A 115,343-nucleotide genomic window follows, 5' to 3' on the forward strand; every position below is an offset into this window, starting at 1 on the left:
GAAACACTGGCTGATATTCCGGTGTTTGACGGTGTTGAGTCGGTGCTTGAATCGCTGGCCGAAGCCGGTTGTCAGCAGTTTGTGGCGACGGCCAAATACCGCCCGGTCGCACGTGAATTGTTGAAACTGACCGGTTTGGAGCGCTGGTTTATCGACGTTTATGGCTCGGGTGAGGGCGGTGCGCTGGGCCACAAGCCCGAATTGCTGGCACATCTGTTGGCAGAGGAAGGCTTGCGTCCGGCGGAAACGCTGATGATCGGCGACACCCACTACGATATGGAAGCCGCCCGCGCCAATGACCTGACCGCCATCGGCGTTGCCTGGGGTTACGGCGAAAACGACGCTTTACTTGAGGGTGGCGCGCACCACCTGGTCAACACGCCGGATGAGTTGCTGGCGGCGATTCGCGCCAGCCTGGTCTGCGTTTGCTAACGGCTTAGCTAAACCAACCCAAGGTCAGTAACTTAACCCACCAGCGTTCCTGCTCGATGTAGGGTGAGTGGTATTCGCCATTGCGCAGCGTCGGGTGATCAGGATACTGCTCGCGCAACTGGGCCAGTGCCAGTGTCCGGTCATCCGGGCGGTCCAACGCTTCATAAGACTCGATCAGCACCACCAAGGCATCGCTTTGCGCGCTGACGCCCGGGTAGTGTGTCTGTACGACTTTGGCGCGCTCGGCGGCAGCAATCCAGGCGCCGCGACGCATGTAGTAGTCGGCCACCACCAGTTCGTGACGTGCCAGCGCATCCTTCAACAGAATCATCGTATCGATGGCTTCACTGCGATAGGCCGAGGTTGGAAAACGATCGGTGTAGTCTTTCAGTGCGCTGAAGGCGCGTTCACCATCCTGCTGCGAACGCTGCGCCAAATCCCCGCGTCCGGTGATGCCGGCATTTTCTTCGTAGAGCCGGTAATAGCTCATGCCTTTCAGGTACCAGGCGTAGTCGACGCTCGGATGGTCCGGATTCAGGCGGGTAAAACGATCGGCATCCAGCACGGCCTGAGCAAAATCGCGGCTGCGATAGCGCGCGTACATCAGATCAAGCTGGGTTTGCTGAGCGTAGCGACCGAAGGGAAAACGGTTCTGTAACTGTTCCAGCGTATCAATCGCCAAATCGTAACTCTGGCGGTCAATGTAGTCAGATGCCTGTTCATAGAGCGCCTGCTCAGATTCGGCATCATTGGAACCGAAGAGCGCGCAGCCGCTCAGGCCGGTCACTAAAATGAACAAAGTAAAGAGCTTGGTGAACAACGAAGGCATGGGTTGAATCCGGCCGGTGACGTACAATGGGCGGCTATTGTAACCACAGTCACCTAAGGGCACCAATGATCGCATCCGCCGAGCGCCTGATCGAAACGGTTGAGGTTCCTCTGGAACTGGGCCGGAAACGCTTTGACCAGATCGCCGCTACTCTGTTCAGTGAGCATTCTCGCTCGCGCATTCAACAATGGATCAAAGACGGCGAATTGCGCGTCGACGGCCAGGTGCGCAAAGCCAAAGACAAACTGATCGGCGGTGAAACCCTGCACTTGGATGCAACGCTTGAGGCCGATGAACGCTGGGAAGCCGAGCCGATTGAGCTGGATGTGGTCTACGCCGATGATGACATCATTGTTATCGATAAACCCGCCGGCCTGGTGGTGCATCCAGGCGCGGGCACGCCCGGCGGTACGGTACTCAACGGCCTGCTGTATCACTACCCGGAACTGGCACAGGTGCCGCGTGCTGGCATCGTCCATCGACTCGATAAAGACACCACCGGTTTGATGGTGGTGGCGCGCAGCCTGACGGCTCACACCTCCTTAGTAAATCAATTGCAAACCCGCACCATGGGCCGCGAATACGAGGCGGTTGCCAGTGGAGTGATGACTGGCGGCGGTACCGTCGACGAACCAATCGGTCGTCACCCGACTCAGCGCGTCAAGATGGCAGTGACTCCGATGGGTAAGGAAGCGGTCACTCACTATCGGGTGCTGGAACGTTTTCGTAACCACACGCTGGTGCGTTGCAAGCTGGAAAGCGGACGTACGCATCAGATTCGTGTGCATCTGTCGCACATCGGCTACCCGCTGGTGGGCGATGCGCTGTACGCCGGACGCCACCGCCTGCCCAAGGGTGTGCATTCGCAGGTGGCCGAAGCGCTGCGCAATTTTGGTCGTCAGGCATTGCATGCGGTGCGGCTGGAATTACAGCATCCCAAAACCGGCGAGGTGATGGCCTGGGAGTCGGAGTTGCCCGACGATCTGATTGATCTGCTGGCGCTACTGGAAGCCGAAGTGGAAGGCGATCTGCCATGAGTGTCGTCTTTCCGGATTGGCCATTGCCGGAAGGCGTCCGCTTAGCCTGGACGCAACGCTCTGGCGGCGTCAGTCAGGCACCGTTCGACAGCTTCAATCTGGCACACCATGTCGGTGACGACGCGGCTACTGTGGATGCCAACCGTCAGCAATTACTCACTTCACTGCCTGGCTGCACCGATATTCGCTGGCTCAGCCAGGTGCACGGTACCGATGTTAAAGATGTCTGCCTAAGTCAAAACGGCGAGCCTGCCGATGCGGCTATTACCTCTGAACCGGGGCTCGCGGCCTGCGTAATGACCGCAGACTGTTTGCCGGTGTTCTTCTGGCAGCAGGATGGCCGCCAGGTTGCCATAGCCCACGCTGGCTGGCGCGGTCTGGCCGGTGGTGTGCTGGCGAATACGTTGGCGCAGTTCGATGATCCGGCGACTGTTTTTTGCGGGCTCGGCCCGGCCATTGGCCCGACCGCCTTTGAAGTTGGAGCGGATGTCGTCGACGCCTTCTCTGGCTGGCCCAATGCTGATCTTGCTTTTCAGCCGACCGGCAAGGCCAATAAATGGCTGGCCGATTTGCCAGCGTTGGCTGCGGCCTGGTTGCAGCGAGCTGGAGTTGCAACGGTGTATTGCAGCGGCGAATGCACCTTTGTGCAGGGCGATGACTACTATTCCTACCGACGTGATGGCCGCACCGGCCGCATGGCTAATCTGATCTGGATTGCCGCCAAATAAAGTGCTGCTTGACTAAGGTCAAAGCACCGCATTTCAAGCGCTTGTTATTGCGTCCTATGCCCCTATCTGCTTGGGTAACAGAAACCTCGATGAGGACACCTCATGCGTATTGATCGTTTGACCTCGAAACTGCAGGTCGCGCTCTCAGACGCCCAATCCATAGCGCTTGGGCGAGACCACAACTTTATGGAACCGGCGCATCTGCTGCAGGCGCTGATCGAGCAGAAAGGCTCGTCCATTGTGCCGATGTTGAATCAGGCCGGCGTTAATCTGGGTCAGTTAAAGCAGTCGCTGGGTCATTACCTGGATGGCCTCGCCGTGATCGATAATCACGACGGCGAAGTGCATATGTCCAACGACCTCGGTCGGGTGATGAACCTGGCCGACAAGCTGGCGCAAAAACGCGACGACCAGTTTATTGCCAGTGAACTGGTGCTATTGGCCATGGTTCAGGACCGCTCGCGCATCGCTTCTTTGCTGCAAGAAGCCGGTGCCACCAGCGCCAAACTGGAAGCGGCCATTGACTCCATCCGTGGTGGCGAATCGGTGAACAGCGCCGAAGCTGAAGAAAGCCGTCAGGCACTCGAACGCTACACCATCGATCTGACCGAACGCGCCGAATCCGGCAAGCTTGATCCGGTGATTGGCCGTGACGATGAAATTCGTCGCACCATTCAGGTATTACAGCGCCGCCGCAAAAATAACCCCGTGCTGATCGGTGAACCCGGTGTTGGTAAAACTGCCATCGTTGAAGGTCTGGCGCAGCGTATCGTTAACGGTGAAGTGCCGGAAAACCTGAAGAATAAGCGCGTCTTATCGCTCGACCTGGGCGCCTTGCTGGCCGGTGCCAAATACCGCGGCGAATTCGAAGAACGCTTAAAAGCAGTCTTGAACGAATTGTCGAAACAGGAAGGCCAGATCATTCTGTTTATCGACGAACTGCACACCATGGTCGGTGCCGGCAAAGCCGAAGGCGCGATGGACGCCGGCAATATGTTGAAGCCCGCCTTGGCGCGCGGCGAACTGCATTGCGTTGGTGCCACCACGCTCAATGAATACCGCCAGCACATCGAAAAAGACGGCGCTTTGGAGCGGCGTTTTCAGAAGGTCGTGGTTAACGAGCCGAGCGAAGAAGACTCCATCGCTATCTTGCGCGGTTTGAAAGAACGCTACGAAGTGCACCACGGTGTCACCATTACCGACTCAGCCATTATTGCCGCAGTAAAACTGTCGCAACGCTATATCACCGACCGGCAATTGCCCGACAAGGCGATCGATCTGGTCGACGAAGCGGCGAGTCGCATCCGCATGGAAATTGACTCCAAACCGGAGAGCATGGATAAGCTGGAACGCCGTCTGATTCAGCTGAAAATCGAAGCCGAAGCGCTGAAAAAAGACGACGATAAACTGACCCGAAAAACGCTTGATCAACTGAACAGCACCATTGAACAGTTGGAGCGTGAATATGCCGACTTAGAAGAAATCTGGAACACCGAGAAGGCGGCGGTGCAGGGCACCCAGTCAATCAAAGAAGCGCTGGAACAAACGCGCGTCGAGCTGGAAAATGCCCGCCGCAGCGGTGATCTGGCGCGGATGTCCGAGCTGCAATACGGCCGCATTCCCGATCTGCAAAAGCAGCTCGATATGGCCAGCCAGGCGGAAATGATGGACATGCAGCTGCTGCATAACAAGGTGACTGACGAAAGCATCGCCAACGTTATCGCGCGCTGGACCGGTATTCCGGTCGAGAAGATGCTCGAAGGCGAACGCGAAAAACTGCTGCGTATGGAAGACAATCTGCACGGTCGGGTGGTCGGTCAGCACGAAGCGGTTGAAGCCGTGGCCAACGCCATTCGTCGCTCGCGTTCCGGTCTGTCCGATCCGAACCGACCCAACGGCTCTTTCCTCTTTCTGGGTCCGACCGGTGTCGGCAAAACCGAGCTGTGCAAAGCGCTGGCGGGTTTTCTGTTCGATACTGAAGACGCTATGGTGCGCATCGACATGTCCGAGTTTATGGAGAAACACTCGGTCGCGCGTTTGATCGGTGCACCGCCGGGTTACGTCGGTTACGAAGAAGGCGGTTACTTGACCGAAGCCGTGCGCCGCCGGCCGTACTCGGTGATCCTGCTAGATGAAGTCGAAAAGGCGCACCCGGATGTGTTCAATATTCTTCTGCAGGTGCTCGACGATGGTCGCCTGACCGATGGCCAGGGCCGTACTGTCGACTTCCGCAACACCGTCATCGTCATGACGTCCAACCTGGGCAGCGACATCATTCAATCGCTGGCCGGTGAAGAAAATTACGAGTCGATGAAGTCGGCGGTCATGGAGGTCGTCGGTCAGCATTTCCGGCCGGAATTTATCAACCGGGTTGACGAAGTGGTGGTGTTCCACCCGCTGGCTGAAGATCAGATTCGTGGCATTGCCGCTATCCAACTCGACGGCTTGCGCAAGCGTTTGGCCGACCAGGGGCTGAAGCTGCACCTGACCGATGCTGCCATGGATAAACTCTGCGCTGCGGGTTACGACCCGGTATACGGTGCACGTCCATTGAAGCGCACCATCCAGCGCGAGCTGGAAAATGGCCTGGCGCAATCGCTGTTGCGCGGTGATTTCGGCTATGGCGACGCCATTGAGGCCGATGTTCGGGATGATCAGATCGTCTTTACCGTCGGCCACTGAGTCGTCAATAAACGCAACCCGGGCACTGCCCGGGTTTTTTTTGAGCGAGATTTGACAGGGTTGATAAAGCGCTTTATCTTCGCGGCAATAAGCGAATAATAACAACCGTACTGACGTTACCCAGGTGACTTGCCGCCATGCCCAACACTCGTAAACGCGCCACTCAGTCCGACGTTGCCCGCCTGGCAGGCGTGTCTCCGGCCGTGGTGTCGACGGTGATTCGCGGCAAGAGCAATCACAATATCCGGGTCAGCGACGAAACCCGGCTGCGCGTGCTTGAGGCCATGAAAGAACTCAATTACGTGCCCGATGTCGTGGCCCAGACTTTGGCCGGCGGCAAGCGCCGTATCATCGGCCTGTTCAGTTTCGAAGCGGTGTTTCCCAAAGAGCAGAACGACTTCTTCCGGCCGTTCCTGCTCGGTGTCGAAAAAGCCGCCGAAGCCAATGGCTACGACCTGATGTTGTTTACCTCAGCGCCGGTGAAAAACGGTCGCCGGGCTATTTACAGCGACGGCATCAATCGTCTGGCGCTGGCCGATGGCGTGGTGTTGATGGGTCGCAACCCGGCGCCGGAAGACCTGCAACGGCTCGACGATGAAGGTTTCCCCTTTGTTTATATCGGTCGTAAAGACGCGCCAGGGCGAAGCCTCAGCTATGTGGCGGCCGATTATCGCCACGCCACCCTGGATGTGTTGGAACAATTTAGCGAGCACGGCCATCGGCGTGTGCTCTACCTGGGCGAAGCCAAGCCCAGTGAGCGCCACCACGACCGCGAAGCCGGCTATCAGGATGCGCTGTCGCGCGAGTTGATCGACAGCGATGCCGCGCTACGCCATCGCCGGGCGGCCACTCAACTCGACGCCGCCTGGCTCGATGACGTTTTGGCCGCCGGTGCCACCGCTGCGGTGGTTGAAGACATCCTGCAAGCGGAGCAGTTGTTTCGCTTGTTAACGGATCGTGGTCTGAGCGTGCCGGATGATTTCACCATTGGTCTGCTCGGCGAGCCCGATGCGCCGACCGACCTGAATCTGGACTGGTGTGGTTTCACCATACCGCGTGAGGAGATGGGCTTTCAGGCTTTTATCTCGCTGCTGTCGCGGTTGGAACGACCCATGGCGAAAGCCGCCATGCAAGTGACCTTGCCTTGCACCTTCCACCCCGGAGCCACACTGGCTCCCTGTCCGGCGCTTACCGTCTGACAGTCTAAACCCCAGGAAACCAGCGGACAGCGGAGTCCAACAGCAACAAAAACAACAAAGAGGTTTAAATGATAATGCGCTTAATCAAAACCACTACCTTCGCCTTGGGCCTTGGCCTGGCGATCAGCTCTCACACTCAGGCGGAAGATCTGCGTTTTACCGTCTGGACCGGCAGTGCCGCTCATCTGGGCATGCTCAATGAGTTTGCCGATGGCTTTCGTGAAACCCACCCGGGTGTGAATGTTCAGTTCGAAACCATTCCGTTCGGCGATTACATCCAGAAGCTGACCTTGCAAATCGGCGGTGGTAATCCACCGGATCTGGGCTGGATGCTCGAGGGCGCCGCCCCGACCTTTATCGAATCCAACGTCCTGCAGGACATCGGCCCGACCTTAACGGCCAACACTGAATACCAACTGGATGACTTCGCCGACTCGGCCATGGGCCTGTGGTACAAGGACGACGCTCTCTATGGCGTGCCGTTTTCCACCTCGCCTTTCGTCGTCTTCTACAACGCCGACCTGTTCGCAGAGGCTGGTCTGGATAACCCGTCCGAACTGGCTGCCCGTGGTGAGTGGACTTGGGAAACGCTGCGTGAATCCGCCGCCCAACTGGCCGATGCCAGCAACGGCCGTTACGGCTTTGAATCCATGGACGGCCAGGGTTACGACAGCCGTGTTTGGGACACCCTGGTACCGCTGATTCGCGCCTACGGTGGCGATGTCTGGGAAGGCGACAGCTGCACCCTGGACAGCCCTGAAGCCGTGCAAGCGGTCGAGCTCTATCACGACATGATCTTTGCCGATCAATCGGCAGTGCCGCCGGGTGAAATGGGTGACTTCTTCAACGGCCAAGCTGCGTTGACGTACACCCAGATCTCGCGCGCCTCCAAACTCGATGACGCCGATTTTGACTGGGGCATCGCACCGATGCCATCCGGCCCGGCCGGCGCCAGCCCGATCATCGGTCAGGCCGCCATCGTGGTGTTCAAAGGCAGCCCGAATGCTGAACTCGCCACCGAATTCCTGGCCTATATGACCAGCCAGATTGGTGTTGAACGCATGGCCGAATATTTCCCGCCAGCGCGGACTTCGGTATTGGCATCGACCGCCTTTTTGAACTCCAACCCGCGTCTGAATGAGCAAATGATGACCGTGGTTGGTGAGCAGATTGAGCACGGTCGGGTGCTGCCGGCACATGAGCGTCTGCCGATGATCAAGTCCGCCACGCGCGGCACTCTGGATCGTCTGTGGTTGCCCGATGCTGATGTCGCTGAAGTGCTGAGCGATGCCTGCCGTCGCATCGAACGCGAGCTGTAATTGGCGCGCGTGCTGAGTCAAACGGACGTCGGCAACAGCCGGCGTCCCCTGTTTTGTTTCGTCTGGTAAGAGCTATGTCTTCGACACCTGTCGTTACCGCACCAACAATAAATCGTTCGGCGCGCTTTCACGAAAGCCTGTCGGGCTGGTTATTCATCAGTCCGTTGCTGACCGGTTTCTGCTTGTTTTTTGTCGGTCCTTTGATTGCCATCTTTGTGTACTCGCTGACCGAGTGGAATATTTTGTCGCAACAATCCAGCTTTGTTGGTCTGGAAAATTACCGCGACATCCTCTTTGAAAATCCTGAATTCTGGGAAGTGCTGCGTAACTCTCTGGTGTTCGCTGCCGGCCTGGTGCCATTGAATGTGGCGCTTGCTCTGGTATTAGCGCTGGCACTGAATCGCGCTTTTCACGGCGTTATTGTGTTTCGCACTATGTTTTTCGCACCGGTGGTCACTGCCGGTGCCGCCTGGGCGATTGTGTGGACCTTCTTGTTGCAAAAAGAATCCGGCGGCATCAATCAGATGCTGGCGCTGGTCGGCATCGACGGTCCTAACTGGTTGCGCCAACCGGACTGGGCCATGTTCAGCGTCATCGTCACTCGGGTGCTGAAAAACGTCGGCCTGAATATGATTTTGTATCTGGCCGCCTTGCAAACCATTCCGCGCGACTACGCCGAAGCGGCGACGCTCGACGGCGCTGGTCGCTGGCATATTTTCCGTCATCTGACCTGGCCGATGCTGGCGCCGACGACGTTGGTGATCAGCATCGTCACCGTGGTCGGTTCGTTAAAAGTATTCGATCACATCTATCTGATGACCGGTGGTGGGCCGGAAAACGCCACCCTGGTGCTTGCTTATTACATCTACGAACGCGCCTTCGAATTCTTCGAAGTCGGTTACGCCAGTGCGCTCGCTGTGGTGCTTTTTGTAGTCACCCTGGGTCTCACCCTGGCGCAGTGGTTTATGAAGAAGGAGAGCAACTGAGATGACTAGCTTGGCTCAAAGTTCGCGCTCCTATGAGGCTGGCGACCGTGGTCGATTGATTCGCCTGTCGCTGAAAAAAATCTGTTGGTACCTGGCGTTGATCGGCCTGAGTATTCCGTTCGTGTTTCCTTTTATCTGGATGCTGTCCGGATCGCTGAAAACGCAAAGTGAAATCACCGCCTTTCCGCCCAAGCTGATTCCCGAAAGTCCGGCCTGGGAAAACTACGTCGAGATTTTCAGTTATCAGCCTTTTGCGCAGCAGTATTTTAATTCGCTGTACATCGCTGCCGCCGTGACCATTTTAATTCTGGCGGTGGCATCGATGGCGGGTTACGCCTTTGCGCGGCTGAAATTTCGCGGCAGTAATTTCTTATTCGTCTTCCTGTTAATGGGCCTGATGATGCCCGAGGAAGTCACCATCATTCCCAACTTCTATTGGATGAAACATCTGGGATTGGTGAATACTCATTGGCCCTTGATCCTGCTGCCGGTATTCGGCTCGCAAGGCATCATCGCCACCTTTTTGATGCGCCAGTTCTTCGCGGCTTTGCCGGTGGAATTGGAAGAAGCGGCCAAGCTCGATGGCCTCAGTCGCTTCGGCATCTTCTGGCGCATTGCGCTGCCATTGTCGAAACCGGCACTGGCGGCGGTCGCCATCATTTCCTTCCTGCATTCCTGGAATCTGCTGCTGGAGCCTTTGGTGTTCCTCAGTGATCTGGACAAATTCACCGTACCACTGGCACTGACCAACTTCTCCGATGCCTACGGCCTGCCGCTGTGGCATTTGCAGCTGGCAGCGACGTCGCTGTCGGTGATTCCGGTCTTGTTGGTGTACATCATCGCCCAGCGACAAATCGTCGAAAGTTTCGCGATGTCGGGCGTTAAGGGGTAAGCATGACTCAAGCAACCAAAACCACGACCGTGGCCACACAGCCAGCACCACATTATCAACTGGTGGTAATGGGCGGCGGCCCGTCCGGTGCCATGGCCGCGACCATGGCTGCGCGTCTCGGCGTGAAAACCTTGCTGATTGAACGCGGCGGTTTTCTCGGCGGCACTCTGACCATGATGGGTGTCAGCCCAATGATGACCTTCCACAACCCGGCCGGCGAACAAGTCGTCTGGGGTCTGGCCGATGAAATGGTTGAGCGCTTAAAAGCACTCGGCGCTTCACCGGGTCACGTCGTTGATTCGGTGACTTATTGTTCAACTGTGACACCCTTTGATGCCGAAGCGATGAAGCGTGTACTGGAAGAAATGGTGGTCGAAGCTGGCGCCGATATTCTGTATCACACCATGCTGGCCGATGTGGCTGTCGAGGGCGACCGGATCAAACATCTGGTGGTGTGCAACAAAGCCGGATTGTCGGAAGTCACCGCCGATCATTTTATCGACGCCACTGGCGACGGTGACCTCTCGTCGCGCGCCGGCATTCCGTTCGAAATGGGCCGCGAAGGCGACCACGCCACTCAGCCGATGACCATGAATGTGAAGATCGGCGGCGTCGATATCGAGCGCATCAAAGCCGATGTTCAGGCGCATCCCGATAACTACGAATTTGACCTCGGCCCGGAAGAAGGTGTGCGTCGGGTGATGTCTACCGATCGCCTCAGTCTGAAAGCCTTCGGCAAACAATGGATGGATTATCGCCGTCGCAATAACGTCACCATTCCACGCGAATACATCTTGTTTTTCGAGACCCATGAGCGCGGCACTGTGGTGGTCAATTCGTCACGTCTGCAAGGTTTCGATGCCACCAACCCCTGGGATGTGACGCGTGCCGAAATCGAAGGTCGGCGTCAGTGTTATCAGATTTATCGCTTCCTGAAAGACGAAGCTATTGGCTTTGAAAACAGTGTGCTGTTGTCGACGCCCTATCACGTTGGCGTGCGTGACTCACGGCGTATCAAAGGCGCTTATGTATTGACCGCTGATGATGTCATGAATCAGGTGAAATATGACGACACCGTGGTGCAGGGTGCTTATCCGATCGATGTGCATTCACCGGATAAAGAAGCCACCGAATCCATTCACCTGTCACCCAACCACACCTACTTTATTCCGTTGCGCTGCTTGTATGCGCCACAGATCAGCAACCTGGTGGTGGCGGGTCGTTGCATCAGTGCCGATCACAATGCGTTTTCAGCGATACGGGTAACGCCCATCGCCATGTCTATCGGTCAGGCGGCGGGTGCCGCGGCGGCCTTGGCAGCGGCTGGCAAGGTCGGTGTCGCCGAGGTTGATCCCAAGGCGGTACAACAAGCGCTGCAGGATCAGGGCGCCAAGCTGAAACTCTGAAGCAAACAAGGTTGGCGGCGGCTTTCAGGTCGCCGCTTTTTTTTCATCTAAAAAGGAGGCAATTCGCTCAGTTTTTTCACCTAAATCCACTTCGAGGAAACAACAATGACAATATTTTCGAAGCTTTTTTTTGCCTGCATGCTCGGCGCAGTAATGGCGGCCAATATTTACGCGGCACCGCCTAATCTGAATCACCAAAGTGTGGTCGTCGATCCGGCCAACCTGGCCGAAGATGACACCGGTGAAATTATTTTCCCAAGCCTGCTGCGGGTGGCTGATCACGTTGCCAATCCGTTGGGTAATTATTATCTGTATTTCGCGCCGCACGATGCGCCGGGCGATATTAAAGTCGTCTACGCCGATAACATCGAAGGCCCTTACACCGAATACGCTGGCAACCCGCTGATCGATAACAGCGGTCAGGGCAAGCTGGGTGTCTCGGCGGTTTCGCACGTGTCCAGCCCTAATGTTGTTTGGATGGAGCAGTACAACAAATACTTCCTCTACTTCCATGGCGAAAACAACACCACGCGCTGGGCCTGGTCGACCGATGGTCTGAACTGGACGATAGCGAACGACAATATCGCCGTGACCGCGGCCGACTTTAACGCCGCCTTTGGCAGCGGTTTCACCGAAACCTCTTACGCGCGGGTGTTCGAATACACCATTCCAACCTGGGGTGATCGTTACACCATGGTGCTGATGGTTAACCGCAACAACACCCGCAGCATCGCCCTGGCAACCTCCAACGACGGCAAGCATTTCACGCCGCGCGATGGGGCCTTGGTATCGCCCGGACCCGATGGTCAAAGTCATATTTCCGGTGCCTTTTATTGGCAGGACGCCGGCAAGCACTATGTGCTGTATCACGGTGCCAGCAATATTTATTACACCGAAGTGGGCGCCAACTTCGATCAGGAAATTCATCACGGAATTTTCTACGATCCGGCCAGCATCGGCCCTGAATACAACAAGGCCGCCGAGCCCTTCCTGCACTATGAAAATGGCCAGTGGCATATGTTTTATTCGGTAGGCCCGCGCCTGAGTCAGAAGATTGGTTATGCCAATGAAAGTGATCCACCACCGACCGCCGACCTGGGCATTGTTGTCGACAACGACAGCGCCGATTTCCTGCGCAGCAGTAGCGGTTGGTTGAGCAGTAACTCCACCTATGGCTACTGGGGCACCGATTATCTGGTCGATGAAAACGCCGGTACCGATGCGGATGTCTGGGCGGTGTGGCAACCGACGCTGCCGACCAGTGGGGAATATCAGGTTTACGCCCGGTGGAGTGCAAACAGCAATCGACCGGATGCGGTGCTGTATCGCGTTTATCACCAAGGCCAGGTTACCGAGGTTTGGAAGAACCAGACCATCAACGGCAACAGCTGGCAGTCGCTGGGCAGCTATTGGTTTGACGCCAACGACCAGGCTAATAACCGGGTCTCCATCGACGCGGCGAGTGACTTAGGACGTACTATTGCCGATTCGGTGCGCTTTGTGCCGGTCGACTAATCGGCTAAAAACAGCAGTGGCTGAAGCCACTGCTGTTTTTTTCCGCCGTCACGCTTACAGCGTGCCTTCGCGAAAGGATTGATACGTCGTCGCAACCGCCGGTTGAAAACCCAGTTCTCGGCTTAACCGACCGTCGGCCTGCAAAAACCAGGGGTTTTCCAGAGGGGCGGCGGATGGGGCGATGGGTGAACCGGCCAAAGCGGCGAGCTCGTAAAGCGTCATCGGAGCGTCATCGACAATATTCACCACTTTTTGGTCCATGACCCCGGCTAATGCCAGGTTCACGGCGGTGGAGATGTCGCGGTGGTGCACCATGCTCATGCGTGTAGCTGGATGCCAGCCTAATTGCTCGACCAAGTTCGCGACCATATCGATGTGCCCGTCATCGTCACCATAGACAAACGCCAGCCGCAAAATTGACCAGTTCAAGCCACTGGCGCGCAGCGCTTGCTCGGCCTCCAGTTTGCTGGCCGGGTAGGCCAATACCGGCGCTACCTCATCGTCTTCTCGGGACGGCCGTGGTGTGTCTTTGTTGTAGATGTTGCTGGTGCTGGCCATGATAAAACGCGCTTCAGGCGCGTACTGCTGCGCCGCTGCAATCAGGTTGCGAGTGCCTTCGGCATTGGCTTTCCAGATCAGGTCTTCATCCTGAGTGCGAAAGGTCGCGGCCAGGTGAACGATGGCGGTGACACCCCGAACGGCGTCCGCCAGGGTGGCGGGGTCAAGCAGGTCACCTTCGACAACGGCGACCTTATCTGCAACAGATTTTCCCGGGCGGATCAGCGCGCGGCAATCGACACCCTCAGCCAGTAGGCGTTTCAGCAAACGTGAACCTACCAGGCCTGTGCTACCGGTGATAAGAACAGTCATGTTTCACGATCTCCAAAGTTGTGATGTTCCAGACGTTCGGTAGCGGTTTGGAGGACCTCGGCGATCAGATCGAGCGTCTGCTCATCCACACCGTCAAAGGCGATATCACGCATCACAACGATGGGGTTGGGCAGCCGTTCCCAAAGCTGCCGCCCTTGCTCGGTCAGTGACAACACCCGTTGCCGTTTGTTGCTGGGGTCGGGCGATTGATCGATAAAGCCCTTACGCACTAGCGCGCTGACGATGTCGCTTAACGTCGGCTTTTCGACCTTGAGCAGTTCAATAAAGTCGCGTTGAGGCATTGCGCCGTCCTGCACCAGGTGGAATAGGACCATCCATTGAGTGGAGCCCAGGTCATAAGGCCGAAGTAACCGCTCCATAAAAGTGCGACTGGCCAGATGGTAGTGTTTTATCCATTTACCAGCAGGGTGAAGCTGCAGATGATCCAAGCAAACCTCCATGGTTCGCTACCGAACTAAATATTATTCGGTACCGAACTATTAAGCAATTGGTCGATAGTCATGTGTTTCGTTCTATGGGTCGATGCCGTGCGGGGAACATTGTACCGGTGGCAAGACTCGGATGCAGACCCGGTTTATTCCGCATCGGGCAGGGCGGCGTCGGCCGCCATCTCGGCCATAATCCAATCGTGGAACTGGCGCATGGCAAAGCTCATCGGTCGGTCTTTTTGGTAAACCAGATAGAGCGCTTTGCCCAGTTCCAATTGCAAAGGCCAGGCGACAACCAACTGGCCATTTTGAAATTCTTCACTGACCAGACTTAAATCGGTCAACGCTATCCCCAAACCACGAGCCGCCGCCTGAGCCGTCAGCAAGCCACTGGAAAAGTGCTGGCCTTTACGACTTTCCTGAAATACAGCGCCTGCCGCTTCAAACCAGGCGGGCCATTCGTCCGGCCTTTCCATGACATGCAACAGAGTGAAGGCGGTCAGATCGCTGGGTTGGTGGATCGGTCGTTCGGCAAGTAACTCGGGTGAGCACACCGGCACCAGAGCGACATCTTTGAGGTGCAATAATTCAACGTCATCCCAACGACCATCTCCGAAATAGACGGCCATGTCGGTATTGCTGTGGGAAAAATCGACGCGGTCTACCGATGCAGATATATCCAGCTCGATATTGGGATGTTGCTCATAAAAGCGGCTGATGCGAGGCAACACCCAGCGCGTTAAAAAGGCCGGCGCCACCGCCAGGGTCAACTCGCCGCTGTTGTGGTTGGCGGTCAGTTTCTGGGTGGCTTTGTCGATGTCATTGAGCGCTTTTTGAATGGTTTTCAGGTAATCCTTGCCCGCTGAGGTCAGTTCAATGCGCCGGGTCTGGCGAATAAACAGCGCCACTTCCAGAAAGGACTCCAGCGTTTTGATCTGGTGGCTGATCGCCGATGGCGTTACAAACAGCTCCCGTGCTGCCTGTTGAAAACTGCCCAGGCGGGCGGCGGCTTCGAAACTGCGCAGACTGTTCAGTGGCGGTAAGCGTTGGATAAGCCTGCTCCATGGATGAATTCAATTCAAGTATAGCCGGAAACGAAGCGCTGTGTAGCCAGAGCGGGTGGTGTCGATCGGTGTATGCATTGCGATTTCAACAAGCTCGGCACCGCCGTTGATATAGATCAAAAAACAATCAATTCGCCACTTGAAGGTCTGGCGGTCGCACCTATATTTCGCCTTGCCAACGTTGGCAGTGACAAAAAAGGAGGTGGCAATTATGAGCAACAAAATGTTGTCAGCTTCAAAATTCGCGCCCCGGAATTGGTTCAAGCACGAAGAGCGACAAGCTGACCAGAGAATGCCAAGCCGGTCCTATGGTTTTCCGGTTTCGCGTCTACACGAGGAAATGGATCGTTGGTTCGATGATGCCCTGCGTACTTTCGGCTGGCCATTAAGCGAACGGGCAATTGATCCTTTTGCTGGTGAAGAGTCGTTGATGCTGATGCCCAGTGTCGATATCCACGAAGGCGACAAGGCGTATCGCATCAGTGTGGAAGTGCCTGGCGTTGAGGAGTCTGATCTTAAGCTGGAAGTCGATGGCCATCAGTTGGTCGTCAGCGGTGAGAAGCTGCAGCACAGCAGCGAAGGCGAAGAGGGCGACAAAGCTTACCGGGTGGAACGTCGTTATGGTCAGTTCCGTCGGGTACTGAGTCTGCCGGAAGATGCCTTGGTCGACGACATCAGCGCGCGTTTTCGCAATGGTGTGCTGACAGTCACCGTGCCGCGTGATGAGAGTCGGGTTGATGTGGGTCGACATATTACCATCGAAAAAGCCTGACCCGATATTGAAAAGCCCGCTTCGGCGGGCTTTTTTTGAATGTTATAAAAGCCTGTTGCAAAGACAAACTCTCTGCAGGCTGATCAAGGAATTTTGAGCTGAGTGTTTGCCAGCGTCACCGTCTTTTGCTGATCGCCAGGTGCGCTGAATACTTGGTTGAGCTGCCAGTTGGTTGAAGCCGTTCGGGTAAAAACCTGGACCAGGCCGCTACCGAGAGCCTGGCTAGACGTTTTACCTCTGCGCTCAAAAGAGCCGATCGCCAACACAGTACCATTGCCATTTAAACTGACCGAATGACCAAAAAAGTTGGCGTTGTGTGGCGTCGTTGATCGCAATGTTTCCTGTAGATGCCAGCGTCCGCTGGCTAACCGTCGATACAGATAAACGGCGCCACGGGTGCGCGGATATTGCTCATCGCTGTCGATCAATACCGGAGCGCCAATGGCCAGCACCTGGCCATCGCCACTGAGACTGATGGCGTAACCAAAGGCGGATTCAAAACTGTAGCGGCTGGGCCCTATGATCGTTGGTTTCTGCCAGCCGGTCAGGTCGCGTTCAAAGATCTGGACAAAACGCAGTGGGCCAGTTGATTGCCCGGGATCATTATTGGTTGTGCTAACAGGGTGATTAACAAATTCGTACTGGCTGGCAATGGCTAACACATCGCCAGCTTGACTCAAGCTGGTCGGTAGAGCTGGGTAGTCGGCAGGGCTGTCGTCGAACTTAGGTGAATCGGCGGATCGACGCCATGTGTCCACGCCTTTACGAGTAAAAATATGAGCAAGGCTGCGTTGGCCTTTGCGGCTGCCAACGGTCAATACCTGAGCATCGGCATCAAGCTGAACGGGGTAGCCAAAGCGATCGGTGGAGCTTGATGCTTTCAATATTACCGGCGGGTTCCAGTGGCCTTCCGAATGGTTAAAAAGGTATACCGATCCCGCTGAACCACTACCATTATTGATGCGGCGAAATTGACTGGATGGCGCGCCGATGGCCAACACAGTGCCATCTTTATTCAGGCTTAAGGTAGCGCCGAACAGGTCACTGGGCTGAGGCGGTAACCATTCCACCAGATTGATCATGGCGTTGTGATGCAAGGTTAAGGTATTGGAGGGTTTGCATCCGGCAATATTGCAACTGAGTACGCGGTAGTCTTGGGTCGAGCGACCGTAAAGGGGCGGCGACATTCGGTAGTGCAACAAATCGCCTGGCAAATTAGCGGCCAGGTCGACAAAGTGGTCACTGTCTTCTGTTCTTTCCTGAAGGTGATAGAGCGTCGCCCCTGGCGCTGCCTGCCATTGGAAATGCAAGGCATGGTCTTCGTCAAAGTCCAGGCTGAGCTCCGTCTGTGAAGGAAAGACGCTGGGCTCTTTTGGGTAGTAAAAGTTTTCGGCGCCCGCCGAAAGGTTGATAAAAAAACACACCAAACTGCTTAGTGGATAAAAAACCGAAGTCATAACTCTGTGCATCAGGCGAATATCCTCGATCGGATTGGCTGCCTGCGGTGCTCGTTAAAGCTAAGGTCCGCCAATCCTTTGACGTGACTGTTAAGCATACTCCCTCATCGTTTGAGTAAGCGTTTTATTCACAGTGGTATTTTTCGAAAAAAATGCGTTATTGCCTTTGATTCGTGAGACTTTTTGCCACTTTTATCGAAATCGACCTGATATAAGCCTCGGCGCAGCCTTAACGCTGGAAAGGATAGAGTGATCCGAGTCCGGTGATTTGAGTCAATTCATCCAAGGCGGTCCGGCTTTCCAGCAGCAATTGTGGGTCGGCCAGATCGGCCTGGGTCAGACGATCCCGATAGTGTCGATCGACCCAGGCGTTCAGATCGTTAAACAGCCGGTTGGTAAGAATCACACCGCTGTTCATGGCCTGATACTCGGTTTCGTTTAAGGCCACGCGCAAGCGCAGACAGGCCGGACCGCCGCCGTTTTGCATCGACTGTTTCAGGTCGAATACTTCCACTGCATCGATCGGGTTGTGGGCATCTGCCACCAGACGATCCAGGTAGTCGGAAACCGCTGCAATTTCGCGGCACTCTCCCGGTACGACCAGAGTCATTGTTGCATCATCCATGCTCAACAGCTGGCTGTTAAACAAGTAAGAACGGACCGCATCATCCAATGATACCTCGGCACTGGAAACGCAGATGGCGATCAGTTCGACATCACCCAATTTGTGCTGTAGTTCCTCCAACACCGACTGCGTATTGGCGAACGCCTGGTCGTGATAAAACAGCACATTGCGGTTGCCAACGGCGATAACGTCGTTATGAAAGACGCCGGCATCGATGGTCTCGGGTTTTTGCTGGGCAAAGACGGCGTTGCGATCATGCAAGCCATGCAGGCGGGCAATGGCCTGGCTGGCTTCGAGCGTTTGCCGGGCGGGAAACTTATTGGGTTTCGGTGCGGCATTGTCGAAGGCGGCCTGACCATAAACAAAAAGTTCAACGCCCGGGGCATCGTAATCGCCACAAAAACGAGTGTGATTGGCGGCCCCTTCATCGCCAAAAAAACTCACCGGTGCCAGCGCGTCGTGGTGCGCAAAATACTGCTCATCCGCGAAGATCGACTGCAACATCCGTGTTGTTGTCGGGTGTTCAATCGAGCGATGGAATTTGGCGTTCAGATTGGCGGCGGTGAAATGCACCTTGCCATCCAGGGTATCGGCGCTGGGAGAAACCGTGGCGGCATTAGCCGTCCACATGCACGAAGCCGAACTGACGGCGCTGAGAATTTCCGGGTTCTGTCGTGCGACTTTCTCCAGTACTTGCGCATCGCTGCCGCTGAAACCCAGGTTACGCAGCGCCCAGATCGCCGGTCGTTCGTGCGGCAATAAAATGCCTTGACGCAAACCCCGGTCGGCCAGCGCTTTCATTTTGCGCAAGCCTTGTTTGGCAGCCTCTTTAGGATTCGAGGCGGACTGCTCGTTCGACAGCGAAGCAATATTACCGTACGACAAACCGGCATAGTTGTGCGTCGGTCCGACCAGTCCATCGAGGTTCATTTCAAAGGCGCTCATAGGTTCATACCCGGCGAAGTCTGAGCGGGTTTTTCCAGGGTTTCGCTTTCCATGGACGCAACCGGGTAAGAGCAATAGTCGGCGGCGTAATAGGCCGAAGCACGATGGTTACCGCTGGCGCCAACACCACCGAAAGGGGCCGTGCTGGCGGCGCCGGTAATCGGCTTATTCCAGTTAACGATGCCGGCGCGAATTTCTTCGAGGAACCAGTCGTACTTGGCTTTGCTGTTCGACAGCAAGCCGGCCGACAGACCATAACGCGTGTTATTGGCACCCATCAGCGCATCTTCGAAATGATCGTAACGATAGACGCTGAGCAGTGGGCCGAAATATTCGGTATCGGGAACATCGCGGGCGTCGGTCAGGTCAATAATGCCGGGTGTCAGCAAGGCCGTACCGGCTTCGGCGGATTTCATTTCCAGCAGAATCTTACCGCCAAGATCGACCAGATTACGCTGAGCGGTGAGCAGATTTTCCGCTGCCGACAACGACACCACCGAACCCATAAAGGGTTGCTCTTCAGCGTCCCAGTGACCGACGCTGAGTTTGCGGCTGGCTTCGATCAGCTTGGCCAAAAAGGCATCGCCGGTCTCTCCGCGGGGTATAAACAAACGGCGCGCGCAGGTGCAGCGCTGGCCTGCAGAAATAAAGGCACTGAACAGCACATGATGCAGAGCGCCTTCGACGTCGATGTTGTCGTCGACAATCAGCGGATTATTGCCGCCCATTTCCAGTGCCAGAATTTTCCCGGGTTGCCCACCGTATTGCTGATGCAACAGCTCACCGGTGTTGGACGAGCCGGTGAAAAACAGACCGTCGATACCCGGATGACCAGCCAGCGCAACACCGGTTTCCTTGGCGCCCTGAACCAGGTTGATCACGCCATCAGGCAGGCCAGCAGCTTGCCACAGCTTCAGCGTTTCCTGACCGGTTTTTGGCGTCAATTCGCTCGGCTTGAAGACCACGGTGTTGCCGGCAATCAAAGCCGGAACGATGTGGCCATTGGGCAAATGACCGGGGAAATTGTAAGGACCAAAGACCGCCACCACACCGTGCGGACGATGCCGTAAGACCGCTTCGCCGCCGGGAATTTCCGAGTGCTTTTCGCCGGTGCGTTCGTCATAGGCTTTAGCGGAAATAGCGACTTTGCCGATCATGGCGCCGACTTCGGTGCGCGCTTCCCACAAGGGTTTGCCGGTTTCGCTGGCAATGGAATGGGCCAGGGCTTCTTTGTGCGTTTCCAGCAATTGAGCGAAACGCTCGCAGATGGCCAGGCGCACATCGAGGGGCGTTTTGCGCCAGGCGCGAAACGCAGAACGGGCGCTGTCGATGGCGCGATCTACATCGTCGGCATTGGCCGTCTTGCCCGACCAAACGACCGCCTGGCTGATCGGGTCGATGGATTCGAGCAGTTCGCCCTGGCCGTCTTGCCAGGTGCCGTTAATAAAGAGGCTGGATTCAGACATGAGTCGTCTCCGGTCGCAGCGACACAGCCCGGACCGAGTCGCCCTCGGCGACTTGCAGTGTTTCGGCCTGGGCGGCGCTTAAGTGAAGGGTGGATTCGTTGATGGCGCTGGTGGCGATCAGGCGCACCCGGAAGTTGTCGAAGCCGCGGTTGGATACCAGCGTTAAACCGTCTTTACGGGTCAGGTCTGGTTGCGCTGCCTGATCGTCAATCTTGACGCTGTACAGTTCGCTGTCACGCACGGCGCGGATCTCTTTGATCTTAGCCGAGACGGTCGGACCGCCATCGAAAATGTCGATGTAGCCGTTAAAGTCGAAACCTTCGGCTTGCAGCATCGCCAGCGCCGGTTCGGTGTCCGGGTGTACCCGGCCGAAGGCTTCCTGCGCATCGGCAGAGAGCATGGGTACATAGATCGGAAACTTGGGCATCAGCTCGGCAATAAAGGCTTTGTCACCGAGGCCGGTTAAGTAGTCGGCGTCGGAAAACTCCATCTGGAAAAAATGTCGGCCCAGACTTTCCCAAAACGGCGAGCGACCTTCTTCGTCAGAATAGCCGCGCATCTCGGCAATGATGTCGCGACCGAACAATTGCGGATGCTCGGCGAGAAACAGATAGCGCGCTTTACTGAGCAACTGACCGTTCTGATTTTTGCGGTAATTGGGCATCAAAAACAGCGTGCAGATTTCCGAGCTGCCGGTCAGGTCGTTGCTTAAATAAAGCGTGCGGGTGATCTTATGCACGCCGATGTCTTTCGACATATGAACGGTTTTGCCAACGTGATAGTTGTACCAGATGTCGTCGTGACCAATGCTGGCTTCGAGCGCACAGATGCCGGCAATCTCATCGTTTTCAGGATCGATCATGGCAAACAGATAGAGCCGATCTTTTTCTTCCAGATCGCGCTTGAACGAGGCCACGGCTTTGTCGAGTTTGGCCTGCATCTTCTGGCGGTTGTCGGGCAGAGTGGTGACTCCGACGCCGGAGTTTTTGGCCATCAAATACAGATAATCGATATCGGCCGGTGTGACGGGGCGAATATACATGGCAGTCTCCCTTACAGCGGCGCGTAGGCGATGGGGTCGCCTTCGGAGACGCCCAGTGCTTCGGCGACATCCAAGGGCAGACGAATGGTTTCCCCGATGCCATCGACCAAGGTGCCGATGGTGCAACGGAAGTCTTTCAGCGAGCGGTTGCAGATCAGATATTTCAAACCACCGACCACATCACTGGGGCGCGCTTTTTTGAAGCGCACCTGCTTGATGGTGTGCAGATCGCGTACTTCGCCAGACAACACCGGGCCGCCATCGAACGGGTCGATAAAGGGCGTTTTTGCAAAACCTTCGCGATAGAACAGGCTGCAGGCGCGGTTGGCCGCTTCCTGATTCTGACCGATGGTATTGCGCGCCCGTTCCGGCAGCAGTGGTACATAAACCGGGTGCTGGGGAATCAGCTCGGACATAAAGGTTTTGCTTTTTACCGAGCAATAATAATCGGCGGTATTAAAGTCGATGCCGAAGAAGTGGCGACCGACACCATCCCAGAACGGACAGTCACCCTTATCATCGAAAATACCCTGTATCTCGACAATCACCTGACGCTGAAAGCGCTCCGGCAGACAGGCGATAAATAACAGTCGTGCGCGCGACAGCAATTCGAAAGCGTCGGTTTTTTTCAGCTTCGGTTCGATGGAAAACGAGCGCAGCAAGGTTTTGCCGGTCAGCTCATGTGACAAAAACAAAATCGGTACTTTGGCGCTCACATTGAGGTTGTGCGAGGCGTGTACCACTTCATCGAGGCGGTAGTTAAAAAACGGATAACCTCCACCGGCTTCGGTATCGAGTCCGGACGTGCCCAGCAGTTTCTGTTGGTCGCTGTCTTCGAGCACAAACAAAAAGGCAGCGGGGCCATCCTGATCGAGACCGGAGGCAAAGGCATCTTCGGAGGCGGTGATTTTTTCCGACAGCTTGTCGCGTTCCTTGGGCAAAGTAGTAACGCGGGCGTCGGTAGTGTGCAGCAAACGCTCGATGCTGGGCAGATCGGCGAATTGACTCGGTCGGACGACGAGCATGATGGTTCCTCTTGCTCTTGCGCAAAGGGGCCAGTGAGGCCCCGTTAAACCAGATGGTGCAGCAGCTAAAGCCGTTAGCCGACAAAACGGGCGATGGCTTTTTCCAAACGTGCCAGGCCTTCATCAATGTCGGCATCGGGCACGTTCAAGGCCGGAGCCAGACGCAGCACGTCGGGGCCGGCAACCAGACACAGCAGGCCTTCTTCCAGCGCCAGTGCGAGCAGGTCTTTGGCCTGGCCGGCGCGGTCGTCGGTCAGTTCGCAACCGATCAGCAAGCCCATGCCGCGAATGTCTTTGAACACTTTGTACTGCTCATTGATGCGCGTCAGGTCATCGAAATAACGCTGCGATTTGGCGGCGACGCCATCGAGTACGCCGTCGTTGGTCAGCACATCCAGCACCGCCAATGAGACCGCGCAAGCCAGCGGATTGCCGCCGTAAGTGGAGCCATGGGTACCGAAACCGAGGCTTGGTGCGACGGCATCGGTGGTCAGCATGGCGCCGATCGGGAAGCCGCCACCGAGGGCTTTGGCGGTGGTCAGAATATCGGGTGTAACGCCGTAACGCTGGTAGGCATAGAGCGAGCCGGTGCGGCCAACGCCGGACTGGATTTCATCGAAAATCAGCAAGGCGCCGTGCTTATCACAGAGTTCGCGCAGGCCTTGCAGATAGCCATCAACGGCCGGCGTAATGCCACCCTCGCCCTGAATCGGCTCAACAATAATGGCGGCGGTTTTGTCGGAAATGGCCGCAGCCATGGCATCGAGATCGTTGTAAGGCACATGGCTGATGCCGCCCGGCGTGGGCTCAAAACCTTCTTTGTATTTGGCCTGGCCACCGACGGAGACGGTGAACAACGTGCGGCCATGGAAAGATTGCAGCGTGGAGATGATTTCGTGTTTTTCCGGGCCGACGTTCAGGTAAGCATGGCGACGCGCCAGCTTCAGCGCCGCTTCGTTGGCTTCGGCGCCGGAGTTGCAGAAGTAGACCTTGTCGGCAAAGGTCAGGTCGGTCAGTTTCTGCGCCAGTTCGATGGCCGGTTCGTTGGTCATCACATTGGCCAGATGCCACAGTTTTTGGCCTTGTTCGGTCAAAGCCGCGACCAGTTTGGGATGGGCGTGACCGAGCGCGCTGACGGCAATGCCGCCGGCGAAGTCGATGTATTCGCGGCCGTCCTGATCCCAGATTCGTGAACCTTGGCCACGGACCGGAATGATTTTGCCCGGCGCGTAGTTGGGGACCATGACTTGATCGAACTGTTCTCGGGTAATGGCGCTCATATCGACTTCCAGTAGTAGTGTGGGAGACAGCGGTGGCTCTTGGCTTCGCAGCGGGCCACCCAGTTTGGATGAAACATTCTAAGGATAAGCGATGCCCAGCGGTTACGTCGGTGCGACATGCGGTTATATCGCTAGGGCATCGCTCGAAGGTTAGCGCGGGTTCGCCAGGGCTGCTGCGGAATCCAGCCAGGCGCGGGCCTGGCAGGTACTCAGACTGTCGGCAAAGGCAAAGTCCGTTATTGATGTCATGGCAACAATCCTTGGTGGTTAAATTCTGATCCCGTTCGGCAGTATGGCCGATGGCTGGGGCGGGGTTTAATAGGCCTATTGTCCTGTTAAGGCGTGCTAAAAGCATTCAAGGCGGGTCGCCTCTGCTATAGTCGCGCCCGATAAACCATGACTTCCAATTCGCTTTTTTGCAGGTAATCCGCGCCGTGTTCGACAGTCTTAAATTGCCACCGCCCCTTGCCACCGCTCTGACCAAGCAAGGCATCACTGAACCGACCGACGTCCAAGAAGCCGTTATTCCGGCGGTGATCGACGGTCAGGATTTATTGGTTAGCGCCCAGACCGGCAGTGGTAAAACAGTCGCCTTCGCGCTGCCGCTGTTGTTGCGCTATAACCAGCCGGCACCGCCGAGCATCGGTATTCGTGCTTTGGTGCTGGTGCCGACCCGCGAACTGGCGCGACAGATTCATCAGGTTTGCCGCCAACTGGGGGCAGGGATTGGTGTGGGCAGTTTCAGCCTGACCGGTGGCGCGACCTTTAAAGAGCAGAACGCGGCGCTGCGCAAAGTGCCGGATATTTTGATCGCGACGCCGGGTCGTTTGCTGGAGCACCTGAAGCAGGGTTCGGTCGATTTAAGCGATATTGAATGTCTGGTGCTCGACGAAGCCGATCGCATGCTCGATATGGGGTTTCGTGAGGATGTGCTGAGCATCATCGAACGCTGCCCGGCGCAGCGGCAGACTTTATTGTTGTCCGCCACCCTCGATCACCGGGGCGTCACTGGTCTGGCCAAACAATTACTGCACGAGCCGCAAACCATCGCGCTGCACGAAGCGCGGGCGGTGCCGGAAAACATCGCTCAGCAATATCTGCTCACCGATGACGATGCCTTTAAAGAAAAACAAATACTGGCGCTGTTGGCGTCCGCCGGCAAAGAGCCGGTGATTATCTTCACCAATACCATCGCCAAGGCCGAACGCTTGCAGGCGCGGTTGCGCAATGGCGATCGGCGCTGTGGTTTGCTGCACGGCAACTTGTCGCAGGATGAGCGCAATGCCGTGGTCAGCGGTTTGCGCAGTGGTAAATTTAAAACCCTGGTCACCACCGATGTGGCGGCCCGTGGTCTCGATCTGCCCCATGTTTCCATGGTGATCAATTTCGACCTGGCGCGTAAGGGCGATGAGTATGTGCATCGCGTCGGCCGTACCGGTCGTGCCGGTGAGGCCGGCAAAGCGATCAGTCTGATTGCCTCCAACGACTGGAATTTGCTGGCCAGCATTCAGCGTTACACCGGCCAGACTTTTGAACGCATTGAACTGCCCGGTTTGAAGAGCTCCTATCAAGGACCGGCCAAGGTGCGAGCCTCGGGCAAAGCTTACGGCAAGAAAAAGCCGAAGAAGAACGCCGATGCAAAAGCCAAGGCTAAAGCCAAAGCTAAGACCAAGAACAAAAAATCAGCGCCCAAGCGGCCGCGCTCAACCCCGGCAGAACGCGATGGTTCGGCGCCGATGAAACGGCGCAAACCCGCAGCCGACTGAGTCGTAGTGACTTTGGGCCAGCTGTGTTGTCGGGTAACTTTGGTACAGTGATTGACGGTTTAACACTGAACTGACGGAGTTTGCGATGATTCCCAGCTGGCACGAAGTACTGACCAAAATACCGCGCCTGGAAAGCGGCGATTGGCAGGCCATGGGTCTGCTCAAGCGCTGGTTCGTTGCCACCCGGGCGGCGGTTTTTGTGATGACGCTGTTTTCTGCCCTGATCGGCATTATTCTCGCCATTCCCAATGCGCACTTCGATGCGCTTAACGCTGTCCTGGTTTGCCTTGGCTTAGTGCTGGCGCACGCCACCAATAACCTGATCAACGACTGGACCGATTTCAAAAAAGGCGTCGATAAGGACAACTACTTTCGCACTCAATATGGCCCGCAACCGCTGGAAAGTGGTCTGCTCAGCGAGCGCCAGTTGTTTGGCTACATCGCGCTGACCGGCGGCCTGGCGATGATGGTGGGCGCGGTACTGATTGCGCGCAGCGAATTGCAAACCCTCTACTGGATGCTGGCCGGCGCTTTCTTTGTGTTGTTCTACACCTGGCCGCTGAAATACATCGGCCTGGGTGAGCCGGCGGTGTGGATCGTCTGGGGACCGCTGATGGTGCTGGCGTCGTCGCTGGTGGTGTCGGGTGACTACAGCAGTACCGCAATTTGGGTCTCGTGCCTGTACGGCATCGGCCCGACTACGGTGGTGTTCGGCAAACACATCGACAAGTTAAAAGAAGATACCGCCAAGGGTGTGCGTACTTTGCCGGTGCAGCTGGGCGAGCGCATCAGTCGCGCCAGTGTTCTGGGGTTGTGGCTGGTTCAGTACGTCGGCGTGATGCTTGGCGTTGTGCTTGGCGCTTTGCACTGGGCATATCTGATTATCCTGCTGGCGCTGCCCAAGTTGTTTGAAGCCTGGCGCCGTTATCGCCAGCCGCGCCCGGAATCCTGCCCCGATGACTGGCCCGAACAGGCCTGGCCATTGTATCTGGTGCACGTGGCCTTTCTGTACAACAAGCGCTTCAGCACGCTGATGTTTTTGGGTGTGGTGCTGAGTGTGGTGTTGCCCGCCATTTTCTAGAACGGCTTATTTATCCACCGCCATTTGCTGATGCAGGCTGCGATCTTCCGAGGGCGTCAGGCCGTATTGATTGCGGTAGGCGGTGGAGAAATGCGCCCCGGAACTGAAGCCGCAGCTTAAGCCGATGTCGGCGATGCTGTCGTTGTGGGCAAGCAGACGGGTGCGCGCCTTTTCCAGGCGGATTTGTAAGTAATAGCGGCTGGGTACGGCGTTGAGATATTTTTTGAACAAGCGCTCCAGCTGTCGCCGGCTGATGCCGACGTGGTAAGAGACGTCGTCGGTACTCAGCGGTTCTTCGATGTTGGCTTCCATCAGTTCCAGCGCTTCGGCGAGCTTGGGCTGCTCAGCGCGGGTGCGCTCGCTCAGTTGTTGCGGCAGGCTGTCGGACGGAACGCCTAAACGCTCATTGACGAAATGCCGCGATACCGCCTCGGCGGTGTCGGCGCCCAGACTGCGCGCTATCCACATCAGCATCATGTCCAGACTGGCGCTGCCGCCGCGGCAGGTCAGGCGGTTGCGATCGATGCAGAACTGCTCCGATGCCAGCATGATTGAGCGATGCTGCTTCAGCAGTTCGTCATACCCCAGCCAGTGCACCACGGCGCGATAGCCATTCAATAAACCGGCTTTGCCCAACACATAACTTCCCGATGCCAGTCCGCCGAGCGCGCAATGTGCCGGCAGGGCGCGTAGAAAATCCTCCAGCCCGGGTGTCGCCGGATGCCGCGCCGGCGAGGTGCCAGCGACAATCCAGACATCGGCCTCGGGTGCGTCTTCCAGCGAATAGGCGGTGTCCATGCGGTTGCCCAGGCTGGAATGGGTCTTGTTGCCCGATAGGGCCACGGTAAAGGCACTGAAACGGTCTTCACCGGTCAGGTCGTTACACACCAACAGCGGTTCCATGGCCGAGACGTATGCCATGGATGAGTAGCCGGGCAGCAAAATAAAGCCGATTCGCTCGGTCACCTTGGGGTGAACTCCTGTCTGAATAAGGTCGGTAGGCGCAGATCGCTCAGCGATGATACTGGGCTCGGGCGCTCAGACCAAGGCGACTCAGTCCAGGCGGCTAAGACGGACCTCGTTTGGACCGGCTTTCTGCCTGCAGCCAATCGGCCAGTGTCAGCACTTGCGGTGCCAATCGCTGGTGGCTGGAAAACGCCAGGTAATAACCCAGATCATCATCGCCGCCGAGCAGGTCATCCGTTAGGGCGACCAGTCCACCGCTGGCTAACATGGGCTCAATAAAGGGTGACCAGCCGATGGCCACGCCCTGACCGGCCAGCGCCGCCTGCAGCAGCAGAGTGTAGTTGTTAAAGATCAGCTCGGCTTCGCGCGGTACCCGACCCAGTCCCAACCTGGGAAATAACGCCGGCCAGTCAAACCAGCCGCTGTGATAGTCGGCTTCCAGTTGCAGTAACGGCAATTCGGTCAGTGATTCCAGCCGGGCTGGTAATTGCAGCCGATCAAGCAGCAGCGGACTGACCACGGGCGTGACCGCCTCACTGAACAGCTGACGCGCGGGCGCCTGGAGGGTGGAGCCGCGCGCGAACAGGATGGCGATGTCGGCCTCGGCCTGGTCCGGCAGTAGCGGTTGCTGGGAGGTGATGATGCGCACATCGACATCCGGATGGGCGTCCCGGAAGCGGCGCAGGCGCGGCAATATCCAGTAGGTGGCGATGGCGAAATCGGTGACCAGGTTGATCACCGCGCTGCCACTGTGCTGGCGCGCTTCGGCATAACCCTGGGCCAGCCGGCTTAGCCCATCGGCCACGGCTTCGTAAAGCTGCTGGCCGGAGCGGGTCAGGCGCACGCCGCGTGGCTGGCGTTCAAATAAACGCAATCCCAAATCTGCTTCAAGGCGGTGCACGTGTTGGCTGATGGCGGGCTGAGTACTTTCCAGTGCGCTTGCAGCGGCGGTGAAGGAACCCAGTCGCGCTGCAGCTTCGAACGCCTGCAGGGCGGCTAAAGGCGGTAGATTGCTTTTTTGGTGCATAAGTAAAACTTATGGTTTCTATAAGTTGAGGGCCAGTTTACAGCCGTTGCTTAGCCAAACACCATGACAAAGAGATGACCAAACATTTGAATTTCTTATAGTCAGAGTGATCCAAGATGCCCGCCAGCCAACCTAATATTCTGATCTTGATGGCCGACCAACTGGCCGCGCCGACCCTGTCGATTCACGATGCCAACAGCCCGGTGCAAACGCCTAATATCCAGGCTTTAGCCGATCGCGGTGTGGTGTTCGATTCGGCCTACTGCAACAGCCCGCTCTGTGCGCCGTCGCGTTTCGTGTTTATGACCGGCCGCTTGCCATCGAAAATCGGCGCTTATGACAACGCTGCTGAGCTGCGTTCCGATGTACCGACCTTCGCGCACTATCTGCGTGAAATCGGTTATCAGACGGCGCTGTCCGGCAAGATGCATTTCTGTGGCCCGGATCAACTGCATGGCTTTGAGCAGCGCTTTACCACCGACATCTACCCGGCCGATTACGGCTGGGCGGTGAACTGGGATGGCGATGCCAGCCGTCCGACCTGGTATCACGATATGTCGTCGGTCACTCAGGCCGGGCCTTGCGTGCGCTCCAATCAGCTCGATTTTGACGACGAGGTGGTGTTTCACGCCAAGCGTTACCTCTACGACCGGGCGCGTGATGACGCTGGCGAGCGGCCTTTCTGTCTGACCGTGTCGATGACCCACCCGCACGATCCTTACGCCATTCCCAAGGAATACTGGGACCGGTACCGCGAAGAAGATATTAAGCTGCCGTCGCTGAGCCATGCCGAGGCGCCGAGCGACCCGCATTCTGAGCGGCTGCGTGCCCTCTATCAGGCTGATACCACCGAGATCAGCGAACAGCAGATCCGCAACGCCCGCCGTGCTTATTACGGTGCCATCAGTTACGTCGATGACCAGATCGGCACGCTGCTCGATACGCTGGAAGAAACCGGCATGGCCGATAACACCATCGTCGTGTTCTGCGGCGATCACGGCGACATGCTGGGCGAGCGCGGCCTCTGGTACAAGATGAGCTTCTTCGAGTGGTCGACGCGGGTGCCGATGATCGTCTGCGCGCCCAAGCAGTTCTCAGCTCGGCGGGTAAAAGAAAGCGTCTCGACCATGGATCTGCTGCCCACGCTGGTGGAGCTGGCCGGTGGCGGTATCGATTATGCGACCGATCTGGAAGGTCGCAGCCTGGTGCCGCATCTCAGCGGTCGCGGTGGTCATGACGAAGTGATCGGCGAATATATGGGCGAAGGCACGGCCGCGCCGCTGTTGATGATTCGCCGCGGCGACTACAAGTTCATCCATTCACCCATCGACCCTGATCAACTCTACAACCTGGCTGAGGATCCTCAGGAAATCCGCAACTTGGCTGATGACCCGGCAGAAGCGAAACGCCTTGCTGCCTTCCGTCAGGAAATTGCCGACAACTGGGATCTGGATGCGGTGCATCAGGATGTGCTCGACAGTCAGCGTCGCCGGCGTTTGGTTGCCAGCGCTTTGAGCAAAGGCAAGGTCACCGCCTGGGACCACCAGCCGCACACCGACGCCAGCGTTCAGTACATGCGCAACACCCTGGATCTGGGCGATCTGGAAAGGCGCGCTCGTTTTCCACGCCTGGCCGACTGAGGTCAGGTTTATCCATTCACCCATCGACTGACCCAACCAAGAGGAAACAAGATGAAACTTAACGTTCGACCGGGACTGATCTCCCTGGCCATCTGCGCCGGTGCCGTCGCGACGGCGGCTCAGGCAGAGGTGGCCGAGCAATGCCAGACCGTGCGTTTAAGCGATCCGGGCTGGACTGATATCGGTGTCACCAACGCCATGACCACCACCGTCTTGGAAGGCCTCGGCTATGAAACCGACGTCAGCCTGCTGGCCGTGCCTATCGGTTTTCAGGCGTTGGGCAGTAACGAAATTGACGTCTTCCTGGGCAACTGGATGCCGGCCCAGCAGGGTTTCTTCGATGAATACCGCGATGGCTTCGATCAGGTTCGCGCCAACCTCGAAGGTGCCAAATTCACTTTGGCGGTGCCGCAATACGTGCAGGATGCCGGCGTCGAAAGCTTTGCTGATCTGGCCGAATACGGCGAGGAATTCGATCACAGCATTTACGGCATCGAACCGGGTGCGCCGGCCAACGAATCGATTCAGGCGATGATCGACAGCGATGATTTCGGGCTGAACGATTGGGAGCTGGTGGAATCGAGCGAGCAGGCCATGCTGAACCAGGTGGGTCGTCAGGTGCGTGGCGAAGACTTTGTGGTCTTCCTGGCCTGGGAACCGCATCCGATGAATCTGCGTTTCGATCTGGCTTATCTGTCCGGCGGTGACGACTACTTCGGCCCCAACTATGGCGGCGCTACGGTTTATACGCTGACCCGCAAAGGTTTCAGCGATGAATGCGCTAACGTCGGCCAACTGCTCGCCAACCTGGAGTTCAGTCTGGATATGGAAAGCGGCGTGATGGGGGAAGTGCTCAGCGGTGATGCCGATGCCGAAAGTGCTGCCCGCGCATATCTGGTTGCAAACCCGCAAGTGCTGGAAAGCTGGCTGGACGGTGTTGAAACCGTCGACGGCAAACCGGGCCTGGCCGCCGTGCGCAGCCACCTCGGTCTGTAATTGTCCAAAAGTCTCCCCCTTGTCTTCGAGGGTGTTGCCTCTGTCGCTGTGGCGGCAGGGGCTTTTTTGAGCGCAATGATCAAGTTGGCTAAATTTGGGTCGATAACAACCGAAATAGACCTGAATTGACTTGAACGTAGCGAATGATCGGCTAATTCTCCGTCGCTTCAGGCCTGCTGGCGTCCGGCTTTGTTAAACTGGACGTTCTGTATCCCCCAGACGAGGTCGACCATGTTGTCAGTTAAATCATTGCATCCCAATCGTTGGTCGCTGTTTGTGCGTACCCAGGTGTTGGTTGCATTGATGGTGTTGCTGTTGGCCATTGGCTTCGCCTGGGTGTTGTTTGGTTTGCAGCAGCTGGTGGAGCGCAACCGCGGGCAAATTGAACGCGTTGACCAGCAGCAGGTAACCCTGGCGCACCAGAACGAGGTCGTGCAGGCGCAGAAAGCGCAACTCACCCAGCAACAGCAAACACTGGAAGATCAACGCAATGCACTGGCGCTGCAGCAACAGGCCAGCGTGGTCTTGCAGCTCTATCCCGAATTTTTATTTTGGCGCTTCGCCTCAACGGCGTCACAGTCCCAGACCGACATCGGTGAAGGTGATCGCGCCGAAGAACAACTGCGTGAGGCCGTGGCGGTATTGTCGGATCTGGATGCCGATCTGGGCGAGGCCATGGACGTCTTCCTGCTCGATCTCGACAGCTTCAACGAACGCATCAGTGACGCCATCGAAGCGTTCCGGGCCGGCGATGACGCCGGTGGCCGGCGTATTGTGCAAACCACCCAGTCACCCTTTATTTCCATGAACACCATGGCCGAGGTGGTGGCTGACATGGCCAATGAAGCGGTGGTGGCGGCCAACGATCGAGTGGCCAGCTCGCTGCAGGAACTCGAAGCGACGGTGCTTGATGTTGAGCAGGCGGCAGCCAGTGTGGGCGATGCCGGCAACAGCCTGGTGAGCGACATTGAGGCCGTCGTTGAACAGGCTAATGCCACCGGCGTTCAGGGCTGGATCACTCTGGCAGTTATCGGCCTGTTGTTTTTGGCCGTCGGCTGGGTGCTGTCGCGCTCGGTCAGTGGTCCGGTGTTGCAGTTGCAGCGCTCCATTAAGCACATTGATGAAACCGCCGATCTGACCGAGCGGATTCATCTGAAACGTCAGGACGAGGTGGGCCTGATCGCCCAAAGCGTCAACGCCATGCTGCAAAGCTTCGGCGATATCATCCGCGACGTACGCCAGGGCGCGGGTGCGGTGGCCGAACGGGTCGGCGATAACAGTCGCGCCAACGAAGAAGTGGGCCGCATTCTCGATCGCTTGAACGAAGAAGTGGAGCAGGTTGCCGCTGCCATTAACGAGTTGTCGGCGACAGTACGAGGTATTAATGAAAGTACCTCGGCGGCGGCAGAACGGGCGTCTCAAGCCGAGCAGGAATGTCGTCTGGGGGCGGAGCGCTCGCGCGCCAGTGGTGAACAGGAAGCGCGCCTGCAAAACGAGATCAGCACCGCTTCGACCAATCTCAATCGCCTGGCGGAACGCGCCGGCGACATTCAGGCGGTGATTGATGTGATTCAGGAGGTTTCCGAACAGACCAATCTGCTGGCGCTAAATGCCGCCATCGAAGCGGCGCGTGCCGGTGACTATGGCCGCGGCTTTGCGGTGGTCGCCGAGGAAGTCCGCACTCTGGCGCAGAAAACCGAGAACTCTTCTGCCGAAATCAAGACCATGATTGAGCAGTTTGCCGCCGAAGTCGGCACCACGGTCGAGGCCATGGGACATGCGGTTGAGTCGGCCGAAGCCGCCGGTGCGCTCAGTGAAGAGGCCAGTCAGGTGATGGACGGCGTGTTCGCCATCGTTGCGGAAATCCGCGCCACCAACGAACACATCTCCCAGGCGACGCAGGAACAGAGCGAAGCCACCGATTCGATTGATGGCAGTGTCACCAGCATTGCCAGCCTGATTTCCCAGGTTGCCGATCAGGCGCAGCATACTGTCGCCGGTGTGCATGAAATTGCCGAACAATCCGCTCGGCTGCGTCGTCAGACCGAACGTTTTACTGTTTAAAGCGAGTTCCACAGCGTATTAAAAATGGTCTGCTGAGTGTTGGCGATGGTCGGTGAGTTGATCACCACGGCGGTTGGTAAATCGCCGTGACTTAACGAAATCATCGCCATCTTCGGCGGGTAGATGGCGATGTAACTGCCAGCATGTTCGCTGGAGGCTTCGTCGATCCACTTGCGATCCGCCAGCGCCGCTTCCTCGCCGCCTTCGCCAATCGCAATCACCCGCACGTTGATACCCAATTTAACCCGTTGGCGGGTGTAGTTTGGAAACGGCCGGTAGAGGTATTTGCGAATCGCTTTGGCCGAGTAGATGCAGTAAGACGGGTCTTCCTGTTCGCTGACGGTGGAAAGGATGTCTTTCAGTACCAGTTCGATGCCGTCATCGCCTTCGTAATAATGCACATCGGCGTTGCCGGTTGCCGGCCGCAGGTGGCTCAGTTCCGGGATGACTTTTTCATCCAGCAATTCCATGGCTTCGCTAACTTGCTGCTGATGATTCAGCGCCAATTCTTTCAGTCGCTTCGGCGGTTCAGCGCTGAAATGGCGGCGTTTGCCTTTGGGGAAATAACTGACCACGCCTTTTTGCTGCATGCGTTTGAGCAGCTCATGGGTGGTGCCGCGGTTGATGCCGGCGCGGTCGGCGATGTCGCGAATCGACGCCGGACCCGACTGCAGCAGCGCTAAATAGATGCGCGTCTCACGCGGTTCCAGGCCAAAGATGCGCAGTACGTCAGCGGTATTCATCAGGCTGTCCTCGGGGCAAATTGAAACACGTCGCTGAGCATGGCGTCGGGGCGAAAGCCATGCTCGGTCAGCGCATCGAGCAGGGTGTAGACCATGGCTGGCGAACCGCAGCAGATCGCCTGGCAGGCTTGCAGATTATCGTGATCGCCGTGGATGGCGTGTACCAGCATCTGGTGTTTATCGTCCCAGTGGCCCTGTTCGAAAATCAGCGCTGAGGTATGGACGTTGGGGTATTGATCGGCCCAGTTTTCTGCGCGTTCGAGCATATACAACTGGCTCAGCCGGTGGCCGGACCAGTACAGATAGATCGGTCGCGTGGCGCCCTGCGCAAGGAGGTCTTCAAGAATGGATTTGACCTGACTGAAGCCGGTGCCGGAGGCAATTAACAGCAGTGGTCCGGTCTCGGTGGGCAGGTTGCTCAGCCGGGTTTCGCCGCCGGGCGCGGTAAATTCGATGGATTCGGCCTGTTTCAGCCAGGTGATCAGGGCGTCGGCCTGGTCGGTTCCGGCCTGAATATGCAGTTCAATGCAGGGATTCTTGGGGGCCGAAGCGATGGTGTAATAGAGGTCGTTGAAACCGGGAACCCGTAATTCCAGGTATTGGCCCGCTTCAAACGGGTAATCGTCGAGCGGTTTCAGTTGCACCTGCCAGACGTCGCCGGTTAAGGCTTTAAGGTCGTGGAGGGTGGCGGTGTGCAGCTGGGGATCGGACACAAAAACGCTCCGTTTGGACAATGTCAATGGACATTATACACAGCCAAACGAAGCGCTGAATGGGGCTTGATTAGATCAGGCAGCGAGCGATTCGCTATGCTGCAAACCCGGGGCGTGCTGTTCGAGCAATTCCAGTGCCACTGGCTGGTTGCCGCGATAGCTGACGCGAATGCGCTGGCCGGCTTGCAGCGCGGAAGCTTGCGGCAGGCTGAGCACCAGGATGTTTTGCACATAGGCTTCACTGGCGTCGAAATCGACCTGGCTGAGCGGCGCCGGACGGCGATAGATATGCCACAGATGCACGATGTCGATCAGCACGATAAAGCCGTTCAGCAAAGCCACCGGCCAAGCTTGAATCATCAAGCCGTAGCTGGCGAAGGTGCCAGCGCCGATCAGGTTGATCCAGCGCAGTTTGCGGATGTCGCCCATCATCAAAGAGATGGCGATTAAAACTGAACCGATGTAGCCGTAAATTTCTAACCACTGCATAAATGAGCTTCCCTACTGTTGTTGATAAATCGCGTTACTTGAACGAGCGGTCAGGATTTTAATATTGAGTGCCGGGAAATCAAGCTCGGACCGGCATTATTACAGGCCCAGCTTGAGCATTAATTCGTCCACTTTTATGGACACCTGCGGGTCTTTGGCAATGGGGCGACCCCACTCGCGGTCGGTTTCACCCGGCCATTTGTTGGTGGCATCCATGCCCATCTTGGAGCCGAGGCCGGCCACGGGGCTGGCAAAGTCGAGGTAATCGATGGGGGTGTTGTCGATCAGCACCGTATCGCGCTTGGGGTCCATGCGCGTGGTCATTGCCCAGATAACGTCTTTCCAGTCGCGGGCATCGACGTCGTCGTCTACGACGATCACGTACTTGGTGTACATAAATTGCCGCAGGAACGACCAGACGCCCATCATCACCCGCTTGGCGTGACCGGCGTATTGCTTCTTCATGCTGACCACGGCCAGTCGATAGGAACAGCCTTCCGGCGGCAGATAGAAGTCGACGATTTCCGGGAACTGCTTTTGCAAAATCGGCACAAAGACTTCGTTCAGCGCCACACCCAAAACCGCCGGTTCGTCCGGCGGCCGGCCGGTGTAGGTGGAGTGGTAGATGGGATTAGTGCGATGCGTCATGCGCTCGACGGTGAACACCGGGAAGGTTTCGGTTTCGTTGTAGTAACCGGTGTGATCGCCATAAGGGCCTTCTTCGGCGGTTTCGCCTGGGTAGAGAAATCCTTCGAGGATGATCTCGGCGCTGGCCGGCACTTTTAAATCGTGAATGCCGCATTTGACCAGTTCGGTGCGGCTGTCACGCAGCAGACCGGCAAAGGCGTATTCCGACAATGAATCCGGCACCGGTGTGACCGCGCCGAGAATGGTTGCCGGGTCAGCGCCAAGCGCTACGGCAATCGGAAACGGCTCGCCCGGTTTTTCTTTTTGCCAGGCCTGAAAATCGAGCGCACCGCCGCGATGCGACAACCAGCGCATAATCAGTTTGTTCTTGCCAATCACCTGCTGGCGATAAATACCCAGGTTCACCCGACCACCTTGCGGGCCCTGAGTAATCACCAGCGGCCAGGTGATCAGAGGCGCGGCGTCTTCCGGCCAGCAGGTCCAGACCGGCAGTTTGCCCAGATCGACATCCGGGCCTTCGAAAATTTCTTCTTGGCAGGCGGCTTTGCGCACTGTCTTTGGCGCCATCGACAGCACTTTTTTCAGCAGTGGTGCTTTGTCCCAGGCGTCTCTCAGACCTTTGGGTGGATCGGGCTCTTTCAGGTACGACAGCACCTTGCCGATCTCGCGCAGGTCCTGCAGTGATTCGGCGCCCATGCCCATGGCGACGCGCTCTGGTGTGCCAAACAAATTGCCGAGTACCGGCATATCGAAACCAGTCGGGTTTTCGAACAGCAAAGCCGGGCCGTTCTTGCGTAACACCCGGTCGCACAGATCGGTCATTTCCAGTTTGGGATCGACCGGCTCAGTAATGCGCAGCAGTTCGCCACGTTGCTCAAGGCCGGTGAGGAAGTCGCGCAGGTCGCGGTATTTCATCGGAAGGTCACTGCTTGGGAAGATGGCGGACAATGCTAATGCATCTGGGGGTTGTTTCCCAAATGGGGTGGTGGTCGGTGGCCTGGGGTGCTGCTGTCGTGGGTACGCCGTAAATACATCCCTGTAGGCTTGGGCTCGACATCCATGTCTCGCACAACCCCCGACATCAGCACCCCAGGCCACCTGTATAAGAGGTTGAGTTGTGTTCTGTTGTAGGTGGACGAAGACGGGATACAAGGTATGGGGCGAAGGGGCTGGTTTGATGGGAAGTGCGAGGCAGGGCGGTCCGACGCTTCGGTGCCGAGCCCTAGGCCCCATGGATGGGTTTACGCCGGTCCCAGCAAACCAGCCCCTTTGATCCATGCCGAACGAAAGGCAATAAACAAAAAAACCTAAAGCTGCTTCGCCCGAATAAACATGGGCTCACGGGTTTTGCCGGCAGCTTCCAGTTCGTGCAGATAGGCCTGCCAGTAGGCTTCAAACTGAACGCCCAGCTCGCGCAGATAATCCCAATCGTAGAGGCCGGAATCGTGGCCGTCATCGAACACCAGCCGCACCGCGTAACGGCCGGTGGGTTCGATGGCGTTGATGCCAACGCCTTTTTTACCGTGCTGCAACACCGCCTGCCCTGGACCATGGCCGCGCACTTCGGCTGAGCGCGAATGCACTCTCAGGTACTCGGCGCTTAGTTCGTGCACCAGGCCGTCCGGCCAGGTGATTTCCAGGACGGTGTCGGCGCGGCGATAGTTGAGGGCAGTGGGTGTCTGGCTCATATCACAGAATAAACCGGCTCAGGTCTTCGTTCTTCGACAGCTCGCCGAGGAATTTTTCCACGTAGGCGGCATCGATGGTGACGCTGTCGCCGCCCATTTCGCTGGCTCGATAAGAGAGGTCTTCGAACAGCCGCTCCATGATGGTATGCAGGCGACGGGCGCCGATGTTCTCGGTGCTTTCGTTGACCTGATAAGCCGTTTGCGCCAGCGCTTCGATGGCGTCGTCGGCGAACTCGATGGTCAGACCTTCGGCGCTCATCAAGGCTTTGTACTGCTCGGTGATGCAGTAATCCGGTTCGGTCAGAATGCGTTTGAAATCGTTGGGCGTCAGCGCATCGAGTTCGACGCGAATCGGCAGACGACCCTGCAACTCCGGAATCAGATCGCTGGGTTTGGAGAAGTGGAAGGCGCCACTGCCGATAAACAGAATATGGTCGGTGCGCACCATGCCGTACTTGGTGCTGACGGTGCTGCCTTCGATCAGTGGCAGCAGATCGCGCTGCACGCCTTCGCGGCTGACTTCGCCGCCGCTGCGCTGATCACTCTTGGCGATCTTGTCGATCTCATCGAGAAAGACGATGCCGCTTTGCTCCACGGCTTTCACCGCTTCCTGCTTGAGTTCATCTTCATTGACCAGCTTGGCAGCTTCTTCTTCGATCAGCTGCTTGAGCGCGTCCTTCACTTTCAGGGTGCGCTTTTTGGTGTTGCGGTTCTGGCCGCCCATGTTGGCGAACATGTTCTGCAACTGGCTGGTCATTTCTTCCATGCCCGGCGGTGCCATGATTTCCACGCCCATGCTTTGTTGGGCGACTTCGATCTCGATCTCTTTGTCGTCCAGTTCACCCTGGCGCAGTTTCTTGCGGAAAATCTGCCGGGTGTTGCTGTCGGCCTTGGGTTTTTCGACGCCATCGTCCCCGAAATTACTGTCGCGCGCCGGTGGCAGCAGGATATCGAGAATGCGGTCTTCGGCGGCATCTTCCGCGCGCGGCCGGGCGCTTTGCATAGCCTGTTCGCGGAACATTTTGATACCGGTTTCGACCAGGTCGCGGACGATGCTTTCGACGTCACGGCCGACGTAGCCGACTTCGGTAAATTTGGTCGCTTCAATTTTGATGAAAGGTGCGTTGGCGAGCTTCGCCAGGCGACGGGCTATTTCGGTTTTACCGACACCGGTCGGGCCGATCATCAGAATGTTCTTGGGCGTGATTTCCTCGCGCATGCTGTCGTCGAGTTGCATGCGACGCCAGCGGTTACGCAAGGCGATGGCGACAGCGCGTTTGGCGTTGTCCTGGCCGATGATGAACTTGTCCAGTTCATGGACAATTTCACGGGGAGTCATAATCGACATCAATGAGACCTCAGAGCGATTCGTAGACGGCGTTGTGGTTGGTGAACACACAGATATCGGCGGCGATATCGAGCGCCTTGCGGGTGATTTCTTCAGCACCCATCTCGGTGTTCTCGTGCAGCGCGCGGGCCGCGGCCAGCGCAAAGTTGCCACCGGAGCCGATGGCGGTGATGCCGTGTTCGGGCTCGACCACATCGCCGTTACCGGAAATCACCAGGGTGGCGTCTTTGTCGGCGACAATCAGCATGGCTTCGAGCCGCCGCAGGGCTCGGTCGCTGCGCCACTCTTTGGCCAGCTCGACGGCGGAGCGGGTCAGGTGGCCGCTGTGCTGCTGTAAATGGCCTTCGAATTTTTCGAAAAGGGTGAAGGCATCGGCGGTGCTGCCGGCGAAACCGGCGATGACGCGGTCGTTATAAAGGCGGCGAACTTTGCGCGCATTGCCTTTCATGACGGTGTTGCCGAGAGAGACTTGGCCGTCGCCACCGACGACAACAGCGTCATCGCGGCGCACAGAAACAATCGTAGTCATGCGAAATTACCTTGGGTGACTTTGAAAGTTGACTTCAAGCCAGCTAGGTGGGGGCAGGGATAGGATTTCAAAGGGAGAGCGGGTCAAGCTGTGACCTTCGACCCGATTAAAGAGACCCGCTTTCGGTGATGGCGCTCAGTTGAGGGTGCGCACCATCACCTGATGATTCAGGCCGACCAGAATGTCCTGCGCTTTATTCAGTTGGGAGCGGTCATTGAAGGGGCCGACCATAACGCGATGGTAGACACCGCGATCACCCAGATCCGCTTCGGTCAGGTGGGTGCTGGTCAGGCCATTGATGATCAGTTCGGCGCGCAGACGTTCGGCATCGGATGCATCGCTGAATGAGGCCACCTGAATTTCCCAGCGGCGATTGGCAGAGGCAGACGCCGCAGAAGAACTGCTGCTGCCACTGTTACTGTTAGCCGATGGAGCGGGCGGCGCAGGAACCGGCACTTCGTCGTCTTTGAGCAACTGATAAAACTCGAAGGCTTCTTCCAGGCTGGGCGTGCGCACTGCGCTTTCGCCGCTGCTGTCGTCTTCGCTTTGGGTGGTTTCCGGTAACGCCTGTTTCAGGCGCTCACGCAGCGCAGTGCCACCGCCGCCTTCGCTCGGCACCTGGCTTAAGTAGTACAGGAAGCCGACAAAGGCGACGGAGGCGCAGGCAGTAAAGATCCATACCCAGCGCGGCACACGGGAGCGCTCTGGCGGTTCGGGTTGGCGTTTGTTGGCGTAATCTCTGGCCACTTACATTGTCTCCGGGGCGCTGACGCCGAGTAGGTCGAGACCGTTGAACAACACCTGGCTGATGGCAACCGACAAGGCCACTCGGCCGTTACGCAGTGATGCCTCGTCGACCAGCATGCGGTTGTTGTTGTAGTAGGCGTGGAACAGCGCCGCCAAGTCTTTCAGATAGGTGGCAATGACCGCCGGTTCCAGACTGTTACCAGCATGTTCCACCACTTCAGGGTAGCGACGCAACTGGGTAATGAGCTCGCGTTCGTCATCCAGTTCCAACTGACTCAAGGCTTCGATACCGGCTGCCTGATCGTAATCATGGCCCTGCTCGTTCAGTTTGCGCAGCAGCGCATGAACACGGGCGTGGGCGTATTGGATGTAGTAAACCGGGTTGTCGCTGCTTTGGCTGCGCGCCAGGTCGATGTCGAAAGTAAGCTGGGAATCGGCACGGCGTGACACCAGGAAATAACGGGTGGCGTCGCGACCGACTTCGTCGATCAGGTCGCGCAGCGTCACATAGCTGCCGGCACGCTTCGACAGTTTTACCTCTTCGCCGCCCTTGGTGACCATCACCATCTGGTGCAGCACATAATCCGGGAAGCCGTCGGGGATGCCTTCGTTCAGCGCCTGCAAGCCAGCGCGAACGCGGTTGACAGTGGAGTGGTGGTCGGCGCCCTGTTCGTTGATCACGCGCTTGAAACCACGCTCGAACTTGTCTTTGTGGTAGGCGACGTCGGGCAGAAAGTAGGTGTAGAGACCATCCTGTTTGCGCATGACGCGGTCTTTGTCGTCACCAAAATCGGTGGTGCGCAGCCACAGCGCGCCGTCCTGTTCGTAGGTGTGGCCTTGCTCGATCAACTGCTTGACCGTGGCCTCGACCTTGCCGGTCTCATAGAGCGACGATTCCAGATAGAACACATCGAATTCGACGCCGAAGGCTTTTAAATCCAGATCCTGTTCGCGACGCAGATAGGCGACGGCAAAATCGCGGATGGCGGTCAGGTCATCGGCATCGCCGCTGCCGGTGACATGGCGGTCGTCCGCATCGATGGTGGCCTTGTCCATGTAGGCTTTCGCCACGTCACTGATGTAGTCGCCACGATAGCCATCTTCCGGCCAGCCAGCGTCGTCCGGGCCAAGACCTTTGGCGCGCGCCTGAACCGACAGCGCCAGGTTCTGAATCTGAGCACCGGCGTCGTTGTAATAGAACTCGCGAGTGACTTCCCAACCATTGGCTTCAAGCACCCGCGACAGTGAATCGCCAACAGCGGCGCCGCGACCATGGCCAACGTGCAACGGGCCGGTCGGGTTGGCAGAGACAAACTCAACCTGCACTTTTTGCTGCTGACCGTTTTGGTTGCGACCGAAGTCTTTGCCGGCGGCCAGGATGTCTTTGACGATCTCGGCCTGAGATTCACTGGCTAAATAAAAGTTAATAAAGCCGGGACCGGCGATTTCGACTTTCTCGATCAGATTGTTTTCCGGCAAAGCATTGATCACCGCTTCGGCCAGATTGCGCGGCGGCTGACCGCAGGGCTTGGCCAGCGTCAGCGCCAGGTTGGAGGCCAGATCGCCATGGGCTTTGTCTCGGCTGTTGTCGACCATCACGCGCACCGGGTGATCCTGCGGGATCACGCCATCATCTTTCAGCCGCGCTACGGCCTGGTTCAAAAGTTCAACAACCGCGTCTTTCATGGGTCTGGCTACTCCGGATCGAGCGAAGAAAAGGAAAGGGCCGCATTATCCACAAAATGGGGTGTCTCAACCACCGATGCTGCGGCTGGATCAGAGCGTTTCCAGCGGATCGATGTCGAGATGCCAGCTCAATTGGCGCTGCTGGCGCGGGTAATGTCGCACCAAGGGCTCCAGGGCGTTATGCAATTGGCTGCGCTTATCGCTCTGCACCACCAGCACAAAACGATGCTTGCCCGCGCGGCGCGAGAGAATCGCGGGTAATGGACCAAATACCCGGATGCCGGTTTGCTGCAATAAATAGTCGGCCATCTCCGCCAGCAAAGCTTCGGCCTGTTGTGGATAGGCCGAATCGCTGCGCAGGCAGGCGAGAAAACCGTAGGGTGGCAGGCCAGCCGGTTGGCGCTCGCTGAGCAGTTGGTCACTGAAACGCTGGTAATCCTGTTTCAGCAGCGGCTCGAAAAACGGATGATCCGGGTGCCAGCTTTGCAGCAAGACTTCACCGGCAGCATCGCCACGGCCGGCGCGACCGGCGACCTGCACCAGCAACTGACCAGTGCGCTCGCGCGAGCGGAAGTCGGCGCTGAACAGCCCGGCATCCAGATCGAGAATGCCAACCAGGGTGACCTTTTCGAAATGGTGTCCCTTGGCCAGCATCTGGGTGCCGACTAGGATCGCAGGTCCGGCTTCGCGGGTGCGTTCCAGTTGCCGGTTGAGCGAGTCGGCATTGGTGATGGCATCGCGGTCAAAACGGATGATCGGCACCTGCGGAAACCATTGTTCCAGCGCTTCTTCGGCACGTTCGGTGCCGGCACCCAGTGGCATCAGCTCGTGGCTGCCGCAATCCGGGCAGACCGTTTCCGGGCGCGATTGGTAACCGCAGTGATGACAGATCGTCTGGTGACGACCGCGATGATAGGTCAGCCGCGAATCGCAGAACGGGCAATCGGCCATCCAGCCGCAGGCGCTGCAGAACCAGCTTGGCGCATAGCCGCGCCGATTCAAAAACAGCAACACCTGCTGGCCTTGCTCCAGATGCTCGCCGATGCGAAAGCGCAGTCGTTCGGATATGCCATGCTCATGTTGCTGGCGGCGCATGTCGATGGTTTCCAGCTGGGGCCGCGACCGGCCACCAGCGCGTTCATTTAATAAAGCATGACGATAGCGACCATTACGAGCGTTATGCAGCGATTCCAACGAGGGCGTGGCGGAACCCAGAATGACCGGAATGCCGGCCTGATTGGCGCGAAAAATGGCGACATCGCGGGCGTGATAGCGCAGCGTATCCTGTTGCTTAAAGGAGGCATCGTGTTCTTCGTCGATGACGATTAAACCCAGATCGGGCAATGGCGTCAGTACCGCCGAACGAGTGCCGACCACGATCGCTGCCTCGCCATGTTGGGCGCGCAGCCAGGCGTTATGGCGCTCTTTGTCGGTAAGGCCGGAATGCAGCGCGACCAGTTCATCGGCAAAGCGTTCTTGAAAACGTTCCAGAGTTTGCGGCGTTAAACCGATCTCGGGCACCAGCACCAGGACCCTTTTGCCAGCGGCCAGCGTACGGGCCATGGCTTGCAGATAGACTTCGGTTTTGCCGCTGCCGGTGACGCCTTCGAGCAACAGTACATTGAAGGCGTCGTCGCTCAGTTGGTCCAGCGCGCTTTGTTGGTCGGCGTTCAAAGCCAACGGCTGTTGGCGCAGTTGGCCGCTGGGCTGACGCGGCTCGGTGCTCAGAGCCACTTCGTGCGCCAGGCGTTTTTCGACCAGACCGCGCCAGTGCGCACGGTCGATGCCGTGGCGGCGCAGTTCGGAAGGCGTCGCAGCACCGTGAGTTTGCAGCCAATGCAGCGCTTCACGCTGGCGTTTGCCTTTGAGCTGATCGGCTTCCAGGTGTGCGCCAGCGATGGTCAGTTCCACCCGCGCCTCGGTCACCAGTTCGGCCGCTTCGCCGTTGCGCAGCAAGGCGGGCAGGGCTAATAAGTAGGCGCTGGCGGCGTCGTATAAATAGTAGCGAGACATCCACTGGGCGACCTGGAGCAGCGCTTTGTCGAGCAGCGGCTCGGTATCGAGCACGGCTTCGATGGCTTTGAGTTTATCGAGCTTGTCACCGTCGTCCGCCTCGCGCAGTCCAACGAGGACGCCCAGCACGGTTTTGTTGCGCAGCGGAACCTGGCAGCGCGCGCCTATTTCAGGCGTCAGATCATCGGGAATTCGATAGCTGAGAGGACCGGCAAAAGGGCCGGGAACGACAATATCAGCGAGGCGTACGGCGGTGGTTGTCAATCGGAAAGACTCTGGTATGATTGCGCTCCCATTTTTGGGGCCTGATGCGCGATCTGTTCGAAATAAGGCCGCAGCATTGTGCCCCGAAGCCGATTCTTACGTCAAAGTTGCGGTGCCCGGCAATAACGACCGGGTGGCGGCACAGCGAGGTGACCCATGAAAGCTGACATCCATCCTAAGTACGAAGAACTGACCGCTACTTGTTCTTGCGGCAACGTGATCAAGACTCATTCTACCCGTGGCGGTGAAATGCACCTTGACGTTTGCTCGGCTTGCCACCCTTTCTACACTGGTAAGCAGAAGATCGTTGACTCTGGCGGCCGTATTGACCGTTTCAAGTCTCGCTTCGGCGCGCGCAGCATCAACAAGTAAGACTGAGTCTGCGTTATCAGCAAAACCCGGCTCTGCCGGGTTTTTTTATGTCCGTTATTTTTCCCACCTCGACGGCTCCAGCACAGGACACAGCAGACATCCCCTGGAACGCTTGTCGCAGCTGGCCTGAGGGGCCGATTCATGCGGTCTGGTTCGGGCCTTGCCTGACAGGCAAAACAGTCATGCACGAACAGCGCGGCCGCTGGCTTGAGCGGCTTTAGTGCGTTGTTTATGCTAGCTTCACTTAGTTTCCTAGCCTCCCCTCACCCAATAAGAACAGATGGAAGACGGACATGTCGGATGACTTAAAGCGCGACGCGCTTGAATACCACGCCCTGCCAACGCCGGGAAAACTAAGTATCGAGATCACCACGCCGGCGGAAACGTCCCGCCACCTATCCTTGGCTTATAGTCCGGGCGTTGCCGAACCGGTACGAGCCATTGCCGAAGATCCCGAAGATGCCTTCAAATACACCATGAAGGGCAATCTGGTTGGGGTGATTTCTAACGGTACGGCGATTCTTGGCTTGGGCAATCTGGGTGCTTTAGCCAGTAAACCGGTGATGGAAGGCAAGGCACTGTTGTTCAAGCGGTTTGCCAATGTTGATGCCATCGACATCGAAGTCGACAGCGAGAATGTTGATGAAATCGTCCGTACGGTGGAACTGATCGCCGAATCCTTTGGCGGCATTAACTTAGAAGACATCAAGGCGCCGGAGTGCTTTGAAATTGAGCGGCGCTTGATCGAAAGCTGCAAGATTCCGATCTTCCATGACGACCAGCACGGTACCGCCATTGTCACAGTGGCGGGCATGCTGAACGCCCTGGAAGTGCAAGGTAAAACGCTGACCGAGGCCAAGCTGGTGGTGCTTGGCGCGGGCGCTGCGGCCATTTCCTGCTCGCGTCTGCTGATGTCCGCGGGCATGCCGCTGGAAAATATTCTGATGGTCGACCGTAAGGGTGTGATTCACGCCGGTCGCGACGACCTCAACCAGTACAAGGCCGAGTTTGCCAACCCGGTTACCGAAGCTCGCACTCTGGATGACGCCATCGACGGCGCCGATATCTTCCTGGGCTTGTCCGGCCCGGATATGTTGTCCGCTGAGCAACTGAAGAAGATGGCACCCAACCCCATCGTCTTTGCCTGCGCCAATCCCGATCCGGAAATTCGTCCGGAACTGGCGCTGGCAACGCGCGATGATCTGGTGATGGCCACCGGCCGTTCGGACTATCCGAACCAGGTGAATAATGTCCTCGGCTTCCCGTTCATCTTCCGTGGTGCGCTGGATGTGCGTGCTACGGCGATTAACGAAGCCATGAAGCTGGCGGCGGCTTACGCCATCAAAGATCTGGCGCGTGAAGAAGTATTGCCGGAAGTGGTGGCGGCTTATGGCGGCGAGCAGTGGACCTTTGGTCGCAACTACATCATTCCCAAGCCGATGGATGCGCGTCTGCTTGATCGTGTCGCCGGTGCGGTTGCACGGGCAGCGGTTGAAACTGGCGTGGCGCGGACGCCGCTGCCGGAAAAATACAAAATCTGATCGGATTCGGATAGTTGGATACAAAAAAAGCCACCCTCGGGTGGCTTTTTTTTTGCGCGGTAGGTGTTCTTCTTAGAACAGCATTTGCGGCGTAATGTTATCGTCGCCATTACCAGAGTCATCGCCTTCGCCACCGGAGAAATCGATGGTGACGCTTTCACGGCTGTATTCGGTCGGTGCGTTTTCGGCTTTGAATATCTCGAAGATGGCGCCGGCCTGACCCGGCTGTGCCAGCAGGCCGGTTTGTGGATCGATACGCACTCGAACAATGCCGACCGGTTGCGACAGGCTGTTGCTCGGCTGACCATCCAGCGCTGTCTTCATGTATTCGATCCAGCCTGGCAGCGCTGCGCGACCACCGAATTCGATCTGCCCCAGGCCCATGTTGTTGTCGTAACCAACCCAGGTGGAAGCGACGACATCGCCGTTATAGCCGGTAAACCAGGCATCGACGGCATCGTTGGTGGTACCGGTTTTGCCACCCAGATCGTCACGTCCCAGAGCTTGATAAGCCGCCCGACCCGTACCGCGACGCACCACATCCTTGAGCATGGAATCGATCAGGTAGGTGGTTTGTGGGGTCAGTACCTGAGGAGCATAGCGGCGTTCTGCGCGCTGTGGCTGATCTTCGATTTCGCCTTCCAGATCAAGCTCGATCGGCGCGATATCGACGCCGGTAGCGTTGGCGGCTGCGGCATTTTCGTTATCCCAATAGGGCGTTGGTGTTTCCGGACAGCCCCGACAGACAACCGCTGGATTGGATTCAAAAATCACGTTGCCGTTGTTGTCTTCGATGCTGGAGATGAAATAGGGCTCGATGCGATAGCCGCCATTGGCAAAAACGGCATAACCGCGCGCCACTTCCAGCGGCGAGGCGACGGTGCTGCCCAGTACCAGCGTCATATCGTTGGCCATTTTGTTGCGATCGAAACCGAAGCGCTCGGCGTAACGGCGCGCGTAATTGACGCCGATGGATTCCAGCACCCGGATGCTCGACAGGTTGCGCGATTGGTACAGCGCCTGGCGTAAAGGGATCGGCCCCAGATAGCGGTCGCCGGAGTTGCGTGGGCGCCAGACATCTTCCAAAGCATCATCGGCGCGCACGATGGGGGCGTCATTGACGATGGTTGCCGGAGTAAAGTCTTTATCCAGAGCGGCGGCATAGACGAAGGGTTTGAAGTTCGAACCCGGCTGGCGGTTGGCCTGGATGGCGCGGTTGTATTTTGACAGCAGGAAATCATAGCCGCCGACCAACGCCAGGATGCCGCCATCGTTCGGTGACAGTGACACCATGGCGCCCTGGGCGTCCGGGATCTGCGCCAGTTGCCAGCGGCCGTCGACCTGCTCGATACGGATCAGATCGCCCGGTACAGCAATGGAGAAGGGCGTGGTCACCGCAGGTCCGAGCGTATCGACATCAATGCGTTCGCGCGCCCACTCCATGTCGTCCAGCGCCAGCGTCGTGAGTTGGCCATCGCGCGGCAGAATCCACAGGCGGCGGTCTTCGGCACGCACCACGATGGCCGGAGTCAGGCCGCCAAAACGCGCTGTGCCATTGACCACTTCGCGCCAGTAGGCATAGGCCTCGGGTGGCGTACGACCGGCGGCGGCAAAATGATTTTCGACGCCGAGATAACCGTGACGCCGGGTGTATTCGCTCAAGGTTTTGCGCAGACCGCGGGTGGCGGCTTCCTGCAGTTTCGAATTCAGGGTGGTGTGGACGGTATAGCCATCGGTGTAGGCGGCATCACCATAGCGTTCGATCATAAAGGCACGCACCATCTCGGCCAGATAGGCGGCTTCCAGCCCCGGTCCGTTGCCGCGATATTGGGCCGTCAGCGGCTGGCTTATTGCCGCTTCGTAGCTGGCATCAGAGAGATAGTTCATCTCGTGCATGCGGCCCAATACGAAATTGCGCCGGCGTATAGCGCGGTCCGGATTGGCCAGCGGGTTGGCGGCCGATGGCGCTTGATGCAGGCCGGCAATCATCGCCAGTTCGGGCAGGGTCAGATCGTTAATATCCCGACCGTAATAGACATCCGCTGCGGCCTGAATACCATAAGAGCGGTAACCGAGGAAATGCTTGTTAACGTACAGCTCAAAAATCTGCTGTTTGGTCAGTTCGCGCTCCATTTGGAAGGCGAGCAGAATTTCGGTGAACTTGCGGGTGATGGTTTTGTCGCGAGTCAGGAAGAAATTACGCGCTACCTGCTGAGTCAGGGTTGAGCCGCCGGGGCCGTCGGTCTCGCCGGTCATCAGCACCGTCAGTACGGCACGGGTAAAACCAATCGGGTCGACACCAAAATGTTCTTCGAAGCGACTGTCTTCGACCGCGGTCAGTGCCTGAATAAACTGAGTGGGGATCTGCTCGTAATGCAAGGGGCTGCGGTGTTGTTCACCGAACTCGGCAATCAGCTCGTTATCGGCGCTGAGAATTCGCATCGGGGTCTGCAGGCGTATGTCTCTGAGTGTTTCCACTTCAGGCAGCGTCGGAGACAAATAGAGGTAGACGCTGGCAGAAATGAGAACCAGGGCGCAAATCAGGGCATAGAGCGTCCACAAAATGAATTTGGTGCTTTTGGCCAGAAACTTCATGTTTTCCCAATTAAATGAAAGGGTTAGCAGCATGACGCCTTAACGGCCGGCCATTATAGGGGGAATCGCGTCTTTTTTATACATTGCGAATTGATTTTACGTACGCTGTAATCAAGGCTGTATATGGATATACAACATCTCTAAGTGATTGTTATTGAAGGGATTATCAGTGACAACTCTATTCCGCAAAAAGCCGGCGCCTGTGCTCGGCATTGATATCAGTTCGTCTGCTATTCGCCTGGTTGAGCTAAGTGTTTCCGGCCATTCACACCGTGTTGAGGCCTATGCCTGCGAGCCTTTGGCCGAGGGTATAGTGGTGGAGCGGGCCATTAGAAACCCTGAACAGCTGGGACAGTCGATTGCCCGGCTGGTGCAGCGTTCGCGCAGTCGTATCAGGCAGGCAGCGGTGGCGGTGTCCGGCTCGTCGGTCATTACCAAGGTGATTGAGGTGGACGACTTACCAACCGATCTCGAACTGGAACAGCTGATTCAGTTAGAGGCGCCGCCGCATATCCCCTATCCGCTGGAAGACGTTGCGCTCGATTTTGACGTCCTGGGTCCGGCGCCTGGTCAACCCGGTCGGTTGCAGGTGTTATTGGCAGCCAGCCGGCGCGAGGAAGTTGACGCCCTGGACGATGTGCTCCAGTCAGCCGGACTGGATGCGCAATTGGTGGATGTGGAAACCCTGGTGCTGGAGCGGTCGCTGGCCCTGGTTCGCCATCAGTATGACACCAGCCCGGCTAAGGCCGTTGCTCTGCTGGATATCAGTCACAGCCGCCTGACGCTCAGTGTGTTTAAAGGTCAGCAGACACTTTATCGTCGTGAGCAGTCGCTGAATCGTCGAGAGCAACCGCTGACCAGCGTCACCGAGGCGGTGCCATTCTTCAGCGATTCGGAACAGGCTGCTGGCGATCAGTCGGATCAACCGGAGCCTCAACTGCAGCACTTGAGTGAGGCTGTTCAACAGACCCTGCAATTTTTCTATGCCACCTCGCAATCGGGACCATTGGATGCCGTTCTGCTCGCTGGCGATCACCCAGCATTAGCCGCCTTGGCCGAACCCTTGGCGCAGGCAACGGCGCTACCGACCGTTCTGGCCGACCCGATTTCCCAACTGGAGTGTGCGGCTGCGGTTAATCGCCATCAGCTAAAAGATGACAGCAGCGCGCTCTTGGTTGCCTGCGGTTTGGCACTGAGGAGTTTTGATCATGGCCACCGTTAATTTGCTGCCCTGGCGTGAACGCCAGCGTTATCAACAGCAACGACAGTTTATGCGCAGCCTGTTGCTGGTGGCATTACTGACGCTGGCCGTCTTGTGGCTTTGGCATTGGCAAATCAGTCAGCAAATAGATCATCAACAACAACGTAATGCCTTTTTACAGCAACACCTGGCTGAGTTGGAGCAACGCTATCAAAAACAGCAGCAACAGCTACAGCAGCTCGCGGTACTGACGCAGCAAAAGCGACAACTCGAAGCGGCGCAACGTAATCCGGAAGTTTTTGTTCAGTTGCTGGAAACGCTGGCGCGGGCGGTCCCGCAAGATGTCTATCTCACGGCTTTGAATCAGTCGGGCGAGCGCATCGAAATTGCCGGCCGGGTTGATCAGCCGGCCAGTTTAACGCCCCTGTTGCGCAATCTGAGTGCATCCAGTCTGATATCGGACGCAACTCTGGTGACGCTTGAAACCGATCATGCGCAAACCTCGGCTGCTGACAGTCAGTTCAGATTGGAAGTGCGCAGCATCGACCTGGCAGAGGAGAGCGCTGGATGAGACGGCAGGGAATGGCGGCACTGGTTGAGGAAGTGCGGCGCTTCGATTATCAACACCTCAATGTCGATAATCTGGGTTCCTGGCCACGGCTTTTACGGCTGCTGGTGTTGCTGGGTGTGGTGGTGCTGATGCTGGGCGCTGGCTGGTTTTTGGTGTTGGCCAATCACCAGGAACGACTGGCGCGTGCTGTCTCGAGCGAGGCGCAATTACAGCAGCAATATCGACAGCAACTCGGTCAAACCGAACACCCTGAAGTGCTGGGCGCAGAGCTCGAAACCTTGCAACAGGGCATCGATGCTGCCTTGAGGTCATTGCCAAGTCAGCTGGATTTGCCCGAACTGATCGACGATATCAGTCGAGCGGCGACTGCAGCCGGCCTGATCATCGATCAAATCACGCCCGGTGAAGAACGCCAGCAGAGTATTTTCGCTCAAACCCCTATCCGTATCGTGATGCGCGGTGGTTATCATCAGTTGGGTGGTTTTATCGCTGCGCTGTCAGCTTTGCCTGGCCAGATCAGCCTGCACCAACTAACGATGACCCTTACCAGTGTCAGCGAACAACCAACCGATTTGGCGGGGCCATTGCTTATTACTTTGGAAGCGCGAGCCTATCGCCAGACATCAGCAGGTGAGGAATAATGCGTGCTCTGTTAATGACCGTCTTACTCGCTGCATCAGTGTCAGGTTGCGAACGCCAGGCGGCGATGACGGATCTGCAGGCGCTGGTAGCCGAGACTGACGCTCCTGCCTCCGCTAAGCTAACCGCCGCAGAATCCGGGAAGGCCGGACGAAAGATCCAATACGCTGCGCAAGATAAGCGTTCACCTTTTCAAAATCCTCTGACCTCGACACCGCGGCCACAAGTTCTACAACCCTCTGCGGTGACATCGCTTGAGCCGGTAGGGCCTTCCGATCAAGCCAAACCAGCGGCCATGAAACTGGATGAGCTGATCATGGTGGGAACCTTGAGCGGTATACAGTCAGCCTCGATTCAAGCCTTGTTTCGTGATGGCGATGGTCATATTCATCGCTTGTCAGTCGGTGATGTGATCGGAGCCAACAGTGCTCGTATCGTCGCGGTTAGCGAAACCCGGGTGGAGCTGTTGGAAAAAGTACCGCAGGAAGACGGTGGCTGGATCGTACAACCACGAACCTTTTTGCTGTCGCAGCAAAAACCGTCAGATTTTTAATAACAAAGCATAAGGCAAAAGAAGACACTCATGATTTTCAGGAAAATACTGCGCTCTATCGCAGCAGCGGCAACCCTGGCAACAATCAGTCTGCAGGCCGAGGCCGTGGCATTGACCAAGCTGGATGTTTCCACCTTGTCAGCGGGTCGAACTCAGTTGGAAATGACCTTCGATGGCCCGGCGCCAGAACCGGTCGGTTACAGCGTTGAGCGTCCGGCGCGTATCGCGTTGGATTTTGCCGGCACCGAAAACCGATTGCAGCAAAAGCGCTTTCCCATCGGTAGCGGGAATTTACGCAATGCGGTGGTGGTGTCGACCGCTGATCGCACCCGACTGGTGCTCAGTATGGCAACGTTAATGCCCTACAACACAACGGTTTCGGGTCGGCGTGTTCGAATTATCGTTGGCCCTGGCGTGCAACAAAGTCGGTTGAACGATTCGATGCCGGCGCTCGAAGATGCCGTTAATCCGCGCTCTGCGAAAGTTAGCTATTCGTCGGCGTCGCCAACCTCGGCCGAACCCGCACCGAGCTTGTTGACCGCCCACTGGCTCGGCGACAAGCAATTGCAACTAAAGCTGTCGAATGATCGGGCCCAGGCAAGGATTTACCAGAGTGGTCACAGCGTGCAGCTGCGCTTGGCTCAGTATCGAGTATCGCCGGCCGTGGCTCAGCATTGGGACGCCCTGGCGTTGCCAGCTGCGGTTCAGTCGATGAATGTGTTTCAGGATGACGACGATGCTGTCATTCAGTTGCAGTTATCGCGTCAGCTTGAACTGGAGGCTTATCAGGCAGCCGGTGTGTTGACTCTCGCCTTGCAACCGGAAACCACTATTGCCAGCGCGCTGGAAGCGTCCACTGCGGTCGATGACGACAGCCGGCTGAGCATGAACCTCCAGGATGTTGAGGTGCGCTTTGCGCTGCAGCAGATTGCTGACTATGTCGGCTTGAATCTGGTCGCCGCCGATTCGGTGCAGGGCAGGATGACGTTGCGGTTGCAGGAAGTACCCTGGCAGGAAGCACTCGATCTGGTGCTGCGCAGTAAAAACCTCGACAAACGTCTGAACGGTAATGTGCTTCTGATAGCGCCGGCCCAGGAACTGGCCGAGCAGGAACAGTTGGCGTTGGAAAATCAACAACGAGCCGAGCAGTTGGCGCCGCTGCAAACCGACTTTATTCAGGTTAACTACGCCAAGGCGGATGACATTCTCGGCATTCTGAATAACCCGTCCGATAGTGAGGAAGGTGCCGTCAATAACACCAGCCTGGGGTTCTTGTCTGAACGCGGCGCAGTGTCCATCGATACCCGCACCAATACGTTGATCATCCGCGATACAGCGGACAACCTGGCTGATATCCGCCGCGCGGTGGAACACTTTGATGTGCCGGTGCGCCAGGTGCTGATCGAAGCTCGCATTGTTGCGGCCCGCACCTCGGTGGGTGAGCAATTCGGCGTTCGCTGGGGTGGCAACATCAACAGCGGCGGCAGTTCCCCGCTGGTGGCGTCCGGGTCAGTGGAGTCAACATCCAGCATCGGCAGTGCCTTGCACAACTCCGGCGGTACCTCTTATGAGCAGGTCTATCCCGATGCGTTGGTGGTCGATTTGCCGGTGGTCAATCCCAGCGCAACCTCTTTCGCCATCGGCGTTGCTGCCTTTGATTATGCGTTGGATCTGGAACTGTCTGCGCTGGAAACCCGCGGCTCGGCCGAAGTGATATCGCAACCTCGAGTGGTGACCTCCAACGGCCAGGAAGCCTTTATCAATTCCGGCCAGACCATCGCCTTTGATGGCGCTGAAGGTGGCACCACCTTTGTCGATGCTGGCTTGTCGTTGCGTGTTACGCCCCAGATCACACCCGACAGTCATGTCGTTCTCGATCTGGTGGTGACTCAGGATTCGTTGGCCGCCGGTGGCGGTGCCATCGACACCAATTCGGTGACCACTCAGGTATTGGTCAACGATGGCGAAACCCTGGTGCTGGGTGGCGTCTATCGAACCGAGACGGTGACCACGGTGGAAAAAACACCCTGGCTGGGTGATCTGCCCGTCCTCGGTCGCTTGTTCCGACGCACTTCTGAGGCGGAAGAGAAAACCGAGATGCTGGTCTTTATTACTCCCAGTCTGGTTGTCGATTACGTCGCCGCAAACTGACGCCCTCTTAGCCGCAGCTTTCCTCTCTGCACCCATTCATGCGGCGCTGAACCGTTACCTGTCTGCCGGACAGTGATAAACTGGCGCGATGAATCACACCTCCATTATTCTCATTGGTCCTATGGGATCGGGTAAAAGTACCATCGGTCGATTATTGTCGACGCGCTTGGGGCTACCCTTTATTGATTCCGATCGCGAAATCGAAGCGCGTTCCGGCGCCGATATTCCGTGGATATTTGATCTTGAAGGCGAGTCCGGTTTTCGTGACCGGGAGACTGCCGTGCTGGCAGAATTGGTCGACGAGGGTCGTCAGGTGATCGCTACCGGCGGTGGCGCTATCATTCGTCCGGAAAACCGCGAACTGCTGAAAACCAAAGGACAGGTGGTCTATCTTAAAACCTCGGTGGAGCAACAATTAGTGCGCACCGCCAAGGATCGCAATCGGCCGCTGCTGAACGGTCCGGACCCGGAAGGGACCTTGCGTCGTCTGGCCAGTGAGCGGCGTCCTTTTTATGAAGCGACCGCTCATCTGACCATCGACACCAATGGCCAATCGCCCCGGGCAGTGGTTCGGGAAATCATCAAACAATTAAAATTGAAGCGTTGAATCATGCAACTGAGTGTCGATCTGGGTGATCGTTCCTATCCCATCATTATTGAATCTGGAATTCTCGCCGACGCCAAAGCCTGGCAGTCTTTAGTCAAGCACCAGGAAGTGTTGATTGTTACCAACGAAACCGTGGCGCCGCTGTATTTGGACTCGTTGCTGGCAACCCTGGAAGCTCCGGGTCGGCGCTTGGAAAGTCTGGTATTACCGGACGGTGAAGCGCACAAAAATGCCGACACTCTTGGCCTGATCTACGACGCTTTACTGGAGCGACGCTTCTCACGAAAGGCCGTCTTGGTCGCGCTCGGCGGTGGCGTTATTGGTGATCTGACCGGCTATGCGGCGGCCACCTATCAAAGAGGCATCGATTTTGTTCAGGTGCCAACCACTTTGTTATCGCAGGTCGATTCCTCGGTCGGCGGTAAAACCGGCATCAATCATCCTTTGGGCAAAAACATGATCGGCGCTTTTAAACAGCCGATCGCGGTGATGATCGATCCGCAGGTGATTAATACCTTGCCCGAGCGCGAATTATCCGCCGGCCTGGCCGAGGTAATTAAGTACGGCCTGATCTACGATGCCGACTTCTTTGTCTGGCTCGAACAACATCTGGATGAATTGCTGGCGCAAGAACCCGAAGCCCTAGTTCAGGCCATCGCCCGTTCCTGCGAACTCAAAGCCGAGGTGGTCGCAGCGGATGAAACCGAGCAAGGCATGCGCGCTATTTTGAATCTGGGTCATACCTTTGGTCATGCCATCGAAGCCGAACAAGGTTACGGCGCCTGGTTGCATGGCGAAGCGGTCGGTGCCGGCATGGTGATGGCGTGTGATTTGTCGCTGCGTTTGGGCTGGATTGATGAGTCGGTTTTTGATCGCGCCCGCTCCCTGATCGAACGCGCACGCTTGCCGGTGGCACCACCGTCGACGATGAGCGCCGATGATTTTATGAATCAGATGAGTCGCGATAAGAAAGTCGAATCTGGCCAGTTGCGTTTGGTATTGTTGCAGGCGCTGGGTCGGGCTGTGGTCACCGCAGACTTCGATGCCAACCAGTTACAGGCGTGTCTGACGGCACGCTTTTGATGCTGCGACCTTGACGAACTCAGTCGCTTGGTCCAAAGCTAATTCAGCGATTGTGATCGTTACTCTTGATCGTTAAAACGGAATTCATTCGTCCAGGTGGATGCTATGCAAGACTTTACTGACCAGACCCAGCGCATGCTCGATTACTACGGCCTTTACCAGGACCCTTTTGGTGAACTGGTGGATGCTTCGGTATTCAGCGGCGCGGGTGAACGGTTGGAATTGGCCGAGCATATTCGTCACCTGTTGAGCTTCAGCCCCCAGGATTGTTTATTGATGGCGCCCACCGGTGGTGGCAAACGCGCCATTTCGCATCAGGTGATTCGCTTGCTGGATGACGACTGGCGCATTGCCTGGATCGACGGCAGCGAGATCGATCGTCTCGACGGCGCCAGCCGCGAGCTGATTGGTCAGTTGGGACTGGGACTGAAAGCCGACGGCGATACCGCCAGTCTCTATCGCAACATGGCCGACGCCATTGCGCAGCGCACTGAAGATGGCGAGAACTTTCTGTTGATTGTTCAGCAGGCGGACCTGTTGCCCGCTGATGTACAAACCTGGTTGCAATCGATGCGCACCCTGGCACCACGTACCGAAAGCCGTCTGCGGCAACTGTGGTTAGCTAGCTCGGCCACCGCAATCGCCCAATCCGATAACGACGATCATTGGTATCGCCTGGTATTGGAACCTTTAAGCGGCGCCGATGCGGTGGTTTACCTTAATGATCGCTTTGCCGCGTCCGGCCAGCCCAATGGCACGCCCATCGGCGACAACGATGTTGCCCGGCTCAATGATCTGGCCGGTGGTTTGCCTGGTGAGCTGAACCAGGTGGTGCGCGATTACCTGATCGCCGGCACCTTTAAAACCACCGAGCGCAAGCAGGGTTTTCCGCTGACGCATGTGTTGGCTGGCGCGGGTGTGGTAACTCTGATCGTTTTGACGGTGCTCTACTCCAACCAGGGTAGTTCGCGGGATGAGGCCGACGATGCCGTCGAACTGGCGGAAATCGAGCCCTTGACGCCGGAAGCCGACGAGCCGCTGGAATCTGAAGTTCAGCAACGCCTGGCCGATGCCGTCGCCCGGGTGGAGGCGCGTCGCCAGGAAGCCGAAGCGGCTGCTCAGGCAGAAGCCGATGCGGCAGTGAATGAAGCGACGCCATCCCCAGAGCCACAACCTGAACCGGCACCACAAAGCGCACCTAAACCCCAGGCTGCATCCCAGCCTGAACCAGCGTCAGTTGCCGAACCAGCTCCAGCCGCATCACAAAGCTTGCTGGCCAGCGCCGCTGATAATGAATACACCCTGCAGTTAGTCGGGGTGCGTAATCGCGCTTCGGTCGAGGCCATCCTGGCGGAACTGGATAACGCTGAGCGTTACGACATCGTCACCTCCAGCTATCAGGGACGGCCCTGGTATGTGCTGATTCACGGCCGCTACGCCGGGCCATCCGCTGCCCGTGCCGACATCGCCAATCTGCCCGCCCGTTTCCGCGACCAGGAGCCCTGGGCACGGACTTTTGGCAGTCTGCGTAACAACTGAGATGAGCGAAAATCGGGCAATCCGATAATTCAACCGCTTAATATACCGTTATTGTTTGTGTGACGTCCGTCACTGAATAGACTCGGATGCAAACCTTCAGTAGGGGCGTCGGGATTTTTCTGTACCCGGCCGTTCAACCCCCGGTTTCCTTTGCGCACTGTGATGCCCCCAGTTTTACGGGAAGGCAGCGCTCGGTCACCGGACCAGCAAGGCACTATTACAATGACAAACGGTCTTTATAATCCGGCTGAATTTCGCGACAACTGCGGTTTCGGCCTTATCGCTCACATGGAAGGCCAGGCCAGCCATGATCTGCTGCAAACGGCAATCGAATCGCTGACCTGCATGACCCACCGCGGTGGTATCGCCGCCGATGGCAAAACCGGCGACGGTTGCGGCCTGTTGCTGCAAATGCCCGATGCCTTTATTCGCGCCGAAGCCAAAACGCATTTTGATGCCGACCTAGGCGATGCCTACGCCGTCGGCATGATTTTCCTGGCCGCCGAAACCAGCCGCGCCGCCGAAGGCCGCAAGGCACTGGAATCTTCGTTGACCGATCAGGGGCTGGAGGTTCTCGGCTGGCGCCTGGTGCCGACCGATGAATCGGTCTGCGGTCCGATGGCGCTGGCGTGCATGCCGACCATCGAGCAGGTGTTTATCCGCGCCGAATCGCGTGAAGGACTGGCCGTTAAACTCTATGTGGCTCGTCGCAAAGCCGAACAGGCCATGGCGCACGATGAAGAGTTTTATATCTGTTCGCTGTCCGACACTGTGCTGTCTTATAAAGGCCTGATGATGCCGGTCGATCTGCCGGCTTTTTATCCAGACCTTGCCAGCAAGACCATGGAAACCGCCATTTGCGTGTTCCACCAGCGCTTCTCCACCAACACCATGCCCAAGTGGCCGCTGGCGCAGCCGTTCCGTCTGATCGCTCACAACGGTGAGATCAACACCATCCAGGGCAATCGCAACTGGGCCAAAGCGCGTGCCTCCAAGTTTGCCTCGCCTTATTTGCCCAACCTGGACGAACTGCAGCCGGTGGTGAACACCACCGGTTCGGACTCCTCCAGCATGGACAACATGATGGAGTTGATGTTGCTCGGCGGAATGGATTTGTTCCGCGCTGCGCGCACCATGATTCCGCCGGCCTGGCACAACGTCGAAAACATCGACGGTGATTTGAAAGCCTTCTACGAATACAACTCCATGCATATGGAACCCTGGGACGGCCCGGCCGGCATCGTGCTGACCGACGGTCGTTACGCCGTGTGCATGCTCGACCGTAACGGTCTGCGCCCGGCGCGTTGGGTGATCACCAAAAACGGTTACATCACCCTGGCCTCGGAAATCGGCACCTTCGATTACAAACCCGAAGACGTGGTTGCCAAAGGCCGTGTTGGCCCCGGCCGTATTGTTGCCGTCGATACGCAAACCGGTGAGTTCCTGCAAACCGAAGAAATCGACGATCGCCTTAAGCGCGCCCATCCTTATAAGGACTGGCTGAAAACCAACGCCGTGCGTTTGCGTTCCAAGCTGGAACTGGCCGAGGAAGTGAACGGTTCCTCACTGTCGCCCGAACAACTGCTGGCTTACCAGAAGCTGTTCCATATCTCCTTCGAAGAGCGCGATCAGGTATTGCGTCCGCTGGCGGAAAGCGGTCAGGAAGCGGTTGGCTCAATGGGCGACGATACCCCGATGGCGGTGTTGTCGCGTCAGGTACGTCCGGTAACCGATTATTTCCGTCAGCAGTTTGCCCAGGTAACCAACCCGCCGATCGATCCACTGCGTGAAGCCGTGGTGATGTCGCTGGAAACCTGTCTGGGCCCAGAACGTAATTTATTCCAGCCGAGTGCCGATCACGCCAAACGATTAATTCTGACCTCGCCGGTATTGTCGCCGCTGAAGTATCAGAACTTCCTGCATCAGGAAGCGCCCGAATTCCGCCATCAGCATCTGCCGTTGGCGTACGCAGCCGATGGTGATCTGCGTGCGGCCATCGAAGCGCTGTGCGATACCGCCGAAGCGGCCAGTCGCGATGGCGTCAAGATCGTCATCCTCTCGGATCGCGATCTGCAAGCCGGCCAGGTCGCCATTCCGGCAGTGATGGCAACCGGCGCCGTGCATCACCGACTGGTGGAAAAAGGCCTGCGTTGCGACACCAACATCGTGCTCGATACTGGTGATATTCGTAACCCGCACCAATTTGCTGTCGCCATCGGTTTTGGCGCCACGGCGATCTATCCCTACCTGGCGTACGAAGTGTTGGACGACATGATCCGCACCAACGAGCTGCAGGGTGACCCGCGCCAGCTGCACAAAAATTACCGCAAAGGCATTAATAAAGGTCTGTTCAAGATCATGTCCAAGATGGGCATCTCGACCCTGGCCTCCTATCGCGGTGCCCAGTTGTTCGAAGCCGTTGGTCTGCATTCCGATGTCGTCGAGCTGTGTTTCAAAGGCGTGCAAAGCCGCATTCAGGGCGCGCGCTTTGAACACATTCACGACGACCTCTGTACCCTGGCTGACAACGCCTGGAAACCGCGCAAGCCAATCCAACAGGGCGGTTTGCTGAAATACGTCCACGGCGGCGAATACCACAACTACAATCCAGATGTGGTTAAGGCGCTGCAAGACGCGGTGCAAAATGGCGACGAAGCGCGCTTCCGCGATTTCGCCAATTACGTCAACCAGCGTCCGGTCGCGACCATTCGCGATCTGTTCGAATTGAAGTCGGACCGCAAAGCCATACCGGTTTCAGAAGTCGAACCGGCCGAAGCCTTGTTCCCGCGTTTTGATTCTGCCGCCATGTCGCTCGGCGCTCTCTCGCCGGAAGCGCACGAAGCCTTGGCGATGGCGATGAACGAACTCGGCGGCCGCTCCAACTCCGGTGAAGGCGGCGAAGATCCGAAACGCTACGGCACCAACCGGCGCTCCAAAATTAAGCAGGTAGCGTCCGGTCGTTTCGGGGTAACGCCGGCTTATTTGATGAGCGCTGACGTTATTCAGATCAAAGTCGCTCAGGGTGCTAAGCCCGGCGAAGGTGGTCAGTTGCCCGGCGGCAAGGTTAATAAACTGATTGCCGAGCTGCGCTATTCCGTGCCCGGCGTAACCTTGATTTCACCGCCGCCGCACCACGACATTTATTCCATCGAAGATTTGGCACAGCTGATTTTCGACTTGAAAGAAATCAACCCAAGCGCACTGATTTCAGTGAAGCTGGTGAGTGAACCCGGCGTCGGTACCGTCGCCGCCGGTGTGGCCAAAGCCTACGCCGATTTGATCACCGTCTCCGGTTACGACGGTGGTACCGCAGCCAGCCCGCTGACCTCAATCAAACACGCCGGCTCGCCTTGGGAATTGGGTCTGGCCGAAGTGCAGCAGACGCTGCGCGGCAATGACCTGCGTGACAAAGTTCGCTTGCAAACAGACGGTGGTTTGAAGACCGGTCTCGATGTGATTAAAGCAGCGCTGCTCGGCGCCGAAAGTTACGGCTTTGGCACCGCGCCGATGGTGGCCTTGGGTTGTAAGTACTTACGTATTTGCCACCTCAATAACTGCGCCACCGGTGTCGCCACTCAGGACGATAATCTGCGCGATCAACACTTCCGTGGCACGGTGGAAATGGTCAAACATTATTTCCGTTTTGTCGCCGAAGAAGTGCGTGAGCAGTTGGCCTTGTTGGGTTATCGCAGCCTTGGCGAAATCATCGGTCGGACCGAATTAATTACCGTCAAAAAAGGCGAGACGCCCAAGCAGCAGAGCCTAGATTTGTCGCCGATTTTGTCGAACGATCAGATCGATCCAAGCAAGCCGCAACAGTGCATGGTGGAACGCAACAAGCCGTTTGACCAAGGTGGCAAACAGCGCGAAATTCTCAAGGCGATTTTGCCGGCGATCGAAAACAAAACCGGTGGCGAATTCGAATTCCATATCGGCAACTGCGATCGTTCCATCGGTGCCCTGGCTTCTGGCGAAATCGCCAAACGCTACGGCAACCAGGGTATGGCCGACCGGCCGATCACGCTGAAACTCAACGGCATTGCCGGTCAGAGTTTCGGTGTCTGGAACGCTGGTGGTTTGAATATGGTGCTCGATGGCGATGCCAACGACTACGTCGGTAAAGGCATGACCGGCGGCAAGATCGTCATCCGCCCGCCCAAGGGTTCAGCTTTTGAAACTCAGCAAACCTCGATCATGGGTAACACCTGCTTGTACGGCGCGACCGGCGGTACCTTGTTCGCCGCTGGCTGTGCCGGTGAACGCTTTGCCGTGCGTAACTCGGGCACGGTTGCGGTCATTGAAGGCGCTGGTGATCACTGCTGCGAATACATGACGGGCGGCATGGTTGCAGTGCTCGGTAATGTCGGCGGCAATTTCGGCGCAGGCATGACCGGTGGCTTTGCTTACGTGCTCGATCTGGAAAACACCTTCCCGGACAAATACAACCGCGAACTGGTGGATATTCAGCGCATCGGCACCGAAAGCATGGAAACCTATCGCGATCATTTATTCGGTGTGATCGGCCGGTTTGTCGACGACACCAAGAGCGCCTGGGGCGCGGAATTGCTGGATAACTACGACGACTACGTCGGTCGTTTCTGGCTGGTCAAACCGAAGGCTTCAAGCCTGTCGGATTTGTTGTCCAACACCCGGGCTCGTCCGGAATAAACGACGGAGAAACCAAGATGACTCAACGACTGAACAACGATTTTCAGTTTGTCGATGTTGGCCGTCGCGAACCGGCCAAAAAAGACATTCATACTCGCAAACATGAGTTCGTGGAAATCTACGAACCCTTCGCGCAAAAACAGGCGGCCGAGCAATCGCATCGTTGCCTGCACTGCGGCAATCCCTATTGTGAGTGGAAGTGTCCGGTGCACAACTACATTCCCAACTGGCTCAAACTGGTCAGCGAAGGCAATGTGCTCGAAGCGGTGGAACTCTGTCACCAGACCAACTCACTGCCGGAAGTTTGCGGTCGGGTTTGCCCGCAGGATCGTCTGTGCGAAGGCGCCTGTACGCTGAACGACGGTTTTGGTGCGGTGACCATCGGCAACGCTGAGAAATACATCACCGACACCGCCTTCGCCATGGGCTGGCAGCCGGATATGTCGAAGGTGGTTTGGACCGATAAAAAAGTCGCCGTTATCGGCGCCGGTCCGGCCGGTCTCGGTTGCGCCGACGTGCTGGTGCGCAATGGCGTTAAACCGGTGGTCTTTGATCGCTATCCGGAAGTGGGCGGTCTGCTCACCTTCGGCATTCCTGAATTCAAACTGGAAAAATCCATCATGGCGCGCCGCCGTGAAGTCTTTGAAAGTATGGGCGTGGAATTCCGGCTGAATACTGAAATTGGTGTTGATGTTGAATTCGACGACTTGCTCGCGGAATACGATGCCGTCTTTATGGGCATGGGCACCTACAACTCTATGAAAGGCGGTTTCCCCGGCGAAGAACTGGACGGCGTTTATGATGCCTTGCCGTTCCTGATTGCCAACGTCAATCACAGCCACGGCTGGGAAAAAGACCCGGCCGATTTTGTCGATATGGCAGGCAAGCGCGTGGTGGTTCTTGGTGGTGGTGACACCGCTATGGACTGCAACCGGACTTCCATTCGTCAGCAAGCAGCGAGCGTCACCTGCGCTTATCGTCGTGACGAAGCCAACATGCCTGGCTCGCGCAAAGAAGTCGCCAACGCCAAAGAAGAAGGCGTGCAATTCCTGTTCAATCGTCAGCCGGTTGAAATCGTTGGTGACGGCAAAGTAGAAGGCATCAAGCTGGTCAGCACTCAGTTGGGTGAGCCGGATGAAAACGGCCGTCGTCGTCCGGAAGTGGTGCCCGGTTCAGAAGAAATTTTGCCCGCCGATGCGGTGATTATCGCCTTCGGTTTCCAGCCGAGCCCGGCCGATTGGTTCGATAAAGCCGAGATTCAACTAGACGACTGGAAACGCGTTAAAGCGCCGGAAGAACAGGAGTTCGCTTTCCAAACCAGCAACGCCAAAATTTTCGCCGGCGGCGATATGGTGCGCGGCTCCGACCTAGTGGTGACAGCCATCTGGGAAGGACGCCAAGCGGCCGATGGCATTCTGGATTATCTGGGCGTTTAAGCCTCAGCTAAACAAAGGCGTCTGAAATAGAAGCCGTCATCCCGGAAAGCCGTCAGGCTTATCCGGGATATCCCCCATCATTCGCGTTATAAACTCATCGACCGCTGTTCTTTCAAGCAACAGTTGCTCAATTGCCCAAAATCCCTGCGCTTCCATCTCATCAGCAAACCTTAATCGGCGTGACAAACCACCGAGTGCGCGGACGATATTTTCCGGCCGTTGGTAGCCACCCAGCCAATCGTCTTCAATGATCCAGTGCAGCGTCCGCTCCAAACGTGGCGGCAAGGGCAGGGCATCGAAGCGGCGTGTTTCGCGATAGCGTGTTGCGGTGAAGTCATGGAGCGGTTGTCGATGGTAATCAGTCCAGTACAACGCCAGATAATGATCGAGCAACATATCGACCACGATGGGCGTGGTTTTGCGCAGCTTGGGCCGCAGACGCTGGCGCAGCGATTCCAGTTCCGGGCTGGCGTCGGTGGTGCGATCAATCCATTGGTGACGATCGAAATGCTCGATAAAGCGAGATGAAACATCGTTCGGGTCGGGCCGCAACGCGAAATCGGGCCAGAGACTGCCCAGCAGAGAATCCGCATCCGGGTCGGAAAATAACCAGTGGCCGAGAAAGTTCACCGCTGCTCCTGAAACTTGACTGGCGTCAGTCTAACACGCCTTCAATCGGTCACTGTATTCGTCAGCACAGGCCTGCATGCGTATAATGCGCGCACTTTGATAAAGGGTAGAGTGACTGTGGCTGAACTGAAAAACGACCGCTTTTTGCGCGCCTTGCTGCGCGAATCCGTAGATCGCACCCCGGTGTGGATGATGCGCCAAGCCGGTCGCTATCTACCGGAATACCGCGAGACGCGTGCTCAGGCCGGCGATTTTCTGAGTTTGTGCAAAAACGCTGAGCTGGCTTGCGAAGTCACGCTGCAGCCACTGCGCCGTTACCCGCTCGACGCCGCCATTCTGTTTTCCGACATCCTCACCATTCCCGATGCCATGGGTTTGGGCCTGTATTTCGAAACCGGCGAAGGCCCGCGTTTTGAACGCACGGTGCGTTCCATGGCCGATGTTGAAGCGCTGAAAACGCCGTCGATGGAAACCGATCTGGGTTACGTCATGAAAGCGGTCAGCACCATTCGCCAGGCATTGAATGGCGATGTACCGCTGATCGGTTTCACCGGCAGCCCTTGGACGCTGGCGACCTATATGATTGAAGGCGGCAGCTCCAAAGATTTTCGTCACGCCAAAGGCATGCTCTACGACCAGCCGGAAGTGCTGCATGCACTGCTTAGCCGACTGGCCGATGCTGTCACCGATTACTTGAATGCCCAGATCGAAGCCGGCGCCCAAGCCGTGCAGATTTTCGATACCTGGGGCGGTGCTCTGGCACACGATGCTTATAAAACTTTTTCACTGGCCTATATGAGCAAGATCGTCGCCGGCTTGAAACGTACGCATCAAGGCAACAAAGTCCCGGTGATTATATTCACCAAAGGCGGCGGCCAATGGCTGGAAAGTATGGCCCAAAGTGGCGCCGATGCGCTCGGCCTCGACTGGACTACACCGCTTGACGAAGCCCGCAGCCGAGTCGGCAAACAGGTCGCACTGCAAGGCAACCTCGACCCAGCGGTTTTGTATTCATCCCCGGAACGCATCCGCGACGAAGTCGAACGTATCCTCGCCGAATTCGGCAAAGGCAGCGGCCATGTGTTCAACCTGGGCCACGGCATTCACCCGCAGATCGATCCGGAACATGCCGGCGCTTTTGTTGAGGCGGTGGTGGAGTTAAGTCCGAAGTATCACCGCTGAGCGGTCAGCGGTAATGCCATTGCCAGTTGAGTTGAGCTTGCCAGTCATCGTTCATTAGAGCGGTATTGAGTAACAAACTGTGGCGTGTATTAGGTGAAAATCGGATATCGGATTGTACGACCCAACCGTCGACGCCTTGTTCGGTCACAGGCAGCCAATAGCCGAGGCTGCTCTGGGTTGACCAACCCCAGTGTTCCGGCAGGCCGACTTCCAGATCCAAACCAGCCTGCACTTTTCGCCCGGTCAGGCTAGCTTGACTGAGCGCACTGAACATCAGCGTACCAATACTTACGCTTTGCCCGAGCCCACCACTCAGTAGTAAGCCTTCAGTTGGCTGGCAATCAAGTACGCAGTCGGCAGCGATTTCCATTTCCCAGCTCAGTAGCCATTGTTCCGGTAATTGTTGTCGCCAATCGCTGCGTTGCGATACTCGAATGGCGGTAAAGCGATGCAGTTCAGCAGCATCTTCAGTGACAGCGATTTCGGTATGAAGTGCGGTTAACTCTGATAAATCTTCGTTGCCGCGATCGGTCGGTGAATGCTGGTAGGGCGTAAAACCAAAAACGGTACTGATATCGTCCGCTGTATAAACAGCACCCAAACCGATCCGGGAGTTTTGAGCGGTATATCCCACCGGTGTACCCGGCTCTATTTCGTCAACTTGAAGGTGCTGACCGGCGGGTAGCGCAAGCCGGGCAATCAGTAACTGGCGGCGACGCTCGTAGAGGTCTGTACCGATTTCCGGGTAACCCCGAATCAGATAGTCGTGATACTCAATTAAAGCTTCCAGAACAGCAGAGGCATCGTCATCGCTGAGCTGTGCCAATTGTTCCGATAAAAACGCGCCATCTTCGTCCAGGTAGCGGCGCATAACCCGCGATTGCGCAGTTGTTAACGCATCCAGAAGATTCGCTAATTGGCGTTTTTGCGAAGGCACAAACTCGCGCTTAGTGACCAGATGCCCTGGATCTTCAGCATCGAGCCGGTCCAGTTTTTGAAATAAGGCGGCGGGTGCATACCAGAGCACACCCTGATCAACGAGATCGCGATCCAACACAAATTCGAGCGTTTCGGCGATGGCGAAAGCGCAATTGTTTTTAACGAAATAGTAGGTGGCCGGATGTCCAAGCAACTCCCATACATGAGCAACAAATAACAGCTCTTGTTTATCAGTTAACGCCAACTGGTAGTTCCACATATCGCGGTATTCGTTTCTGGTGTAAACCAAATCCTGGCGGTAAAAATTTTCTTGGGTAAAACCAGCCTGGTAACCGCCTAGCAAGCCTTTCACGATATAGGTCAAAGTGCCATCACTCTCGGGAACATCGGCGCCATAGTTGAAACTTCTATCGAGTAGTGGGCTGGCACTGCCATCCCTGCCAATGCGAACGATCAGGTGGCCAAAAGAGGAGGCAGGATTGCCGTAATAGCCATCCACCATGACAACGCTAATATGGCTATCGGCAGACAGATCAGCCCAGTCAGCAAACATTTGGCAATGACTTCTGATTTGGATCTCGGGTAACAGTCCGAGCTCTTGTTGTAAAAATAAAAATCGGGACGGAAATTGACAGATAGGATGCTGATCATCAATTGCATCTAGATCCGTAGTGAAGGCAGTAAGCGTTGCGGCTAACTCAACAACCGGATCGATAATCGGTCCGGTAGAAAAATAAAAACTATCATCCTGAACTCGAGCGCGCGAGGGACCAATGTTCTGACCAACGAGATACAGCTGTCGATACCAATTCTCCGTTAAACCTAAAGTATTAATGGTTGCATCATTAATAGCCAAGCTATCGGCCGATTCCGCTCGTGCTGTGATGAATAACTGTGATGCTAAAAAACAAAATACTGCGATTAATACAAGTCTTGTAGAGTACGTCATAGGCATAAAAACGCCCCCGAAAGGGGGCGTTATCACATCCAGAGTGGAAGTTGGGAATTCGCTTAGATAGTGCAGTACTGGCTGGAAACACCCATGGCTGTATTGAACAGCATTTCAGATTTTTCCAGATCGTTGGCTTCGTAATAACCACTGGCAACTACGTTGCTGAATTCAGCACGCAATGCACTGCTGGCTACTGCGGTGTTGTCGCCACAACCCATCATGGAAACCATGGAGCTCAGGTGAGTACCAGCGCCAACGCTCAGATCCTGTTCAATTTGAGGGTGAGTGTCGATGATGTACTGAGCCATATCCACGGAACCGCCTTTGCAAGCACCTGGTGTGGTTACCGCAGAAGAAACCGCGGTCGTACCCAAGTCCCAGGTCACGTTAGTGACTACAGCGATAACCGGATCGTCCGGAAACAACAGTGCGCCCAGACCACATTCCTTATAGATTGATGCGAAATCACGCGCCGAAGCAGTGCCGGCTGTCATCAGGATGGCCACTAAAGCCAGTGCCAATTTGATCGACTTCATAAAGACTCCTTGTGAATTTTTAGGGAGATGTGAGTCAGACCCACAGGTTGAGTATAAGAAATGAAAAGAAACATGCTATGGATAATTGAGCTGATACAGCGAAGTAGTGTTTGTAATCGGTGACGGTTTTTTGGCGCTATTGTTTAAAAGGTTGAAATTAAAGAAGTTATTTGAAATTTGCTAGTTGATACTTAAACCAAAATGTTCGCCGAATTTTTCAGTTGGTGTTCATATAAGAAAACGCCTGCACTGGCCTTTAGTCTGTTTGACAGTGCCCATGAATAACAACAAAGCGGACAGATGTGACTCATACTTGTGTATCTGAAATCACATTGCGAATATGATATTTCTGAGCAATAAGACTAGTCGCCCAGCTATGGGAAGAAGGCTCAAACCAGTAGCTTAAACCAATAAAATTACCAATGGTGTCACAATGCAAAAGAATGTATTACGAGTTGGACTGATGAGCGCGTTGTTGATCGTCAGCGCTTATACCTTGGCCGAGAACCGCTCAGGTTTCTATTTAAGTGGCGGGTTGGGGTTACATCAGACGACTGTTACACAAGCTCAAAACGGAAGTGAAGTTGATGATAGTTTCAGTGGGCTGAACACCTCCTTTAAATTGGGCGGTTATTTGAACCCGAATCTGGCGCTCTACTATCAAAGAGAGCTTGCCCTGTTTTCTGACGATGAATCATATCTGACCCTTTCTGGTTTGATGGGTTTGGGGGGGACTTACTACTTAAGCGATCAAGGCGGCCTCTATATTGAAGCAGGTGTTGGTTTGGGTAACGTATCCAATGCGGCAGTGGGTGGTTTTGAAGGTTTAGGGCGAGCTTTTATGGTCGGTGCGGGGTTTGAAACCTCATCCCATACTCAAGTGGGTGGGTTGATCCAATACGTTACAGCCGAAGACGACGATGATTCAAGTTGGGAAACTGATGCGCTAACGATTGGTATCAAAGCCGAGTTAAAGTTATAACCTGGATGGCTTAATTTGATATTATGCGGCGATTACAGTCTCAACCCCTGTACTCGCCACATAATAAATCTCTCTGCAATTTTCTATTCCACTAAACAGCCAGGTTCATTTCGGCTAATCCGGAAACACCACCGTCCGATTCCCCGTCAAAAACACCCGCTTCTCGATGTGATAACGAACCGCCTTGGCAAGAGTCTGGCTTTCAATATCCTGGCCTTTGGCGACCAGTTCTTCCGGGTAATGACTGTGATCCACCGCCTGTACGCCCTGAGTAATAATGGGACCTTCATCCAGGTCATCATTCACGTAGTGGGCGGTTGCACCGACCAGTTTGACACCTTTCGCCCAGGCCTGATGATAAGGCTTGGCGCCTTTAAAACCCGGCAATAAAGAGTGATGAATATTGATCGCCCAGCCGTCGAGTTTGGCTGACATTTCTGGCGACAGCACTTGCATGTAGCGGGCTAAAACCACCAGTTCACATTTGGCTTCAGTGATCAGATTCCATATTTCAGCTTCCTGTTTGGCCTTGGTGTCTGGCGTGATCGGCAGATGGTGATAGGGAATGCCGTGCCAGTCGGCCAGGTGTTGCAAATCAGGATGGTTGGAAATGATCAGCGGGATTTCAATCGCCAGTTCGCCGGTGCGATAGCGGTACAACAAGTCATTCAGGCAGTGATCGTATTTCGATACCAGAATAGCAACGCGAGTACGATGTTCTGGTTCGGTGATCTGCCAGTCCATGTCAAAGTCGGCTGCCCGGCTGGTAAAAAGTTCGCGCAGCTGTTGCAGCGACTCTTCGCCTTTTTGCGGACGAAATTCGACGCGAATACTGAAGCTGTTAGTGGCGCGATCGTCAAACGAATTCATCGCCACCACATAGTTTTCGGTTTCCGCCAGGCTGCGCGTCACCACATCGACCGTGCCCAAACGACTGGGGCACTGGGCGGTTAAAATCCAGAGTTTCTCTTTGCTGTTCATGCGTGCTCGCTCAGGCCGAATTCCTGGCCGGCATCGACCAGCCAGCGCCAAATGTAATCGGCAAAGCTGCGCCGTACCACCAGCTCCCATTCGTCTTCGCCAAGACGACAGATCACGGCTTGTGACTTGGCAAAGACGGTTGAGACCACCTTGCCAACCGGAAAATTGCGGTCGTGCACATCGTAAGGGCAGCTTTTCATCAACACAGTGCGCGCTTTGGCGCCGCTTAGGCGAACCAGTGTTTGGCCGCCGCTGACGTTGATCACCGCATAGTGTCCGCTGAGGTTATCGCGCAGTGCGGTTTCCATTGCAAAGGCAGCGTTACCGGGACCGGTGAGCAACCACTCATCCGGTGCCATCCAGCGCAGTCGCCAGTCGTTATTCGATGCGCTTTGCAAGTTAGCAGGCAATGCCAGCCCGGTGGCTTTTTCCACGCCTTGCGCAAAACTCGAATCAGCAGCATTGCCGCGAATAACCAGGTGAGTGGCCAGGGCTTCTTCACGCAATTGCAAAGCATCGCCGCTCTGTGTGTTTTGTTGATAGAGCGGGCTGCGTGCCGAAACCTCAGCGGTTGGCAGTTGATCCATAATGGCAATGAGGGTGTCAGACATTCTGGCGGTCTCCCTTAGGATCGAGGAATACTGTGCTGCAAATTTCTGCTTCCACAACTTGCCCGTTCGACAGTGGATAGTAGACCGTATCGCCGGTGCGGTTCAGACCATCTTTGATCATCCCCATAGCAATGGAACGACCCAGGTTGGCGCTGTAGTAACTTGAGGTTACATGTCCCAGCATCGCCATCGGCAGTGGTTGTTTCGGATCGTCCACCGCTTGCGCACCTTCGGGCAAAACGATTTTCGGATCTTTGGTTTTCAGACCCACCAATTGTTTGCGACCTTCGCGTACACAGTCTTCGCGCTTCATGCCACGCTTGCCGATAAAGCTGAATGGTTTGTCTTCTTTGACCGCCCAGCCGTGATTCAGATCGTACGGATGCACCGAACCATCGGTGTCCTGGCCGGCAATAATAAAACCTTTTTCGGCACGCAGAATGTGCATGGTTTCAGTGCCGTAAGGCGTCAGATTGTACTTCTCTCCGTGCTCGAACAGCTTCTCCCAAACGTGCAAACCATAGTTGGCCTGAACGTTGATCTCGTACGACAACTCACCGGTAAAGGAAATTCGGAACACGCGCGCTGGTACACCGGCAACGGTGCCCTGGCGCCAATCCATAAACTTGAAGCTGTCTTTATCGAGGTCGATGTCGTCGCACAGTTCAGACAGCAATTTGCGCGCGTTGGGGCCGGCGATGGTCATGGTTGCCCAGTGGTCGGTGACGGTGTTCATGTACACCTCCAACTCCGGCCACTCGGTCTGGTGATAGAGCTCCAGCCATTCCAGTACACCAGCCGCGCCACCGGTAGTGGTGGTCATCAGGAAGTGATTTTCGCCCAGGCAAGAGGTCACGCCGTCATCGAACACCATGCCGTCTTCGTGGCACATTAAGCCATAGCGGCATTTGCCGACCGCCAGTTTGGCCCAGGCGTTGGTGTAGATGCGGCCGATAAATTCACGCGCGTCTTTGCCCTGAATGTCGATCTTGCCGAGTGTCGATGCATCGAGAATGCCGATGCTTTCGCGCGTCGCCAAACATTCACGGTCCAGCGCCTGCTGCATGGTTTCACCCGCCTTGGGGTAATACCAGGGACGTTTCCATTGGCCGACGTTTTCGAATTCAGCACCATTTTTTACATGCCATTCATGCATGGCGGTGTAACGTTCCGGTTCGAACAGTTCGCGGCAATGACGGCCGACAATGGCGCCAAAGGTGACCGGCGTGTAGTTCGGTCGGAAAATCGTGGTGCCGGTTTCAGGAATGCTTTGGCCTAAAGATTTAGCGGCGATCGCCATGCCGTTGATGTTACCCAGCTTGCCCTGATCGGTGCCGAAACCCATGGCGGTGTAACGCTTCACATGCTCGATGGATTCAAAACCTTCGCGCGTGGCCAGCTCGATGGCGGCGGCAGTGACGTCGTTTTGAAAGTCGACAAACTGCTTTGGCGCGCGGCTGTTCGGTTGGGTATGCGGAATGCAGTACAGCGCCATGGCTTTGGTTTCTGGCCAGCTATCGACGTCTGGTGTCGCGACCGGCGTTGCATCGAAACCGGCGAGCTTGGCCGCTTCGGCGCCTTGCTCAGCGCCATCACGCAGGCAGGCAACCAGATCGTAACTGCCTTTAACCGCACCAGCGGTTTTCATTTGTTGCAGCGTTTCGCCGGGAACAAAACCAAGAATGTCTTCGTTCCAAACCGGACGGCTGCCGGTGTGAGCCGACAGATGCACCGCCGGGCTCCAGCCACCGGAAGAGGCAATCAGGTCGCAACCGAGTGTGCGGCTGCTGCCAGTGACGGCGGAACCATCGGCATTGAGCGGGGCTATGACCGCGCCGGTCACCTTCTTGCTGCCGCGCGCTTCGATCACTCCCTGGCCCAGCAATAAAGCAATGCCACGGCGCTTGGCTTCATCCTGATAGCGACCGCTGACATCGGCGCGGCTGTCGACAATGGCAACGACATCGCGGCCGGCGTCTTGCCAGTCGAAAGCGGTGCGGTAGGCGTAATCGTTACTGGTCATTAATACCAGCTTGTCACCCGGTGCGACGGCGTAACGATTGATGTAAGTCGAGACCGCCGACGCCAGCATGCAACCGGGCAGGTCATTGTTGCCGAATACCAGCGGACGCTCGTGCGCGCCAGTCGCCAACACCACCCAGCGTGCCCGCACACGATGCAGCCGTTGCCGGCTCATGCCTTCTGGTGCACGGTCGGCAATATGGTCGGTGCGGCGTTCGTGAATGGTGAGGAAATTATGGTCGTGATAGCCGTTGACAGTTGAACGCGGCAACAACAAAACATTGTCGCGACCACTGAGTTCCGCCAGCGTAGCGGCGACCCATTGCATCGCTGGTTTGTCGCCGATCAGGTCGCGACTGTGCAATAAAGCGCCGCCCATTTCGGATTGTTCATCGGCCAGAATAACGCGCGCGCCGGAGCGAGCCGCAGACAAAGCAGCGGCTAAACCAGCAGCACCGGCACCGACGATGAGTACATCGGCGTGCTGGTTTAGATGATCGTATTGATCAACGTCTTCAGCGCGTGGCGAACGGCCAAAGCCAGCCGCTTTACGGATGTATTTCTCATAAAGTTTCCAGCCGAAACGCGGAAACATAAAGGTTTTGTAGTAGAACCCTGGCGGCAGCAGTGAGCCAAAAACTTTGCCCACCATACCCAGCGCATCGTTGTTCAGTGATGGCCATCCAGAGGTCGGTTGCGCCACCAAACCGTCGAATAATTCCTGCTGAGTGGCGCGTACGTTGGGCACCTGGGTGGCTTCGGTCGCACCCAGTTGCAAGATGGCATTGGGCTCTTCGGCACCAGCGGCAACGATGCCGCGGCGGCGACCGTATTTAAAACTGCGGCCGACCAGATCGACACCATTAGCGAGCATGGCTGACGCTAAAGTATCACCTTGGTAACCGCTGTAGCGGTGACCGTTAAATTCAAACTGCAGCGGCTTGTCGCGTTTGATGCGACCACCGGAGTTGAGACGATTAGGCTGTGTCATAGGGCGTCTCTCACGACTGGGACGTCACGCTGGGTTGCTCACCCAGGCGATAGGTTTCGAGGATGGCGTAGGTTTGAGTGTCGCGGGTGATGTTAAAAAATTTGCGACAGCCAGCGGCGTGTACCCAGAGTTCATGATGAATCCCTCTGGGGTTAGCGCGGAAATACAAAAAGTTTCCCCACTCTTCGTCAGTGCACGCATCCGGGTCCAACGGCCGGGCAATATGCGCCTGACCTTTGGCGTGGAACTCTTCCTCTTCGCGGTGTTCATCGCAATAAGGGCAATGGATATAAAACATCGATGCGCTCCTGAATCAGTGGGCAACGCCAGCGGCGCCGTGTTCGTCAACCAGCGCGCCGTTGTGGAAACGGAACATGGAGAAAGGTTTGGCCAGAGCATTGGCTTCGCCCTTGGCCAGGGTTTCGGCAAAGACATGACCAGAACCGGGCGTGGCTTTGAAACCGCCGGTGCCCCAACCGCAGTTGAAAAACAGATTGCCAACCGGGGTATCGGAAATAATCGGACAGGCATCGGGCGTGGTATCGACGATGCCACCCCACTGACGGTTCATCCGCACCCGACTGAAAATCGGGAACATCTCAACGATGGCCTGCAAGGTGTGCTCGATGGTCGGGTAAGAGCCGCGCTGGCCATAGCCGTTGTAACCATCGATGCCGGCACCGATCACCAGGTCGCCTTTATCGGACTGGGAGATATAACCGTGCACCTGGTTCGACATTACTACTGTATCGAGAATCGGTCGGATCGGTTCCGACACCAAAGCCTGCAGCGGGTGCGATTCCACCGGTAATTCAAAGCCGGCCATCTTGGCAACGACACCGGAATTACCGGCCACCACACAGCCGATGCGGTCGGCGTGAATCTCGCCATATTGTTTGGTGCGCACGCCAACGGCATTGCCGTTTTGCATCAGGATATCGTCGACTTCGCATTGTTGAATCAGATCGACACCCAGCGCATCGGCAGCGCGGGCAAAACCCCAGGCCACGGCGTCGTGGCGGGCGACACCGGCGCGCGGTTGCCAGGAAGCCCCGAGAATTGGATAACGCGCACGGCTGGAGCAATCCATGATCGGCACGATTTTTTGCACGCCTTGGGTGTCGAGCGCGACACTGTCGATACCGTTTAACCGGTTGGCGTTCACGCGTCGTTCGATGTCGCGCATGTCCTGCAAGGTGTGGCCGAGGTTCAACACGCCACGCTGCGAAAACATCAGGTTGTAGTTCAGATCCTGCGCCAGGCCTTCCCACAATTTCATGGCGTGCTCGTACAGCAAGGCGGCTTCGTCCCATAAATAATTGGAGCGCACGATGGTGGTGTTACGCGCCGTATTGCCGCCACCGAGGTAACCCTTTTCGATCACCGCGACGTTGGTCACCTTGTGCACCTTGGCCAGGTAATAGGCGGTCGCCAAACCGTGGCCACCACCGCCGACCACAATAACGTCGTAGTGTTTTTTCGGTTTGGGGTTACGCCAAACCCGCTGCCAGTTTTCGTGATGACTCAGGGCGTGTTTGAGCAATCCGAAGCCGGAATACTTCTGCATGATCTCGGGTCCTCTAAAGTGGCCGCTTGTCGACCCTAGCGACTCGGCCGTTCTTCAACAAGAGTTCAACAAGAGCTCAACAAGAGTCCAACAAGCCGGGCGCCAGGGTCGACGCAGTTTGAAGCGATGGTAGGCGGGCGCGGGCTAAACCAACTGCTTGGCGACGACACCCGGGTGTTGATTTGCGACAAGCCCCGAATTACCAGGCCAGGGCTCAGCACTCGATGACGTTCACCGCCAGGCCGCCACGCGAGGTTTCTTTGTACTTATCGAGCATGTCGCGACCGGTATCGCGCATGGTGCGGATGACTTTATCGAGCGACACAAAGTGCTCGCCGTTGCCGCGCATCGCCATTACCGCCGCGTTAATGGCTTTCACCGCGCCGATGGCGTTGCGCTCAATGCACGGCACCTGCACCAGTCCGCCGATAGGGTCGCAGGTTAAGCCCAGGTGATGTTCCATGCCGATTTCAGCGGCATTCTCCACCTGCTCCGGCGTAGCGCCTGTCGCTGCTGCTAACCCGGCCGCTGCCATGGCGCAGGCCGAACCGACTTCACCCTGGCAGCCCACTTCGGCCCCGGAGATCGAGGCGTTTTCCTTAAACAGAATGCCAATGGCGGCGGCGGTGAGCAGAAAGCGGATCACGCCTTCTTCGTCGGCGTTCGGGCACCAGTGCCAGTAATAATGCAGCACTGACGGAATAATGCCGGCCGCGCCATTGGTTGGCGCGGTGACCATGCGGCCTCCGGCGGCGTTTTCTTCGTTCACCGCCAGCGCATAGAGGTTGACCCAGTCCATGGCGCTTAAGGAAGGGGAGATCAGATCGAGCCGGTCATGCGCCGTCAGCGATGCATAGAGGATGGCGGCCCGACGCTTCACCTTCAGCCCGCCAGGTAAAACGCCTTCATTTTTAATACCGTTCTGCACGCACTCCTGCATCACCTGCCAGATATGCAGAATGCCGTCGCGCACTTCCGCTTCAGTGCGCCAGGCTTGTTCATTGGCAAGCATAATTTGGGCAATGCTCAACTGATTTGTGCGACACAGTTGCAGCAGCTCATCGCCGCTTTTAAAGCGGTAGGGCAGCGGCGTTTTGTCTTCGACAATGCGATCGGCGCCAGCGGCATCTTCATCGACGACGAAACCACCACCGACCGAATAGTAGGTGCGTTCGCGCACGCTGTTGCCGTCAGCATCGAAAGCAAAAAAGGTCATGCCGTTGGGGTGGTAGGGCAGCGTCTCGCGCTTGTGGTAGGTCAGATCATCGCGTTCGTTAAAGGCGATGGCGTGGTCGCCACCGAGCAATAATTCGCCTTGTTGACGAATGCTCTCGGTGCGTGGGCCGACAATGCTGGGGTCGATCTGATCGGGCAGGTGACCTTCCAGTCCCATCAACACCGCCGGTCCCGTGCCGTGGCCTTTGCCGGTGGCGCCGAGCGAGCCGTATAGCTGGATATCGATGCGCGCTACCTTTGTCAGAACGCCGGCGTCTTTTAATCCTTCGGCAAACCGATAGGCGGCTGCCATCGGTCCGACGGTGTGCGAACTGGACGGGCCGATGCCGATTTTCAACATATCGAACAGGCTGATGGCCATGGCGTTTTGCTCCGGCTGTCGATTAAATGATGGAGGTAAAATTCGCGCTGGTTGCCCGCTGCACTCATTAGAGGTCGGCGTGAACCCGTCCCTGGGGCCTTGGCCGCAGCATCCTTGCTGCGGACACCCTCTAATGAGTACAGCGGGCAACCAACGCTTGTTCGGTGGCAGCGGTTACTCAGCCGTACGCCGGGAAGTCACGGCACAGCTGGCTGACTTTGGTGCGCACTTCGGCAATGGTGGCGCTGGCGTCACCGGCTTGCATGGCATCAAGGATGTCGGCAATCCAACCGGCCAGTTCGGCCGATTCGGCTTGCTGCAAACCGCGGGTGGTGATCACCGGCGAGCCAATGCGCAAACCGGAAGTTACGAACGGCGATTGCGGATCGTTCGGCACGGCGTTTTTGTTCACCGTGATGTGCGCGTCGCCCAAAGCGGCATCGGCGTCTTTACCGGTCAGGCCCTGTTTTACCAGGCTGAGCAGGAACAGATGGTTGTCGGTACCGCCGGAGACGACATCGTAGCCGCGCTTAACAAACACATCGGCCATGGCCTGAGCGTTGCGCACCACCTGATATTGGTATTCGCGGAAGTCGCTTTCGGCGGCTTCTTTAAAGGCTACGGCTTTAGCGGCAATCACATGCATCAGCGGGCCACCTTGACCGGCAGGGAAAACCGCGGAATTCAGTTTTTTCTCCAGCTCCGGTTGGCCTTTGGTCAGAATCAAACCGCCGCGCGGGCCGCGCAGGGTTTTGTGGGTAGTGGTGGTGACAACATGGGCGTGGGGAATCGGGCTGGGGTAGGCGCCAGCGGCAACCAGGCCGGCGACGTGTGCCATATCGACCATCAGATAAGCGCCGACAGAATCGGCAATCTGACGGAAGCGCGCCCAGTCAACGATGCGTGAATAGGCCGAGAAACCGGCGACGATCATGGCTGGCTTGTGCTCTTTAGCCAAGGCTTCGACTTGCTCGTAATCAATCTCGCCGGTGCTTTCATCGAGGCCATATTGAATAGCGTTATAAAGCTTGCCGGAAAAACTGACGTGGGCGCCGTGGGTTAAATGACCACCGTGCGCCAGGCTCATGCCGAGTACTGTCGCACCCGGTTCGCACAGCGCCATATAAACAGCGGCGTTGGCTTGGGAACCCGAGTGCGGTTGGACGTTGGCGTAGTCGGCACCGAACAATGCCTTGGCGCGATCAATCGCCAGTTCTTCGACCACATCGACGTGCTCGCAACCACCGTAGTAACGCTTGCCCGGATAACCTTCGGCATACTTGTTGGTCAGGGCCGTGCCCTGGGCTTCCATCACCAGCGGGCTGGTGTAGTTTTCCGAGGCAATCAGTTCCAGGTGATCTTCCTGGCGTTCGGTTTCGGCGGTGATCGCCGACCAAAGTGCGGCGTCGTAATCGGCCAGTTTGCGAGTGCGGCTGAACATGAGCGGCGTCCTGTGATGGGTGCATGATGCTGCTCATCTTAGGGCCGCCCCGTTCTGGCTAACTGCTTTGGCACGACACCCCGGCGCTGATTTGCGACAGCCGCCAGCGGCGTGAGTCACAGGGTGCCGTGACCAGACAGTCAGCCTTTCAGGTTTTTCTGCACCGCAGTGCTGTACCAATCGAGGAAATTAATCACACCGAATTCGAAGGTCTTCGAATAAGGACCGGGCTGGTAAGCCAGTGAATTAATGCCGCGTTGGTTTTGCTCCGCCAGGGTGCGGTCCTGCTGGTTGGTCTGGTCCCAGACGTAACGCAGTTTACCCGGCGCGTAGTCGTGGTTTTCCACGGCGTCTTTGTGCACCAGCCATTTGGTGGTGACCAGGGTTTTTTGCGCTGAAATCGGCAGCACCTGAAAGACGATGGCGTGATCACTTTGCATGTGGTTCCAGGAATTCGGCAGGTGCAAGATGCGCAGCGACCCCAGCGTCTGATTTTCAATCCGGCCCATATTGATGCGGCAGGCCGGCTTGCCGTCCATGGTCATTACTGCCGTGCCTTCTTTTAATGGCATGCGCACCAGGCGATTGCGCAAACCAAATTCGACGTGCTTGTGGGGAATGCCTTCGGCGTCCCAGGCGGCGGCCTGAGTTTCGCACAAGGCGAGAAATTCCGGGGTGGCGCGCGGGTCGTTGGTGTCGTCCCATTCCAGCAAAGTACGCAGCAATTCCGGGTGCGAACCGGAGCAGTGATAGCACTCGCGGTTGTTCTCGATCACCAGTTTCCAGTTGGCGTTTTCTTCCAGCGTGGATTCGACGGCGACCTTGGCGTTCTCCATATCGTAGGGTTCCATATAGGTCGCCAGCGCTGCCAGATAGTCGTCGATTTCCGGTGGTTCGCCTTCGGCCAGGCTGATGTAAATAAAGCCGCCAGCGGTTTTGCAGTGCGCCGGTTTTAAGCCGTGTTGGGTTTTATCGAAGTCGTCGCCCATCTCGTTACCGGCGAACAGCAACTGACCTTTAAGGTCGTAAGTCCATTGGTGATAAGGGCAAACCAGGTTGGCGACCTTGCCTTTATCGCCGGTGCATACGCGCGAACCGCGGTGACGGCAAACGTTATGAAAGGCGCGCACTTCACCATCGCGGTCGCGCACAATCAACACCGGGTTCTGGCCGATCTCGATGGTCATATAGCAACCCGGATCCGGGACTTCGCAGGTCATGCCGGCGAACAACCATTCCTTTAAGAAAATTTCTTCCATGTCGACACGGAACAGCAGCGGGTCGTTATAAAGCTCCCGTGGCAGCGACAGGTAACGCGAACGCTCTTTAAGCAGGCTGTCCATGGCCTGGCGGGCTTCATCGATGTTGGAGTAAGACAGGTTCAGCAGGTCGGTTTCGGTCATGAGTGTGCTTCCAGTAAGGACAACAGTGCCTGAGCGTGGCCGTGGGTACCTGGGCAACTATTACCTGCTATCGGGTTCGGCCACTGTTAATCAATGCGCTCATTCTCGGTAAGGCCAGGCCGGGGTAATTATCCAATCACGACATTCGAGGATTTTTTTTCGACGCCGCCCCGGCTGATGTCGCGTACAGGCCTGAGCAGTGGACGACTTGATCAACAGAATGTCGTATTTGGTTAACTCGTCGTTTTCGGTTTTGCCGAGAATGCAAACATCGACCGTCGCCGACGGCCTTTGCCTTGCCGGAGAAAATAACCAGATGACCAGTGAAGTGCAGAGCACAGAATCCGCCCTGGCCCCGTTTAACCCACTCAATACCCGAGTCTGGGCGAATGGCCGTCACCAGGTTCGTTGTGTGCGGGTGATCCGAGAAACCGCCGATGTAAAAACCTTCTGCTTCAATGCCGAGCAGCCGGTGATGTTCTTCTTTAAGCCCGGACAGTTCGTCACGCTGGAGCTGGAAATTGAAGGCGAACAGGTGATGCGCTCTTACACCATCTCCAGTTCACCCTCGGTGCCTTACAGTTTTTCGATCACCGTCAAACGTGTGCCCGGCGGTCGGGTATCGAACTGGCTGCACGATAACTTAAAAGAGCAGGATGAGCTGGCGGTGCATGGCCCGGTGGGTAACTTCAACTGCATCGACCATCCGGCCGAGAAGGTGCTGCTGTTGTCCGGTGGCGTTGGCATCACGCCCTTGATGTCGATGGCGCGCTGGTTTTTCGATACCAACACCGATGTCGATATGGCCTTCGTGCACAGTGCTCGTACCCCGGACGATATTATTTTCTGGCGCGAACTGGAGCATATGTGCTCGCGGGTGCAGGGCTTCGAACTGTCGGTTATCTGTGAGCGCAAAGATGTCGGTCAGGCCTGGAACGGTTATCGCGGTTATCTGGACTTGTCGAAGCTGCAAATGATTGCGCCGGACTTTATGAGCCGGCGCATTTTCTGCTGCGGACCGACGCCTTATATGCGCACCATTAAGGCGCTTTTAAAAGAGGTCGGCTTCGACATGGAGCGTTACCACGAAGAATCCTTCGGGGCGACGCCGGTGGCTGTGTCCGAAGAAGCGCTGGAGCAGGCCGAGATTGCCGTCAAAGAAGCCGAGGAAATCAAAGAGGGCGATCTGTTCACCGTCGAGTTTGTCGATTCCGGCATGAGCGTTCAGGTGCCGCCGGGCGAGACGGTGCATGTGGCCGCCAGCCGTTTGGGGCTGAACATTCCCAAGGCCTGTGGTGTCGGGATCTGCGGCACCTGCAAGGTGATGAAGAAATCCGGCAAGGTCGATATTCAACACAATGGTGGTATCACCGAAGACGACCTCGCCGATGGCTACATTCTTTCCTGTTGCAGCACGCCACTGTCGGATTTGCGCATCGAAGGCTGAGCACGCTGTTGAGGTGCGCCTCAATTGATGACTCATACTCTGGATGTCGAACCGTGTTGATGTATTGAATTCATCAGTGGCAACACAGCGGTAACAGCTGCGCAAGCCGTGTGTCGTTTGTGGACGGTTTGCGTCCCTTTTGGTGACGTTTTTAGATAACTTCCCTGCTCATGGCCGTCATACCATGGACGCATTCGCCGCAGCTATTCAGCTGTTTTTGGCCGTTCGGCGCGCCGGCGTGCCGGCTGTCTAGCATGCGGCTTTCCGGGTAATACCAAAACAATAAAATGGCCCAGGACTTGCTATGCGAAATCACGGTAGAGGCGTTGGCCGACGACGCTAACGGTCATCGGCGCTGAACCTCTCCTCAAATCAATAGAGGCACTATGTGTATCCCGTGAAGGGGGTACTCGACCAGGCATCAACGCCATGGCGACCCCCGAGTTCAAACACAAACAGTCGCAATTGAACCGGCGACTGGGCTTACGGTAAAGACAGAGGGGTAAGTCCATGAATGCAAAGGCTGCATCTCCCACTGGTGTGATGAGCACCGCGCCCTATCGCGTGGGTTTCCTGTTGCTCAATAACTTCACCATGGTGGCGCTGGCTTCGGCCATCGATCCATTGCGTATGGCCAATCAGTTGACCGGTCGCGAACTCTACACCTGGCGGCTGATCTCTGCCGACGGCGGCATCACCAAAGCCAGTGACGGCATCGCCATTGCTCCGGATGGCTCCATTGCCGATGCCGACGTTTTCGATATTGTCATTGTCGTTGGTGGCGTCGACATTACTCGCTCTTACACCCCGGCCCAGATCAGTTGGCTGCAATCCCAGGCGCATAAAAAAGTGCTGATGGGCGCGGTCTGTACCGGCGCTTATGTGTTGGCCGCAGCTGGCTTGCTCGACGGTTACAACTGCAGCGCGCACTGGGAATGTCTGGCGTCGTTGCAGGAACGTTTCCCGCGCGTGAACTGCACCAATCATTTGTATTCACTCGATCGTGACCGCATGACCTGCACCGGTGGCGGCGTGCCCATGGATATGATGCTGTCGATGATCAGTCGTCAGCATGGTAAAGCTCTGACGTCTGCCATCTGCGATATGTTCCTGTGCGATCGGGTACGTGCCGACAGCGAACAGCAACGCGCGCCACTGCGGCGCCTGCTGACCAGTGCTCAGCCCAAGCTCGCGGAAGTCACCGAGCTGATGGAATCCAATATCGAAGAGCCGATTGAGCTGGAAGAACTGGCGGCTTACGTCGGTATTTCCCGTCGCCAGTTAGAACGGTTATTCCTCAAACATCTCAACTGCACACCGTCGCGCTATTACCTGAAACTCCGACTCGACCGTGCCCGTCAGCTGCTTAAACAAACCAGCTGTTCAATCATCGAAGTGGCCGCCATGTGCGGCTTTGTCTCGGCGCCGCATTTCAGTCGTTGCTACCGCAAATACATCGGTGTCTCGCCCAAGGAAGAACGCCTGGCGATCTGGGCGATTGGCCCGTTGGAGACCAGCGCGACCGACAACGTTGCCGAACTGCCGTCTTCCTCGGTCAATGCTTTGCGTCTGGCTCAGGCTGAACCGACTTACGGCGCGGTCAATTTTGCCGCCAATCCGCTGAAGCCACAGCCGGCGCTCGCGGTGTCTGGCTGAGCCTGAAGCATGAAACCTGAGCCCGCCTTTATGGCGGGCTTTTTATTGCCGGGCTTTTGTGGGGGGATCATCGCCATAAGACGTTTAAGACACCGTCGATAACATCGTCCAGGTTAACCGGCTGATTGAAGCCAACAGCGACCTGATAATAAAAGTCAAAACCATGCCTGATATCCGCAAAGCCAAAGAGCTGGGCAAAACGGGAATAATTTTTCGGTTTTCAAAATGCCCATGCTGTTGAAGATCAATTGGGTTAGGTAGAAATCGTCAAAGACCTCAGCGTCGTACAGATGTGATACAGCACCCCGAACCTGACGCATATCGCCGATTCACACTTGAGTGATTTTCGGTTTCTTTGAGCCACTTCTCATTTTTAAGAAAGACCTGAAAAATACAACGATTTGTCAAACGCTTAATCAAACGACAGGCCTGTAAGGTAATCCAGTTCGCCGATGGCAGTGAATTACGGCCACCGGTTTTCCGTCCTAACTAGATTCTCTCGAGGTTTGATCATGACACGACTCAAGGTGGTTTATCGCCATCTATTGCCCGGCATTCTATTGGCGATAGCTCTGGTGGGTTGTAACAGCGAATCCACATCGAAGCCTAGCTTTACCGTAGGCGGTTCAATAACGAATTTGGTGGGCGAGTTAACACTCACCCTGAACGCTGGTGACCAGGTTGAAAATCTGACCATCAAAGACAACAAGACATTCACCTTCCCCTCTCGTCTCAAGCAAGGTGAGGCGTATAGCGTCGCCATCAGCAAACAGCCGGTAACCCAGGATTGCAGCATAGAGCAGGACCAAACCGAAGACCCAGCCGAAATCAGCGGCACGGTGGATACCGCTAACATCCTGATCGAAATAAGTTGTATCGATCTCAATATACCCAAAACGGGCCTCACCTTGACCTTGAAATCCCCTAAGACCTTCAGCCTTGCATGGGCAAAGGTTGACGGAGCCCAAGGCTATCGGCTCTCAGAACGTAGGGCCGCTGGCTCTGGTTTCGTTGATATCAGCAGTGTATTGAGCAGCGACACCGATAGCTTTCTGCATACCGTACCGATCTATGATCGCTGGAATGCCCTCTATGTATTGGAAGCCTGTGCTACGGCTAGCAGTACTCCGTGTAAGGCTGTAGCTCAAATAACAGCTGCCGAAGCCTTTGAGGCCGACCCCAGCTTGGTCAGTGGTATTGGCATGTTCAAGGCAACAGAGCCGTCAACGAATGCCTTTTTCGGGCGATCCATTGCCTTGAGCAAAGACGGCACTACGCTGGCGATTGGTGAAGACAAAAATGGTCAGGGTATCGGCGCCGTCTATGTCTATAACCGGGATGTAACGACTGGTGAATGGCAATCCCAGGTCATGACTAACACACCAAAGAGCGATGAAATGTATGGCCGTTCGGTCAGCCTGAGTGCGGACGGTCTGGTCCTGGCGGTAGGGGTACCCAAAAAAAGCAGTGAAACGATATACAGAGGCGGTGCCGTACAGGTCTATAGCCGCCCGGATACGCTGAGTAGTTGGAGCGATTCTGTACCACTATTAGTAGCACCCAACTCCAATAGAAGCGCTCGATTTGGAGCCTCGGTCAGCCTGAGTGCTGATGGTTTGACGCTGGCGGTGGGCGCTCCGAATGAAAGTATTGATGCCCAGGGCGTATCTCCGGACGTAACCGGTGAAAACCCGCTAGCCAATTCAGGTGCAGCCTACCTGTTCACGCGCCAAGACAGGCAAAGCGATTGGGTCGAGCTGGCCTATATCAAAGCTGAAAACCCTGGCGAAGGTGATTTTTTTGGTACGGTGGTCAAGCTCAATGGGGGCGGGGATACTGTCGCGGTGTATGCCCCGCAGGAAGACAGCGATGCATTGGGGGTCCATACTGCCGTCGTGAACAATGAGGATGCACCTGATTCCGGAGCGGTCTATCTATACCAGCGCAAGGATGACGATACAGTCCAGTTCACAACCTTTATAAAGTCGAGCATTGCGGGCCAACAGTTTTATGGCACTGCCATCGATTTGAGCGACGACGGTTTGGTGATGGCCGTCGGGGCCGTATTAGACGATCGCAACGCAAAAGGGGTATTTAGCTCACCAGATTCTTTACCAGGGGGGTTGTGGGAATCCGGTGCCGTCTATGTATATGCCCGAACGACTCAACAAGAAACATGGGCGCTGGAAAGTTTCATCAAGGCCGAGAATGCCAAGCGACACAACTATTTTGGCACCTCCGTCAGTTTGAGCGATGACGGCCTGGGTCTGGTCATCGGGGCGGGAAGAGAAAGCAGTTCAACCGCCGGCCTCCACCCACATATAGAGGGCATGGCCGATCCGTTTTCTGATACGGGGGCGAAGTACTCAGGTGCGGCCTACTACTATAGCCGTGCAGGCAGAACCAGCCTGTGGTCGTTGCAGTCATACATAAAAACCAGCCAGCCGCGGGAGGGCGATGCGGCCGCCGGTGATAGTAGCAGTGCCATCCGAACCGGTTGGACGGGCCAGACGGTTGAACTGAGCGGCGATGGCGAGACCCTCGCCATGAGTGCGCCGGGCGCGACCAGTCCGAAAGACGGCATCGATGCCACCGATGATGACTTGCCAAACGCCGGTGCGGTGTATCTCTACTAGTCCTCTTTATACCCATCCCTGTTAACCCTCAATATAAAGCGGCGTTCCGGATGTAACGGAGCGCCGCATCCACCTCTGGTTCCCTTCTTATCCTTTACTCAGATAGACCAGCCCGTCAGCCGTAATGCCGATTTTGGGTTTGCCGTTGTCGCTTCCAGTGACCCTGACGCCAAAGACGCTGGATACACTGCCAGCCATAACCGTATTTTAAGACGCCAGAGGTTCGCCATGACTGCTGCCAGACTGCACCAGGATTCCATCATTATCGACGGCCTGATCATTGCCAAATGGGGCCGTGAACTGTTCGAAGATATGCGCAAAGGCCAGCTGACGGCGGCCAACTGCACTGTTTCAGTCTGGGAAGATTTTCAAGACACCGTCGATAACATCGTCCAGGTTAACCGGCTGATTGAAGCCAACAGCGACCTGGTAATGAAAGTTGAAACCACCGCCGATATCCGCAAAGCCAAAGAGCTGGGTAAGACCGGCATCATCTTCGGTTTTCAAAACGCCCATGCTTTTGAAGACCAGCTTGGTTACGTACAGATATTCAAAGACCTGGGCGTGGGCGTGGTACAGATGTGCTACAACACCCAGAATCTGATCGGCACTGGCTGTTACGAACGCGACGGCGGACTGTCTGGTTTTGGTCGCGAAGTGGTCGCGGAAATGAACCGCGTCGGCATCATGTGCGACCTGTCGCACGTGGGCAGCAAAACCTCCGAAGAAGTGATCCTCGAATCGAAAAAACCGGTTTGCTATTCGCATTGCTTGCCGTCCGGTTTGAAAGAACATCCGCGTAATAAATCCGATGCAGAGCTGAAGTTTATTGCCGACCACGGCGGCTTTGTCGGCGTCACCATGTTCACGCCGTTTCTGGCCAAAGGTCCGGATGCGACCATCGACGACTACGTTGAAGCCATTGCCTACATTCTTGACATCGTCGGTGAAGACCAGATCGGCATCGGCACCGACTTCACCCAAGGCCAGGACAAAGCCTTCTTCGATTATCTGGTGCACGACAAAGGCTATGCGCGCGAACTGACCCAGTTCGGCAAGATCGTCAACCCCGAAGGCATCCGTACCGTCGGCGAATTCCCCAACCTGACCGAAGCCCTGTTACGCAACGGCTTCTCCGAGCGCGTCACGCAAAAAATCATGGGTGAAAACTGGCTGCGGATTCTGGGCGACGTCTGGGGCGAGTCCTAATGCTTTTAGTGTCTCTCGTCCGGGCGGCGTTCCGCTCCCGTTAAGCGTCTAGCATTCCGAAGGAAATAAAATGTCCCATCATGCGCCCGAAATGCCCATCCAGGTCGACGACGAAACCGGCGTCTGGACCACCGATGCACTGCCCATGCTGTACGTGCCCCGGCATTTCTTTATCAACAATCATCAGGCCATTGAAGAGGAAATCGGCGCCGAGCGTTATGCCGAGATTCTCTATAAAGCCGGCTACAAATCGGCCTGGCACTGGTGCGAAAAAGAAGCCGAACTGCATGGCCTGAAAGGCGCTGAAGTGTTCGAACATTACATGCGCCGTCTGTCGCAACGTGGCTGGGGTTTGTTCAGCATTGAACAGCTCGATATCGCCGCTGGCACGGCCCGGGTTCGTCTCGACCATTCTGCGTTCGTCTACTTCTACGGCAAGGTCGATCGCATGGTCGACTATATGTTCACCGGCTGGTTCGCCGGAGCCATGGATCAGATCGCCCAAGCCGAAGGCCTGACGATAAAAACCCAAGCCAAACAAACTCAGTGCGCCGCCGAAACGGGTGTCGATTACGGCCTGTTTGAAGTGACGCCGCTGTAACTTTTGAATCATTGTTAACCGGCTCAGTTCGCCCTGGGTCAGGTTCGCCGGGAGCCGTGTTATGTCCCAGTTTGAAAAACTGTTCACGCCGCTGAAAATCAATCAGCTCACCATTCGTAACCGCGTTGTCAGCACGGCGCATGCCGAGGTTTATGCTACCGATGGCGGCATGACGACCGATCGCTATGTGAAATATTACGAAGAAAAAGCCAAAGGCGGTTGCGGTCTGTGCATCTGTGGCGGCTCCAGTGTGGTATCGATCGACAGCCCGCAAAGCTGGTGGAGCTCGGTCAATTTATCAACCGATCGCATCATCCCGCACTTCCAAAATCTAGCCGATGCCGTGCACAAGCACGGCGGCAAGATCATGATTCAGATCACCCATATGGGCCGCCGCTCACGCTGGGATGGCGAAAACTGGCCGAACCTGATGTCACCCTCCGGCATTCGTGAGCCGGTGCATCGCGCTACCTGTAAAACCATCGAAGAAGAAGAAATCTGGCGCGTGATCGGCGACTTCGCCCAGGCCGCGCGCCGTGCCAAAGAAGGTGGTTTGGATGGCGTCGAACTGTCGGCCGTGCACCAGCATATGATCGATCAGTTCTGGTCACCTCGGGTGAATAAACGCACCGATGAATGGGGCGGTACTTTTGAAAATCGCATGCGCTTTGGTATGGAAGTATTGAAAGCGGTACGTGCGGAAGTTGGTCGGGATTTTGTCGTCGGCATGCGTATTTGCGGTGATGAATTCCATCCCGATGGTCTGACCCACGACGACATGAAAGAGATTGCCAAATACTACAACGCCACTGGCCAACTCGATTTCTTTGGCGTCGTCGGTTCCGGCTGCGATACCCACAACACGCTCGCCAATGTGATTCCCAATATGTCCTATCCACCGGAGCCGTTTTTGCATCTGGCGGCGGGCATTAAGGAGGTGGTCGATGTACCGGTAATTCATGCCCAGAACATCAAAGACCCGAACCAGGCTGAGCGTATTCTCGAAGCCGGTTACGTCGACTTTGTAGGCATGACCCGTGCGCATATTGCCGACCCGCATTTTATTGCCAAGATCAAAATGGATCAGGTCGATCAGATTCGACAGTGCGTCGGCGCCAACTATTGCATCGACCGTCAGTACCAGGGCCTCGATGTGCTGTGCATTCAGAATGCCGCGACCTCGCGCGAATACATGGGCATGCCGCACATCATCGAAAAGACCACTGGGCCGATTCGTAAGGTGGTAGTTATTGGTGGTGGACCGGGCGGTATGGAAGCAGCGCGTGTAGCCGCCGAGCGTGGCCACAACGTCACTCTGATCGAAAAAGGCAGTGAGCTCGGTGGCCAAATTACACTGGCATCCAAAGCGCCACAGCGCGATCAGATTGCTGGCATTACCCGTTGGTACGCGCTGGAACTGGCGCGACTGAAGGTGGAGCTGCGTTTCAATACCGCCGCCGATGCGGCCCTGATTCGTGATTTAAATCCGGAGGTTTGCATTCTGGCAACCGGCGGCACGCCTTTCCTGCAACAGAATCCTGAGTGGGGTTTTGATGAAGGTTTGGTGGTTTCAACCTGGGACATTCTCAGCGGTGCCGTTGAGCCGGGCGAGAACGTTCTGGTGTACGACACCATCTGCGAATTCTCAGGTATGTCGGCGGCGGATTACCTGGCCAGCAAAGGCAGTTTGGTCGAGTTGGTCACCGACGACATCAAACCCGGTGTCGGCATCGGCGGGACGACTTTCCCGACCTATTACCGCAGCCTGTATGAACGTGAAGTGGTGATGACCTCCGACATGATGTTGGAAAAAGTCTACGCCGAAGGCGACAAAAAAGTTGCTGTTCTGGAAAACGAATACACCGGCCAGAAAGAAGAGCGGGTGGTTGATCAGATCGTTGTTGAAAATGGCACCCGCCCCAACGAGGCGCTCTATTACGAACTGAAAGCCGACTCGATCAATAAAGGCCAGATTGATGTTGAAGCCCTGTTCGACAGCGCGGCGCAACCGGTATTAAGCGAAGCCAAAGACGGCATGATTTTGTGGCGTCTGGGTGATTGCGTATCGCAGCGCAATACGCACGCGGCTATCTATGATGCGTTGCGGCTGTGCAAGGATCTTTGAATAAAGGCATGACGCTGAACGGGAGACGCTGTTTTAGGCGTTGCGTCTTCCGTCTCCCGTCAAGCGTCTCCCGGAGCAAAAAATGCTTGATCGTGCATTATCAACCTTACTCATCGCTGGGCTGTTACTGCTGTTGATCGGCGCTGTACGGCGCATCCGTTTATGGCGCGCCGGTCAGCCAGAGTCAGTGAATTTACTGGCCGGTTTGCTGGCCATGCCGCGTCGTTATCTGGTTGATCTGCACCATGTGGTGGATCGCGATAAAGCCATGTCGCGCACTCATGTGGCCACGGCCGGTGGCTATGTGCTGGCCATGCTGCTGATTTTGCCGGTTTATCTTTTCGATCTGCGCAGTCCGTTTTTATTAGTGCCGCTGTTGTTTGCGACCGCCTTAATGTTTGTTGGTGCGCTCTTTGTGACCCGTCGTCGCATCCACCCACCGGAGCGTTTATCCAAAGGCCCCTGGATGCGCTTGCCGAAAAATCTACTGGCGTTTTCCGCGTCGTTTTTCTTATTAACCTTAATCGCGTCCGGCTGGCTGCCTGAGAATTTTGGCGGCACGGTGTTAGCCGTCATTTTGTTGATTGGCGTGGCCTTCGGTTTGGCCGAGCTGATGTTTGGCATGGGTTGGGGCGGGCCAATGAAACACGCCTTCGCCGGTGCCTTACACCTGGCTTTTCATCGTCGCCCTGAGCGTTTTGGTGGCGGTCGTTCGACTGGCCTGAAAGCGGTCAATCTGGATGGCGCTCTAGGCGTTGCCGAACCTAAGGATTTTAAATGGAACCAGTTGCTTGGTTTCGATGCCTGCGTGCAATGCGGTCGTTGTGAAGCTGTATGTCCAGCATTCGCTGCGGGTCAGCCGCTGAACCCGAAAAAACTGATTCAGGATATGGTGGTTGGTCTGGCCGGTGGCTCCGACGCCAACTATGCCGGCAGTCCCTACCCAGGCAAAAGCGTTGGTGACGCCAAAGGCGGCCCGGGTCAGGTGATCGTCGATGGTCTGGTCAGCGCTGAAACGCTCTGGTCGTGCACCACTTGCCGAGCCTGTGTCGAAGAATGTCCGATGATGATTGAGCACGTCGATGCCATTGTCGATATGCGCCGCTATTTAACGCTGGAGCGTGGTGAAACACCGAACAAAGGTGCCGAAGTATTAGAGAACTTAATCGCCACCGATAACCCCAATGGTTTCGATCCCGCCAGTCGAACCAACTGGGCAGCGGACCTGGATTTACCGCTGATGAAAGATAAACAAAAAACCGATGTTTTATTCTGGGTCAGCGACGGCGCTTTCGATATGCGCAGTCAGCGCATTTTACGAGCCTTTGTGAAAGTGCTGCGCGCGGCCAATGTCGATGTCGCCGTACTCGGCGATGAAGAAAAAGACAGTGGCGACGTTGCCCGGCGTCTGGGTGACGACGCGACTTTCCAGTCACTGGCAAAACAAAACATCGAAACGCTGAGCCGTTATCAGTTTAACCGTATCGTCACCACCGATCCGCACGCCTTCCATGTGTTGCGCAATGAATACGGCGAGCTGGGAGGGCATTATGAAGTGCTGCACCATTCGATTTTTATTAATGAACTGATCAAAAACCGCCAGCTAAAACTCGATGCTTTTAATGGCGGTACCGTCACTTATCATGACCCTTGTTACCTGGGGCGCTATAACGGCGAGTACGAATCGCCACGAGCGCTTTTGAATGCGCTCGGTATAGAAGTCAGTGAAATGCAGCGCTCTGGTTATCGTTCGCGCTGTTGCGGCGGCGGCGGCGGTGCACCCATTACCGATGTGCCTGGCGAGCGCCGCATTGCCGATATGCGCGTCGACGATGCCCGCGAAGTTAAGGCCGACACCATCGCCGTAGCCTGCCAGCAATGCACCGCCATGCTAGAAGGCGTAGTGGAACCGCGGCCGCAGATTCGTGATCTGGCTGAGTTGGTGGCCGAGCAAATTGTGGAGGTGCACTGATGTCGACTGTGATTCGTCGCGACCCGCGCCTGGAACGCATAGCCCGTAACCGCCTACATCCGCAACACGCCACCTTAACGATGGTCGGCGAAGTGCGCGGGCCAACCGGCTTGCTGCGCAAGAACCCGCACGCGGTCGGTTTTATCGGCCCCAATGGCATTAAGCGCATCGACCGCAGCGCCAAAGGCGGTGCCAATGTTTTAATGCGCCGTTCGGGGCAACAGGCGTCAACACAAACTATTGAATTGCCGATGCATAAAGTCGAAGCGCCGGACTATTTAATTGCGGTGGTAGTCGATTTAGCTGCCGGTCGGTTAAGCGGTCACGACAAAGACGTGCTCGGCCAGGCCCATCAATTGATACAGCAACTGGACGGCCAGGGTGCGGTCTTAGCCATCGCCTTTGGCGACAGCCGCGATGTTGATTTCGGCGCCGCCGGTGCCGACCGCCTGTTACACCTGCCGGACTACAGCGGCTATTGCCCAGAACAAAAACTGGCCCTGCTCGAAGCGGTGGAAGCCGAGCATGAAATCCGCTTCTGGTTATTTCCCGATTCCGTTCAAGGCGGTGCCGACCTGGGCCGCCGTCTTGCTGTCCGTCTGGATATTCGCGCCGCCACCCATGCCTGGCAGGTAGACGCCACGACCACCCTCAGCCGTGGCGGCCGCGACCGCATCGACTGGCAACGCCCAACGCCGCGCTTGCTGTTGCTGGCCGAAGAATGCGCCATGCCGATCAGCGATACTCGTCACGAAGCCAAGCCGATTTCAGCGCCGGTTATCGACGCTCTATCCGCACAGATTGAAGACCTCGGCCCGGTCGATGTAGACCCCCGCCAGATCGCCCTGGCCGAAGCCGAATTTATTGTTTCGGCCGGTAACGGCGTGCGCGACTGGGATCAGTTCCACCGGGTTGCCAAAGCCCTGGGCGCGACCGAAGGCGCCAGCCGCGTCGCCGTCGACGATGGCAATATGCCGCGCTTCCGCCAGGTAGGCGCCACCGGTACTTGGGTAACCGCTCGGGTCTATATCGCCGTCGGTATTTCCGGCGCCATTCAGCATCTGCAAGGCATTGGTCAGTGCGACAAAGTCATCGCCATCAATATGGACCCGGGCTGCGATATGGTGAAACGCGCTGACTTGTCGGTGATTGGTGATAGCCAGGCCATTCTGGCGGAGTTGTTAAATTTGCTGGGTGAGAGCGCAACTGAAACTTCCACTGCTGATTCGGAGGCTCGTCATGTCGCTTGATGCTTCTTTGAATGTGACGGCGCTGGTCAGCATTGGCCAGCACGAAAAGTCCGGCCGCGAACAACGCGCTAGTCAGGATGCCCGCGCTGTCGAACTGGGTCTTAAATTAGTCGGCACTCAGGTCAAATTACTGCATGTCGGTACTGACCAAAATACCGCCTTAAAGCAATATTTAGGTATGGGCCTGCCGGAATTAACTCTGTTAAAAACGGCTGAAAATTCCGATGCAACGACTGTATTATTAAACCACTTAAAAGCAACACCAACGGATATTCTGCTCACCGGAATCCGCGCTGAAAATGGCGAAGCGTCTGGACTATTGCCTTATCAACTGGCCGAACAACTCGGCTGGCCGATTGTCGACCGCATCGCCGATATTCAAAAAATTGCCGACGGTAAAGCCGAAGTTTTGCAAGCCCTGCCACGCGGCCAACGCCGCCTGTTACGCGTGCCCCTACCGTTCGTCGCCAGCGTCGACAACGCCGCAACCACCCCTCGCCAGTCCGCTTTCGGCGCCGCCCGCCGCGCCACCATCACCGAGCAAGCAGTCGATGCCCCGGTCGATACCTCCCGCCAGAATTGGCAACAAAGTCCCGCCAAAGCCAAGCCAAAACGCCTTAACGTAGTAAAGGCCAGCAACGCCGCCGACCGCTTCAAAGCCGCCACCGCCAAGCCACAAGGGCAGGGTGGGCAGGTGATTAAAGATGGGACGGATAGAGAGAAGGCCGAGGCGGTTATCGACTTATTGCGAAATGAGAAAATTCTGAATTAGTTGGAATACATAGTCTCTGGTCAGTTCCTTTCAGGCGGTACCACCATAGGGGATATGGGACTATAGGTGGGGAGATTATCGATCAGGCTAATACTGGGGACTATAATGGCTCTTCAATGTTTGGTGCAGTTACTGGTTCAACGGCTACTGCTGTAGGTGCTGGTGCTGCAGCGGTTTTATCAGCACCTGCTTGGGCAATAACAGCAGTAGGAATAGGTGCAGGCTATCTTGACTATATAAGGGCTAGCTGGGCGTACGATGCGCTTACACCTAAAGACCCATGTAACTACTGAGGGATGACATGAGTTTGGCTTGTAAGAGTTGCTTTAGAGAGTTAGACGTTAATGATCAGCTAAAGACTGTGCTTAATGGAGCTTTTACATGCCCGAACTGCAAAACGAAATACTCAATTTCAAACTTTGAAAAATTCATATCGAGTTGGTTTTTGAGCTTGCTGTTCATCGTATTACTAACTTTTTTTAAAGTTCATGTCCTGTTGAGCTTATTGATTGTTTCTCTAGTTTTCTTGCTTCGAGGCTGGATATCAATTCGGCGTCTTTTTAAACGTGATTTAATGAAGTAGATGAACAAGGAAGTAAGGCTATTTAATTATAGGTACTAAAAAGGAATCATAAAATATTATAAGCGGAGAGATTAAAACTGATGATTGTAATCTGCCAGCCGATGGCAGCGCCTCAGCCCTGGAACAGCTCGGCAACCTGATGCCCTACCAATACACCGGCCGCTACACCGAAGCGACCACCGGCCTGGTGCACCTCGATGCCCGCTGGTACAACCCTCAAACCCAACGCTTCGTACAACCGGACCTGTGGAACTTCCGCAACACTGGTCTGCCAATGGCAGTGCGTCATGAGTTGATGCGGTTTACCGGTTTGGATACCGCTCAGTTGCTGAGGGACCCTGGGCAGCAGATGGGGTATGGGTATGTGAGTGGGAATCCGCTGGGTTGGATCGATTTATATGGCCTTGATACCACAGCAATTGTCGTTAGTGGAAATCTTGGTTTTGGATGAGGTGGTTCTGTAAGTCTTGGTGTCGCTTGGGATGACGACGGTAATGTGGCTTTACAGGGGTCAATCTCAGGTGGTGGACAGACCCCCAACGCTACTGTGACTGTAGGTATTCAAAGCACCAATGCAGATACGGTGAACAACCTTGCAGGTGTTGGTTCTGAAACATGTGTAGTTACAGGACCAGTAACGACAGGTGCATTGCAAGGTGATGGCTACACAGGGACATTTTCGGATTATACTGTTTATGGTGGTGGTTCCCCAGTTGGGGCTACAGGCCAAGTAACGGGTACTGCAAATTTTCTCTCTGGGAACATAGGTGGTCTCATAGATAATTTGCTTGGTAGAGATCCTAAAGAAGAGCCTAATGAGCCTCCTGGTGAACCTCATAGTTATGGAATCGATCTTTCTGGCCACCGAAATATTCCGTGTTAGGTTATGAAATAAGTGGGTTTATGGAAAATCTTATTCTGATAACTTCCTGGATTGCAGGGTATGGCGTTCTGTTCTTTTTTGGGTGGCTTATAATTGGCTTAATCCTAGGGTTCCTCAAATTGCGCCGAGGTTCTTCTGCCAAGAATCTTAAAAGGGCTTTATTTTACATTTTTCCTCCGGCCCTATTCTTAGTGTCGGGATCTATGCTTTCTGACATGGCGCTTTTAATTATGATGAAAGAGGTCAATAGGAATAATGAAATTAATATCGTTGAATCTAGTGGCCTATACTATTCCAAGTACGAGATCCAAAATGGAATTAAGAATTCTTTTTTATTTAAGTATGAGTCAGGTCATAACCCTATCTCAGACAAGTATGTTTTGTTTGATTTCAAGAATCACCCCAGCGTTAAGTTTCGTATAAATTCTGATAATCGAGATTCAAGTATGTTTTGGATATCAGTGGAGAATATTCTTGGCTATGGATACATTGGTTTTTTTCGGTTGTGATTTCATCAGTTATGTTTAATTCCGATTAAGAGGGTACTCATCGTAAGTAGGGCTTGGTTAACTTAAAACCGGCGGCATGCATGTTGCGCCAACCGTTCCTTTATAGCGATCATCTCGGCAGCACCTTGCAAGTACGCGACGCCGATGGCAAGGGCGCATTGCGTCTGGGCTACAGCCCCTTCGGCCAGGTCTTCCTGAAACACAACGACTACAACCACTGGTCGCCAGCTGACGGCAGCGCCTCAGCCCTAGAACAACTTGGTAACCTGATGCCGTACCAATACACCGGCCGCTACACCGAAGCAACCACCGGCCTGGTGCACCTCGATGCCCGCTGGTACAACCCCAAAACGCAACGCTTCGTGCAACCCGACCTGTGGAACTTCCGCAACACCGGCTTACCGATCAAAGCAGACAGGATTCCAAACGTAATGTAGTAACGCTAGTGTGCTGATGGCTGACTTGTCACTGTGCATCCGCACGTTTAGCCTGCCTCTATCGGTATCACGCCACTGACCCAAATTCTACCGGCCAAAGAAGGAGCGCTCCCTTGCTGAACCCTGACAGCTGGACCCTGGTACAGGGGTTGCTGGTCTTTGCAGGCTGCGCTCTGATTATTGCTCTGGCCGGTACTCGTATCACCGCTGTGGTTGACCAGCTGGCGGATCGTACCGGCATCGGTGAAGCGGCAGCAGGGGCGGTGTTGCTTGGCTTTAGTACCTCTATTGGTGGCTCGGTGCTGTCGGTCACCGCTGCGTGGAACGGCAATGCGGAACTGGCGGTCAGTAATGCTTTGGGCGGTATTGCCGTGCAAACTTTCTTTCTGGCTGTAGCCGATATGGTTTACCGCCGTGCCAATCTGGAACACGCGGCAGCCTCGGTACCGAACATGATCCAGAATGCGTTACTGATCATGTTGCTGGCGTTAATTATGATGACGCCGTTGCTGCCCGAGGTCACTCTGTGGCAGGTGCATCTTGCCTCCCCACTGCTGTTTATTTTCTATGTCTACGGCCTCCATCTGGCGCAGAGCGCGCATAAAAAGCCCATGTGGACGCCAACTCAAACCCGGGAAACCCGCGCAGACCAGCCAGACGATATCAGCCGTATGCCGTCGACGGTGCGTTTGTGGGTTGAATTCACGCTGTTATTTGTGGTGCTCGGATTGGCGGGTTGGACGCTCGAGCCAGCGGCGACTGTGATTGCAGCAAAGACCGGTTTAACCCAGACCGTTGTGGGTGTCATGTTGACGGCCATTTCTACGTCCATACCGGAACTGGTGACGTCCATAGCGGCGGTTAGACGAGGGGCATTGACCTTGGCTGTCGGTGGCATCATCGGCGGTAACGCCTTTGATACGCTTTTTATGGCGGCCTCAGACATCGCCTATCGCGATGGCTCGATCTACCACACCATGACCAAATCGGCTCAGCTTTGGGTTTCTTTGACGCTGTTGATGTCTGCGGTGTTGATGATGGGTTTGCTCCGGCGTGAGCGTATCGGACCGGGCAGAATTGGTGTTGAAAGCGTGGTTTTAATACTGCTTTACCTGGGTGGCGCAGCGCTGCTGTTGAGCGCGCTTTAGTGGTCGGCCCGATCGGCCGTCAATGCACGGATTTAACCCAGACCCGCCACTCTCTCTCCAGCCTCAAAAGATGCAATTAATGTCTCAAGCCGCTTCAGCCGAGTAACTTCTCGCTTGGCGCTCATTACCCAATAAACCGACTGTCGCCGATAAGAGGGCGCCAGTTCTTCAAAAAAGGCCCAGGCTTTTGAATTAGCTTTAAGGCGCTCTTCGTACTCTCTGGCTAGTTCCAGTTGCATGCTATCAACGGAGTAACCTTCGGTGTCTTTGCGAGCCTTAAACAGTCTTAAACCCTCGGGTTTTATGTGACCGCTTCTGATTAATTCCTCTACCTTTTTAACATTAACCGCACTCCAAACGCTGCCTTCCTTTCTCGGCGTAAAGCGAATTTTATAGCGTTCAGCATCAACCGATTTTCGAATGCCATCGATCCAGCCAATGCACAGTGCAGCGTCTACCGAATCTGACCAAGTCAGGGTGGCGCGCCCGGTGCTTTTTTTGAAATAGCCAACCCAGACTTCCGTTTCGCTTTGGTGGTGTTGTTCCAGCCATTGGCTGAATTCGTCCCGGTTGGCGAAGAAAATGGCGTCTTCCAAAACTGAACTTCCTTATTGCAAAAAAATGAAATGAAAGAGTGTGGCTCCCCTGGCTATTTCGGGAACCACACTCTTTAGTGCGTTATTGTAGGTTGGTTAGTTCTTTTTCAACCAGCTGATGATCGCCTGGTTGGTCTCTTCCGGTTTTTCCTGGCTGATCCAGTGGCCGCAATCCAGGGTTGTTACTTCAACCTGGGGTACGGAGTTCGCCAGCGTCGGAGAGGGCTGAACCATATCGCGTGCGCCATAAATCATCAGCGCCGGTTTTTGAATAATGGGGTCGACGTTGGCAAGTAAGTGCCAGTTTCGGTCGAGGTTTCGATACCAGTTGATGTTGCTAGTGAAGCCGGATTTTTGGAACGCCTCAACAAAAACCGCCAGGTCGTCGTCGCTCAATAACGGTTCGCCGGCAGGGCTGTCGGACTGAGCCAGGTTGCTCATCATATTGCCCGGTTCTGGCGCGGCCATCGGTTCGTTTTTGCGATACAAATTGCGCAAAAAGTTTTCGGTGTTGGCTTCCAAAATGGCATCGGCGACGCCCGGTTTTCGGTTGAAGTCGACCATGTAGTAGTCAGGGCCGATGATGGCTTCGAGCATATCGATCCAGGGCATTTCGCCGCGGTCCATGTAAGGCACGCTCAGGTTGACGATTTTGCTGACGCGGGTCGGGTGCAACAACGCCAAGCCCCACACCACCATGGCGCCCCAGTCGTGGCCGATAAAGACGGCATCTTTATAGTTGTAGTGGTCGAGCAGGGCGACCAGGTCACCGCTCAAGTGTTCCAGGTCGTAAGCGGTTACTTCGCTCGGGCAGGAGGAGTTGCCAAAGCCACGCTGGTTGGGAGCGATGACGTGGTAGCCGGCGGCGACCAGTGCCGGGATTTGTTCTTTCCAGGTGTAGGCCAGTTCTGGCCAACCGTGGCACAGCACGACGGGGTTACCGGTGTTTTCCTGACCGGCTTCGAAGACTTCGAGTTCTATTCCATTAACCGAAACAAAACTGGGGTTGGGGAAAACGGTAGCCTTGCTCATGTGGTTCCTTACTGATGAAAATTGAACGGCCACCTTAGTGCTTAAACAGGTCAATACTTGCCCTAATAGAACGGATTGTTTTTGCTGGTTTCGAACAGCGGTCACTCATCCTGGTTGTGTTGTTTTCGTTCCTCTTTTATCGGGCTGCCTGAATGCTGTTCCCACCGATGACGTTTAGAGGAATAAAAGGTCGCTGCGATGTCGTTTGCGGAATCTTCGCGGGCACTCAAAGTTCTAGTATGCAGGCTCGGTGTTTGATCCCGGCACCTTGTTAGGCTCGATACGCCGACAACAACAATAATGACAGGAGATCACAGTGATGAGTGTTCAAGCATCTAATCGTGGTGTTGTATATCAGGGTCCGGGCAAGGTCTCGGTCGAATCCATTGCTTTTCCCGAGCTCGCCATCGGTAAGCGCCGTTGCGATCACGGCGTTATTTTGAAAGTGCTCACCACCAATATCTGCGGCTCCGATCAGCATATGGTGCGCGGCCGTACTACCGCGCCTCAGGGCTTGGTGTTGGGCCATGAAATTACCGGCCAGATCATCGAATGCGGCCGTGACGTTGAATTCCTCAAGGTCGGCGATGTGGTGTCGGTGCCTTTTAATATTGCCTGTGGTCGCTGCCGCAATTGTAAGGAAGGCAAAACCGGTATTTGTTTGAATGTGAATCCAGCGCGTCCTGGTGCGGCCTATGGTTATGTCGATATGGGCGGCTGGGTTGGCGGCCAGACTGAGTATGTGATGGTACCTTACGCCGACTTTAACCTGCTGAAATTCCCCGATCCAAATCAGGCCATGGAGAAAATCCGCGATCTGACGCTGCTGTCCGATATTTTCCCGACCGGTTTCCACGGTTGTGTGACTGCCGGTGTCGGTCCGGGTTCAACGGTTTATATTGCTGGCGCTGGCCCTGTGGGACTGGCTGCGGCGGCCGGTGCGCAATTGCTTGGCGCGGCCTGCGTGATTGTCGGCGATATGATCGACGAACGTCTGGCCCAGGCGCGCAGTTTTGGTTGCGCCACCATCGATTTGAAACAGGATGCCGAATTGCCCGAGATGCTGGAGCAGATTCTCGGTGAGCCGGAGGTCGATTGCTTTGTTGATTGCGTCGGTTTCGAGGCACATGCCTGCGGTCATCATCACCATGTTGAGCAACCGGCCACGGTGTTGAACTCGGCCATGCAGGTCACTCGCGCCGGTGGCGAAATCGGCATACCGGGTTTGTATGTGACTGAAGATCCGGGCGCGGCTGAAGTGGCTGCTCAGCAGGGTTCGTTGAGCATGCGCTTTGGTTTGGGCTGGGCGAAATCGCACTCCTTCCATACCGGTCAGTGCCCGGTGATGAAATACCACCGCGCGCTGATGCAGGCGATTTTGTTCGACCGGGTGCAGATCGCCGAGGCGGTGAATGTGCAGCTGATCAGCCTCGACCAGGCGCCGCAAGGCTATGCCGATTTTGACGGTGGCGCAGCTAAGAAGTTTGTTATTGATCCGCACGGTTCGGTCGCCGCTTAACCGCGAAGCCAGGGCATTCCGGCGTGGCACACTGCGACCGGGATGCTCAGCACCGACGCCCTTCGGTCTATTTGCGGCCTGGGTCGGGCTTTGCGAAGGTGTTCGGATCACAATAGCGCGGTGTTGCTCAGCTGGCCCAGCTATACTGCTACAGCGTGATCGCCACCTTCGATAAGCGCCATTCACAATAACAACGACCGTGCCGTACAAAAAATCATTATGTCTGATGCCTCTCAATCTTCGCCCGTCCAGCCGGACTTCTCGCTGGACTGGTTAAACGCCGAAATTGCGGCCTTTAGAGCCCGGCCAGGGCCGCTGTTGCCGCTGCTGCATCGTATTCGCGATGACCTCGGTTATATTCCCGAAACCGCAGTGCCGGTTATTGCCGAGGGTTTGCAGATTACCCGCGCCGAAGTGCATGGGGTGATCAGTTTCTATCACGATTTTAATACCCAGCCGACCGGTCGTACCCGCCTGCAAATCTGCCGGGCCGAAGCCTGCCAGGCGCGCGGTTGCCAGTCGTTGGAAAGCTACGCTCAGCAAAAACTCGGCATTGATTATCATCAGACCACAACAGATGGTGAAGTGAGCCTGGAACCGGTTTATTGCCTGGGCAATTGTGCGACTGGCCCGGCGGTGCGGCTGAACAGTCGCATTTATGGCCGGGTCACCAACAGCCGGCTGGATACCTTGCTGGACCAGGCGGCCACTCGTCGGCTGATCATTCAGGAGCCGGAAGCATGACGCGTATTTTTGTGCCGCGTGACACCACGGCTTTATCGCTCGGTGCCGATGAAGTGGCTGCGGCCTTGCTGAACAGCGGCACCAAGTTCGAACTGGTACGCAACGGCTCGCGCGGTCTGTTTTGGTTAGAGCCGTTAGTCGAAGTCGAAACCGATCAGGGCCGCGTTGCTTATGGTCCGGTAGCGCCTGAAGACATCCCGGCTTTGCTCGACAGTGGTTTGCTCGAAGGCAAGCCCGGCCATGCACTTTATCTGGGCCCGATTGAGCAACATCCCTATCTGAAAAACCAGCAACGCCTGACCTTTGCGCGTGCCGGCATTACCGACCCGGTGTCGCTCGACGATTACTGCCAGCACGGAGGTTATGTTGGCTTGCGTCAGGCGCTGGATAAAACCGAACAACAGATCGTTGATGAAGTAAAAAATTCGGGCCTGCGCGGTCGTGGGGGCGCGGCCTTTCCGGCGGGTATTAAATGGCAGACGGTTTTGGATGCTGACGCTAGTCGCGAACACGGCCGCTATTCCGGTCGCAAATTTATTGTCTGCAACGCCGATGAAGGCGACTCTGGCACCTTTGCCGATCGGCTGGTGATGGAAGCCGATCCTTTTATGCTGATCGAAGGTATGACCATCGCGGGTTTGGCGGTGGGTACCGATACCGGCTTTATTTATCTGCGCTCGGAATACCCGGTTGCGCACGAGATTCTGAATGAGGCCATCGCCGTTGCCGAAGCGGCGGGTTATCTCGGCGACAACGTCCTTAATTCCGGTCGCGGCTTTCATCTGGAAGTTCGCCTCGGTGCCGGTGCTTATATCTGCGGCGAAGAAACGTCGCTTTTGGAAAGCCTGGAAGGCAAGCGCGGACAGGTAAGGGTGAAACCTCCATTGCCGGCTTTGCATGGCGCTTTCGGTCAGCCGACGGTGGTTAATAACGTCCTCACCTTTGCCGCGGTGCCCTTTATTTTGGCCCATGGCGGTCAGGCTTATGCCGACTATGGCATGGGTCGCTCGCGCGGCACCTTGCCGTTTCAGTTGGCTGGAAACATCGAACGCGGTGGTCTGGTCGAGCTGGCTTTTGGCGTCACGCTGCGTGAATTACTGGAAGACTACGGCGGCGGCACTGCGACCGGCCGACCGATGCGCGCCGTTCAAGTCGGCGGACCACTCGGCGCTTATCTGCCAGAAAGTCAGTGGGATACCCCGCTCGATTACGAAGCCTTCGGCGAGGTCGGCGCCGTGGTCGGTCACGGTGGCATAGTGGTGTTCGATGACAGCGTCGACATGCTCAAGCAGGCGCGTTTTGCCATGGAATTTTGTGCTGTGGAATCCTGCGGTAAATGCACGCCCTGTCGCATTGGTTCGACGCGCGGCGTGGAAGTGATCGATCGCATTCGCGCCAATGACGAACGCGACAACAACCTTATTTTACTGCGCGATTTATGCGATACCCTCGAAGACGGTTCGCTCTGCGCCATGGGCGGCATGACGCCGAACCCGGTGCGCAGCGCGCTCAATCACTTTCCCGATGATTTCCAACGCGACGCAGTCAGCGTCACGGAGGCCTGAACATGCTGCATATTTATGATCCTGGCACCCGTTCCGATCGTGACCTGGGCACGCCGCCGCCCGTTGCAACGGGTCAGTCCGTTACGCTGAGCATTGATGGTCAAAGCGTTGTCGTACCCGAAGGCACCTCGGTGATGCGCGCTGCCGCCATCGCCGGCATTCAGATTCCCAAACTGTGCGCCACCGATAATCTCGATGCTTTCGGTTCCTGCCGTTTATGCGCGGTCGAAATTGAAGGTCGGCGCGGTTTGCCAGCGTCCTGTACCACACCGGTGGCTGAAGGCATGAGCGTTACCACTCAAAACGAACGCATCGCCAAACTGCGTCGCAATGTGATGGAGCTGTATATTTCCGATCATCCGTTGGACTGCCTGACCTGTTCCGCCAATGGCGACTGTGAATTACAGGATATGGCCGGTGCGGTTGGCTTGCGTGAAGTGCGCTACGGCTACGACGGCAAAAATCACTTAGACGCCGACAAAGATACCAGTAACCCTTATTTCACCTTCGATGCCAGCAAGTGCATCGTCTGCTCGCGTTGCGTGCGCGCCTGCGAAGAAGTGCAGGGCACCTTCGCGCTGACCATCGACGGCCGCGGTTTCGATTCGCAGGTTGCCGCCGGTCAGGATGAAGACTTTATGGATTCCGAATGCGTGTCCTGCGGCGCTTGTGTTCAGGCCTGCCCGACCGCAACGCTGATGGAAAACTCGGTCATCGAACAGGGCCAGCCGGATCGTTCAGTGGTCACCACCTGCGCCTATTGCGGCGTTGGCTGTTCATTCAAAGCGGAGCTGAAAGGCAATACGGTAGTGCGCATGGTGCCGTTTAAAGACGGCCAGGCGAACCATGGCCATTCTTGTGTGAAAGGTCGCTTTGCCTTCGGTTACGCCACCCATCCGGACCGCCTGACCACGCCGATGATTCGCGATCATATCGACGAAGCCTGGCGACCGGTCAGTTGGCAAGACGCCATTCAGTTCGCCGCCGAACGCATTAAATCCATTCAAGCCAAACACGGCCGCAACAGTGTCGGCGGCATCACCAGTTCGCGTTGCACCAACGAAGAAGCTTATTTGGTGCAGAAGTTGGTGCGCACCGCTTTTGGCAATAACAACACCGATACCTGCGCGCGCGTCTGCCATTCGCCGACCGGTTATGGATTGAAACAAACCCTCGGTGAAAGCGCCGGTACCCAGACTTTTGACTCGGTGATGAAAGCCGATTGCATCATCGTCATCGGCGCCAACCCGACCGATGCGCATCCGGTATTCGGTTCGCAAGTGCGGCGTCGTTTGCGCCAGGGCGCGCAATTAATTGTCGCCGATCCTCGCGCTATCGATTTGTTGAAAACGCCCCATGGCACCGAAGGTTTGCACCTGCCGTTGCGTCCGGGTACCAACGTTGCTTTGGTGAATGCATTGGCGCATGTGGTGGTCAGCGAAGGCTTGGAAGATCGCCGCTTTATTGCCGAGCGTTGCGACGCCGATGAATACGCCGCCTGGAATGCATTTATTCGCGAACAACGCCATTCACCGGAAGCGACCGAAAGCATTACCGGCGTGCCGGCCGAGCGCGTGCGTGAAGCCGCGCGCTTGTATGCCACCGCTGGCAATGGCGCCATCTATTACGGCCTTGGCGTGACCGAACACAGCCAGGGTTCGACCATGGTGATGGGCATCGCCAACCTGGCGCTGGCGACTGGCAACATCGGTCGCGAAGGCGTTGGGGTGAATCCGTTGCGTGGTCAGAATAATGTCCAGGGCAGTTGCGACATGGGCAGTTTCCCGCACGAATTACCGGGCTATCAGCACGTGGCGCAAGACGATTCGCGCCAGCGTTTTGAAGCCGCCTGGGGTGTAACGATTGATCACGAACCCGGCTTGCGCATTCCCAATATGTTCGACGCCGCCATCGATGGCAGCTTTAAAGGGCTCTATGTTCAGGGCGAAGATATCGCTCAGTCTGACCCCAATACCCAGCATGTGGAACAGGCGCTTGGTTCGTTAGAATGTTTAATTGTTCAGGATATTTTTCTCAACGAAACCGCCAAGTTTGCGCATGTATTATTGCCTGGATCTTCCTTTCTGGAAAAAGACGGCACCTTCACCAACGCCGAGCGCCGCATTAATCGCGTGCGCAAAGTGATGCCGCCTTTAGCCGGCAAAGCCGACTGGGAAATCACTCAGGATTTGGCGAATGCTCTGGGTTACAAAATGGATTACCAACACCCGGAACAAATCATGGCCGAGATCGCCAGCCTGACGCCGACTTTTAAAAACGTCACTTACCAGAAGCTCGACGAACTGGGCAGCATTCAGTGGCCGTGTAACGACGACCATCCAAATGGCACGCCGATCATGCACGAGCAGGATTTCCCGATTGGCAAAGGCCGTTTTGTGGTCACCGATTATGTGCCCACCACCGAACGCACCAACCGTCGTTTTCCATTGCTGCTGACGACGGGTCGAATCCTCAGCCAGTACAACGTTGGCGCTCAGACAAGACGCACCGACAACCAGAGCTGGCACGACCAGGACTGGTTCGAAATACATCCACACGACGCCGACGAGCGTGGCATTAACGACGGTGACTGGGTCGGCATTACCAGCCGCAGTGGTGACACCGTGCTGCAAGCCAAGGTCAGCGAACGGATGCAACCGGGCGTGGTCTATACCACCTTCCATCACCCGGTCAGCGGCGCCAATGTCATTACCACCGACAATTCCGACTGGGCCACCAACTGCCCGGAATACAAGGTCACCGCTGTGCAATGTGAAAAAGTCGCCAACCCCAGTGCCTGGCAACAGCGACATCGCGAACACCATAAAAAGCAATGGGGCTTTTTGAAAACCGCCGTTGAATCCGACGCGACCGCAGTGAAATAAAGATGGCGATCAAGGCACTGACAGAAACCGACCACAGCGGTTACCGAATCGCTAAGCTAGGCGTGCGCAACCGCACTGATCGGGGCTGGAATGAAACGCAGCAAGACGACAGCCTGGCTGAAGAGTTGCCGGTGGCGTTTAGCTACAACGGCCAGACCCAGGCGGTAATGATGGCGACGCCGACCGACCTGGAAGACTTTGCTCTGGGGTTTAGTTTGAGCGAAGGCATTATCGAAAATGCCAAAGAACTCTACGATCTGAACCTGATTGACCATGGCAAAAAAGGCCTAGAACTCGACCTGCATATTCATGGCGCGCGTTTGGATGCGTTGAAACAGCAACGCAGAACCATGGCCGGTCCCAGCGGTTGTGGTCTCTGTGGCAAGGATTCGCTCGATCAGGTAATACGTGATTTGCCGAAGGTCACGCCAAGATCGCTACCGACGGCCGAGGCAGTGCAAGCTGCTTTGAATCAGTTGCAGCAGCATCAGCCCTTGCAACAACTGACCGGCGCCATTCACGCCGCGGCCTGGTGCGATGAAACGGGTACTATTAAAGCGGCGCGCGAAGATGTGGGCCGACACAATGCGCTGGATAAACTCATCGGCGCGTTAAGCCGCGAACAGATCAACACCGACAGCGGTTTTTTATTGTTATCAAGTCGCGCCAGTTTCGAGCTGATTGCCAAGGCCGCCCAGTGTGATTTGGGCGCGATGGTGACGGTCAGTGGCGCCTCCAGCCTGGCGGTACAACAGGCGAAAGACTATGGCATTCGCCTGGTCGGTTTTGCCCGTGATCAGCGTCAGTTGGCTTATTGCTGATAAACAGCGTCCGTTTTTTGAATGAGTGATTAGCATGAGTCATCGAACCCAAAACCTGATCAAGATGATCAACCAGATCGCCGATCATACCCCGATAAAAGATGGCGAAGAAAATGCCGCTGAAGTGGTTGCTGCACACGTCACTAAATTCTGGGCGCCACCGATGCGTGCAGACATCAAAGACTATCTGGAAACTGATGGCAGTGAATTAAATGCGTTGGCCGCTAAGGCTGTGCGTTTGCTGTAACCTTATTATTTCACAGTTTGCAAAAACGCTTGCCAGTCTTCCGGGGTATTCACATTGAGTTGCTCGTTCTCACTGAGCGATTCTTCCAGCCAGTAGCCGTTAAATTCTGTCATCAAGGCACGAATCGACCTGGGACCATCGGCCTGTTGCAACCAGTTGGTTAGCGTATCGAAAAGTTGCGTACTGGCCGGAATCGCCAAGGGAAGCGGTGAATGCTGGAACGCCACTGGTACCGCTTTGTCCGTTACGCTTATTGCCAGTTGACGCAATCGCGCTACCGGTAGCGCCGGCATATCCACTGGCATCAGCAACCAAAAGCTTATTTCAGGATGTTGTTGCAGAGCGCTATGCAACCCGGCCAAGGGCCCTTGGAAATCAGGCTGCTGATCCACGATGCCATCCGGCCCGCTAAGCCAGACCGGCAATTCCAAGCCGCTCAAGCGTTCGCGTTGCCAGTTCAGCAAGGTCGTGCCCGCCATGGGTAACTGGGCCTTATTACTGCCCATACGGCGGCTGCGGCCACCGGCGAGTAGCAAAATGGCGCCTGTTTTAATGTTCACGGAGTTGGCCCATTTCAATATCCGCTATTGGTATGAAAATTACGGTTGTGGTATGCGTTTCAATACCGGTGAGAGTTTGCTTTAAATTCAGGTAATCGGAAAGCTGCCGGGCGCTCAGTGCGATAAAAAAACGAATGCTAAAACGGGTATGAATGAGTGGCGGTGGTAAGGTATTGGTGTGTGCGTCAATTAGGAATATCGACAGTATGGGCCGAGATCGTTTATCGGACAGTGACCCCCAAACGAAAGTTTGGAAACGAGGCTGGGTGAGTTTTCTGATCCAATTACCGCCCTCCCTTTACGTACTGTTTGTCACCCTGCCGTTTTCACATTTGCTCAGCTTCGTTCTGTTTTTGCTGGGAATGTTTTTCTTTAATGCTCTCTACGTCGTGGTCCTCATAGAGCGTCCTGGCGTCTTTAAAGAATATAGAAATGCACGATTGTTGGTGACCTATGTCGTCATCGTCACCGCTATCTTGCTGCTCATCACTTTTGCACTGTGGCTGGCTGCTATTGTGTATAAATCTTGGGGGGCGCTATGACAGAACACTGTAAGACAAGCGGCAAAGTGGGGTTGTTGGTGCTGTTGATCGAGCTGGTATGGCCGGTACTGACCTACGCCAGTGATGATACCGCGCTGGTTCGGGCAGCGATTGAACAGTACGCCGCCGCGGTTCAAACGCAAGACGTGGATGCCATCATGGTTCTGGTGCCAGAGCGCGGGTTGTCTGATGCCGACCAATACATTGCCAGGGAGCGAATCTACTCAGGCCTGCAGGATGAGGCGTCCTATCTCTACCAAAATCTCTTTACACGTGATCCCATTGAGTGTCGGCAACCGGGCGGTTTTGCTCCGGCTTCCGATGCAACCTACTTCGATCATCTGGATGATTTCAGCCAGATTAAAGTCACGCAACACGATGTCTTTGACTTTTACTCAATCGCCTTTCCCCGCCTGATGGTCGAGGGCTGTGAAATATGGCGTTTCTACACGGAGATCTTTGTTGAGGACGGTCGCGCCTACTTCCACAGCTATTTTGCCCGCTAGTCCGGCCTTACCGCCCTTCCCGATTGTCATAACTCCCTGAAATTGCGACACTTCCGCCTGAATTGCCGGGGCGGGCTCTGTTGGCCGCCCGAGCTGTTTTCCTCTGAGGCGCGCGAATGACCGATCAAAGCACCGAATACACTGAAACCCTCTCGTTAAGCCAGTTCACCGAGAAGGCGTATCTGGACTATTCCATGTACGTCATTCTGGACCGGGCCTTGCCGAACATTGGCGATGGCTTGAAGCCGGTGCAGCGGCGCATTGTCTATGCGATGAGTGAGCTGGGCTTGCGCGCTTCGGCCAAGTATAAAAAGTCGGCGCGGACCGTCGGTGATGTGCTCGGTAAGTACCATCCGCACGGCGACAGCGCCTGCTACGAAGCCATGGTATTGATGGCGCAGTCGTTCTCTTATCGGTATCCGCTGGTCGACGGCCAGGGCAACTGGGGTTCGCCGGACGATCCCAAATCCTTTGCGGCGATGCGTTATACCGAATCGCGGTTGCACGCCCACGCGGCGCTGCTGCTCGAAGAGCTCGGCCAGGGCACCGTCGATTGGGTGCCGAACTTCGATGGCACCATGGAAGAGCCGGCGGTGCTGCCGGCACGCCTGCCGCATATTCTGTTGAACGGCACCACCGGTATTGCCGTGGGTATGGCTACCGACATTCCGCCGCACAACATCAGGGAAATCGCCGCGGCCTGCGTGCATCTGCTGGATACGCCCGATGCCTCGGTGGCGGATTTGATGCTGCATATCAAAGGCCCGGATTTCCCCACCGGCGGCGAATTGATTACGCCGCGCGAAGACATCCGCAAGATCTACGAAGGTGGTCGTGGCACGGTGAAGATGCGTGCCCGCTATCAGGTCGAAAACGGCGATATCGTGATTTACGAGCTGCCCTATCAGGTGTCCGGCTCCAAGGTGATCGAGCAGATCGCCCAGCAGATGCAGAACAAAAAGCTGCCGATGGTGTCGGATCTGCGCGACGAATCGGACCACGAAAACCCGACCCGTTTGGTGATCGAACCGCGCTCGAATCGCATCGATGTCGATGACCTGATGAACCATCTGTTCGCCACGACTGACCTGGAAAAAACCATCCGCATCAACCTGAATATGATCGGCATCGATGGCCGGCCGCAGGTGAAATCGCTGGACCACATTCTGCGCGAGTGGCTGGAATTCCGGACTACGACGGTGACCCGTCGTCTGCAGCACCGACTCGATAAGATTCTTGCCCGCTTGCATATTCTCGATGGTTTGTTGATCGCTTATCTGAACATCGATGAAGTGATCCACATCATCCGCACCGAAGACGAACCCAAGCAGGAAATGATCAAGCGCTTCGGGCTGAGCGAAATTCAGGCCGAAGCCATTCTGGAAATCCGCTTGCGTCAGTTGGCGAAACTGGAAGAGATCAAGATTCGCGGCGAGCAGGATGAGCTGTCGGCCGAACGCGATCGCATCGAAAAAACGCTGGGTTCAAAAGCGCGTTTGCGTACCCTGATCAAGAAAGAAATCCTCGCCGATGCCGATCAGTTTGGCGACGACCGCCGCACCCGTTTGGTGGTGCGCGAAGAGGCTCAGGCCTTTAACGAAAACCAGATTCTGCCGTCCGAACCGGTCACGGTGGTGCTGTCGAAAAAAGGCTGGATTCGTGCCGGCAAAGGCCACGATATCGATCCGCATGGTCTGAGCTATAAAGCCGGCGATGGTTTCGCCTTTGCCGGTCCCGGCAAGAGCAATCAGCCGACGGTGCTGCTCGATTCCACCGGCCGCACCTACACCTTGCCGACCCATACGCTGCCGTCAGCGCGGGGGCAGGGTGAGCCGATTTCCAAGACGGTTAACCCGCCACCGGGCGCAGAAATGAAAGGCCTGTTGATCGGCGAACCGGATAAGCAATATCTGCTGGCTTCGGACGCCGGCTACGGTTTCGTCGGCAAATTGAGCGATCTGACCGGTAATAAAAAAGCCGGCAAGGCGGTGCTGAGTTTGCCGACCAACGCTCAGGTGTTGCCGCCGTCACCCATCACGCAATTGGCCAGTGATTATCTGGCGGCGGTGACCAACGAAGGCCGTTTGCTGGTGTTCCCGGTGCGCGACTTGCCGGAGCTGGCCAAAGGTAAGGGCAACAAGATTATCAACGTGCCGGCGTCGCGCGCGGCCGAGCACGAAGAATTTATGGTTGCTGTTGTGGTGCTCGGTGCGGATGACACCCTGGTGGTGCATTCGGGCAAACGCAAACTGAAACTCAAAGGCGCTGACCTGGAGCACTATCTGGGTGAGCGGGGTCGCCGAGGTAATAAATTGCCGCGCGGTTTCCAAAGCGTGGCGAGTATGGATGTCGAACGCTAAGCTGATTGGGCATCGCCTGCGGTGCCCGCTACGTAGGCCGTCTTAATCGTATGGAGAAGGCGCAATGAGCCTGGATAGTCAGATTGCCAATTACTATGAAAAACTGGTGGTGGAAGACCTGCTGAAGCGCCCGGAAGCGCGCACGCTCGATGAAGAAACGCTGGCCGATATTGCCTGTCTGGCGTTGAGTAATCTGCCGGCGCGTTATTACCGCCATTCGGTGGATATGGCGTTTTTCCTGACGGTCAGCGCTTTGGCCAAGATGGAAGACGAAACCCGCGAGGCAGTCACCGACGCCGTCAATCGGGTGACCAGCGGCAGCCGGGACGCCGATTAACTCAACTGCTCATCGCACTGGTCGGGCATGCGCTCGGCCAGAAAATCAATAAAGGTGCGCACCTTGGACGACAGCAAACGCCGGCTGGTGTAGACCGCATACAGCTGTCCCGGTGTGGGTGAATAAGCCGGCAACACTTCCTCCAGCCGATCGTTTTCCAATTCGCGTCGCGCCATCTCCCGCGGCAATAAGGCCAGGCCCATGCCCGCCTGGGCCGCCGCCAGTAAGAGGTTTTCATTGTTGCTGGTCAGCACCGGTTTTAATGGTGCTCGCACTGTGCCTTCTGGTCCCTCCAGGCTCCATTGATCGCTCTGCTTGACCAGCGAATAGGTCAATGCATCGTGCTCCTCGAGTTGACTGATGGCGGTTGGGCGGCCGCGACGGTCGAGATAATCCGGTGCGCCGACCAGGGCAAATCCCAGCACCGTCAGCGGTCGGGCTATGAGATTGGGGCTGAGGTCATTACTGGCGCGCAATGCCAGATCGAAACCTTCTTCGACGATGTCGCTGAAACGGCCGCTGATATCCAGATCGAAGGTCACTTCCGGGTACAGCCGCCGGTAGTCCGCCAGCAGGCTGGTAAAGCGCGTATTGGCCAGCCAGATCGGGGCGGTCAGGCGGATGGTGCCGCTTGGGGTTACTGCCGAGCGGTTGACGATGGCGTCCATTTCATCGAGATCTTCCAGCAGCGTCTGGCAGCGTTCGTAGTACAACCGACCCGACTCGGTCAGGCTCAGATGGCGACTGTTGCGGTTCAGCAAGCGCGCATTCAGTCGCTGTTCCAGATGCATAACGTGCTTGCTGGCCATGGCTTTGGACAGTCCCATTTGCCGGGCTGCCGCGGCGTAGGTACCGGCTTCCACCACATTGGCGAAGACTTTCATGCTGGTCAGGGTATCCATAAGGTTTCCTGTCAGGAAATGTTGCGTGAATTTTAATAGTATTGATTGCTTTTCGGTAGCCGTCATATTGCGGGCACAGCTTTGATTAATAGCGCTAGGCTGACCTCAGCCAGCCAAAAGGAGCCAAACCATGTTGAAGATCGCCGTTATTCTGGGCAGTACTCGCCCGGGTCGTAATGCCAAAGCCGTTGCAGATTGGGTGTTGGCCGAAGCCAGCAAGCGCAGCGACGCTGAATTTAAACTGGTCGATATTGCCGACTTTAATCTGCCGCTGCTGGACGAGCCGGCACCGGCAATGATGCAGCAGTACACCAAAGAACATACCAAAGCCTGGTCGGCGGAAATTGCCCAGTACGATGGTTATGTCTTTGTCACCCCCGAGTACAACCATACCGTGCCGGGCGCGCTGAAAAACGCCCTCGATTACCTGAACGCTGAATGGAATAACAAAGTCGCCGGCTTTGTTGGGTTCGGCAGTGCTGGTGGTGTGCGTGCGGTTGAGCATCTGCGTCAGATCGCTTCTGAACTGCGCATGGCGCATGTGCGTGATCAGGTGCAATTGAGCCTGTTCACCGATTTCGAAAACTTCAGCGAATTCAAACCGCAAGCCATGCAGTTGGATGCGCTGACCGCCATGCTCAACGAACTGGTTGCCTGGACCGGGGCGATGAAAACCCTGCGCGACTGAATTTGATTTGATCAGGCCCGAGCCTGACAGAGGGACGCTGCCATTGAGCAGCCAAGCCGGCTAAATGCCGGCTTTTTTTATGGCGCGTGAACGCACCCGCCGGGCGTGAATTTGTTACACTGCGCGCCTTGTTGAAAGGAGCCGTTTTCATGTCCGATATCTTGCGCATCGCCACCCGGGAAAGCCCGCTTGCTCTGTGGCAGGCCGAATACGTCAAACAGGCTTTGGAGCGACTGCACAGCGATCTGACCATCGAACTGGTCAAGCTGACCACACGCGGCGACCAGATTCTCGATCAGCCGCTGGCTAAGGTCGGCGGTAAAGGCTTGTTTATCAAAGAGCTGGAGCGCGCCATTGAAAACGGCGAGGCTGATATTGCCGTGCACTCCATGAAAGACGTGCCCATGGTGATGCCGGAAGGCTTTGAGCTGGCGGTGATCTGCGAACGCGAAGACCCGACCGATGCCTTTGTTTCCAACAACTATGCGCATCTGAATGATTTGCCTCAGGGTGCCATTGTCGGTACCTCCTCGCTGCGGCGTCAGTCGCAATTGCTGGCGGCGCGGCCGGATCTGGAAATCCGCTTCTTGCGCGGCAACGTCGGCACCCGCCTGGGCAAACTCGATAACGGCGATTACGACGCTATCGTGCTGGCCTCGGCCGGTTTGCGCCGCTTGGAACTCGAACACCGCATTCGACACACCATCGATACCGAGCTCAGCCTACCGGCCGTCGGCCAGGGCGCTGTCGGCATTGAAATTCGTGCTGGCGATGAGGCCGTGCGTGAGCGCCTGCTGCCGTTGATGCACGCCGATACTCGTTTGCGTGTGACCGCTGAGCGCGCCATGAACCGCCGTCTGGAAGGCAGTTGTTCGGTGCCGATTGCCGGCTTTGCCGTGCTGGGTAATGGTCGTCTGAGTATGGAAGGCCGCGTTGGTCGGCCCGATGGCAAGACGTTGCTGCGCGCTCAGGGCGACGTCGCTCTGGCGGCCAGCGAAGCCGAACGTCTGGATCAGGCGTCAAAGCTCGGTTTGTCGTTGGCCGAAGAGCTGATCCAACAAGGCGCCGATGCCATTCTGGCGGAATTGGCCGACTGATGCGTCTGTTATTGCCCAAGCCGGAAACCGACTGGTCGCGTTGGCGCGCCGGTCTGGCGGCCTTGGACATTGAGCTGACGCTGGTCGATCCATGGCGACTGACCCGGCTTGAAGAAACGCCTGCTCAGCGCAGTTTGTGGCTGGAACTGGATCAGTTTGCCGGCGTTATCTGCGTCAGCCGTCGCGCCGCCGAAGCCTTAACCGAGGCGTTGGATCGCTACTGGCCAATGCCGCCGGTGCGCCTGCATTGGTTGTGCAACGGCCCGGCCACGGCCGAGGTGCTGGCGCAAGCCGATCTGGCGGCGCAATTTCCTGACTCGGCCAACACCGCCGAAGCGGTTTTAACACTGCCGTCCACGCGCGCGGTCGCTGGCCAGAAATGGTTGGTGGTCAAAGGCGAGGGCGGCCGCTCGGTGTTTGCCGAAACCCTGCAGCGTCGTGGCGCAGAAGTGACTGAAATGACCGTCTATCGACGTGCGCTGAAAGCCGAGGCGTTGATTGAGTTGTCCGCGCAGCGCGAGCAGGCAGACGCTATGCTGGTGTCCTCCCTGACCCTGGCTGAAGGCTTGCTGGCGCAGGATGCCGGTTGGCGTGATTGGCGCGGCCGTTGGTTGTTCAGCTCGGCGCGCCTGCTCGATTGGGCGCAGGAACAAGGCATCAATGGCGAAGACACCGGTGGTGCAGCGCTCGATATCGTTGCGCACTATTTGCAGCAAGGCTGAGGTGACGACGTGCTGTCGAACCTCGTACACTGTGCCGGTGCCCGGCCCAGCGGAGATTGAAGCGAGCCCATGACCGATCAAGATAAGCAGACCACGACGACTGATACGCCAGAGCCGGCGTCGTCCAAAACCGCGGAAGCTCATGCCGCCACAGCGCCACCCAAAGCAAAAGCCAAACCCCGTAAAACCAAGGCCCGCAAAGGCGGTGGTCGCGGCTGGCGTATTGTGCTGGTGCTGTTGATTGTGATTGGCCTGTTAGCCGCCGCCGGATACTACTGGGGTCGTCCTTATTATCAGCAGTTTATGGTGCAGTGGTCCGCCTGGACCAGCCTGCCACAACAGCAAGCCGGTCTGGCTGCTGAAGTGTCGCGGCTGAACGATGAACTGAATCGGGCCGAGCAGGCGCGCGATGATCTGCGCAGCGAACTCAATAACGCTCGCGACGAGATGGAGCAGTTGGTGGTCGATACCGCTCAGCGCCTGTCACGCCGCGACGACCTCGATGCCAACCAATGGCCGTTAGAAGAAGCGCTGGCGCTGCTGCGACTGGCCGAGCGTCGCCTGCAACTGGATGGCAATGCGCAGGTGGCGTTAAACCTGCTCGATGCCGCCGATCAGGTGCTGGCCGATCTGAGCGCCGCTGCGGTGTTGCCGGTGCGTCGGCAGATTGCGCAGGATCGTCTGGCGTTGCAGTCCATCGAGGCGCCGGATATTAACGGCCTCTATTTCCGGCTCGATGCCATTGATGAACGCCTGGCCGGCCTGCAATGGACGCCCGCGCAACGGCTGGCACCGGAGCAGCAAGAAGATACCGAAGCAGATCTTTCACCCTGGGCGGCGTTCCGCAACAGCCTGGGCAGCCTGGTGACCATCAGCCGTCTGGAAGCTGATCATCAGGCGTCGCCGCTGCTCGACGATTTCGAACGTTGGCGTCAGCACAGCCGTCTGCTGCTCGAAGAAGTGCAGCTGGCCTTGCTGTCGCGCGAGCAGCCGTTGTTCGATGCCGCCTTACGTCAGCTCAGTGAACAATTGGCGCCGATGCGCCAGGAACTGGATGTGCAGCCGCTGCTCGAGCAATTGGCTGAATTGGAAGGCACAGCATTGAACCCGGACTTGCCGGATATCAACGCCAGCGTCCAGGCACTGGAGAATTATCTGAGCCGTTCTGCCACGACGGAGGCTGACCAATGAGCCGTCTTGTCGTCAAAATCGTCCTGTGGTTCCTGCTGTTATTAGCCGCCGGTGTGCTGGCGCATTTTATGGTGCGCCATCCGGGCTACGTCATGCTGGCCTGGGGTCAGTGGATGGTCGAAATCACCCTCTGGGCGGCGCTCGGTCTGTTGGTCGTTGGCCTGTTGGCGCTGTGGCTGGTGCTGCGGTTGTGGCGCGGTGTGAATCCGGTGCGCTTAGTGCGGCGTTATCGCGACCATCGCGATCGTCGTGCCGCCCGGGTGGAAACCGAGCGCGCGGTTCGTGCCTGGCTGACCGGCGACGATGCCACCGCTTTGTCGGCGCTGAACAAGGTCGTCAAAGCCGGCGGTTCGGAGCGCCTGCCGCGCTTAATGACGTTGGTGCCTGATCGTAATCATCCCAGTTGGTCGGAACGGTTGGCCGACTTTATTGAAGCCGATCCGGGCATGGCGCTGGCGGCCTGGTCGCTGCAGGCTAATCAGCTGATTCAGCACGGCAACAGCCAGGCGCTGGTCGATCTGGTTGAACGTCAGCCGGAGCTGGCCGCGGTGCGTTTTATTCAGCCGCCTTATTGGCGCGCGCT

The 115,343-nt window shown here is 56.3% G+C and carries 96 protein-coding genes and 1 pseudogene (2 of these 97 running past the window's edge); 59 read left to right on the plus strand and 38 right to left on the minus strand.

The genetic code is table 11. The features are described 5' to 3' along the window. Positions 1-432, plus strand: the 3' portion of a protein-coding gene (locus ABMA60_RS04625; RefSeq protein WP_392799402.1) for an HAD family hydrolase. The gene continues 225 nt to the left of window position 1, outside the view; only the last 432 of its 657 coding nucleotides appear in the window; its start codon lies off the left edge, out of view; its stop codon occupies positions 430-432. Between the two features lie 4 nt (positions 433-436). Here ABMA60_RS04625 and ABMA60_RS04630 read toward each other — a convergent pair whose 3' ends face one another. Further along, on the minus strand, positions 437-1,261 hold the full coding sequence (locus ABMA60_RS04630) for an outer membrane protein assembly factor BamD (RefSeq protein ID WP_392799405.1): 825 nt from the start codon (positions 1,259-1,261) through the stop codon (positions 437-439). A gap of 65 nt (positions 1,262-1,326) precedes the next feature. On the opposite strand from ABMA60_RS04630, the gene rluD reads away from it, so the two are divergent. The 9 genes from rluD to ABMA60_RS04675 all read left to right on the plus strand — a co-directional run bounded on the left by rluD (position 1,327) and on the right by ABMA60_RS04675 (position 13,025). After that, complete coding sequence (gene rluD, locus ABMA60_RS04635; RefSeq protein WP_392799408.1) at positions 1,327-2,298, plus strand: 23S rRNA pseudouridine(1911/1915/1917) synthase RluD; 972 nt, start codon at positions 1,327-1,329, stop codon at positions 2,296-2,298. Beyond that, positions 2,295-3,026 carry a peptidoglycan editing factor PgeF gene (pgeF, locus tag ABMA60_RS04640; protein WP_392799411.1) on the plus strand — a complete coding sequence of 244 codons (732 nt, stop codon included), beginning with the start codon at positions 2,295-2,297 and terminating at the stop codon, positions 3,024-3,026. The genes rluD and pgeF overlap by 4 nt, the downstream gene beginning before the upstream one ends. 102 nt (positions 3,027-3,128) lie before the next feature. After that, on the plus strand, positions 3,129-5,708 hold the full coding sequence (gene clpB / locus ABMA60_RS04645; RefSeq protein WP_392799415.1) for an ATP-dependent chaperone ClpB: 2,580 nt from the start codon (positions 3,129-3,131) through the stop codon (positions 5,706-5,708). Positions 5,709-5,845: 137 nt separating this feature from the next. Next, entirely contained in the window at positions 5,846-6,907 is a 1,062-nt protein-coding gene (locus ABMA60_RS04650) for a LacI family DNA-binding transcriptional regulator (RefSeq protein WP_392799418.1), read from the plus strand. Between the two features lie 68 nt (positions 6,908-6,975). Beyond that, on the plus strand, positions 6,976-8,226 hold the full coding sequence (locus ABMA60_RS04655) for an ABC transporter substrate-binding protein (RefSeq protein ID WP_392799421.1): 1,251 nt from the start codon (positions 6,976-6,978) through the stop codon (positions 8,224-8,226). A gap of 74 nt (positions 8,227-8,300) precedes the next feature. After that, positions 8,301-9,212: a carbohydrate ABC transporter permease gene (locus tag ABMA60_RS04660; RefSeq protein ID WP_392799423.1), complete on the plus strand. Its 912-nt coding sequence runs from the start codon at positions 8,301-8,303 to the stop codon at positions 9,210-9,212. Between the two features lies 1 nt (position 9,213). After that, on the plus strand, positions 9,214-10,104 hold the full coding sequence (locus ABMA60_RS04665; RefSeq protein WP_392799426.1) for a carbohydrate ABC transporter permease: 891 nt from the start codon (positions 9,214-9,216) through the stop codon (positions 10,102-10,104). A gap of 2 nt (positions 10,105-10,106) precedes the next feature. Then, positions 10,107-11,510, plus strand: coding sequence for an FAD-dependent oxidoreductase (locus ABMA60_RS04670; RefSeq protein WP_392799429.1), 1,404 nt, complete (start codon positions 10,107-10,109; stop codon positions 11,508-11,510). A 105-nt stretch (positions 11,511-11,615) separates the two neighbouring features. After that, complete coding sequence (locus tag ABMA60_RS04675) at positions 11,616-13,025, plus strand: hypothetical protein (protein ID WP_392799432.1); 1,410 nt, start codon at positions 11,616-11,618, stop codon at positions 13,023-13,025. A 54-nt stretch (positions 13,026-13,079) separates the two neighbouring features. On the opposite strand, the gene ABMA60_RS04680 is transcribed toward ABMA60_RS04675, so the two are convergent. The 3 genes from ABMA60_RS04680 to gcvA all read right to left on the minus strand — a co-directional run bounded on the left by ABMA60_RS04680 (position 13,080) and on the right by gcvA (position 15,417). Then, complete coding sequence (locus ABMA60_RS04680) at positions 13,080-13,895, minus strand: NAD-dependent epimerase/dehydratase family protein (RefSeq protein WP_392799435.1); 816 nt, start codon at positions 13,893-13,895, stop codon at positions 13,080-13,082. After that, positions 13,892-14,356, minus strand: coding sequence for a MarR family winged helix-turn-helix transcriptional regulator (locus ABMA60_RS04685; RefSeq protein WP_392799438.1), 465 nt, complete (start codon positions 14,354-14,356; stop codon positions 13,892-13,894). The genes ABMA60_RS04680 and ABMA60_RS04685 overlap by 4 nt, the downstream gene beginning before the upstream one ends. Before the next feature lie 134 nt (positions 14,357-14,490). After that, positions 14,491-15,417: a transcriptional regulator GcvA gene (gene gcvA, locus ABMA60_RS04690; protein WP_392800415.1), complete on the minus strand. Its 927-nt coding sequence runs from the start codon at positions 15,415-15,417 to the stop codon at positions 14,491-14,493. Positions 15,418-15,480: 63 nt separating this feature from the next. On the opposite strand from gcvA, the gene ABMA60_RS04695 reads away from it, so the two are divergent. Further along, on the plus strand, positions 15,481-15,693 hold the full coding sequence (locus tag ABMA60_RS04695) for a hypothetical protein (protein ID WP_392799441.1): 213 nt from the start codon (positions 15,481-15,483) through the stop codon (positions 15,691-15,693). A 7-nt stretch (positions 15,694-15,700) separates the two neighbouring features. Then, a complete protein-coding gene (locus ABMA60_RS04700) occupies positions 15,701-16,180 on the plus strand; it encodes an Hsp20/alpha crystallin family protein (RefSeq protein WP_392799443.1) in 480 nt (159 codons plus the stop codon). Between the two features lie 83 nt (positions 16,181-16,263). Here the strand turns inward: ABMA60_RS04700 and ABMA60_RS04705 are convergent, their stop codons facing one another. The 6 genes from ABMA60_RS04705 to ABMA60_RS04730 form a co-directional block, all read right to left on the minus strand. After that, positions 16,264-17,649: a hypothetical protein gene (locus tag ABMA60_RS04705; protein WP_392799445.1), complete on the minus strand. Its 1,386-nt coding sequence runs from the start codon at positions 17,647-17,649 to the stop codon at positions 16,264-16,266. Positions 17,650-17,866: 217 nt separating this feature from the next. Continuing rightward, complete coding sequence (gene astB / locus ABMA60_RS04710; RefSeq protein WP_392799447.1) at positions 17,867-19,207, minus strand: N-succinylarginine dihydrolase; 1,341 nt, start codon at positions 19,205-19,207, stop codon at positions 17,867-17,869. After that, positions 19,204-20,673, minus strand: a complete 1,470-nt coding sequence (gene astD / locus ABMA60_RS04715; RefSeq protein WP_392799450.1) for a succinylglutamate-semialdehyde dehydrogenase — start codon at positions 20,671-20,673, stop codon at positions 19,204-19,206. Before astD ends, astB begins: the two co-directional genes overlap by 4 nt. Continuing rightward, positions 20,666-21,715 carry an arginine N-succinyltransferase gene (gene astA, locus ABMA60_RS04720; RefSeq protein ID WP_392799453.1) on the minus strand — a complete coding sequence of 350 codons (1,050 nt, stop codon included), beginning with the start codon at positions 21,713-21,715 and terminating at the stop codon, positions 20,666-20,668. Before astA ends, astD begins: the two co-directional genes overlap by 8 nt. An 11-nt stretch (positions 21,716-21,726) precedes the next feature. Further along, entirely contained in the window at positions 21,727-22,740 is a 1,014-nt protein-coding gene (locus tag ABMA60_RS04725) for an arginine N-succinyltransferase (RefSeq protein ID WP_392799456.1), read from the minus strand. Positions 22,741-22,814: 74 nt separating this feature from the next. Continuing rightward, positions 22,815-24,020 carry an aspartate aminotransferase family protein gene (locus ABMA60_RS04730; RefSeq protein WP_392799459.1) on the minus strand — a complete coding sequence of 402 codons (1,206 nt, stop codon included), beginning with the start codon at positions 24,018-24,020 and terminating at the stop codon, positions 22,815-22,817. 434 nt (positions 24,021-24,454) lie between these two features. Between ABMA60_RS04730 and ABMA60_RS04735 the strand changes: the two genes are divergently transcribed. Then, the gene (locus ABMA60_RS04735) at positions 24,455-25,786 is read left to right on the plus strand and encodes a DEAD/DEAH box helicase (protein WP_392799461.1); all 1,332 of its coding nucleotides are present in this window, start codon (positions 24,455-24,457) and stop codon (positions 25,784-25,786) included. Between the two features lie 85 nt (positions 25,787-25,871). Beyond that, positions 25,872-26,867, plus strand: coding sequence for a prenyltransferase (locus ABMA60_RS04740; protein ID WP_392799464.1), 996 nt, complete (start codon positions 25,872-25,874; stop codon positions 26,865-26,867). Positions 26,868-26,873: 6 nt separating this feature from the next. On the opposite strand, the gene ABMA60_RS04745 is transcribed toward ABMA60_RS04740, so the two are convergent. Both ABMA60_RS04745 and ABMA60_RS04750 read right to left on the minus strand, forming a co-directional pair. Next, positions 26,874-27,833: a GlxA family transcriptional regulator gene (locus ABMA60_RS04745; RefSeq protein ID WP_392799466.1), complete on the minus strand. Its 960-nt coding sequence runs from the start codon at positions 27,831-27,833 to the stop codon at positions 26,874-26,876. A gap of 100 nt (positions 27,834-27,933) precedes the next feature. Then, positions 27,934-28,860, minus strand: coding sequence for a choline sulfate utilization transcriptional regulator (locus ABMA60_RS04750; protein ID WP_392799469.1), 927 nt, complete (start codon positions 28,858-28,860; stop codon positions 27,934-27,936). Between the two features lie 116 nt (positions 28,861-28,976). Here ABMA60_RS04750 and betC point away from each other — a divergent pair, with 116 nt between their 5' ends. The 3 genes from betC to ABMA60_RS04765 all read left to right on the plus strand — a co-directional run bounded on the left by betC (position 28,977) and on the right by ABMA60_RS04765 (position 33,560). After that, on the plus strand, positions 28,977-30,500 hold the full coding sequence (gene betC / locus ABMA60_RS04755) for a choline-sulfatase (RefSeq protein WP_392799473.1): 1,524 nt from the start codon (positions 28,977-28,979) through the stop codon (positions 30,498-30,500). 51 nt (positions 30,501-30,551) lie between these two features. Continuing rightward, positions 30,552-31,496, plus strand: a complete 945-nt coding sequence (choX, locus tag ABMA60_RS04760; RefSeq protein WP_392799475.1) for a choline ABC transporter substrate-binding protein — start codon at positions 30,552-30,554, stop codon at positions 31,494-31,496. Between the two features lie 231 nt (positions 31,497-31,727). Next, positions 31,728-33,560 (plus strand): methyl-accepting chemotaxis protein, encoded by a 1,833-nt coding sequence (locus ABMA60_RS04765; protein ID WP_392799478.1) that lies wholly within the window; start codon positions 31,728-31,730, stop codon positions 33,558-33,560. Here ABMA60_RS04765 and ABMA60_RS04770 read toward each other — a convergent pair. The 10 genes from ABMA60_RS04770 to ABMA60_RS04815 all read right to left on the minus strand — a co-directional run bounded on the left by ABMA60_RS04770 (position 33,557) and on the right by ABMA60_RS04815 (position 44,428). After that, positions 33,557-34,303, minus strand: coding sequence for a TrmB family transcriptional regulator (locus tag ABMA60_RS04770; protein ID WP_392799481.1), 747 nt, complete (start codon positions 34,301-34,303; stop codon positions 33,557-33,559). The two genes, ABMA60_RS04765 and ABMA60_RS04770, sit on opposite strands and share 4 nt — an antisense overlap. Beyond that, positions 34,303-35,016, minus strand: a complete 714-nt coding sequence (locus ABMA60_RS04775; RefSeq protein WP_392799484.1) for a hypothetical protein — start codon at positions 35,014-35,016, stop codon at positions 34,303-34,305. Before ABMA60_RS04775 ends, ABMA60_RS04770 begins: the two co-directional genes overlap by 1 nt. Positions 35,017-35,091: 75 nt before the next feature. Then, positions 35,092-35,505 (minus strand): hypothetical protein, encoded by a 414-nt coding sequence (locus tag ABMA60_RS04780; protein WP_392799486.1) that lies wholly within the window; start codon positions 35,503-35,505, stop codon positions 35,092-35,094. A 99-nt stretch (positions 35,506-35,604) separates the two neighbouring features. Then, the gene (gene ubiD / locus ABMA60_RS04785) at positions 35,605-37,068 is read right to left on the minus strand and encodes a 4-hydroxy-3-polyprenylbenzoate decarboxylase (RefSeq protein WP_392799489.1); all 1,464 of its coding nucleotides are present in this window, start codon (positions 37,066-37,068) and stop codon (positions 35,605-35,607) included. A gap of 392 nt (positions 37,069-37,460) precedes the next feature. After that, positions 37,461-37,841 (minus strand): gamma-butyrobetaine hydroxylase-like domain-containing protein, encoded by a 381-nt coding sequence (locus ABMA60_RS04790; protein WP_392799492.1) that lies wholly within the window; start codon positions 37,839-37,841, stop codon positions 37,461-37,463. 1 nt (position 37,842) lies between these two features. Next, entirely contained in the window at positions 37,843-39,189 is a 1,347-nt protein-coding gene (gene hslU, locus ABMA60_RS04795) for an ATP-dependent protease ATPase subunit HslU (protein WP_392799496.1), read from the minus strand. Between the two features lie 10 nt (positions 39,190-39,199). Then, the gene (hslV, locus tag ABMA60_RS04800) at positions 39,200-39,718 is read right to left on the minus strand and encodes an ATP-dependent protease subunit HslV (RefSeq protein ID WP_392799499.1); all 519 of its coding nucleotides are present in this window, start codon (positions 39,716-39,718) and stop codon (positions 39,200-39,202) included. A 135-nt stretch (positions 39,719-39,853) separates the two neighbouring features. Then, positions 39,854-40,465 carry an SPOR domain-containing protein gene (locus ABMA60_RS04805; RefSeq protein WP_392799502.1) on the minus strand — a complete coding sequence of 204 codons (612 nt, stop codon included), beginning with the start codon at positions 40,463-40,465 and terminating at the stop codon, positions 39,854-39,856. Then, on the minus strand, positions 40,466-42,151 hold the full coding sequence (gene argS, locus ABMA60_RS04810; RefSeq protein ID WP_392799505.1) for an arginine--tRNA ligase: 1,686 nt from the start codon (positions 42,149-42,151) through the stop codon (positions 40,466-40,468). Positions 42,152-42,241: 90 nt separating this feature from the next. Beyond that, the gene (locus ABMA60_RS04815) at positions 42,242-44,428 is read right to left on the minus strand and encodes a primosomal protein N' (protein ID WP_392799508.1); all 2,187 of its coding nucleotides are present in this window, start codon (positions 44,426-44,428) and stop codon (positions 42,242-42,244) included. A gap of 156 nt (positions 44,429-44,584) precedes the next feature. On the opposite strand from ABMA60_RS04815, the gene rpmE reads away from it, so the two are divergent. Together rpmE and ABMA60_RS04825 are read left to right on the plus strand one after the other, a co-directional pair. Continuing rightward, complete coding sequence (gene rpmE / locus ABMA60_RS04820; protein WP_392799510.1) at positions 44,585-44,800, plus strand: 50S ribosomal protein L31; 216 nt, start codon at positions 44,585-44,587, stop codon at positions 44,798-44,800. Positions 44,801-45,093: 293 nt separating this feature from the next. Continuing rightward, positions 45,094-46,341, plus strand: coding sequence for a malic enzyme-like NAD(P)-binding protein (locus ABMA60_RS04825; RefSeq protein WP_392799513.1), 1,248 nt, complete (start codon positions 45,094-45,096; stop codon positions 46,339-46,341). Positions 46,342-46,413: 72 nt separating this feature from the next. Here the strand turns inward: ABMA60_RS04825 and ABMA60_RS04830 are convergent, their stop codons facing one another. Next, positions 46,414-48,936, minus strand: coding sequence for a penicillin-binding protein 1A (locus ABMA60_RS04830; protein ID WP_392799516.1), 2,523 nt, complete (start codon positions 48,934-48,936; stop codon positions 46,414-46,416). 169 nt (positions 48,937-49,105) lie between these two features. On the opposite strand from ABMA60_RS04830, the gene pilM reads away from it, so the two are divergent. The 10 genes from pilM (at position 49,106) to ABMA60_RS04880 (ending at position 63,384) form a co-directional block, all read left to right on the plus strand. Continuing rightward, entirely contained in the window at positions 49,106-50,158 is a 1,053-nt protein-coding gene (gene pilM / locus ABMA60_RS04835; RefSeq protein WP_392799518.1) for a type IV pilus biogenesis protein PilM, read from the plus strand. Next, positions 50,145-50,708, plus strand: coding sequence for a PilN domain-containing protein (locus ABMA60_RS04840; RefSeq protein ID WP_392799521.1), 564 nt, complete (start codon positions 50,145-50,147; stop codon positions 50,706-50,708). Before pilM ends, ABMA60_RS04840 begins: the two co-directional genes overlap by 14 nt. Further along, positions 50,705-51,349 carry a type 4a pilus biogenesis protein PilO gene (locus tag ABMA60_RS04845; protein WP_392799523.1) on the plus strand — a complete coding sequence of 215 codons (645 nt, stop codon included), beginning with the start codon at positions 50,705-50,707 and terminating at the stop codon, positions 51,347-51,349. Before ABMA60_RS04840 ends, ABMA60_RS04845 begins: the two co-directional genes overlap by 4 nt. Positions 51,350-51,414: 65 nt before the next feature. Then, positions 51,415-51,900 (plus strand): pilus assembly protein PilP, encoded by a 486-nt coding sequence (locus ABMA60_RS04850; protein ID WP_392799526.1) that lies wholly within the window; start codon positions 51,415-51,417, stop codon positions 51,898-51,900. 30 nt (positions 51,901-51,930) lie between these two features. After that, positions 51,931-54,051 (plus strand): type IV pilus secretin PilQ, encoded by a 2,121-nt coding sequence (gene pilQ, locus ABMA60_RS04855; RefSeq protein ID WP_392799528.1) that lies wholly within the window; start codon positions 51,931-51,933, stop codon positions 54,049-54,051. Positions 54,052-54,139: 88 nt separating this feature from the next. Beyond that, positions 54,140-54,658, plus strand: coding sequence for a shikimate kinase AroK (gene aroK / locus ABMA60_RS04860; RefSeq protein WP_392799530.1), 519 nt, complete (start codon positions 54,140-54,142; stop codon positions 54,656-54,658). Further along, positions 54,659-55,741, plus strand: a complete 1,083-nt coding sequence (aroB, locus tag ABMA60_RS04865; RefSeq protein WP_392800418.1) for a 3-dehydroquinate synthase — start codon at positions 54,659-54,661, stop codon at positions 55,739-55,741. It abuts the gene before it with no gap. 105 nt (positions 55,742-55,846) lie between these two features. After that, entirely contained in the window at positions 55,847-57,280 is a 1,434-nt protein-coding gene (locus ABMA60_RS04870; protein WP_392799533.1) for an SPOR domain-containing protein, read from the plus strand. A 222-nt stretch (positions 57,281-57,502) separates the two neighbouring features. Next, positions 57,503-61,948 (plus strand): glutamate synthase large subunit, encoded by a 4,446-nt coding sequence (gene gltB / locus ABMA60_RS04875; protein WP_392799536.1) that lies wholly within the window; start codon positions 57,503-57,505, stop codon positions 61,946-61,948. Between the two features lie 17 nt (positions 61,949-61,965). Beyond that, positions 61,966-63,384: an FAD-dependent oxidoreductase gene (locus tag ABMA60_RS04880; protein ID WP_392799539.1), complete on the plus strand. Its 1,419-nt coding sequence runs from the start codon at positions 61,966-61,968 to the stop codon at positions 63,382-63,384. A gap of 36 nt (positions 63,385-63,420) precedes the next feature. Here the strand turns inward: ABMA60_RS04880 and ABMA60_RS04885 are convergent, their stop codons facing one another. Beyond that, positions 63,421-64,014, minus strand: coding sequence for an ACP phosphodiesterase (locus ABMA60_RS04885; RefSeq protein WP_392799541.1), 594 nt, complete (start codon positions 64,012-64,014; stop codon positions 63,421-63,423). Positions 64,015-64,131: 117 nt separating this feature from the next. On the opposite strand from ABMA60_RS04885, the gene hemE reads away from it, so the two are divergent. After that, complete coding sequence (hemE, locus tag ABMA60_RS04890; RefSeq protein WP_392799544.1) at positions 64,132-65,196, plus strand: uroporphyrinogen decarboxylase; 1,065 nt, start codon at positions 64,132-64,134, stop codon at positions 65,194-65,196. A gap of 4 nt (positions 65,197-65,200) precedes the next feature. On the opposite strand, the gene ABMA60_RS04895 is transcribed toward hemE, so the two are convergent. Together ABMA60_RS04895 and ABMA60_RS04900 are read right to left on the minus strand one after the other, a co-directional pair. Beyond that, on the minus strand, positions 65,201-67,090 hold the full coding sequence (locus ABMA60_RS04895) for a DUF4105 domain-containing protein (RefSeq protein WP_392799547.1): 1,890 nt from the start codon (positions 67,088-67,090) through the stop codon (positions 65,201-65,203). A 56-nt stretch (positions 67,091-67,146) separates the two neighbouring features. Continuing rightward, the gene (locus ABMA60_RS04900; protein WP_392799550.1) at positions 67,147-67,623 is read right to left on the minus strand and encodes a DUF3015 family protein; all 477 of its coding nucleotides are present in this window, start codon (positions 67,621-67,623) and stop codon (positions 67,147-67,149) included. A 463-nt stretch (positions 67,624-68,086) separates the two neighbouring features. Between ABMA60_RS04900 and ABMA60_RS04905 the strand changes: the two genes are divergently transcribed. Beyond that, complete coding sequence (locus ABMA60_RS04905) at positions 68,087-68,605, plus strand: outer membrane beta-barrel protein (RefSeq protein ID WP_392799552.1); 519 nt, start codon at positions 68,087-68,089, stop codon at positions 68,603-68,605. 114 nt (positions 68,606-68,719) lie between these two features. Here ABMA60_RS04905 and purU read toward each other — a convergent pair whose 3' ends face one another. The 8 genes from purU to ABMA60_RS04945 form a co-directional block, all read right to left on the minus strand. After that, a complete protein-coding gene (gene purU, locus ABMA60_RS04910) occupies positions 68,720-69,586 on the minus strand; it encodes a formyltetrahydrofolate deformylase (protein ID WP_392799555.1) in 867 nt (288 codons plus the stop codon). Then, a complete protein-coding gene (locus ABMA60_RS04915) occupies positions 69,583-70,197 on the minus strand; it encodes a sarcosine oxidase subunit gamma (RefSeq protein WP_392799558.1) in 615 nt (204 codons plus the stop codon). Before ABMA60_RS04915 ends, purU begins: the two co-directional genes overlap by 4 nt. Further along, the gene (locus ABMA60_RS04920) at positions 70,190-73,210 is read right to left on the minus strand and encodes a sarcosine oxidase subunit alpha family protein (RefSeq protein ID WP_392799561.1); all 3,021 of its coding nucleotides are present in this window, start codon (positions 73,208-73,210) and stop codon (positions 70,190-70,192) included. Before ABMA60_RS04920 ends, ABMA60_RS04915 begins: the two co-directional genes overlap by 8 nt. A gap of 10 nt (positions 73,211-73,220) precedes the next feature. After that, the gene (locus ABMA60_RS04925; protein WP_108164256.1) at positions 73,221-73,508 is read right to left on the minus strand and encodes a sarcosine oxidase subunit delta; all 288 of its coding nucleotides are present in this window, start codon (positions 73,506-73,508) and stop codon (positions 73,221-73,223) included. A gap of 15 nt (positions 73,509-73,523) precedes the next feature. Next, positions 73,524-74,777, minus strand: coding sequence for a sarcosine oxidase subunit beta family protein (locus ABMA60_RS04930; RefSeq protein ID WP_392799564.1), 1,254 nt, complete (start codon positions 74,775-74,777; stop codon positions 73,524-73,526). A 214-nt stretch (positions 74,778-74,991) separates the two neighbouring features. After that, positions 74,992-76,374 carry an L-serine ammonia-lyase gene (locus ABMA60_RS04935; protein WP_392799566.1) on the minus strand — a complete coding sequence of 461 codons (1,383 nt, stop codon included), beginning with the start codon at positions 76,372-76,374 and terminating at the stop codon, positions 74,992-74,994. A gap of 178 nt (positions 76,375-76,552) precedes the next feature. After that, positions 76,553-77,815: a serine hydroxymethyltransferase gene (glyA, locus tag ABMA60_RS04940; protein WP_392799568.1), complete on the minus strand. Its 1,263-nt coding sequence runs from the start codon at positions 77,813-77,815 to the stop codon at positions 76,553-76,555. A gap of 140 nt (positions 77,816-77,955) precedes the next feature. Next, positions 77,956-79,218 carry an aromatic ring-hydroxylating dioxygenase subunit alpha gene (locus ABMA60_RS04945; RefSeq protein WP_392799571.1) on the minus strand — a complete coding sequence of 421 codons (1,263 nt, stop codon included), beginning with the start codon at positions 79,216-79,218 and terminating at the stop codon, positions 77,956-77,958. A 316-nt stretch (positions 79,219-79,534) separates the two neighbouring features. On the opposite strand from ABMA60_RS04945, the gene ABMA60_RS04950 reads away from it, so the two are divergent. From ABMA60_RS04950 to ABMA60_RS05010, 13 genes and pseudogenes are all read left to right on the plus strand, one after another. Continuing rightward, positions 79,535-80,665, plus strand: a complete 1,131-nt coding sequence (locus ABMA60_RS04950; RefSeq protein ID WP_392799573.1) for an FAD-binding oxidoreductase — start codon at positions 79,535-79,537, stop codon at positions 80,663-80,665. Positions 80,666-81,175: 510 nt separating this feature from the next. Continuing rightward, the gene (locus ABMA60_RS04955; protein ID WP_392799577.1) at positions 81,176-82,321 is read left to right on the plus strand and encodes a GlxA family transcriptional regulator; all 1,146 of its coding nucleotides are present in this window, start codon (positions 81,176-81,178) and stop codon (positions 82,319-82,321) included. Positions 82,322-82,448: 127 nt separating this feature from the next. Continuing rightward, positions 82,449-82,575 (plus strand): annotated as a pseudogene (locus ABMA60_RS04960) (peptidase M19); the annotation flags it as partial. 258 nt (positions 82,576-82,833) lie between these two features. Further along, a complete protein-coding gene (locus ABMA60_RS04965) occupies positions 82,834-84,957 on the plus strand; it encodes a hypothetical protein (protein ID WP_392799580.1) in 2,124 nt (707 codons plus the stop codon). A gap of 228 nt (positions 84,958-85,185) precedes the next feature. Continuing rightward, complete coding sequence (locus ABMA60_RS04970) at positions 85,186-86,166, plus strand: dipeptidase (RefSeq protein WP_392799583.1); 981 nt, start codon at positions 85,186-85,188, stop codon at positions 86,164-86,166. Positions 86,167-86,236: 70 nt separating this feature from the next. Further along, positions 86,237-86,767, plus strand: coding sequence for a DUF5943 domain-containing protein (locus ABMA60_RS04975; RefSeq protein ID WP_392799586.1), 531 nt, complete (start codon positions 86,237-86,239; stop codon positions 86,765-86,767). 61 nt (positions 86,768-86,828) lie between these two features. Continuing rightward, on the plus strand, positions 86,829-88,892 hold the full coding sequence (gene dgcA, locus ABMA60_RS04980; protein WP_392799589.1) for a dimethylglycine demethylation protein DgcA: 2,064 nt from the start codon (positions 86,829-86,831) through the stop codon (positions 88,890-88,892). An 82-nt stretch (positions 88,893-88,974) separates the two neighbouring features. After that, positions 88,975-90,864 carry a (Fe-S)-binding protein gene (locus ABMA60_RS04985; protein ID WP_392799592.1) on the plus strand — a complete coding sequence of 630 codons (1,890 nt, stop codon included), beginning with the start codon at positions 88,975-88,977 and terminating at the stop codon, positions 90,862-90,864. Then, positions 90,864-92,114: an electron transfer flavoprotein subunit alpha/FixB family protein gene (locus ABMA60_RS04990; RefSeq protein WP_392799595.1), complete on the plus strand. Its 1,251-nt coding sequence runs from the start codon at positions 90,864-90,866 to the stop codon at positions 92,112-92,114. The genes ABMA60_RS04985 and ABMA60_RS04990 overlap by 1 nt, the downstream gene beginning before the upstream one ends. Continuing rightward, entirely contained in the window at positions 92,104-92,886 is a 783-nt protein-coding gene (locus ABMA60_RS04995) for an electron transfer flavoprotein subunit beta (protein ID WP_392799598.1), read from the plus strand. The genes ABMA60_RS04990 and ABMA60_RS04995 overlap by 11 nt, the downstream gene beginning before the upstream one ends. 722 nt (positions 92,887-93,608) lie before the next feature. Beyond that, positions 93,609-93,920, plus strand: coding sequence for an RHS repeat-associated core domain-containing protein (locus ABMA60_RS05000; protein WP_392799601.1), 312 nt, complete (start codon positions 93,609-93,611; stop codon positions 93,918-93,920). 1,021 nt (positions 93,921-94,941) lie between these two features. Then, a complete protein-coding gene (locus tag ABMA60_RS05005) occupies positions 94,942-95,298 on the plus strand; it encodes an RHS repeat-associated core domain-containing protein (protein ID WP_392799604.1) in 357 nt (118 codons plus the stop codon). 113 nt (positions 95,299-95,411) lie between these two features. Next, positions 95,412-96,446, plus strand: a complete 1,035-nt coding sequence (locus tag ABMA60_RS05010) for a sodium:calcium antiporter (protein ID WP_392799607.1) — start codon at positions 95,412-95,414, stop codon at positions 96,444-96,446. Between the two features lie 32 nt (positions 96,447-96,478). Here the strand turns inward: ABMA60_RS05010 and ABMA60_RS05015 are convergent, their stop codons facing one another. Next, positions 96,479-97,042 (minus strand): YdeI family protein, encoded by a 564-nt coding sequence (locus ABMA60_RS05015; protein WP_392799609.1) that lies wholly within the window; start codon positions 97,040-97,042, stop codon positions 96,479-96,481. 96 nt (positions 97,043-97,138) lie between these two features. Continuing rightward, complete coding sequence (locus tag ABMA60_RS05020; RefSeq protein WP_392799612.1) at positions 97,139-98,074, minus strand: alpha/beta fold hydrolase; 936 nt, start codon at positions 98,072-98,074, stop codon at positions 97,139-97,141. Positions 98,075-98,393: 319 nt separating this feature from the next. Between ABMA60_RS05020 and fdhA the strand changes: the two genes are divergently transcribed. The 6 genes from fdhA (at position 98,394) to ABMA60_RS05050 (ending at position 105,855) form a co-directional block, all read left to right on the plus strand. After that, complete coding sequence (gene fdhA / locus ABMA60_RS05025; RefSeq protein WP_392799615.1) at positions 98,394-99,593, plus strand: formaldehyde dehydrogenase, glutathione-independent; 1,200 nt, start codon at positions 98,394-98,396, stop codon at positions 99,591-99,593. Between the two features lie 219 nt (positions 99,594-99,812). Then, a complete protein-coding gene (locus tag ABMA60_RS05030) occupies positions 99,813-100,337 on the plus strand; it encodes a formate dehydrogenase subunit gamma (protein ID WP_392799617.1) in 525 nt (174 codons plus the stop codon). After that, complete coding sequence (locus ABMA60_RS05035; RefSeq protein ID WP_392799619.1) at positions 100,334-101,902, plus strand: formate dehydrogenase beta subunit; 1,569 nt, start codon at positions 100,334-100,336, stop codon at positions 101,900-101,902. Before ABMA60_RS05030 ends, ABMA60_RS05035 begins: the two co-directional genes overlap by 4 nt. Before the next feature lie 2 nt (positions 101,903-101,904). Further along, entirely contained in the window at positions 101,905-104,787 is a 2,883-nt protein-coding gene (gene fdhF / locus ABMA60_RS05040; protein ID WP_392799622.1) for a formate dehydrogenase subunit alpha, read from the plus strand. Between the two features lie 2 nt (positions 104,788-104,789). After that, positions 104,790-105,608 carry a formate dehydrogenase accessory sulfurtransferase FdhD gene (fdhD, locus tag ABMA60_RS05045; RefSeq protein WP_392799625.1) on the plus strand — a complete coding sequence of 273 codons (819 nt, stop codon included), beginning with the start codon at positions 104,790-104,792 and terminating at the stop codon, positions 105,606-105,608. Positions 105,609-105,642: 34 nt separating this feature from the next. Continuing rightward, complete coding sequence (locus ABMA60_RS05050; protein WP_392799628.1) at positions 105,643-105,855, plus strand: formate dehydrogenase subunit delta; 213 nt, start codon at positions 105,643-105,645, stop codon at positions 105,853-105,855. Between the two features lie 5 nt (positions 105,856-105,860). Here the strand turns inward: ABMA60_RS05050 and ABMA60_RS05055 are convergent, their stop codons facing one another. Continuing rightward, complete coding sequence (locus tag ABMA60_RS05055) at positions 105,861-106,415, minus strand: molybdenum cofactor guanylyltransferase (protein ID WP_392799631.1); 555 nt, start codon at positions 106,413-106,415, stop codon at positions 105,861-105,863. 266 nt (positions 106,416-106,681) lie between these two features. Here ABMA60_RS05055 and ABMA60_RS05060 point away from each other — a divergent pair, with 266 nt between their 5' ends. The 4 genes from ABMA60_RS05060 to ABMA60_RS05075 all read left to right on the plus strand — a co-directional run bounded on the left by ABMA60_RS05060 (position 106,682) and on the right by ABMA60_RS05075 (position 110,160). Then, positions 106,682-106,957, plus strand: coding sequence for a hypothetical protein (locus tag ABMA60_RS05060; protein WP_392799634.1), 276 nt, complete (start codon positions 106,682-106,684; stop codon positions 106,955-106,957). Further along, positions 106,954-107,463 (plus strand): hypothetical protein, encoded by a 510-nt coding sequence (locus ABMA60_RS05065; RefSeq protein WP_392799637.1) that lies wholly within the window; start codon positions 106,954-106,956, stop codon positions 107,461-107,463. The genes ABMA60_RS05060 and ABMA60_RS05065 overlap by 4 nt, the downstream gene beginning before the upstream one ends. Positions 107,464-107,579: 116 nt before the next feature. Then, positions 107,580-109,823, plus strand: coding sequence for a DNA topoisomerase IV subunit A (gene parC / locus ABMA60_RS05070; protein ID WP_392799640.1), 2,244 nt, complete (start codon positions 107,580-107,582; stop codon positions 109,821-109,823). Between the two features lie 64 nt (positions 109,824-109,887). Further along, positions 109,888-110,160, plus strand: coding sequence for a late competence development ComFB family protein (locus tag ABMA60_RS05075; protein WP_392799644.1), 273 nt, complete (start codon positions 109,888-109,890; stop codon positions 110,158-110,160). On the opposite strand, the gene ABMA60_RS05080 is transcribed toward ABMA60_RS05075, so the two are convergent. Further along, on the minus strand, positions 110,157-111,062 hold the full coding sequence (locus tag ABMA60_RS05080; protein WP_392799647.1) for a LysR family transcriptional regulator: 906 nt from the start codon (positions 111,060-111,062) through the stop codon (positions 110,157-110,159). The two genes, ABMA60_RS05075 and ABMA60_RS05080, sit on opposite strands and share 4 nt — an antisense overlap. 130 nt (positions 111,063-111,192) lie before the next feature. Between ABMA60_RS05080 and ABMA60_RS05085 the strand changes: the two genes are divergently transcribed. The 5 genes from ABMA60_RS05085 to ABMA60_RS05105 all read left to right on the plus strand — a co-directional run. After that, positions 111,193-111,750: an NADPH-dependent FMN reductase gene (locus ABMA60_RS05085; protein ID WP_392799650.1), complete on the plus strand. Its 558-nt coding sequence runs from the start codon at positions 111,193-111,195 to the stop codon at positions 111,748-111,750. Between the two features lie 149 nt (positions 111,751-111,899). Then, positions 111,900-112,847, plus strand: coding sequence for a hydroxymethylbilane synthase (gene hemC / locus ABMA60_RS05090; RefSeq protein WP_392799653.1), 948 nt, complete (start codon positions 111,900-111,902; stop codon positions 112,845-112,847). Next, the gene (locus ABMA60_RS05095) at positions 112,847-113,569 is read left to right on the plus strand and encodes a uroporphyrinogen-III synthase (RefSeq protein WP_392799656.1); all 723 of its coding nucleotides are present in this window, start codon (positions 112,847-112,849) and stop codon (positions 113,567-113,569) included. The genes hemC and ABMA60_RS05095 overlap by 1 nt, the downstream gene beginning before the upstream one ends. A 69-nt stretch (positions 113,570-113,638) precedes the next feature. After that, positions 113,639-114,760: a uroporphyrinogen-III C-methyltransferase gene (locus ABMA60_RS05100; protein WP_392799659.1), complete on the plus strand. Its 1,122-nt coding sequence runs from the start codon at positions 113,639-113,641 to the stop codon at positions 114,758-114,760. After that, on the plus strand, positions 114,757-115,343 hold the start of the coding sequence (locus tag ABMA60_RS05105) for a heme biosynthesis protein HemY (RefSeq protein ID WP_392799662.1). It continues 601 nt past the right edge of the window; the window shows 587 of its 1,188 coding nt (coding positions 1-587); it begins with the start codon at positions 114,757-114,759; its stop codon lies beyond the right edge, outside the window. The genes ABMA60_RS05100 and ABMA60_RS05105 overlap by 4 nt, the downstream gene beginning before the upstream one ends.

Source organism: Saccharospirillum sp. HFRX-2 (assembly GCF_043196805.1).
GTDB lineage: Bacteria > Pseudomonadota > Gammaproteobacteria > Pseudomonadales > Natronospirillaceae > Saccharospirillum.

What these genes read in the sequence shown, in the direction of transcription:
- ABMA60_RS04630 (WP_392799405.1), bottom strand. Translation starts at nt 1,261, where the DNA reads ATGCCTTCGTTGTTCACCAAGCTCTTTACTTTGTTCATTTTAGTGACC.
- rluD (WP_392799408.1), top strand. Translation starts at nt 1,327, where the DNA reads ATGATCGCATCCGCCGAGCGCCTGATCGAAACGGTTGAGGTTCCTCTG.
- pgeF (WP_392799411.1), top strand. Translation starts at nt 2,295, where the DNA reads ATGAGTGTCGTCTTTCCGGATTGGCCATTGCCGGAAGGCGTCCGCTTA.
- clpB (WP_392799415.1), top strand. Translation starts at nt 3,129, where the DNA reads ATGCGTATTGATCGTTTGACCTCGAAACTGCAGGTCGCGCTCTCAGAC.
- ABMA60_RS04650 (WP_392799418.1), top strand. Translation starts at nt 5,846, where the DNA reads ATGCCCAACACTCGTAAACGCGCCACTCAGTCCGACGTTGCCCGCCTG.
- ABMA60_RS04655 (WP_392799421.1), top strand. Translation starts at nt 6,976, where the DNA reads ATGATAATGCGCTTAATCAAAACCACTACCTTCGCCTTGGGCCTTGGC.
- ABMA60_RS04660 (WP_392799423.1), top strand. Translation starts at nt 8,301, where the DNA reads ATGTCTTCGACACCTGTCGTTACCGCACCAACAATAAATCGTTCGGCG.
- ABMA60_RS04665 (WP_392799426.1), top strand. Translation starts at nt 9,214, where the DNA reads ATGACTAGCTTGGCTCAAAGTTCGCGCTCCTATGAGGCTGGCGACCGT.
- ABMA60_RS04670 (WP_392799429.1), top strand. Translation starts at nt 10,107, where the DNA reads ATGACTCAAGCAACCAAAACCACGACCGTGGCCACACAGCCAGCACCA.
- ABMA60_RS04675 (WP_392799432.1), top strand. Translation starts at nt 11,616, where the DNA reads ATGACAATATTTTCGAAGCTTTTTTTTGCCTGCATGCTCGGCGCAGTA.
- ABMA60_RS04680 (WP_392799435.1), bottom strand. Translation starts at nt 13,895, where the DNA reads ATGACTGTTCTTATCACCGGTAGCACAGGCCTGGTAGGTTCACGTTTG.
- ABMA60_RS04685 (WP_392799438.1), bottom strand. Translation starts at nt 14,356, where the DNA reads ATGGAGGTTTGCTTGGATCATCTGCAGCTTCACCCTGCTGGTAAATGG.
- ABMA60_RS04695 (WP_392799441.1), top strand. Translation starts at nt 15,481, where the DNA reads ATGCATTGCGATTTCAACAAGCTCGGCACCGCCGTTGATATAGATCAA.
- ABMA60_RS04700 (WP_392799443.1), top strand. Translation starts at nt 15,701, where the DNA reads ATGCCAAGCCGGTCCTATGGTTTTCCGGTTTCGCGTCTACACGAGGAA.
- ABMA60_RS04705 (WP_392799445.1), bottom strand. Translation starts at nt 17,649, where the DNA reads ATGCACAGAGTTATGACTTCGGTTTTTTATCCACTAAGCAGTTTGGTG.
- astB (WP_392799447.1), bottom strand. Translation starts at nt 19,207, where the DNA reads ATGAGCGCCTTTGAAATGAACCTCGATGGACTGGTCGGACCGACGCAC.
- astD (WP_392799450.1), bottom strand. Translation starts at nt 20,673, where the DNA reads ATGTCTGAATCCAGCCTCTTTATTAACGGCACCTGGCAAGACGGCCAG.
- astA (WP_392799453.1), bottom strand. Translation starts at nt 21,715, where the DNA reads ATGTATATTCGCCCCGTCACACCGGCCGATATCGATTATCTGTATTTG.
- ABMA60_RS04725 (WP_392799456.1), bottom strand. Translation starts at nt 22,740, where the DNA reads ATGCTCGTCGTCCGACCGAGTCAATTCGCCGATCTGCCCAGCATCGAG.
- ABMA60_RS04730 (WP_392799459.1), bottom strand. Translation starts at nt 24,020, where the DNA reads ATGAGCGCCATTACCCGAGAACAGTTCGATCAAGTCATGGTCCCCAAC.
- ABMA60_RS04740 (WP_392799464.1), top strand. Translation starts at nt 25,872, where the DNA reads ATGATTCCCAGCTGGCACGAAGTACTGACCAAAATACCGCGCCTGGAA.
- ABMA60_RS04750 (WP_392799469.1), bottom strand. Translation starts at nt 28,860, where the DNA reads ATGCACCAAAAAAGCAATCTACCGCCTTTAGCCGCCCTGCAGGCGTTC.
- betC (WP_392799473.1), top strand. Translation starts at nt 28,977, where the DNA reads ATGCCCGCCAGCCAACCTAATATTCTGATCTTGATGGCCGACCAACTG.
- choX (WP_392799475.1), top strand. Translation starts at nt 30,552, where the DNA reads ATGAAACTTAACGTTCGACCGGGACTGATCTCCCTGGCCATCTGCGCC.
- ABMA60_RS04765 (WP_392799478.1), top strand. Translation starts at nt 31,728, where the DNA reads ATGTTGTCAGTTAAATCATTGCATCCCAATCGTTGGTCGCTGTTTGTG.
- ABMA60_RS04770 (WP_392799481.1), bottom strand. Translation starts at nt 34,303, where the DNA reads ATGAATACCGCTGACGTACTGCGCATCTTTGGCCTGGAACCGCGTGAG.
- ABMA60_RS04780 (WP_392799486.1), bottom strand. Translation starts at nt 35,505, where the DNA reads ATGCAGTGGTTAGAAATTTACGGCTACATCGGTTCAGTTTTAATCGCC.
- ubiD (WP_392799489.1), bottom strand. Translation starts at nt 37,068, where the DNA reads ATGAAATACCGCGACCTGCGCGACTTCCTCACCGGCCTTGAGCAACGT.
- ABMA60_RS04790 (WP_392799492.1), bottom strand. Translation starts at nt 37,841, where the DNA reads ATGAGCCAGACACCCACTGCCCTCAACTATCGCCGCGCCGACACCGTC.
- hslU (WP_392799496.1), bottom strand. Translation starts at nt 39,189, where the DNA reads ATGTCGATTATGACTCCCCGTGAAATTGTCCATGAACTGGACAAGTTC.
- hslV (WP_392799499.1), bottom strand. Translation starts at nt 39,718, where the DNA reads ATGACTACGATTGTTTCTGTGCGCCGCGATGACGCTGTTGTCGTCGGT.
- argS (WP_392799505.1), bottom strand. Translation starts at nt 42,151, where the DNA reads ATGAAAGACGCGGTTGTTGAACTTTTGAACCAGGCCGTAGCGCGGCTG.
- rpmE (WP_392799510.1), top strand. Translation starts at nt 44,585, where the DNA reads ATGAAAGCTGACATCCATCCTAAGTACGAAGAACTGACCGCTACTTGT.
- ABMA60_RS04825 (WP_392799513.1), top strand. Translation starts at nt 45,094, where the DNA reads ATGTCGGATGACTTAAAGCGCGACGCGCTTGAATACCACGCCCTGCCA.
- ABMA60_RS04830 (WP_392799516.1), bottom strand. Translation starts at nt 48,936, where the DNA reads ATGAAGTTTCTGGCCAAAAGCACCAAATTCATTTTGTGGACGCTCTAT.
- ABMA60_RS04840 (WP_392799521.1), top strand. Translation starts at nt 50,145, where the DNA reads ATGGCCACCGTTAATTTGCTGCCCTGGCGTGAACGCCAGCGTTATCAA.
- ABMA60_RS04845 (WP_392799523.1), top strand. Translation starts at nt 50,705, where the DNA reads ATGAGACGGCAGGGAATGGCGGCACTGGTTGAGGAAGTGCGGCGCTTC.
- ABMA60_RS04850 (WP_392799526.1), top strand. Translation starts at nt 51,415, where the DNA reads ATGACGGATCTGCAGGCGCTGGTAGCCGAGACTGACGCTCCTGCCTCC.
- pilQ (WP_392799528.1), top strand. Translation starts at nt 51,931, where the DNA reads ATGATTTTCAGGAAAATACTGCGCTCTATCGCAGCAGCGGCAACCCTG.
- aroK (WP_392799530.1), top strand. Translation starts at nt 54,140, where the DNA reads ATGAATCACACCTCCATTATTCTCATTGGTCCTATGGGATCGGGTAAA.
- ABMA60_RS04870 (WP_392799533.1), top strand. Translation starts at nt 55,847, where the DNA reads ATGCAAGACTTTACTGACCAGACCCAGCGCATGCTCGATTACTACGGC.
- gltB (WP_392799536.1), top strand. Translation starts at nt 57,503, where the DNA reads ATGACAAACGGTCTTTATAATCCGGCTGAATTTCGCGACAACTGCGGT.
- ABMA60_RS04880 (WP_392799539.1), top strand. Translation starts at nt 61,966, where the DNA reads ATGACTCAACGACTGAACAACGATTTTCAGTTTGTCGATGTTGGCCGT.
- ABMA60_RS04895 (WP_392799547.1), bottom strand. Translation starts at nt 67,090, where the DNA reads ATGCCTATGACGTACTCTACAAGACTTGTATTAATCGCAGTATTTTGT.
- ABMA60_RS04900 (WP_392799550.1), bottom strand. Translation starts at nt 67,623, where the DNA reads ATGAAGTCGATCAAATTGGCACTGGCTTTAGTGGCCATCCTGATGACA.
- ABMA60_RS04905 (WP_392799552.1), top strand. Translation starts at nt 68,087, where the DNA reads ATGAGCGCGTTGTTGATCGTCAGCGCTTATACCTTGGCCGAGAACCGC.
- purU (WP_392799555.1), bottom strand. Translation starts at nt 69,586, where the DNA reads ATGAACAGCAAAGAGAAACTCTGGATTTTAACCGCCCAGTGCCCCAGT.
- ABMA60_RS04915 (WP_392799558.1), bottom strand. Translation starts at nt 70,197, where the DNA reads ATGTCTGACACCCTCATTGCCATTATGGATCAACTGCCAACCGCTGAG.
- ABMA60_RS04920 (WP_392799561.1), bottom strand. Translation starts at nt 73,210, where the DNA reads ATGACACAGCCTAATCGTCTCAACTCCGGTGGTCGCATCAAACGCGAC.
- ABMA60_RS04925 (WP_108164256.1), bottom strand. Translation starts at nt 73,508, where the DNA reads ATGTTTTATATCCATTGCCCTTATTGCGATGAACACCGCGAAGAGGAA.
- ABMA60_RS04930 (WP_392799564.1), bottom strand. Translation starts at nt 74,777, where the DNA reads ATGCAGAAGTATTCCGGCTTCGGATTGCTCAAACACGCCCTGAGTCAT.
- ABMA60_RS04935 (WP_392799566.1), bottom strand. Translation starts at nt 76,374, where the DNA reads ATGGCCATCAGCCTGTTCGATATGTTGAAAATCGGCATCGGCCCGTCC.
- glyA (WP_392799568.1), bottom strand. Translation starts at nt 77,815, where the DNA reads ATGTTCAGCCGCACTCGCAAACTGGCCGATTACGACGCCGCACTTTGG.
- ABMA60_RS04945 (WP_392799571.1), bottom strand. Translation starts at nt 79,218, where the DNA reads ATGACCGAAACCGACCTGCTGAACCTGTCTTACTCCAACATCGATGAA.
- ABMA60_RS04950 (WP_392799573.1), top strand. Translation starts at nt 79,535, where the DNA reads ATGACCAGTGAAGTGCAGAGCACAGAATCCGCCCTGGCCCCGTTTAAC.
- ABMA60_RS04955 (WP_392799577.1), top strand. Translation starts at nt 81,176, where the DNA reads ATGAATGCAAAGGCTGCATCTCCCACTGGTGTGATGAGCACCGCGCCC.
- ABMA60_RS04965 (WP_392799580.1), top strand. Translation starts at nt 82,834, where the DNA reads ATGACACGACTCAAGGTGGTTTATCGCCATCTATTGCCCGGCATTCTA.
- ABMA60_RS04970 (WP_392799583.1), top strand. Translation starts at nt 85,186, where the DNA reads ATGACTGCTGCCAGACTGCACCAGGATTCCATCATTATCGACGGCCTG.
- ABMA60_RS04975 (WP_392799586.1), top strand. Translation starts at nt 86,237, where the DNA reads ATGTCCCATCATGCGCCCGAAATGCCCATCCAGGTCGACGACGAAACC.
- dgcA (WP_392799589.1), top strand. Translation starts at nt 86,829, where the DNA reads ATGTCCCAGTTTGAAAAACTGTTCACGCCGCTGAAAATCAATCAGCTC.
- ABMA60_RS04985 (WP_392799592.1), top strand. Translation starts at nt 88,975, where the DNA reads ATGCTTGATCGTGCATTATCAACCTTACTCATCGCTGGGCTGTTACTG.
- ABMA60_RS04990 (WP_392799595.1), top strand. Translation starts at nt 90,864, where the DNA reads ATGTCGACTGTGATTCGTCGCGACCCGCGCCTGGAACGCATAGCCCGT.
- ABMA60_RS04995 (WP_392799598.1), top strand. Translation starts at nt 92,104, where the DNA reads ATGTCGCTTGATGCTTCTTTGAATGTGACGGCGCTGGTCAGCATTGGC.
- ABMA60_RS05000 (WP_392799601.1), top strand. Translation starts at nt 93,609, where the DNA reads ATGCCCTACCAATACACCGGCCGCTACACCGAAGCGACCACCGGCCTG.
- ABMA60_RS05005 (WP_392799604.1), top strand. Translation starts at nt 94,942, where the DNA reads ATGTTGCGCCAACCGTTCCTTTATAGCGATCATCTCGGCAGCACCTTG.
- ABMA60_RS05020 (WP_392799612.1), bottom strand. Translation starts at nt 98,074, where the DNA reads ATGAGCAAGGCTACCGTTTTCCCCAACCCCAGTTTTGTTTCGGTTAAT.
- fdhA (WP_392799615.1), top strand. Translation starts at nt 98,394, where the DNA reads ATGAGTGTTCAAGCATCTAATCGTGGTGTTGTATATCAGGGTCCGGGC.
- ABMA60_RS05030 (WP_392799617.1), top strand. Translation starts at nt 99,813, where the DNA reads ATGTCTGATGCCTCTCAATCTTCGCCCGTCCAGCCGGACTTCTCGCTG.
- ABMA60_RS05035 (WP_392799619.1), top strand. Translation starts at nt 100,334, where the DNA reads ATGACGCGTATTTTTGTGCCGCGTGACACCACGGCTTTATCGCTCGGT.
- fdhF (WP_392799622.1), top strand. Translation starts at nt 101,905, where the DNA reads ATGCTGCATATTTATGATCCTGGCACCCGTTCCGATCGTGACCTGGGC.
- fdhD (WP_392799625.1), top strand. Translation starts at nt 104,790, where the DNA reads ATGGCGATCAAGGCACTGACAGAAACCGACCACAGCGGTTACCGAATC.
- ABMA60_RS05050 (WP_392799628.1), top strand. Translation starts at nt 105,643, where the DNA reads ATGAGTCATCGAACCCAAAACCTGATCAAGATGATCAACCAGATCGCC.
- ABMA60_RS05065 (WP_392799637.1), top strand. Translation starts at nt 106,954, where the DNA reads ATGACAGAACACTGTAAGACAAGCGGCAAAGTGGGGTTGTTGGTGCTG.
- parC (WP_392799640.1), top strand. Translation starts at nt 107,580, where the DNA reads ATGACCGATCAAAGCACCGAATACACTGAAACCCTCTCGTTAAGCCAG.
- ABMA60_RS05075 (WP_392799644.1), top strand. Translation starts at nt 109,888, where the DNA reads ATGAGCCTGGATAGTCAGATTGCCAATTACTATGAAAAACTGGTGGTG.
- ABMA60_RS05080 (WP_392799647.1), bottom strand. Translation starts at nt 111,062, where the DNA reads ATGGATACCCTGACCAGCATGAAAGTCTTCGCCAATGTGGTGGAAGCC.
- ABMA60_RS05085 (WP_392799650.1), top strand. Translation starts at nt 111,193, where the DNA reads ATGTTGAAGATCGCCGTTATTCTGGGCAGTACTCGCCCGGGTCGTAAT.
- hemC (WP_392799653.1), top strand. Translation starts at nt 111,900, where the DNA reads ATGTCCGATATCTTGCGCATCGCCACCCGGGAAAGCCCGCTTGCTCTG.
- ABMA60_RS05095 (WP_392799656.1), top strand. Translation starts at nt 112,847, where the DNA reads ATGCGTCTGTTATTGCCCAAGCCGGAAACCGACTGGTCGCGTTGGCGC.
- ABMA60_RS05100 (WP_392799659.1), top strand. Translation starts at nt 113,639, where the DNA reads ATGACCGATCAAGATAAGCAGACCACGACGACTGATACGCCAGAGCCG.